General features: G+C 41.1%; 108 protein-coding genes, 1 pseudogene and 2 riboswitches (2 of these 111 running past the window's edge). Of the genes and pseudogenes, 31 read left to right on the top strand and 78 right to left on the bottom strand.

Annotation, left to right across the window (positions count from 1 at the left end):
• From yunB to ACYH0O_RS21030, 27 genes are all read right to left on the bottom strand, one after another.
• A protein-coding gene (gene yunB, locus ACYH0O_RS20900; protein ID WP_148970790.1) for a sporulation protein YunB crosses the window boundary here: on the bottom strand, positions 1-508 show its 5' portion. The gene continues 257 nt to the left of window position 1, outside the view; the window shows 508 of its 765 coding nt (coding positions 1-508); its start codon is at positions 506-508; the stop codon falls past the left edge of the window.
• Between the two features lie 59 nt (positions 509-567).
• Positions 568-1,680 carry an HD-GYP domain-containing protein gene (locus tag ACYH0O_RS20905; protein ID WP_482630172.1) on the bottom strand — a complete coding sequence of 371 codons (1,113 nt, stop codon included), beginning with the start codon at positions 1,678-1,680 and terminating at the stop codon, positions 568-570.
• A gap of 192 nt (positions 1,681-1,872) precedes the next feature.
• Positions 1,873-2,175: a YunC family protein gene (locus ACYH0O_RS20910; protein ID WP_149156679.1), complete on the bottom strand. Its 303-nt coding sequence runs from the start codon at positions 2,173-2,175 to the stop codon at positions 1,873-1,875.
• Positions 2,176-2,231: 56 nt separating this feature from the next.
• Positions 2,232-3,584, bottom strand: coding sequence for a bifunctional metallophosphatase/5'-nucleotidase (locus tag ACYH0O_RS20915; RefSeq protein WP_482630173.1), 1,353 nt, complete (start codon positions 3,582-3,584; stop codon positions 2,232-2,234).
• Between the two features lie 27 nt (positions 3,585-3,611).
• Complete coding sequence (locus ACYH0O_RS20920) at positions 3,612-4,436, bottom strand: sulfite exporter TauE/SafE family protein (protein WP_482630174.1); 825 nt, start codon at positions 4,434-4,436, stop codon at positions 3,612-3,614.
• 21 nt (positions 4,437-4,457) lie between these two features.
• On the bottom strand, positions 4,458-5,300 hold the full coding sequence (locus ACYH0O_RS20925) for a DUF72 domain-containing protein (protein WP_482630175.1): 843 nt from the start codon (positions 5,298-5,300) through the stop codon (positions 4,458-4,460).
• Positions 5,301-5,452: 152 nt separating this feature from the next.
• Positions 5,453-6,850: a Fe-S cluster assembly protein SufB gene (sufB, locus tag ACYH0O_RS20930; protein WP_113969016.1), complete on the bottom strand. Its 1,398-nt coding sequence runs from the start codon at positions 6,848-6,850 to the stop codon at positions 5,453-5,455.
• Between the two features lie 38 nt (positions 6,851-6,888).
• Positions 6,889-7,329, bottom strand: coding sequence for a Fe-S cluster assembly sulfur transfer protein SufU (gene sufU, locus ACYH0O_RS20935; protein ID WP_149156675.1), 441 nt, complete (start codon positions 7,327-7,329; stop codon positions 6,889-6,891).
• A complete protein-coding gene (locus ACYH0O_RS20940) occupies positions 7,319-8,548 on the bottom strand; it encodes a cysteine desulfurase (RefSeq protein ID WP_482630176.1) in 1,230 nt (409 codons plus the stop codon). The genes sufU and ACYH0O_RS20940 overlap by 11 nt, the downstream gene beginning before the upstream one ends.
• The gene (sufD, locus tag ACYH0O_RS20945; protein ID WP_482630177.1) at positions 8,548-9,858 is read right to left on the bottom strand and encodes a Fe-S cluster assembly protein SufD; all 1,311 of its coding nucleotides are present in this window, start codon (positions 9,856-9,858) and stop codon (positions 8,548-8,550) included. Before sufD ends, ACYH0O_RS20940 begins: the two co-directional genes overlap by 1 nt.
• Before the next feature lie 17 nt (positions 9,859-9,875).
• A complete protein-coding gene (gene sufC, locus ACYH0O_RS20950) occupies positions 9,876-10,661 on the bottom strand; it encodes a Fe-S cluster assembly ATPase SufC (RefSeq protein WP_044338171.1) in 786 nt (261 codons plus the stop codon).
• 308 nt (positions 10,662-10,969) lie between these two features.
• A complete protein-coding gene (locus ACYH0O_RS20955) occupies positions 10,970-11,128 on the bottom strand; it encodes a YuzK family famiily protein (protein ID WP_188048565.1) in 159 nt (52 codons plus the stop codon).
• Between the two features lie 309 nt (positions 11,129-11,437).
• Entirely contained in the window at positions 11,438-11,803 is a 366-nt protein-coding gene (locus tag ACYH0O_RS20960; protein ID WP_482630178.1) for a carboxymuconolactone decarboxylase family protein, read from the bottom strand.
• 138 nt (positions 11,804-11,941) lie between these two features.
• Complete coding sequence (locus ACYH0O_RS20965) at positions 11,942-12,763, bottom strand: MetQ/NlpA family ABC transporter substrate-binding protein (RefSeq protein WP_149156671.1); 822 nt, start codon at positions 12,761-12,763, stop codon at positions 11,942-11,944.
• Between the two features lie 15 nt (positions 12,764-12,778).
• On the bottom strand, positions 12,779-13,447 hold the full coding sequence (locus ACYH0O_RS20970) for a methionine ABC transporter permease (RefSeq protein WP_149156670.1): 669 nt from the start codon (positions 13,445-13,447) through the stop codon (positions 12,779-12,781).
• Positions 13,444-14,466, bottom strand: a complete 1,023-nt coding sequence (locus tag ACYH0O_RS20975; protein ID WP_482630179.1) for a methionine ABC transporter ATP-binding protein — start codon at positions 14,464-14,466, stop codon at positions 13,444-13,446. Before ACYH0O_RS20975 ends, ACYH0O_RS20970 begins: the two co-directional genes overlap by 4 nt.
• Positions 14,467-14,616: 150 nt before the next feature.
• Positions 14,617-14,723, bottom strand: a riboswitch (SAM riboswitch).
• A gap of 103 nt (positions 14,724-14,826) precedes the next feature.
• The gene (locus ACYH0O_RS20980; protein ID WP_482630180.1) at positions 14,827-15,177 is read right to left on the bottom strand and encodes an SCP2 sterol-binding domain-containing protein; all 351 of its coding nucleotides are present in this window, start codon (positions 15,175-15,177) and stop codon (positions 14,827-14,829) included.
• 273 nt (positions 15,178-15,450) lie between these two features.
• Complete coding sequence (locus tag ACYH0O_RS20985; RefSeq protein WP_482632631.1) at positions 15,451-15,765, bottom strand: thioredoxin family protein; 315 nt, start codon at positions 15,763-15,765, stop codon at positions 15,451-15,453.
• Positions 15,766-15,770: 5 nt separating this feature from the next.
• Positions 15,771-16,130, bottom strand: a complete 360-nt coding sequence (locus ACYH0O_RS20990) for a toprim domain-containing protein (RefSeq protein ID WP_148970066.1) — start codon at positions 16,128-16,130, stop codon at positions 15,771-15,773.
• A 181-nt stretch (positions 16,131-16,311) separates the two neighbouring features.
• Entirely contained in the window at positions 16,312-16,548 is a 237-nt protein-coding gene (locus ACYH0O_RS20995) for a YusG family protein (RefSeq protein ID WP_482630181.1), read from the bottom strand.
• 100 nt (positions 16,549-16,648) lie between these two features.
• On the bottom strand, positions 16,649-17,032 hold the full coding sequence (gene gcvH, locus ACYH0O_RS21000) for a glycine cleavage system protein GcvH (protein ID WP_149156666.1): 384 nt from the start codon (positions 17,030-17,032) through the stop codon (positions 16,649-16,651).
• A 128-nt stretch (positions 17,033-17,160) separates the two neighbouring features.
• The gene (locus ACYH0O_RS21005) at positions 17,161-17,517 is read right to left on the bottom strand and encodes an arsenate reductase family protein (RefSeq protein WP_482630182.1); all 357 of its coding nucleotides are present in this window, start codon (positions 17,515-17,517) and stop codon (positions 17,161-17,163) included.
• Positions 17,518-17,635: 118 nt separating this feature from the next.
• Positions 17,636-17,938, bottom strand: a complete 303-nt coding sequence (locus ACYH0O_RS21010) for an ArsR/SmtB family transcription factor (protein WP_149156664.1) — start codon at positions 17,936-17,938, stop codon at positions 17,636-17,638.
• A 32-nt stretch (positions 17,939-17,970) separates the two neighbouring features.
• Positions 17,971-18,750: an SDR family NAD(P)-dependent oxidoreductase gene (locus ACYH0O_RS21015; protein ID WP_482630183.1), complete on the bottom strand. Its 780-nt coding sequence runs from the start codon at positions 18,748-18,750 to the stop codon at positions 17,971-17,973.
• Positions 18,751-18,909: 159 nt separating this feature from the next.
• Positions 18,910-20,694 (bottom strand): acyl-CoA dehydrogenase family protein, encoded by a 1,785-nt coding sequence (locus ACYH0O_RS21020; protein WP_482630184.1) that lies wholly within the window; start codon positions 20,692-20,694, stop codon positions 18,910-18,912.
• A 69-nt stretch (positions 20,695-20,763) separates the two neighbouring features.
• The gene (locus ACYH0O_RS21025) at positions 20,764-21,942 is read right to left on the bottom strand and encodes an acetyl-CoA C-acetyltransferase (protein ID WP_482630185.1); all 1,179 of its coding nucleotides are present in this window, start codon (positions 21,940-21,942) and stop codon (positions 20,764-20,766) included.
• A gap of 37 nt (positions 21,943-21,979) precedes the next feature.
• Positions 21,980-24,364, bottom strand: a complete 2,385-nt coding sequence (locus ACYH0O_RS21030; protein ID WP_482630186.1) for a 3-hydroxyacyl-CoA dehydrogenase/enoyl-CoA hydratase family protein — start codon at positions 24,362-24,364, stop codon at positions 21,980-21,982.
• Positions 24,365-24,608: 244 nt separating this feature from the next.
• Here ACYH0O_RS21030 and ACYH0O_RS21035 point away from each other — a divergent pair, with 244 nt between their 5' ends.
• The 3 genes from ACYH0O_RS21035 (at position 24,609) to ACYH0O_RS21045 (ending at position 27,482) form a co-directional block, all read left to right on the top strand.
• Positions 24,609-26,210, top strand: a complete 1,602-nt coding sequence (locus tag ACYH0O_RS21035; protein WP_482630187.1) for a bifunctional metallophosphatase/5'-nucleotidase — start codon at positions 24,609-24,611, stop codon at positions 26,208-26,210.
• A 67-nt stretch (positions 26,211-26,277) separates the two neighbouring features.
• Positions 26,278-26,415 (top strand): YuzL family protein, encoded by a 138-nt coding sequence (locus ACYH0O_RS21040; protein ID WP_482630188.1) that lies wholly within the window; start codon positions 26,278-26,280, stop codon positions 26,413-26,415.
• Positions 26,416-26,855: 440 nt separating this feature from the next.
• Entirely contained in the window at positions 26,856-27,482 is a 627-nt protein-coding gene (locus tag ACYH0O_RS21045) for a YczE/YyaS/YitT family protein (protein ID WP_482630189.1), read from the top strand.
• Between the two features lie 136 nt (positions 27,483-27,618).
• On the opposite strand, the gene ACYH0O_RS21050 is transcribed toward ACYH0O_RS21045, so the two are convergent.
• The 3 genes from ACYH0O_RS21050 to ACYH0O_RS21060 all read right to left on the bottom strand — a co-directional run bounded on the left by ACYH0O_RS21050 (position 27,619) and on the right by ACYH0O_RS21060 (position 30,759).
• Complete coding sequence (locus tag ACYH0O_RS21050) at positions 27,619-29,082, bottom strand: potassium/proton antiporter (RefSeq protein ID WP_482630190.1); 1,464 nt, start codon at positions 29,080-29,082, stop codon at positions 27,619-27,621.
• 161 nt (positions 29,083-29,243) lie between these two features.
• Positions 29,244-29,759, bottom strand: coding sequence for a GNAT family N-acetyltransferase (locus ACYH0O_RS21055; RefSeq protein WP_482630191.1), 516 nt, complete (start codon positions 29,757-29,759; stop codon positions 29,244-29,246).
• Positions 29,760-29,841: 82 nt separating this feature from the next.
• Entirely contained in the window at positions 29,842-30,759 is a 918-nt protein-coding gene (locus ACYH0O_RS21060) for a proline dehydrogenase family protein (protein ID WP_482630192.1), read from the bottom strand.
• Positions 30,760-31,074: 315 nt separating this feature from the next.
• On the opposite strand from ACYH0O_RS21060, the gene ACYH0O_RS21065 reads away from it, so the two are divergent.
• A complete protein-coding gene (locus ACYH0O_RS21065; protein ID WP_149156654.1) occupies positions 31,075-31,338 on the top strand; it encodes a hypothetical protein in 264 nt (87 codons plus the stop codon).
• A 16-nt stretch (positions 31,339-31,354) separates the two neighbouring features.
• Positions 31,355-31,702: a spore coat protein gene (locus ACYH0O_RS21070; protein ID WP_148970081.1), complete on the top strand. Its 348-nt coding sequence runs from the start codon at positions 31,355-31,357 to the stop codon at positions 31,700-31,702.
• A gap of 182 nt (positions 31,703-31,884) precedes the next feature.
• On the opposite strand, the gene ACYH0O_RS21075 is transcribed toward ACYH0O_RS21070, so the two are convergent.
• The 5 genes from ACYH0O_RS21075 to ACYH0O_RS21095 form a co-directional block, all read right to left on the bottom strand.
• On the bottom strand, positions 31,885-32,151 hold the full coding sequence (locus ACYH0O_RS21075) for a DUF2573 family protein (RefSeq protein WP_482632632.1): 267 nt from the start codon (positions 32,149-32,151) through the stop codon (positions 31,885-31,887).
• 19 nt (positions 32,152-32,170) lie between these two features.
• The gene (locus ACYH0O_RS21080; protein WP_482630193.1) at positions 32,171-32,815 is read right to left on the bottom strand and encodes an IucA/IucC family C-terminal-domain containing protein; all 645 of its coding nucleotides are present in this window, start codon (positions 32,813-32,815) and stop codon (positions 32,171-32,173) included.
• 110 nt (positions 32,816-32,925) lie between these two features.
• The gene (locus tag ACYH0O_RS21085) at positions 32,926-33,744 is read right to left on the bottom strand and encodes an ABC transporter ATP-binding protein (protein WP_149156652.1); all 819 of its coding nucleotides are present in this window, start codon (positions 33,742-33,744) and stop codon (positions 32,926-32,928) included.
• A gap of 15 nt (positions 33,745-33,759) precedes the next feature.
• A complete protein-coding gene (locus ACYH0O_RS21090) occupies positions 33,760-34,815 on the bottom strand; it encodes a FecCD family ABC transporter permease (RefSeq protein WP_482630194.1) in 1,056 nt (351 codons plus the stop codon).
• 3 nt (positions 34,816-34,818) lie between these two features.
• Entirely contained in the window at positions 34,819-35,805 is a 987-nt protein-coding gene (locus ACYH0O_RS21095) for a FecCD family ABC transporter permease (protein ID WP_482630195.1), read from the bottom strand.
• A 230-nt stretch (positions 35,806-36,035) separates the two neighbouring features.
• Here ACYH0O_RS21095 and ACYH0O_RS21100 point away from each other — a divergent pair, with 230 nt between their 5' ends.
• From ACYH0O_RS21100 to ACYH0O_RS21115, 4 genes are all read left to right on the top strand, one after another.
• Positions 36,036-37,001, top strand: a complete 966-nt coding sequence (locus tag ACYH0O_RS21100) for an ABC transporter substrate-binding protein (protein WP_482630196.1) — start codon at positions 36,036-36,038, stop codon at positions 36,999-37,001.
• Positions 37,002-37,203: 202 nt separating this feature from the next.
• Positions 37,204-38,709, top strand: coding sequence for a spore germination protein (locus ACYH0O_RS21105; protein WP_482630197.1), 1,506 nt, complete (start codon positions 37,204-37,206; stop codon positions 38,707-38,709).
• Positions 38,710-38,726: 17 nt separating this feature from the next.
• The gene (locus ACYH0O_RS21110; protein WP_482630198.1) at positions 38,727-39,815 is read left to right on the top strand and encodes a GerAB/ArcD/ProY family transporter; all 1,089 of its coding nucleotides are present in this window, start codon (positions 38,727-38,729) and stop codon (positions 39,813-39,815) included.
• The gene (locus tag ACYH0O_RS21115) at positions 39,812-40,909 is read left to right on the top strand and encodes a Ger(x)C family spore germination protein (protein WP_482630199.1); all 1,098 of its coding nucleotides are present in this window, start codon (positions 39,812-39,814) and stop codon (positions 40,907-40,909) included. The genes ACYH0O_RS21110 and ACYH0O_RS21115 overlap by 4 nt, the downstream gene beginning before the upstream one ends.
• Positions 40,910-40,952: 43 nt before the next feature.
• Here the strand turns inward: ACYH0O_RS21115 and ACYH0O_RS21120 are convergent, their stop codons facing one another.
• Positions 40,953-41,993: an oxidoreductase gene (locus tag ACYH0O_RS21120; protein ID WP_482630200.1), complete on the bottom strand. Its 1,041-nt coding sequence runs from the start codon at positions 41,991-41,993 to the stop codon at positions 40,953-40,955.
• A gap of 124 nt (positions 41,994-42,117) precedes the next feature.
• Here ACYH0O_RS21120 and ACYH0O_RS21125 point away from each other — a divergent pair, with 124 nt between their 5' ends.
• Positions 42,118-42,432 (top strand): thioredoxin family protein, encoded by a 315-nt coding sequence (locus ACYH0O_RS21125; protein WP_482630201.1) that lies wholly within the window; start codon positions 42,118-42,120, stop codon positions 42,430-42,432.
• Positions 42,433-42,771: 339 nt separating this feature from the next.
• Here ACYH0O_RS21125 and ACYH0O_RS21130 read toward each other — a convergent pair whose 3' ends face one another.
• The gene (locus ACYH0O_RS21130; protein ID WP_482630202.1) at positions 42,772-44,196 is read right to left on the bottom strand and encodes an esterase/lipase family protein; all 1,425 of its coding nucleotides are present in this window, start codon (positions 44,194-44,196) and stop codon (positions 42,772-42,774) included.
• Positions 44,197-44,372: 176 nt separating this feature from the next.
• Here ACYH0O_RS21130 and ACYH0O_RS21135 point away from each other — a divergent pair, with 176 nt between their 5' ends.
• Positions 44,373-44,552, top strand: coding sequence for a hypothetical protein (locus ACYH0O_RS21135; RefSeq protein ID WP_482630203.1), 180 nt, complete (start codon positions 44,373-44,375; stop codon positions 44,550-44,552).
• A 209-nt stretch (positions 44,553-44,761) separates the two neighbouring features.
• Here ACYH0O_RS21135 and ACYH0O_RS21140 read toward each other — a convergent pair whose 3' ends face one another.
• Positions 44,762-45,664, bottom strand: coding sequence for a TIGR03943 family putative permease subunit (locus ACYH0O_RS21140; RefSeq protein WP_482630204.1), 903 nt, complete (start codon positions 45,662-45,664; stop codon positions 44,762-44,764).
• A 14-nt stretch (positions 45,665-45,678) separates the two neighbouring features.
• Positions 45,679-46,677 (bottom strand): permease, encoded by a 999-nt coding sequence (locus ACYH0O_RS21145; RefSeq protein ID WP_482630205.1) that lies wholly within the window; start codon positions 46,675-46,677, stop codon positions 45,679-45,681.
• 188 nt (positions 46,678-46,865) lie between these two features.
• On the opposite strand from ACYH0O_RS21145, the gene ACYH0O_RS21150 reads away from it, so the two are divergent.
• Both ACYH0O_RS21150 and ACYH0O_RS21155 read left to right on the top strand, forming a co-directional pair.
• Complete coding sequence (locus ACYH0O_RS21150; protein ID WP_482630206.1) at positions 46,866-47,006, top strand: hypothetical protein; 141 nt, start codon at positions 46,866-46,868, stop codon at positions 47,004-47,006.
• Positions 47,007-47,114: 108 nt separating this feature from the next.
• Positions 47,115-47,294 (top strand): H-type small acid-soluble spore protein, encoded by a 180-nt coding sequence (locus tag ACYH0O_RS21155; protein ID WP_149156640.1) that lies wholly within the window; start codon positions 47,115-47,117, stop codon positions 47,292-47,294.
• Between the two features lie 66 nt (positions 47,295-47,360).
• Here the strand turns inward: ACYH0O_RS21155 and ACYH0O_RS21160 are convergent, their stop codons facing one another.
• From ACYH0O_RS21160 to ACYH0O_RS21175, 4 genes are all read right to left on the bottom strand, one after another.
• Positions 47,361-48,740 (bottom strand): alkaline phosphatase, encoded by a 1,380-nt coding sequence (locus ACYH0O_RS21160; protein ID WP_482630207.1) that lies wholly within the window; start codon positions 48,738-48,740, stop codon positions 47,361-47,363.
• A gap of 176 nt (positions 48,741-48,916) precedes the next feature.
• Entirely contained in the window at positions 48,917-49,774 is an 858-nt protein-coding gene (locus tag ACYH0O_RS21165) for a dimethylarginine dimethylaminohydrolase family protein (RefSeq protein WP_482630208.1), read from the bottom strand.
• Between the two features lie 183 nt (positions 49,775-49,957).
• Positions 49,958-51,538 (bottom strand): long-chain-fatty-acid--CoA ligase, encoded by a 1,581-nt coding sequence (locus ACYH0O_RS21170; protein WP_482630209.1) that lies wholly within the window; start codon positions 51,536-51,538, stop codon positions 49,958-49,960.
• Between the two features lie 198 nt (positions 51,539-51,736).
• A complete protein-coding gene (locus ACYH0O_RS21175) occupies positions 51,737-53,188 on the bottom strand; it encodes a DEAD/DEAH box helicase (RefSeq protein ID WP_482632633.1) in 1,452 nt (483 codons plus the stop codon).
• 90 nt (positions 53,189-53,278) lie between these two features.
• Between ACYH0O_RS21175 and ACYH0O_RS21180 the strand changes: the two genes are divergently transcribed.
• Together ACYH0O_RS21180 and ACYH0O_RS21185 are read left to right on the top strand one after the other, a co-directional pair.
• Entirely contained in the window at positions 53,279-53,734 is a 456-nt protein-coding gene (locus ACYH0O_RS21180) for a hypothetical protein (protein ID WP_482630210.1), read from the top strand.
• A 155-nt stretch (positions 53,735-53,889) separates the two neighbouring features.
• The gene (locus ACYH0O_RS21185; protein ID WP_149156635.1) at positions 53,890-54,426 is read left to right on the top strand and encodes a flavodoxin family protein; all 537 of its coding nucleotides are present in this window, start codon (positions 53,890-53,892) and stop codon (positions 54,424-54,426) included.
• An 81-nt stretch (positions 54,427-54,507) separates the two neighbouring features.
• Here ACYH0O_RS21185 and ACYH0O_RS21190 read toward each other — a convergent pair whose 3' ends face one another.
• Positions 54,508-54,936 carry a MarR family winged helix-turn-helix transcriptional regulator gene (locus ACYH0O_RS21190; RefSeq protein WP_482630211.1) on the bottom strand — a complete coding sequence of 143 codons (429 nt, stop codon included), beginning with the start codon at positions 54,934-54,936 and terminating at the stop codon, positions 54,508-54,510.
• A gap of 176 nt (positions 54,937-55,112) precedes the next feature.
• On the opposite strand from ACYH0O_RS21190, the gene ACYH0O_RS21195 reads away from it, so the two are divergent.
• The 3 genes from ACYH0O_RS21195 (at position 55,113) to ACYH0O_RS21205 (ending at position 57,812) form a co-directional block, all read left to right on the top strand.
• Positions 55,113-55,535, top strand: coding sequence for an organic hydroperoxide resistance protein (locus ACYH0O_RS21195; protein WP_149156633.1), 423 nt, complete (start codon positions 55,113-55,115; stop codon positions 55,533-55,535).
• A gap of 132 nt (positions 55,536-55,667) precedes the next feature.
• Positions 55,668-56,084 carry a VOC family protein gene (locus ACYH0O_RS21200; RefSeq protein ID WP_482632634.1) on the top strand — a complete coding sequence of 139 codons (417 nt, stop codon included), beginning with the start codon at positions 55,668-55,670 and terminating at the stop codon, positions 56,082-56,084.
• 612 nt (positions 56,085-56,696) lie between these two features.
• Entirely contained in the window at positions 56,697-57,812 is a 1,116-nt protein-coding gene (locus ACYH0O_RS21205; protein WP_482629831.1) for an IS110 family RNA-guided transposase, read from the top strand.
• A gap of 592 nt (positions 57,813-58,404) precedes the next feature.
• Here the strand turns inward: ACYH0O_RS21205 and ACYH0O_RS21210 are convergent.
• From ACYH0O_RS21210 to ACYH0O_RS21230, 5 genes are read right to left on the bottom strand one after another with little or no spacing between them, the layout of a single operon-like run.
• Entirely contained in the window at positions 58,405-59,058 is a 654-nt protein-coding gene (locus tag ACYH0O_RS21210) for a Crp/Fnr family transcriptional regulator (RefSeq protein ID WP_482630212.1), read from the bottom strand.
• Complete coding sequence (gene msrB / locus ACYH0O_RS21215) at positions 59,055-60,197, bottom strand: peptide-methionine (R)-S-oxide reductase MsrB (RefSeq protein ID WP_482632635.1); 1,143 nt, start codon at positions 60,195-60,197, stop codon at positions 59,055-59,057. Before msrB ends, ACYH0O_RS21210 begins: the two co-directional genes overlap by 4 nt.
• The gene (locus ACYH0O_RS21220) at positions 60,197-61,246 is read right to left on the bottom strand and encodes a HAMP domain-containing sensor histidine kinase (RefSeq protein WP_482630213.1); all 1,050 of its coding nucleotides are present in this window, start codon (positions 61,244-61,246) and stop codon (positions 60,197-60,199) included. The genes msrB and ACYH0O_RS21220 overlap by 1 nt, the downstream gene beginning before the upstream one ends.
• Positions 61,236-61,943, bottom strand: coding sequence for a response regulator transcription factor (locus ACYH0O_RS21225; protein WP_482630214.1), 708 nt, complete (start codon positions 61,941-61,943; stop codon positions 61,236-61,238). Before ACYH0O_RS21225 ends, ACYH0O_RS21220 begins: the two co-directional genes overlap by 11 nt.
• Positions 61,944-61,966: 23 nt before the next feature.
• The gene (locus tag ACYH0O_RS21230) at positions 61,967-62,476 is read right to left on the bottom strand and encodes a DM13 domain-containing protein (RefSeq protein WP_482630215.1); all 510 of its coding nucleotides are present in this window, start codon (positions 62,474-62,476) and stop codon (positions 61,967-61,969) included.
• Between the two features lie 163 nt (positions 62,477-62,639).
• Between ACYH0O_RS21230 and ACYH0O_RS21235 the strand changes: the two genes are divergently transcribed.
• The 3 genes from ACYH0O_RS21235 (at position 62,640) to ACYH0O_RS21245 (ending at position 64,774) form a co-directional block, all read left to right on the top strand.
• On the top strand, positions 62,640-63,722 hold the full coding sequence (locus tag ACYH0O_RS21235) for an MBL fold metallo-hydrolase (protein WP_482630216.1): 1,083 nt from the start codon (positions 62,640-62,642) through the stop codon (positions 63,720-63,722).
• A gap of 58 nt (positions 63,723-63,780) precedes the next feature.
• Complete coding sequence (locus ACYH0O_RS21240) at positions 63,781-64,323, top strand: DUF6944 family repetitive protein (protein WP_482630217.1); 543 nt, start codon at positions 63,781-63,783, stop codon at positions 64,321-64,323.
• 184 nt (positions 64,324-64,507) lie between these two features.
• Positions 64,508-64,774, top strand: coding sequence for a spore coat protein (locus ACYH0O_RS21245; protein ID WP_482630218.1), 267 nt, complete (start codon positions 64,508-64,510; stop codon positions 64,772-64,774).
• A 120-nt stretch (positions 64,775-64,894) separates the two neighbouring features.
• Here the strand turns inward: ACYH0O_RS21245 and ACYH0O_RS21250 are convergent, their stop codons facing one another.
• Together ACYH0O_RS21250 and ACYH0O_RS21255 are read right to left on the bottom strand one after the other, a co-directional pair.
• Positions 64,895-65,743, bottom strand: a complete 849-nt coding sequence (locus ACYH0O_RS21250; RefSeq protein ID WP_482630219.1) for a VOC family protein — start codon at positions 65,741-65,743, stop codon at positions 64,895-64,897.
• A 15-nt stretch (positions 65,744-65,758) separates the two neighbouring features.
• Positions 65,759-66,160 carry a DoxX family protein gene (locus tag ACYH0O_RS21255; RefSeq protein ID WP_482630220.1) on the bottom strand — a complete coding sequence of 134 codons (402 nt, stop codon included), beginning with the start codon at positions 66,158-66,160 and terminating at the stop codon, positions 65,759-65,761.
• 151 nt (positions 66,161-66,311) lie between these two features.
• Between ACYH0O_RS21255 and ACYH0O_RS21260 the strand changes: the two genes are divergently transcribed.
• Positions 66,312-66,626, top strand: coding sequence for a winged helix-turn-helix transcriptional regulator (locus ACYH0O_RS21260; RefSeq protein WP_482630221.1), 315 nt, complete (start codon positions 66,312-66,314; stop codon positions 66,624-66,626).
• A 7-nt stretch (positions 66,627-66,633) separates the two neighbouring features.
• Here the strand turns inward: ACYH0O_RS21260 and ACYH0O_RS21265 are convergent, their stop codons facing one another.
• Positions 66,634-67,644: a nuclease-related domain-containing protein gene (locus ACYH0O_RS21265; protein WP_482630222.1), complete on the bottom strand. Its 1,011-nt coding sequence runs from the start codon at positions 67,642-67,644 to the stop codon at positions 66,634-66,636.
• 290 nt (positions 67,645-67,934) lie between these two features.
• Here ACYH0O_RS21265 and ACYH0O_RS21270 point away from each other — a divergent pair, with 290 nt between their 5' ends.
• Positions 67,935-69,137 carry an MFS transporter gene (locus ACYH0O_RS21270; RefSeq protein WP_482630223.1) on the top strand — a complete coding sequence of 401 codons (1,203 nt, stop codon included), beginning with the start codon at positions 67,935-67,937 and terminating at the stop codon, positions 69,135-69,137.
• Between the two features lie 99 nt (positions 69,138-69,236).
• On the opposite strand, the gene ACYH0O_RS21275 is transcribed toward ACYH0O_RS21270, so the two are convergent.
• Complete coding sequence (locus tag ACYH0O_RS21275) at positions 69,237-69,392, bottom strand: DUF1540 domain-containing protein (RefSeq protein WP_082051198.1); 156 nt, start codon at positions 69,390-69,392, stop codon at positions 69,237-69,239.
• Positions 69,393-69,535: 143 nt separating this feature from the next.
• Between ACYH0O_RS21275 and ACYH0O_RS21280 the strand changes: the two genes are divergently transcribed.
• Entirely contained in the window at positions 69,536-69,811 is a 276-nt protein-coding gene (locus ACYH0O_RS21280; protein ID WP_482630224.1) for a hypothetical protein, read from the top strand.
• A 42-nt stretch (positions 69,812-69,853) separates the two neighbouring features.
• On the opposite strand, the gene ACYH0O_RS21285 is transcribed toward ACYH0O_RS21280, so the two are convergent.
• The 3 genes from ACYH0O_RS21285 to ACYH0O_RS21295 form a co-directional block, all read right to left on the bottom strand.
• Positions 69,854-70,615 carry a PD-(D/E)XK nuclease family protein gene (locus ACYH0O_RS21285; RefSeq protein WP_482630225.1) on the bottom strand — a complete coding sequence of 254 codons (762 nt, stop codon included), beginning with the start codon at positions 70,613-70,615 and terminating at the stop codon, positions 69,854-69,856.
• A gap of 17 nt (positions 70,616-70,632) precedes the next feature.
• Entirely contained in the window at positions 70,633-70,965 is a 333-nt protein-coding gene (locus tag ACYH0O_RS21290) for a flavodoxin domain-containing protein (protein ID WP_482632636.1), read from the bottom strand.
• Between the two features lie 187 nt (positions 70,966-71,152).
• The gene (locus ACYH0O_RS21295) at positions 71,153-72,358 is read right to left on the bottom strand and encodes an MFS transporter (RefSeq protein ID WP_482630226.1); all 1,206 of its coding nucleotides are present in this window, start codon (positions 72,356-72,358) and stop codon (positions 71,153-71,155) included.
• A 172-nt stretch (positions 72,359-72,530) separates the two neighbouring features.
• Here ACYH0O_RS21295 and ACYH0O_RS21300 point away from each other — a divergent pair, with 172 nt between their 5' ends.
• A complete protein-coding gene (locus tag ACYH0O_RS21300; protein WP_482630227.1) occupies positions 72,531-72,965 on the top strand; it encodes a MarR family winged helix-turn-helix transcriptional regulator in 435 nt (144 codons plus the stop codon).
• A gap of 12 nt (positions 72,966-72,977) precedes the next feature.
• The gene (locus tag ACYH0O_RS21305) at positions 72,978-73,733 is read left to right on the top strand and encodes a sugar phosphate isomerase/epimerase family protein (protein ID WP_482630228.1); all 756 of its coding nucleotides are present in this window, start codon (positions 72,978-72,980) and stop codon (positions 73,731-73,733) included.
• A 39-nt stretch (positions 73,734-73,772) separates the two neighbouring features.
• On the opposite strand, the gene ACYH0O_RS21310 is transcribed toward ACYH0O_RS21305, so the two are convergent.
• The 9 genes from ACYH0O_RS21310 to ACYH0O_RS21350 all read right to left on the bottom strand — a co-directional run bounded on the left by ACYH0O_RS21310 (position 73,773) and on the right by ACYH0O_RS21350 (position 85,966).
• Complete coding sequence (locus tag ACYH0O_RS21310; protein ID WP_482630229.1) at positions 73,773-74,663, bottom strand: TIGR01777 family oxidoreductase; 891 nt, start codon at positions 74,661-74,663, stop codon at positions 73,773-73,775.
• Positions 74,664-74,893: 230 nt separating this feature from the next.
• On the bottom strand, positions 74,894-76,123 hold the full coding sequence (locus tag ACYH0O_RS21315; protein WP_482630230.1) for an aspartate kinase: 1,230 nt from the start codon (positions 76,121-76,123) through the stop codon (positions 74,894-74,896).
• A gap of 47 nt (positions 76,124-76,170) precedes the next feature.
• Positions 76,171-77,991, bottom strand: a complete 1,821-nt coding sequence (locus ACYH0O_RS21320) for an IucA/IucC family protein (protein ID WP_482630231.1) — start codon at positions 77,989-77,991, stop codon at positions 76,171-76,173.
• Between the two features lie 38 nt (positions 77,992-78,029).
• A complete protein-coding gene (locus ACYH0O_RS21325) occupies positions 78,030-79,379 on the bottom strand; it encodes a lysine N(6)-hydroxylase/L-ornithine N(5)-oxygenase family protein (protein ID WP_482630232.1) in 1,350 nt (449 codons plus the stop codon).
• Entirely contained in the window at positions 79,351-79,905 is a 555-nt protein-coding gene (locus ACYH0O_RS21330; protein WP_482632637.1) for a GNAT family N-acetyltransferase, read from the bottom strand. The genes ACYH0O_RS21325 and ACYH0O_RS21330 overlap by 29 nt, the downstream gene beginning before the upstream one ends.
• Positions 79,906-79,927: 22 nt before the next feature.
• Entirely contained in the window at positions 79,928-81,721 is a 1,794-nt protein-coding gene (locus ACYH0O_RS21335) for an IucA/IucC family protein (RefSeq protein ID WP_482630233.1), read from the bottom strand.
• The gene (locus ACYH0O_RS21340; protein ID WP_482630234.1) at positions 81,708-83,240 is read right to left on the bottom strand and encodes a pyridoxal phosphate-dependent decarboxylase family protein; all 1,533 of its coding nucleotides are present in this window, start codon (positions 83,238-83,240) and stop codon (positions 81,708-81,710) included. The genes ACYH0O_RS21335 and ACYH0O_RS21340 overlap by 14 nt, the downstream gene beginning before the upstream one ends.
• A gap of 10 nt (positions 83,241-83,250) precedes the next feature.
• Entirely contained in the window at positions 83,251-84,600 is a 1,350-nt protein-coding gene (locus ACYH0O_RS21345) for a diaminobutyrate--2-oxoglutarate transaminase (RefSeq protein WP_482630235.1), read from the bottom strand.
• Between the two features lie 421 nt (positions 84,601-85,021).
• Entirely contained in the window at positions 85,022-85,966 is a 945-nt protein-coding gene (locus ACYH0O_RS21350) for an arginine deiminase family protein (protein ID WP_482630236.1), read from the bottom strand.
• Positions 85,967-86,091: 125 nt separating this feature from the next.
• On the opposite strand from ACYH0O_RS21350, the pseudogene ACYH0O_RS21355 reads away from it, so the two are divergent.
• Positions 86,092-87,400 (top strand): annotated as a pseudogene (locus tag ACYH0O_RS21355) (amino acid permease).
• Between the two features lie 5 nt (positions 87,401-87,405).
• Here ACYH0O_RS21355 and ACYH0O_RS21360 read toward each other — a convergent pair.
• Positions 87,406-88,152: a YqcI/YcgG family protein gene (locus ACYH0O_RS21360; protein WP_482630237.1), complete on the bottom strand. Its 747-nt coding sequence runs from the start codon at positions 88,150-88,152 to the stop codon at positions 87,406-87,408.
• 64 nt (positions 88,153-88,216) lie between these two features.
• The gene (locus ACYH0O_RS21365; RefSeq protein WP_482630238.1) at positions 88,217-88,846 is read right to left on the bottom strand and encodes a LysE family transporter; all 630 of its coding nucleotides are present in this window, start codon (positions 88,844-88,846) and stop codon (positions 88,217-88,219) included.
• Positions 88,847-88,977: 131 nt separating this feature from the next.
• Between ACYH0O_RS21365 and ACYH0O_RS21370 the strand changes: the two genes are divergently transcribed.
• Both ACYH0O_RS21370 and ACYH0O_RS21375 read left to right on the top strand, forming a co-directional pair.
• The gene (locus tag ACYH0O_RS21370) at positions 88,978-89,616 is read left to right on the top strand and encodes a spore coat protein (RefSeq protein ID WP_482630239.1); all 639 of its coding nucleotides are present in this window, start codon (positions 88,978-88,980) and stop codon (positions 89,614-89,616) included.
• 126 nt (positions 89,617-89,742) lie between these two features.
• Positions 89,743-90,237 (top strand): L,D-transpeptidase family protein, encoded by a 495-nt coding sequence (locus ACYH0O_RS21375; RefSeq protein WP_482632638.1) that lies wholly within the window; start codon positions 89,743-89,745, stop codon positions 90,235-90,237.
• 74 nt (positions 90,238-90,311) lie between these two features.
• Here ACYH0O_RS21375 and ACYH0O_RS21380 read toward each other — a convergent pair whose 3' ends face one another.
• Entirely contained in the window at positions 90,312-91,508 is a 1,197-nt protein-coding gene (locus ACYH0O_RS21380; RefSeq protein WP_482630240.1) for an aspartate kinase, read from the bottom strand.
• A 45-nt stretch (positions 91,509-91,553) separates the two neighbouring features.
• On the bottom strand, positions 91,554-92,804 hold the full coding sequence (locus ACYH0O_RS21385; protein ID WP_482630241.1) for a homoserine dehydrogenase: 1,251 nt from the start codon (positions 92,802-92,804) through the stop codon (positions 91,554-91,556).
• A 148-nt stretch (positions 92,805-92,952) separates the two neighbouring features.
• A riboswitch (SAM riboswitch) is annotated at positions 92,953-93,063 on the bottom strand.
• A gap of 260 nt (positions 93,064-93,323) precedes the next feature.
• Between ACYH0O_RS21385 and ACYH0O_RS21390 the strand changes: the two genes are divergently transcribed.
• On the top strand, positions 93,324-94,709 hold the full coding sequence (locus ACYH0O_RS21390) for a DUF2254 domain-containing protein (RefSeq protein ID WP_482630242.1): 1,386 nt from the start codon (positions 93,324-93,326) through the stop codon (positions 94,707-94,709).
• 326 nt (positions 94,710-95,035) lie between these two features.
• Here ACYH0O_RS21390 and ACYH0O_RS21395 read toward each other — a convergent pair whose 3' ends face one another.
• From ACYH0O_RS21395 to ACYH0O_RS21425, 7 genes are all read right to left on the bottom strand, one after another.
• Complete coding sequence (locus ACYH0O_RS21395) at positions 95,036-95,296, bottom strand: hypothetical protein (RefSeq protein ID WP_482630243.1); 261 nt, start codon at positions 95,294-95,296, stop codon at positions 95,036-95,038.
• Positions 95,297-95,336: 40 nt separating this feature from the next.
• Positions 95,337-96,563 (bottom strand): helix-turn-helix domain-containing protein, encoded by a 1,227-nt coding sequence (locus tag ACYH0O_RS21400; protein ID WP_482630244.1) that lies wholly within the window; start codon positions 96,561-96,563, stop codon positions 95,337-95,339.
• A gap of 440 nt (positions 96,564-97,003) precedes the next feature.
• Positions 97,004-97,504 (bottom strand): protease inhibitor I9 family protein, encoded by a 501-nt coding sequence (locus ACYH0O_RS21405; protein ID WP_482630245.1) that lies wholly within the window; start codon positions 97,502-97,504, stop codon positions 97,004-97,006.
• Positions 97,505-97,618: 114 nt separating this feature from the next.
• A complete protein-coding gene (locus ACYH0O_RS21410) occupies positions 97,619-98,332 on the bottom strand; it encodes a hypothetical protein (protein ID WP_482630246.1) in 714 nt (237 codons plus the stop codon).
• 19 nt (positions 98,333-98,351) lie between these two features.
• Positions 98,352-98,891, bottom strand: coding sequence for a signal peptidase I (locus ACYH0O_RS21415; RefSeq protein ID WP_482630247.1), 540 nt, complete (start codon positions 98,889-98,891; stop codon positions 98,352-98,354).
• A gap of 573 nt (positions 98,892-99,464) precedes the next feature.
• Positions 99,465-100,718, bottom strand: coding sequence for a helix-turn-helix domain-containing protein (locus ACYH0O_RS21420; protein ID WP_482630248.1), 1,254 nt, complete (start codon positions 100,716-100,718; stop codon positions 99,465-99,467).
• 153 nt (positions 100,719-100,871) lie between these two features.
• A complete protein-coding gene (locus ACYH0O_RS21425; protein ID WP_482630249.1) occupies positions 100,872-104,975 on the bottom strand; it encodes a S8 family serine peptidase in 4,104 nt (1,367 codons plus the stop codon).
• A 512-nt stretch (positions 104,976-105,487) separates the two neighbouring features.
• Here ACYH0O_RS21425 and ACYH0O_RS21430 point away from each other — a divergent pair.
• The gene (locus tag ACYH0O_RS21430) at positions 105,488-109,558 is read left to right on the top strand and encodes a S8 family serine peptidase (protein ID WP_482630250.1); all 4,071 of its coding nucleotides are present in this window, start codon (positions 105,488-105,490) and stop codon (positions 109,556-109,558) included.
• A gap of 153 nt (positions 109,559-109,711) precedes the next feature.
• On the opposite strand, the gene ACYH0O_RS21435 is transcribed toward ACYH0O_RS21430, so the two are convergent.
• Together ACYH0O_RS21435 and ACYH0O_RS21440 are read right to left on the bottom strand one after the other, a co-directional pair.
• Positions 109,712-113,551 (bottom strand): S8 family serine peptidase, encoded by a 3,840-nt coding sequence (locus ACYH0O_RS21435; RefSeq protein WP_482630251.1) that lies wholly within the window; start codon positions 113,549-113,551, stop codon positions 109,712-109,714.
• A 570-nt stretch (positions 113,552-114,121) separates the two neighbouring features.
• Positions 114,122-115,343, bottom strand: partial view of a S8 family serine peptidase gene (locus ACYH0O_RS21440; protein ID WP_482630252.1) — the 3' portion only. 2,642 nt of this gene lie beyond the right edge of the window; only the last 1,222 of its 3,864 coding nucleotides appear in the window; its start codon lies beyond the right edge, outside the window; its stop codon occupies positions 114,122-114,124.

Genomic DNA, 115,343 nt, shown 5'->3' on the forward strand with positions numbered 1-115,343 from the left:
TCGGGACTTTTGGACCAAGGTTACCGAGTAACACATTGTTGGTCGCTTGGCCAAGAGGGACGGAATAAGTGATGCCCTTCGCTGCTTTTGACTTTCCTTCATCGATTTCCACTTCAGTAATAAATTCAAGGTTTTCTAAATTTCCTTCCTCTGCTTCTTGCAGGTTTTGCTGAACTAAGTTGGTGATTTCGGCCTGAACCCGGTTGATGGTCTGAGTATTATATTTAAATGAAACAATATCGCCTTCTGTATTCTTCACTTCTTCCGTTATATCCGAAATATCAAGAACATCTGCAATTTTTTTGTTAATCGCTTTATTGATAACCAACGTACCGATCCTGCTGGTTTGAGTTTCAGCATAAGCAAGCAGTGTCGGTTTTAAACCTTTGTTAATGATCCACAATCCGAATCCAGTCGAAATCATAAAGAACAGAATCGTAATGATCATCACATATCGAAAAGGCAGCGGCCCTCCTCTTCGGGGTTTGTATGTTTTAAACTTTGACAAAAAAATCCCCCCTTACAAGCTATTTGTATGCAAAGTAAGAGGGGTTTAACGCAAAAAATTTATTTAATTTTAAGAGATTGGGGTTCATAATCCGGATCAAATCCGATAATCACCTTATCTAATTCCGTACTTAAGTCCATGGCATATGGTGTTAGTATTTCCTGTCCATCTTCTTCAATGATCCGAATCACCGGTCGATCCGTTACACCTTTATTTTGATCGGTCACAATTCCTTTTCGGCCATCATTCAGCTCGACAACCATCCCGTTCGGATAAATGGCCACAGAAGACCTGAAGGCTTCAATTACATTTGTATCAAATAGAGTACCGCTTCCTGCATATAATACCTCCAGCGCTTGATGTGGAAGCATGGCTTTCCGGTATACACGATTTGACGTCATGGCGTCGAATACATCGGCCACCGCTATGATTTTTGCAAAGGGGTGGATATCCTCACCTTTGATTCCTCGTGGATAACCAGATCCATCTAGCCTCTCATGGTGCTGGTACGCGCAGTGAGCAATGATCAGGGACACAGAATGAAGCTGTCGCAAAATCTCAAAACCGTGTTCTGAATGCTTCTTGATTTCACAAAATTCGTCTTCTGTCAGCTTGCCTGGTTTCAGAAGAATTTCCTCCGGCACAAGCATCTTACCGATATCATGCAAAATTGCTCCTACGCCTAACTGCTCAAGCTGTTTAGTAGACAGTTTAAGTTCCAGACCTATGGATAACGTATACAAAGTCACATTAAATGAATGATGAAATATATAGGAGTCATATGTGAAAACATCCGTCAAAATGGTTAGGAGATCATGATTCGCCTTTACTTCAGACAAGACTACATCAATCACCTGCTTCAATTGCCTGGCACTATCTTCAATCATGAGTACACCAGGTGGCGCCTTCGATGCGCTTAGTTGATTAAAGGCCATCTCAATATTGTTTACAGCTTGCTGTCTCACCTTACTCGAAACAGTGCCCTTTACATGGATTCCCTTCGAAAGGGAGTCTTCAATATAGACATACTGAATACTAAGCTCCTGCAACCTGAAAATCATGCGTTCTGTAATCGGAACGTTATCATGAATTAAAGCTTGACCTCTCATATTATATACGGTTGTAGCTAGAACCATGCCCGGTTTTAAAGCCCTAGTTGATATAAGCCTCATAGAATTCTCCTATGTAATTCTTTCATTTTTCGACAAAATTTCCTAGTATCTCCATTATAAAGGATAAAAACGTACTTGCAAGGTGTATTTCCTGATATATTGTTAATTATTCATGAAAGAATATAAAGAATATGGTGACATTCACCTAACAAAAAACCAGTGCTCAATAAAAGCAACTGGTCCAATTTATACTTATATCATTTTCAACAATGCATCCCGCCCGATCATGCCTTGTGTGATGCCGCGATTTTCTGCCTCATAGGTGATGGATTCCAGAGGGGCATCCAGGAGCTGATCGATTGTTTTTACACCGACGGCTCTGCCTGCAATGATTCCTCTGTCTTTCAACTTCTCATTTAGTAACGCTACGTCCAGTGCTCCACACATTATATATCCTATATCACTCGTCACAACGAGGAGATTGGTTTTGGGCAGTTCAACAGAAATCGCTAAAAAGGTATGTCCCTGAATGGTAATCGGAGATACATTCATCATGTGTCATCGCTCCTTTCCCTCATATGTATGACGTGAGGATGGAAACGGTGATACATTTACTGCATTAATTTCCACTGAAGGATATCTCTTAAAAACTCAGGCATAAAGTATTTTTTCTCCAGCCTTTGGAGATCTGGAAAGAAGTGGCCAAACGTGAACATATCTGGTAAGGCAAGCTTGTATATCTTCTGTGGATCAATCGGCTTTTGACCGATTAAGATTTCACGGCCATTGAATTGAATATTCGCATATACAAACCGGCCCATCACCTTGCCTCTGAATCCTAATCCTTTCACTTGAAGATGCGGCCATTCCTCATTAAATGTTTGTTTAATGATTTCCTTCAGCTCTGCCCCCTTCATTTCAATGAGACATGGATTGATGGGATGAGGCAGAATCCGGTGCAGATCCTGTTTCGTCACCGCCCCCTCTTCCAGTCCATCAATGAGTAAGCCTGAATTGAGAAAGGCACAATCAGCCTCGCACCATTCAGCAAGACCATCACATAACACATCTGGAAGTGGGGAAGGATTAAACCAATCCACTGCCAGGGGTTGGGCGAGCTCGGTTACTTTTTCCCTTAACAAAGCCTCCCCCTTTTGATACCACTCGAGATATTCCTGTTCTTCCATTTCGGCAGGGGGAAGTTCCTGCTGTTCATAAAGCTGTGCTTTTTTCCCGACAATCTTTTTATTGGCTGTGTCAACCTCTACCATCATATGACCAACATAATGACCATATTTTCCTGCTGCGCCCAGCATAGTTCCCTTAATTTCTTTTCCTTGATGCAACACATGATGGGTATGAGCTCCTAGGATAACGTCAATTTCGGGAAATCGCGTTGCAATCAACTCATCATCCCGAATCCCCAGGTGAGAAAGAAGAATAACCATATCCACCTGCGGGTGAAGCTCTTGAACCAATTTCTCAAGCTCATCCAACGGAGATGTAATATTCCAGCCTAGGGCTTTATAAAAAGGTTTGAAACAAGCTGTCAATCCGATGATGCCAATCTTCATGCCACTATTCGTTTGATAGATATGATAGGTTTTGGCCCACCTTGGAGGCTGCGACGACTGGTCTAATAAATTGCCTACAATCACGTGAAATTCTGCATTTTCATAAAGGCTGTTTAAATCTTCATAGTCCAGTGTAATTCCTTCATTGTTCCCAATTGTTACGGCATCAAAGCCGACTTCATTTAGAAAATCGATATTTCCTTTTCCTAAAGTCGCTTCACTTAATGGATGCCAGCGGTCTACATGATCTCCGATATCAAATAGATAAACTGGTTCCCCTTCATCCAGATGCCATTGTTTTCTCATCTTCAAAAAATCACGAATCCTTGACCAATGCTCAAAATGACTGTGAAGGTCGTTTGTATGATAAATATGAATGATTTCTCTCACTGTTTGCTCACTCCTATTGGAGGTATGTTATCCAGTAATACCTTGGTAAATCAATCGAATTCCAATTAAAATTAATATAATCCGTAAAACACTCACTAAGACTTTTGATTCAAGCTTCGTATTCAAATAGGCCCCAAACTTCGCCCCTATCCAAGCGCCTGGAATAAGTGCAAGTGCATACAACCACTTTACATTGCCAAACATGATATGCGTTCCTGAACTGACCAATGCCGATAGAAAAATCATGAACATGGATGTGGCTACGGCTACATGGGGTGGAAAAAGAAAAATCAAGATCATTGCAGGTACCATTAATGATCCACCACCGATACCAAATAAACCGGATGTAAATCCAACTACAAAGGCAATAGCCGCTCCTAGTACAGGAGGATATCCATATCGAAAGGTATTTCCTCCCGGATCGGTAAATTCCCGTTGAAAAGAAGCATCCTTGAATTTCTCAATAGGCTTTAACTTGTTTCTTATCATGAGCACAATGGCAATCAAAATCATAAAAATACCAAAATACAAATTAAAGCTTTCCATGTTCAATCCCTTGTTTACCCATGCTCCTAGTATTGAACCCGGCCCACTTCCGGCAAAGAAGATCAGGCCGCTTTTATAATCAACGGTCTTATGCTTTAAATAAGCCAAGGTGGATGATAACCCTGTGAAAATCATAATGACCAAAGATGTTCCGACAGCTGTCTGAGGATTCATTCCCTCTATCAAGCTTGTATATGTACCGAAATAGATAAGGGCAGGAACAATGATGACTCCTCCGCCCAGTCCTACGAGGGATCCTATCGCTCCTGCTAAAAGTCCGATCGATAGAAGAACGATCCATTCCATCTGTCTTTCATCTCCTGTCAGCTAAAATAAATCCAGTTGCTTTGGTGCAAGCCCACCATATTCAAGTCCTAATAATTCAATGAGCTCTTTCGCGTTGTCAGCGGCATCTCCACCGGAATTATTATTGAAAAGAATATATAGATCTTCAGAGGTTTCGTGCAACTGATGAATATGTGGAATCCATTCCTCCAGTTCAGCACGATTATAGCGATATAAATAACGAACCTCCCGCCAGTCTTCCCCATTCGGTTTATTCCAGCCGTACAGATTCCTGCCGTGAAAACGAATTAGAGTCGCATCTTTATGAGTGGTTTCCAATACCCGTGGTACAGATCCTTCCCCTGCTTGCGGCTCATCGCAAATGCTATGGATCCATCCTTCCTTTTTCATAAACGTTAACGTCTTATCCCGGAACTCCGGTCTGAACCAGCTTTGATGGCGAAATTCCAACGATAGTGGAAATCCCTTTAGCTGATCCCGGCAATACCTGATATAGTCAACATGTTCCTTTTTACAATCGTACCAAGGGGGAAATTGAAGCAAAACCATCGCTAATTTACCTGCATCTACGTACGGGGCAAGGGATTCCTTAAAGGCATTGAACATCTCTTCCTTTGTTTCAAAAGGGATTTCTCCCCGTTGATGCCCCGTCATTCCCTGATAAGCCTTAACAATAAACTTAAAGTCCTTTGGTGTTTCCTTTACCCATTTTTCAGCATTTCGAAGAGGCTGGACAGCATAGAAGGTTGTGTCCACCTCGACGATGGGGAAATGTGCGCCGTATTCTTTTAGTTTGTCTCTTGGGGGAACATTTTCATAAAGGGTATCATGATCTCCCCAGCCTGTTACTCCTATGTATATCATCTGCATTCACCTGCTTTATTATGAACATGTCCATTTTATCATAAGGAAAATGGAAATTCTTATGTTTGGATTTATTGAGGGAGAATAGTGGTGTTTTATTGAAACCAGAAAAAACTCCCCTGATGAAACATCAAGGGAGTTTAAATGATATATTAACCGATTGAACCTTCCATTTCGAACTTGATCAGTCGGTTCATTTCGACTGCGTATTCCATTGGAAGTTCTTTCGTGAATGGCTCGATGAAGCCCATTACGATCATTTCTGTTGCTTCTTCCTCTGAAATACCACGGCTCATAAGATAGAATAATTGTTCTTCGGATACTTTTGATACCTTCGCTTCGTGTTCTAACGAGATGTTATCGTTTAGAATTTCGTTGTAAGGGATCGTATCAGAAGTTGATTGGTTATCCATGATCAGCGTATCACACTCAATGTTTGAACGTGCGCCTTCCGCTTTACGGCCAAAGTGTACAATTCCACGGTACGTTACTTTACCACCATGCTTGGAGATGGATTTAGAAACGATTGTAGAAGATGTATTTGGTGCCAGGTGAATCATTTTCGCTCCGGCATCCTGATGCTGGCCTTTACCTGCGAGTGCGATGGATAGCGTCATACCACGAGCGCCTTCACCTTTAAGGATGACCGCCGGGTATTTCATCGTTAATTTAGAACCGATGTTTCCATCTACCCATTCCATCGTTGCGTTCGCTTCACATACAGCACGCTTCGTAACCAGGTTGAACACGTTGTTCGCCCAGTTTTGAATCGTTGTATATCGGCAGTACGCATCTTTCTTGATGATGATTTCAACGACTGCAGAGTGAAGTGAATTCGTTGTGTAAACCGGTGCTGTACAACCCTCAACATAGTGAACACTTGCGCCTTCATCCACGATGATCAGCGTACGCTCGAATTGACCCATGTTCTCTGAGTTAATACGGAAATATGCTTGAAGCGGTGTATCCACCTTGATTCCTTTAGGAACATAGATAAAAGATCCACCGGACCATACCGCTGAGTTAAGGGCAGCAAACTTGTTATCCGTTGGAGGTATAACCTTTGCCCAGTGCTCACGGAAAAGTTCTTCATTCTCTTTAAGAGCAGAATCTGTATCTTTAAAAACGATCCCCATGTCTTCAAGATCAGATTGCATGTTGTGGTATACAACCTCTGACTCATACTGAGCAGAAACCCCTGCAAGATACTTTTGCTCGGCTTCCGGAATACCTAATTTATCAAACGTTTGCTTAATTTCTTCAGGTACTTCATCCCAGCTGCGCTCTGACTTTTCAGAAGGCTTCACATAGTAAGTGATCTCATCAAAGTTCAGTTCCTGCATGTCTCCGCCCCATTGAGGCATAGACATATTATAAAAATGCTCAAGTGACTTCAAACGGAAATCAAGCATCCACTTAGGCTCATCTTTCATACGAGAAATTTCTTCAACGATTTCTCGAGTCAAACCACGTTTAGAACGGAAAATCGATACGTCTTTATCACTAAAACCGTATTTATAGTCTCCGATCTCAGGCATCTTCTTTGCCATGTTGATTCCTCCATTCTTAAATAGAGTAGGAGAAGAGCTTATTCCTGCTCTTCTTCTTGAACTCCTTTTTCCATCGCTTTCCAAGCCAGTGTCGCACATTTGATACGGGCCGGAAATTTAGCGACTCCTTGTAATGCTTCAATATCTCCTAAATCCACATCGTCGTCATAGTCATTGCCTTGCATCATATCAGAGAAGATTTTGGAAAGCTTCAATGCTTTTTCAATCTCTTTCCCTTTAACCGCTTGGGTCATCATAGAAGCAGAAGCCATGGAGATCGAACAGCCTTCCCCGTCGAACTTAGCATCCTGAACGATACCATCTTCCACCTTTAAAGTCAGGTGTATGCGATCTCCACAAGTAGGGTTATTCATATCGATGGTAAAGCTTCCATCCTCTAAAGAACCTTTATTTCGTGGATTCTTATAATGATCCATGATGACTTGTCGATATAACTGATCTAAATTATTAAAAGACATCGCTGAAAAACTCCTTTGTCTTCAATAGGCCTGCAACAAGTTTATCAATATCTTCTTCCGTATTATAGAGGTAGAAGCTGGCACGTGCTGTTGCGGATACGTTCAACCACTTCATCAGAGGTTGTGCACAGTGATGACCCGCGCGAACGGCAATCCCTTCAGCATCGAGTACGGTTGCCACATCATGCGGATGAACATCATCAATGTTGAACGTAACAAGACCTGCCCGCTTTCCGGGATCACTTGGTCCGAAGATTTTCATGCCTTCGACTTCATTCATTTTCTCCAATGCATAAGCCGCAAGCTTATGTTCATGTTCTTCAATGTTATGAAGTCCTACTTCTTCAAGGAAATCAATCGCAGCTCCAAGTCCAATGGCACCTGCAATGATCGGTGTACCCCCTTCAAACTTCCACGGAAGCTCTTTCCAAGTGGATTCCTGAAGCCCGACAAAGTCAATCATTTCTCCACCGAATTCTACCGGTTCCATTTTGTTCAGGTGTTTTTTCTTACCGTAAAGTACTCCGATCCCTGTAGGGCCAACCATCTTATGACCTGAAAAGGCAAAGAAATCACAATCCAGATCTTGTACGTCGACTTTCATATGCGGAGCAGCCTGTGCTCCGTCAACGACCATGACTGCTCCATTTTCATGAGCAATCCTGGTAATTTCTTTGATTGGATTCATTGTACCAAGCACGTTTGAAACCATCATGATCGAAACAATTTTCGTTTGTGATGTGACAGTCGCTCGTACATCTTCAATCGCAATCGTGCCGTCTTCCTGAAGAGGAACATATTTTAATGTAGCTCCGGTTTCTTTGGCTAACTGCTGCCAAGGAATGATATTGCTATGATGCTCCATGTGAGTAATCACAATTTCGTCACCCTCGGACAGATTAGCGCGACCGAAGCTTGCTGCAACTGTATTGATTGCTGTTGTCGTTCCACGGGTAAAGATCACTTCTTGAGCGGACGAAGCGTTAATGAAATTACGGACCTTTTCTCGGGCACCTTCATATCCATCTGTCGCTCTCGTCCCAAGAGTGTGAACACCCCGGTGAACATTTGAGTTATATCCACGATAATAGTCATTCATCGCTTCGATAACGGAAACCGGCTTTTGCGAAGTTGCGGCACTGTCAAGATAAACAAGTGGATGGCCATTTACTTCCTGGTCGAGAATCGGAAATTGTTTACGAATCTCTTTTACATCCATTAGTTTACTTTCCTTTCGATAACCTCAACAAGTTGTTTCTTAACTCCTTCAATCGGCAATTGTTTTACCACAGGAGCCAAGAAGCCATGAATAACCAGACGTTCCGCTTCATGTTGCGGAATTCCACGACTCATTAGGTAGTATAGTTGCAGCGGATCCACTCGACCTACAGACGCAGCATGTCCTGCCGTTACGTCATCTTCATCGATAAGAAGAATCGGATTCGCATCCCCACGTGCTTTTTCACTCAGCATCAATACGCGAGATTCCTGCTCTGCATTCGACTTAGACGCACCGTGTTCAATTTTACCGATACCATTGAAGATGGAAGATGCTTCGTCTTTCATCACTCCATGCTTAAGGATGTATCCTTCAGAGTTTTTACCGAAGTGAACAACCTTCGTCGTGAAGTTTTGTTTCTGTTTTCCGCGTCCAACGACAACGGTTTTTGTATCACCATATGAGCCATCACCCATAAGATTCGTCACGTTTTCTGAAACGGTGTCTCCATCGTTCATTAATCCAAGAGCCCACTCGATGCGAGCATCTCTTTGTGCGATTCCACGACGGTTAACATACGTTGTTAATCCGCTTGCTAAATTATCCACAGCACCATATTCCACTTTAGCATTATTGTTTGCCAAAACTTCTGTAACGATGTTGTATATGCCATCTTCAACATTTGTTGTAGAAATATAGTTTTCAACATACGTTACAGAGCTGTTGTCTTCAGCCACTACTAATACGTGGTTGAACATCGCTACTTCAGCATTGTCATGAACGTATACCGCTTGAATCGGTTGAGTCAATTCCACATTTTTAGGAATGTAAAGGAACACTCCCCCATTCATCAATGCTGCATGAAGGGCTGTAAGCTTATGCTCATCCGTTTTCACACCTTCAGTCATGAAGTACTTCTGTACAAGCTCACTGTGGTCTTTTACAGCTGTGAAAATATCCGTAAAAATAACACCATTGTCTTTTAATTCGTTTGAAAGAGAAAGAAAAGCAGGTGTATTATTTCGTTGTATATAAAGACTTTGGTCACTGCTTTCTAAATCTACTAATTCTTTTGCTTCATCCGGCAGCTCACTCAATGATGAGAACGTATCACTTTCCACTGTATGCTTCTGGAATTGAGTAAAATTCCAATTCGTGATTTTCGTTTTATCAGCAACTGGAAGGCTTAGATCCTTTACTTTGTCAAAGGCATCTGTGCGAAGGGTTGTTAACCATTCCGGCTCTCCGAGTTGTTTTGAGTAGGAGCTGACATAGTCCTGATCTACTGGTAGTTTCGTTTCTACAGTCATTTTCATCCCCCTAACACTTACGCTTCTTGGCCAACAGTTTCGTCTTTGATTCCTAACTCTTCTTTAATCCAGTCATATCCTTCTGCTTCAAGGCGTTGTGCTAATTCTTCCCCGCCTGATTTCACAATGCGTCCTTGCATCATAACGTGAACATGATCAGGAGTGATGTAGTTAAGAAGACGTTGATAGTGAGTGATGATCAAGCAACCGAAATCCTCACCGCGCATTTTATTGATTCCTTTTGATACAACTTTAAGGGCATCGATATCAAGACCAGAGTCAATCTCGTCAAGGATGGCAATCTTAGGTTGTAACATCATTAATTGAAGGATTTCATTACGCTTCTTCTCTCCACCAGAGAACCCTTCGTTTAAGTAACGCTGTGCCATATCCGGATCCATTTCCAGGTATTCCATTTCAGAATCCATTTTGCGGATGAATTTCATAAGAGAAATCTCTTCGCCTTCTTCGCGACGGCTGTTGATTGCTGAACGTAAGAAGTCTGCATTCGTTACACCGTTGATTTCACTTGGATACTGCATTGCAAGGAATAGACCTACGCGAGCGCGCTCATCCACTTCCATTTCAAGCACATCTTCACCGTCGAAGTGAATGCTTCCTTTTGTCACTTCATACTTAGGATGACCCATAATAGCTGAAGATAAAGTAGATTTACCTGTACCATTTGGTCCCATCACTGCGTGGATTTCTCCACCTTTAATTTCAAGGTTAACCCCTTTCAGGATTTCCTTTCCTTCAATCTCAACATGAAGATCTTTAATTGTTAAAGTAGAACCTGCCATGTGTATTTACCTCCGTGACTTTATAATGAATTTAAGAATTAAATTCTTTAATCATTCTCAATTTATTCTCATTCTAATCTTATAACAAATAAAAGCTATAATCAACTTTTTCAACTATACAGATAGTGTAAACTTGACAAGATAATCTTTTCCTATTGTTAGCATAATATAAAGGAAAAATGTAGGGATTCCTTGGCCGTTTTAAGGTCTTTGGAACTTTTGTCCATCAGTTTATCATGACTGGTGCTGATTGCAAAGCATAAAAAAACCAGTGCATCATCTACACTGGTTTCCTTTTTTCTTCCTTATTATATATTAGAGTGCACCTTACGATCAAGTGCCGCAATCATTCTTCTACTTTCCTTGTATTCCTGCTCTCTTCTTTGTTCTACTTGCATTCTGACTTCATGCTTTCGTTTGTACACCTCATAACCAATTCCATGGGCTCCATGCATGGCCTTTTCCATTTCACTTGTGTACGAGATACTATCAAGAGAGTCGATAATGAATCATTCCTTTCAAGTTTTTAATATTACTTTACAACTATACTACCCCCTCGTTCACAAGACAAAACCGGTATAGGGTCATTTTTTCTTAAATTCATCTTTCCACTCTGACTCCGAGAGGCTACTTATAAGTTTTCACAAAATTCCGCCATTATACTGCCAATTAATAGATTTTTTAATAAATATTAATTTCGTTGAATGTATATTCAACGAAATTAATGAGCCAATAAAAAAACGAAGAGGATTTCTCCCCCTCGACTCATCGCTCACTTATTGTTTTAACTGATTCAAGTCCTGAATGGATTGCTGGATTAATGTCACTGCCTGACTCATGACCGCTCCTCCTCCAAATGCAGCCGTCACTCCGATTGCTTCAAGTATTTCTTCTTCTGAACATCCTTGATCCAGGCATCCTTTTGTGTGGTAGATGATACAATATTCATCCTGGGAATAAAGACTGATTCCTAACGCGATCAACTGCTTTTCTTTTTTTGAAAGTACTCCTTCTCTAAAGCAGTGCTCAGAGAACGTATTATACTGTTCGGCAAGCTCAGGCATTTTTTCCGTGAATATTCCAAGACCCATTTTATAATCATGAAGGGCAGCTTCTGTTGTATTTCTTGGTTCCATCTGCATTTCATTCAGCTCCTATTCTGAAATAGTTCATCGAAAGTAGTATGAACCAATAAGGAAATGATTATGTTACAAAATTCGGGATGACCTTACAATGAAAAAAACCGATTCTGTCACTGAACAGAATCGGGTTTGCTCACTTTATTCACTTACCGGCACAACGGCTCCATCCCATTCCTTATTAATGAAGTCCTGGATTTCTTTCGAACGCAATGCTTCCACTAGAGCTTTTACTTCCTCTTTGTTTTCATCACCTTTGTTAACTGCAATCACATTTACATAAGGAGAGTTACTATCTTCAATGGCAATTGAATCTTCAAGAGGTTTCAACCCTGCATCAATGGCATAGTTAGAATTTATGACAACCGCGTCCCCTTCTTCGTTTTCATACATTTGTGGAAGAAGAGCTGCCTCGTACTCATAATCGAATTGGAGGTTTCTAGGGTTTTCTTTGATATCTTCAAGTTGGGCTTGCGTATTTTCCACCCCATCCTTTAACGTAATGAGACCTTTTTTCTCTAATAATGTAAGGATACGTCCATGATCCGATACAGAGTTACTCATTAAAATCGTAGCACCTTCAGGAAGCTCCTCGAGAGATTTGTACTTTTTAGAATAAACACCAATCGGCTCAATATGAATTCCACCTGCATTGACAAAATCATATTCATTTTCCTTCATTTGTAAGTCCATATAAGGTGTGGTTTGGAAATAGTTTGCATCTATATCTCCATTATCCAGATCTTTATTGGGAAGGATATAGTCTTGATACGTTTCTATTTGTAAGTCGATCCCTTTTTCTTCTAAGACCGGCTTCACTTGTTCAAGGATTTCAGCGTGTGGAATATTAGAAGCACCTACTACCAATTCCTTTTCGTCATTTCCCGAACCTGAATCACTCCCACATGCGGCTAATCCAAAAATACTTGTTGCTGCTATTACTCCTGCTACCCATTTTTTCATTTTATTTCTCTCCTTTTATCGTTTATCTAATTTATTTGTAAAGAAATCACCCAGTATCTGAATCGCAAACACAATGAGTAAAATCATAATGGTTGCGGCCATCGTCACATCTTCCCTGCTTCGTTGAAAGCCGTCCAAATAAGCTAAGTTACCAAGTCCGCCTGCACCGATGACCCCGGCCATTGCTGTGTACCCAACAAGGGCGATGGCTGTCACCGTAATCCCTGAAATCAAAGCCGGCATAGATTCTGGTATCAGTACTTTCCATATAATTGTGCTTGTCTTCGCCCCCATCGCTTTCGCGGCTTCGATGACACCTTTGTTTACTTCTCTTAAAGCTATCTCTACCATGCGAGCGTAAAACGGAGCGGCTCCGATAATTAGTGCGGGCAGAGCTGCATTCGCCCCACGGATCGTGTCTAATAAAAACTTGGTGAACGGAATTAACAATACAATCAATATAATGAATGGAATCGATCTGAACACATTTACGACTGCACTTGTAATCGTATATGTCAGTTTGTTATCCCATAGATTTTCCTTAGAAGTAAGGAAGAGCAATATCCCAAGGATCATTCCGAGTACAAAGGTAATCAATACAGACATACCGGTCATATACAGGGTTTCGAGGGTTGCTTCCCACATCTTCTCCCAATCTACATTTGGAAATAAATTTTCAATCATCCTCTCAACACCTCCACTTGAACCAGTTGTGTTTGAGCAAATGCTAATGCATCTTTGATGGTTTGTTCATCCCCATCAAGGTGAACAAATAACGTTCCATAGGCACCTTTTTGAGTTTGGGAGATTTGTCCTTGCAGGATGTTTACGTCTAAGTCAAACTTTCTTATCAGCGCGGTGATGAGCGGCTGCTCAGTTGATTCACCTACAAAAGTAAATTTCAACACTTTTCCATTAGGATATTGCGCCAATAGGTGATCAATGGTTTCACCCGTTTCCTTTACTTCCGAGACTTCTCTTACGAAACGCTTTGTCACTTGCTCTTGTGGATTTCGGAACACTTCCAATACATCCCCTAGTTCCACGACTTTTCCCTGTTCCATGACTGCAACCCGGTGACAGATCTTCTGGATCACGTGCATTTCATGAGTGATCAGGACAATCGTCAGCCCTAAGCGTTTATTAATATCCACCAGTAAATCAAGGATGGAATCGGTTGTTTGTGGATCTAAAGCGGAAGTAGCTTCATCACATAGAAGGACATCGGGATTGTTTGCAAGGGATCTTGCAATCCCCACTCGCTGTTTCTGTCCGCCGCTCAGTTGAGACGGATAGGCATCTCCTCTGCCTTCCAAGCCTACAAGCTTTAATAATTCATTAGCTCTTTGGACTCTCTCTTTCTTTGATACTCCAGCAATTTCTAATGGGAACTGGATATTTTCTAATACAGTACGGGACCAGAGGAGATTAAAGTGTTGAAAAATCATGCCTATTGACTGTCTTGCTTCCCTCAGCTTTTTCCCCTTTACTTGGGAAACGATTTGACCATTCACGTCAACTATTCCATCTGAAGGAACTTCAAGACCATTAAGCATCCGGATCAGCGTACTCTTACCTGCCCCACTATAGCCAATCACTCCAAAAATTTCTCCTTGGGCAATATCAATATTGACCCCATCAACGGCTGAGATCGGACCCGATTTGGATTGATATATTTTCTTCACATCTGAAATGGTAATCATGTTGTATTCCACCTTCTTTCGGAGTAAAACGACCTGTTTAATCAGAATTACTGTTGTACTTACCTAATGTTTCCAGCTTCTTTTTCTTAAGTAATAAAAAATGCCTTCCTGCGATAAGCAGAAAGGCATAATCATATAGGACTATCCTTTCTCTCATCTTTCAAAGCAATTGCTTTGAGTGAATTGGCACCATTTCAATTTTCATTGACGGTTGCCGGGCTTCATAGGGCACGTCCCTCCACCTCTCTTAATAAGAGTAAAGTATATTATTAAATTATTTGGAATAGTTAAAGACTCAGAAAATTTGCTACAAGAGAGATTTTATCACCGGAAATAGAGTGTGTCAATTATTTTTTCTGTTTAAACTTCAACAGGCTCTTTTTCTCTGGATCTCGTTAGCCAAAGAACCGACTCCACAAATAATAGTGGACGATACCCTCCCCTTACTTTCAGGGATCCGTCCTCAATCAGTTGAGACAACCGTTCTTCCCCAGTTAGTAATGAAACCACACTTTCATCCATTCCTTCAATGACGAAATGCGCATCCCTATTCAAATCATCCAACACTGTGCACCCCTTGCTCGAAATCGAAATACCGCACAATTCTTTTTCACAATCAAACTGAAGAATAAACGGGCTATCTGGAAATAAGAGTCGTAAGTGATACCTTGAATGACATCGATCTACTAATTCCTCTAAATATATTCGCATGAATACCCTCCCAGTGAAACTTCGATATAATAACAATTCCACTTTTAGGAATTTTTCCCTCTTATTCTTTCTCGACATGTTTTGAAGAGATCCATCTATTTTGTCGAACAGTTAGAATTTGGATGATGTCTAGTCAAAAAATGATGGCATTCGCAACATTTCCCGAGAAATATGTCTTCGTATGTAGAAAGAAAATCGTTCAATAAAGGGGGTTCAAGAGATGTAATATCAGACAAATAAAAAAGACCTTATCCAAAAAGGTCTCTTATCCCTCTAACTATCCGCAGTCTTGTTTAGCGTTTCATATAAAAATGGCACGGATTGAAAGGCATAAATCCTTTCCTGTTCGACGCCACCTTTAAATATAAGCAAGCAGGGTACACTTTCGATGGATTGCTCTTCTGCAAATTGGGGCAAGTAATTCAAGTTGGCCTTTGAAAAATGAAAGGATTGTGGAAGCTTCTCCACTACGTCAATCATCTTGCTTGCAACCTGACAGGTACCACACATAGGTGTATAAAGATAAACAGCGTTGAACGCATGGTCTTCAATCGTTTGTTTTAAAGTTTCGGTACTACTTACCTCAATCAAAACTAGATCATCCTTTTTCCTAGAAATTCTTTATGAACGTCTATATTGGCTCCAATAAGCACTGACGCGAGGTGATATTCCGGGGCTGCGGCCACTTCCTTGTACATGCGATCAATATACAAATGTTCAGCTTCCGGAAACTCACGTTTAAATTGCTTGCGTAGTTTTTCACCTGCATCATCAGCATCTACTAATATATAGACATCCCTTTCCAATAAAGCATCAATGAGTTCGTCCATTTTCGTAATGCTAATGGTCCCGTTTGTGCAAATAATTTCAATCGGTTCTTTAATGATATCTCTTACTTTACGTTTGTCAGTTGTTCCTTCGACAATGATTACTTTTTCGTCAAGTTCCATCATGATCATCACCTTATCTTTCATAAATAAGATTACGATAGTATATTCAAATAACAAGAGATGATGTCCACTTTCTACTTATATTTTCTCATGTTTCTAAAAAAAAGCGCAAGTGGTTTGCCTAAACTATCTATTTATACAAATGGTGCCAGATTCGTAAATTGATCTGGCACCACGAGCCTCTCTAACACCAGCCACCCTCATCACAATCGGTGTATCTTGCTTGATCGCCCTCTGTGGATGTGTAGCTTTGATAAATTTTATTTTCTTTTGCTTCAAAGTTCGGCTCCATCGTTATTTTGTCAAGAGGCCAAGCCATTCTGCCGATCGGCTGATTATCTAAATATAGTTCTACTTCACCATCTTTAAGTTTTCCTGTTACTCTATTGGTTACATCTAATTTCTTAGGCTCTAGTACCATTTGTTGATCATCCTTTCTCTGTGAAAAAACGTCTACTCATATGGTACCCAAAATAAAAAACAAAACACCTTGAGAAGTTCTCAAGGTGTTTCTGAAGAAATTATCCTTCATTAATCATTTCGTCATACTGTTCAGCTGTCATAAGCTTGTCTACTTCTCCAGCTTCTGTTGGTTCAACAACGATCATCCATGCTTTTTCATAAGGTGATTCGTTCACGAATTCAGGGCTATCAGATAGCTCTTCATTCACTTCTACCACCTTACCCGATACAGGTGCATATAGCTCGGAAACGGTTTTAACCGATTCAACACTTCCGAATGGCTCGTCCGCTTTGATCTCATCTCCAACCTCTGGTAACTCAACGAAAACGATATCGCCCAGTTCAGATTGTGCAAATGATGTGATTCCTACGCGTAGATTTTCCCCTTCAACCTTGACCCACTCATGTTCTTCTGAATAACGAAGTTCTTTCGGTGTACTCATTCTCTATCCCTCCAAATGCTAGTTATACAACCTAATATTGACACACTTTTCATTGAAAAAGCAAGAAAACTAAGCGTGAATAATGAAACTTTTTCATTGTCCATGATTTGGTAATCATAGTCCTCTTTTTACTTCCAGCTTTCTTCAAAGGTTTCTTCCTTGAAACCTACTGTCACCTTGTTTCCATCCGTCGTAATCGGACGCTTGATCAGCATCCCGTCCGTGGAAAGGATTTCTAATAATTCCTCATCAGAAGCTGAGTTTACTTTATCTTTCAAGCCCAATTCCCGATACTTTTTCCCACTTGTATTAAAGAATTTCTTAAGAGGTAATCCACTCTTCTCAAATAGGCTTTTAAGCACGTCTTTTGACGGCGGATTTTCCACAATATGTATTTCATTCATGGCTATATCTTGATCTTCCAGCCACTTCTTTGCTTTGCGGCATGTACCACACTTTGGATAAGAATAAAAAGTCAACGACATTATTCCACCACCTTTCATTATGATCTGGATGAAGCAAGACTCCATCCAGCATTCTGTATTTCACGAATCTACCTCATACATTCGACAATATTCATTATTATCCTTCTTTTATGAAACATTACTCACATTGTTTTTCTACCGTTTCAACCAGTTCCTTCAAAAGGACGGTTGCATTATCCAACTTAAGAGAATAGAAGCGCTGGGTCCCTTTTTGCTCCATAGAGACTAATTGCTGATCTCTCAGTATCTTTAAGTGATGAGAAACAGCAGGGCGGGATAACGTTAAATTTTCAGTTATTTGATTGACCGTAAGAGGTTCTTGTTCGGCAAGAAGTAAAATTATGTCCTGACGATAAGGATCACTCAGCGCTTGAAATAATGGAATACAAGCACGAAATGTATCGATTGCTTTTTGACCCATAGTCTTCTCCCTTCAAACTCATTCACATTCCATTATACCCGTTCTTGTACTTTACGAACAATATTTGTAACTATTTTCCTCGGCATAAAACGAACGGATTGAGTCAGCAATCTGTTATTAAAACCTGGGATGATAACGGTTTTATTCTTCGTCATCATTTGGTTATACCCCTCTTCTACCACTTCTTCCACACTCACCACACCAGACTGAAATAGTTTTGAAGACTGCAGGTCAGCTGCATCGCTGAACCCCGTTTGGGTAGCTCCCGGGCACAATGCGGTCACTTTCACTCCGTGTGATGCCCATTCATTTGCCAGTGCTTCTGAGAAGGAAAGGACATACGCTTTCGTTGCATAGTAAACGGCCATCAATGGACCCGGCTGGAATGCGGCTGTTGATGCTACATAAAGGATTTGTCCACGTTTGCGGTTCACCATTTCTTTTCCAAAATACTTACTTAACTCTGTAAGTGCTGTGATATTTACTTGAATCATGTCCAGCTCTTTTGAGAGCTTTGTTTGTTCGAATTCACCAAACAACCCGAAACCTGCATTATTGATAAGGATATCTACCTTTGTCCCTTGTGCTTTCACTTTCTCATATAACGTTTTAGATGCTCCTGGTTTGGAAAGGTCTGATGGTATGACGTATGATTTCACTCCGTCGTTGCTTTCAATTTCTTTTGATAGAGTGCGAAGCTTTTCCTCACTTCTTGCCACGAGAATCACATCATAACCTGAACCTGCAAATTTATGGCTAAAGTTCAATCCGATACCACTTGAAGCCCCTGTAATTAGAACCGTTTTATTCATCTATAGTAACCACCATATTCTTAAAACGTTTAAATTCTTAAATATTTAATTGTTTAAACATTTAAGAATTTGTTGGGTTGGAGATGTCAAGTTGGGAGGCTTATTTCAAACACAAAGGGACGGACCTCCATTCAGAGGTCCGTCCCTTAAGCTACTCAATTAAACTGTATATTTTTCTGCGTCGATCAGCTTTTCTGATGCAGTACGTTTGACTGCAATCACGTTGATCGGCGTATGGCGGGTAAATTTACGTAGTGCTGACAGCATCATGCGCAGTGTGTCACCCGTTTCAGTCGCTACCAGCGTTTCTTTTGCATGCTGTTCGATTTCGTTGAATGCTTCTTGACAGAAGATTTGTGTGTAAAGAAGTTTTTGCTGAGCTTTCTCTACTCCACCTTTTTGAATCGCTTTTTCTGTTCTAAGAACAACGGACTCCATCGCGTACGCGTTTGAAACGATATCGGCAATGTTCACAAGGATTTCCTGCTCTTTTTCAAGAGCTTTACCGAATTTTTGAGCCACTAAGCCAGATAGCATCAAGCCGATTTTCTTCGCATTTTTCACAAGGTATTTTTCCTGAGCAAGCGGCTCATCTCCTACTTCTTCAGGCATAAGCATCATTAATTCCTCTTGAAGGGCCTGTGCTTTTTGAAGTAATGGAAGTTCACCTTTCATTGCTTTACGCAGGTAAGTGCCAGGAACCAGAAGGCGGTTGATTTCATTCGTTCCTTCAAAAATACGGTTGATACGGGAGTCACGGTACATTCTTTCAATCTCGTATTCCTGCATGAATCCGTATCCTCCGTGAAGTTGAACACCTTCATCGACTACATAGTCCAGTACTTCTGTTGCGAAGAATTTATTCAATGAACACTCAATCGCGTATTCTGCAATCGATTTTGCCACTTCAGTTCCGTTCTTCACTTCCTCATCCGTAAGCTTGCTCATACGATCCTCGAACAATCCTACTGTACGGTAAACTGAGCTTTCTGCTGCGTATAATTTAGAAGCCATTGTTGCCAGTTTTTCTTTTGTCAGGTTGAAAGCAGAAATCGGTGTTTTGAATTGCTGACGTTGATTCGTGTATTGTACCGTTACCTCTAATGCACGTTTACTCGCTCCGACAGCACCTACCCCTAATTTGTAACGGCCGATGTTTAAAATGTTGAAAGCAATGATATGACCTTTCCCGCTATCCCCAAGAAGGTTTTCCACTGGAATTTCAGCATCTTCCAGAATTAATGTTCGTGTAGATGAGCTTTTGATACCCATTTTCTTCTCTTCCGGACCAGTTGAAACGCCAGGGAATTCTTTTTCTACGATGAACGCCGAGAAATGCTCCCCATCGATTTTTGCATACACAACGAATACATCAGCGAATGCTGAGTTTGTGATCCACTGCTTCTCACCATTTAAAATGTAATGAGTACCTTCTGCATTCAATTTTGCTGTCGTTTTAGCACCCAGCGCATCTGAACCTGAACCGGGCTCCGTTAATGCGTATGCTGCCAGTTTTTCACCAGTAGCTAGTGGAGGAAGGTATTTTTGCTTTTGCTCTTCGTTTCCGAAAAGAACGATTGGCAGTGACCCGATTCCAACGTGTGCACCATGAGAGATGGAGAATCCGCCTGCACGGGACATTTTTTCAGCAATCAGTGCCGAGCTTACTTTATCCAATCCCAATCCGCCGTACTCTTCAGGAACATCTGCACCCAGAAGTCCAAGATCCCCTGCTTCTTTTAACAGGCGAACGGAGTGGTCAAATTCATGATTTTCAAGATTATCGATGACAGGTACCACTTCATTTAACACATAATCCTCGGTTGTTTTGGCAATCATTTTTTGTTCATCAGAGTATTCCTCCGGTGTGAAGACTTGCTCATAGCTTACATCTTCAATTAAAAAACTTCCACCCTTGATCAGCTTTTCTGTTTGATTCGCCATTTCGAATCCCCCTAAAATTATTATTTTGAAGGAGTAAGAGGCCTCGGTATTCGAGGTCCGTTCCTCCCATTAACCTATTAATTCAAAGACGCCGGCTGCGCCCATTCCGCCGCCGATACACATGGTGACGATTCCGAATTGCTGGTTTCTGCGTTTCATTTCGTGTACGAGGGAAAGGGTCAGCTTCGCACCTGTACAGCCCAGTGGATGACCAAGAGCGATGGCTCCACCGTTTACGTTCACTTTTTCTTCATCTAGTCCCAGCTGACGAATGACTTGGATGGATTGAGAAGCGAATGCTTCGTTCAGCTCAAAAAGTCCGATATCCGAAAGCTCCAATCCTGCCATTTTCAATGCCCGTGGAATCGCTTCGACTGGACCGATTCCCATGATTTCCGGTGGCACTCCCGCTACGGCGAAGCTTCTGAATTTCGCCATAGGCTGAAGACCAAGGGATCCGGCTTTATCACGATCCATCACCATGACCGCTGCCGCTCCGTCACTTGTCTGTGAAGAATTCCCTGCTGTTACAGACCCTTTCACATTGAAGGCCGGGCGTAACTTAGCCAGAACTTCCGAGCTTGTTTCAGCACGTACACCTTCGTCTTTTGAAAATTGGAATGATTTCTCGACTAGTTTGTTTTCATTGCTTACTGAACGATGAAGCACATCAACCGGTACGATTTCATCTTCGAATTTTCCTCCAACGATCGCTTTTGCCGCTTTTTGGTGACTTCTTACCGCAAATGCATCCTGATCTTCACGGGATACGCCGAACTTTCTTGCCACCTGCTCAGCCGTATGTCCCATACTCATATAGTATTGAGGCGCATTTTCTGTGAGCTTGGCATTTGGACGGACTACGTGCCCCATCATGGGAACAAGACTCATGGATTCAGCTCCACCTGCTATCGCTGTATCAGAGTGCCCAAGCATGATTTTCTCTGCAGCATAAGCAATGGATTGCAATCCGGATGAACAATAACGGTTAATCGTGATTGCCGGTACTGAATCAGGCAGGCCCGCAAGACCACCGATATTTCTTGCCATGTTCAACCCCTGTTCTGCTTCAGGCATCGCGCATCCGATGATCAGATCATCGATATTTCCTTCATAGTTTCCTGCACGTTTGAGGGTTTCTTTAACTACAAGTGCCCCAAGATCATCTGGTCGCACCTGTGCTAATGATCCTTTTCTTGATTTTCCGACTGGTGTTCTTGCACCAGCAACAATGACTGCTTCGCGCATGAAATTCCCCCGCTTTCTAATATGGTATAAACGCTGATTAATTGCGTAATGGTTTTCCTTTTACAAGCATGTGCTGCATTCTTTGCTGTGATTTCGGCTGAGCAACAAGACTCAGGAATGCTTCTCTTTCAAGATCCAACAAGTATTGTTCGTCTACTTCTGTGCCGTATGGAACCTTCCCGCCAGCAATTACGTAGGCAAGCTTTTTCGCGATCATCAGATCGTGTTCTGAAATAAATCCTGATTGAAGCATGGATTGAGCTCCAAGAAGAAGAGTTGCATATCCTGTTTCACCCACAACGGGTACTTTCTTACGGATCGGTGCTGAATATCCACCTTCGTATAGGCTTAGTGCAGCCTGTTTTGCATCGTATAACAGATGATCAGTGTTTACACTTACTCCATCTGCTTTATTTAAGAAGTTGTTCTCCCTTGCTTCATCTCCAGATGTGGAAACCTTCGCCATAGCAATCGATTCGAATACTTTATTGGCTACCTTTTGAAGATCGAATTCCACTCCATTTGGAAGATTGGCTAAGTGCTTCATATAAAGCTCTTTGTTTCCGCCGCCACCAGGGATCAATCCAACACCGACTTCCACTAAGCCCATGTAGGTTTCCATCGAAGCCTGTATGTGGGCAGCCGGTAAGCAAACTTCGCTCCCTCCGCCTAATGTCATACCGAATGGCGCTGCTACTACTGGTTTCGTTGAATATTTGATCTTCATCATCGCCTGCTGGAAGTGCCTGACGACCATATCGATTTCAAATACGTTGTCATCCTGTGCTTCCATAAGAATCATGGCAAGATTTGCTCCTACACAGAAGTTCTTGCCCTGGTTTCCGATGACAAGTCCTTTATAATTCTTCTCTACTTCATCAACTGCAAAATTAATCATTTGCGTAATATCTAATCCAATGGCGTTATTTGGAGAATGGAATTCAAGAAGAGCGATTCCATCACCGATATCAATTAAGCTTGCTCCGGAATTCTTTTTGATCAGCTTCCCTTGCGTCTTAAGCGCCTTTAAGTCGATTGCCTTCGGGTTTCGCTCTACAAGTTGGTAGTCTCCATTGTGATAGAAGTAACGCTCACCATTTTCTTCTTTATAGAAAGAGGAGTGACCTTCAGCAAGCATCGTTTCTACCCACTCAGGTACCATGAGGCCTTCTTCTTTCATGCGAGTAACAGATTTTTCAACACCGATTGCATCCCATGTTTCAAATGGGCCCATTTCCCATCCAAAGCCCCACTTCATGGCCTGGTCGATGCCTACGATATCATCGGCGATTTCACCATGCAGCTGGGCTGAATAGTTTAACACCGGGGACACGATATTCCATAGGAGCGTGCCTGCTTGATCTTTCGCATACACTAGTGATTTTATTTTATTCTTTAATCCTTTTTCATTTTTCGCCATTTCAAGAGAAGCGGTTTTCAGCTTTTGACGTGGCTGATAATCCATCGTTTCAGGATTAAGCTCCAGGATCTCTTTTCCTTGTTTCAGGAAGAAGCCCTGTCCGCTCTTGCTTCCGAGCCAGCCATTTTCAAGCATCTTTTGCATGAAGGCTGGTACTTCAAACACCTTCTGTTCTTCACCTTCCACTTGGTCGTATACATTCTTCGCTACATGTGCGAATGTATCAAGTCCGACCACATCAAGTGTACGGAAAGTGGCACTTTTCGGTCTTCCGATCGTTGGTCCTGTGATGGAATCAACTTCCCCTACAGAATAACCGCCTTTCAGCATTTCTTGAACAGTGATGAGCAATCCATACGTTCCGATGCGATTTGCAATGAAGTTTGGTGTATCTTTTGCCATCACGACACCCTTACCAAGGATGTCTTCACCAAATGTCTTCATGAAATTGACTACTTCCAGATCCGTTTTCTTTGTTGGAATCACTTCAAGAAGCTTTAAGTAACGAGGCGGATTGAAGAAATGCGTGCCTAAGAAATTTTTTTGGAAATCATCGCTTCGCCCTTCTGACATAGCCTCGATTGAAATCCCGGATGTATTTGAACTGATGATGCTACCCGGTTTACGGTAGCGTTCCACTTGTTCAAACACTTTCTTCTTGATATCTAAATTCTCAACGACTACCTCAATCACCCAGTCACAATCCCCGATATTCTGAAGATCATCCTCGAAATTGCCTACTGTTATGAGTGAAGCATTTTGCTTTGATGTCAATGGAGCCGGTTTTTGTTTAAAGAGCTTTTTTAAAGCGTTTTCACTAAATTGATTACGAAACGCCTTGCTCTCTTCGGTCAATCCCTTTGCTTTATGTTCGTCGGTTAATTCTCTTGGTACGATATCTAATAATATTGTCGGGATGCCGATATTTGCAAGATGAGCGGCAATTCCTGAACCCATGACTCCTGATCCTAATACTGCGGCTTTCTGAATTCTACGAACCAATGGTATTTCCCCCTTTTACATACTTTGAATGAATACTCATTCATTTTTTACTCAAAAAAAAGACTCGAATGAGTTCCTGTTACATCTAATATATCTGATTTTCTAAAATATCGCAATATTTAAAAGACTAAAAATGATAAATTTTACAAAAACTTTGATGTTTTTACTGTGTCATGTTCTTTCCGTATAATGTAAACTTGATAACACAATAAGTACTGAATAGTTCAAGGATATGGAGGATCGAATGAAAAAGCAGACTACATCTATCACGATACTTGAAACCAGTGATATTCATGGTCATATATTCCCTTACTTATATGGAACTAAGAAAAAAGCAACGGTTGGATTAGGTAAAATCGCTACCTATATAAGAGAAATACGAGACCAAACCTGCAATGTATTGATCATTGATAACGGGGATCTCTATCAAGGCACCCCCCTTACTTATTACTATATGAAACAAGCTCGTCATTTGCCAAACCCTTTTGTTTCAATTTTACATGAAATAAATTATGATGCAGCTGTAATCGGCAATCATGAATTCAATTATGGGATGGGACCCTTACGTAAAGCTCATCAAGAAGCAGAATATCCTTTTTTAACCGCTAACATCCTCGATAAGGGGACCATGAAGCCATTGTTCGGATTCCCTTACTTTATCAAAATGTTCCCAAATGGGGTGAAAGCAGCTGTACTTGGTGTAACGACACATTATATTCCAAATTGGGAAAATCCCTCTCACATTGTCGATGTGTCATTTGAAGATGCCTTTACCTCAACCCGGAATTGGGTTTCCTACATCCACACAGTAGAAAAACCTGATGTGATGATTGTTTCGTATCATGGGGGTTTTGAAAAGGATATTCAAACCGGTTCACCAACTGAACGACAAACTGGTGAAAACCAGGGCTACAAAATTTGTCAGGAAGTAAAAGGAATCGATGTGCTGCTGACTGGTCATCAACACAGAAAACTTGCCGGCACCATCAATGGTGTTTCAATCGTTCAGCCGGGAATGCATGGTGAGAGCATCGGAAAAGTAATGATTGAGTTAAAACGTAATAAGCAAGGATGGACTATTATAAACAAAGAGCCTCAGGTCATTTCAATGGATGGAATAGAGGCCGATAAAAAGGTCCTTTCCATTGCCGGTGACATTGAAAGCAAAACACAATCCTGGCTGGACCAGCCCATTGGTAAAATTGAAGGAAATATGCAAATAGAAGATACATTCGAGGCTCGTATTAAGGAACATCCATTCATTGAGTTCATCCAGCGCGTCCAAATGGAGGCAGCGGACGTTTCCATTTCTGCAACTGCACTATTTAGTGAATCCCAACAGGGACTGCCCAATATAGTCACATTGAGGGACATTGTGTCTAACTATATCTATCCCAATACTTTAACCGTTCTTGAGCTGACAGGTAGAGATATACTTCTTGCCCTTGAGCGCTCGGCATCTTATTTTGCTGTAAACCAAGCAGGGGTGCTTTATGTGAACCCGGATTTCACCACCCCTAAACCTCAGCATTATAATTATGATATGTGGGAAGGAATTGACTACGTGTTGAATATCAGCCATCCAATAGGAGAACGAGTTACCTCCCTCTTCTGCAATGGGGAACCCTTAGCAGAAGACCAGAAATACCAAGTCGTCATGAACAATTATCGTGCAGGAGGCGGCGGAGAATACAACATGTTCAAAAACAAGAAGATCATTAAAGAAATACAAATCGACATGACCGAGTTGATTGCTGATTATTTCCTCAATCATCAAACCATAAAAGCTGCCTGTAACCACAATTGGAAAGTTGTAGTCGATGGAGAGGGACGGACCTCATTTTGAGGTCCGCCCCTCTTCTTTCTCATAATTCTATATGGATATGGGAATCTTAGTAATGGAGGTGTTCGACATGGCTAAGCATAAGAAAAGTCCTTCAAAGGCTGGAGTGAGTGCAGCAAGCGTGAAGGGAGACGCAGGTCCTACCGTTGAAATGGCCGGCGGCGGGAAAAGAAACAGTCAAAACAATCAATTTAAGAAACAACCATAGCAAGTTAGGAAGAAAGCACCTGATTTTGTTGATCGGGTGCTTTTTTTGCGTGGTATGGTAATGTGTGATTGACGTTCAATGGAGATGTAAAGGACTTGCGGAAATTTATCGAACGTTGTTTAGATTTATCGACCATTATTTCGATTTATCAACGTTATCTGGATTTATCGACCGTTTTTTCATTTTATCAACCGCATTTTCAATATATCGACCGTTCTACAAATTTAGCTAACCACACACACTAATCCCCCAACAACACTCCCCAAACTTTTCCCCTGCCCATACAAAAATTAACTTTGCCTTGTCCCCACTTTTACAGTAAACTAAGAATATAAATTTCCAAGTTGTCAGACCTCCTACTTTATCAGCACCACTTAAGGTAGCTCGTCTGTTTTTTAAAGTACAGTAATGAGAACGTTTACAGAGAAGGAGACTATTTAATGAAGCGCAGACTTATGTTTTTTACGATTGGACTTTTTATTTTGACTATGGGGGTTGCCTTGATTATTAAATCTGGTTTGGGTGCCTCTGCCTGGGATGCACTGGCCGTTGGGGAATCGAATATGTTCGGGATTACGGTTGGAACCGCTGTTTTCATAAATGGGATCGTATTGATCGGACTTAATGCTCTTATTATGAAGAAGAAGCCTGATGTATTGGCAGCGGGGTCCATTCTTGTGATTGGCCTTTTGATTGATTTTTGGTTACTGGTGGTCTTTAATAATTATGCGCCTGAGATGCTGATGAATCAGCTATTCGCCCTTGCTTCGGGAATTTTGACAATGGGGCTTGGGATTGCGATTTACTTACAGGCTAAATTTCCGGCAAGCCCTATGGATACACTTATGGTGGCAATCCATACGCGTTTCGGATTAAATCTTCGTAATTCGCGTATCATTAGTGAAGGATTTGCTCTGTCACTGGCATTCCTGTTTAAGGGTGATATTGGAATCGGCACAATCATTGTTACGCTCCTATTAGGATTCGTGGTTCAATATAGCTTCCCGATTTTCGAACAGCTCTTTGAGAGAAAATCAATGGGTAAAGCAGCCGTTTCTGCTGACTAATCAATAACAAAACGCAATCTTCCAAGTGGAGATTGCGTTTTTTATTTAGTGACTTTTTGAAAGGTTGTGAATCATCTTGGATGAGGAGGCTCGTGTCGGCTCCGGCATCTGAAGAGAGAACGGGTAATTGTTCTGTCTATGTGGAACTTAATCCCCCTTTAGAATTCAAAAGCTCATTGATACGCTTTCTCTGACTCTTATTTGCAAGCACATAAAGTGTATCGTTTGCTTTGATAACGGTGTCTCCCATTGGAGTGATAAGTTCATTGTTTCGGATAACAGCTGAAATCAATGTTTTCTCAGGTAGATTGATGTCCTTAATCGCCCTGTTTGTAATATAGGCATCGTCGTTAATGAGAATTTCAAGCATTTCATTGTTTGTCTTTCCAATTGAAACGAGTTCTATGCTGTGAGAGATAGGAGGCCTTTCCTCTCCAGCAAGCTTAAGGTAGTTGGCTAAAGGTGAAATGGTCGTTCCTTGGATCAGAGCGGATAGAAGAACAACGAAAAACACAACGTTGAAGATGACTTCATTGTTTTCAATATTGGCCACCATTGGATACGTTGCCAATACGATTGGTACCGCACCTTTCAAACCTGCCCATGAAATGAAGAATTTTTCTTTTACCGAGAAGCTCTTTGCCAGGGCAAGACTTAAATACACTCCCAGTGGTCTCGCTACTATAATCAATAGAATCGAGAGGACAATTCCTTGCCACGCAATGCTTGGCAAATGCTGAGGGAAAACCAATAAACCCAGCAGGATAAACATGACGATTTGCATCATCCAGGCAAATCCTTCATTAAAGCGGACAATCGAATGTCGGTAGGTCAATTCCTGATTTCCGACTACGATGGCCATGATATAGACAGCTAATAGACCGCTCGCTTCAAGTATGCTCGTAAATGCGTATGTGAATATAGCCAGTGAAATGGACAGAACCGGATACAAACCGGAGGAATCAAGATTAATCCGATTGATGATCCATACAGATGCCCATCCCAGTGCCAGTCCAAGTACCAGCCCCATACCCATTTGCCAAAAAAAGCTTAAAATCAAGGTAGCAGGATTTAATCCGGGAAATTGGATCAATTGCAAAAAAGCTACCGTCAAAAAGATTGCCATCGGGTCGTTACTGCCTGATTCTGCTTCCAGTGTAGAAGAGATTTTCGGTTTGATGTTTTTGTTGCCTAAAACGGAGAAAACCGCTGCAGCGTCCGTCGAACCAACGATTGCCCCAAATAACATCCCTTCCAGCCAGCTTACATCGAGGATGAATTTTGCTGCCACCCCAATCGAAAGTGTAGTCACAATGACTCCAATGGTTGCCAGTGATAATGAAGGTTTATAGACACTTTTCACATTGCTCCATTTCGTCTGAAGTCCACCTTCAAACAGGATGATGATTAAAGCAAGTGTTCCGATGAATTGTGTCATTGGAGCATTATCGAAGAAGAAATATGTATTTAGTACCATACCTACGATAATAAATAAAATAAGGGAGGGAACGCCTAATCGAGTGGAGAACTTAGCGGTTACAACACCGACTAAAAGCAAGAGGCCAAGCAGTAAAGTCAAGTTATCAATGGTAATTTCCATTTTATCGCCTCTTATTTCATGAAGATTATTCTCTTTTATTATATAATATTGTGAATAACGTAACAATTAAAAAGCCTTGCCCGTGACCATACTTATCTAAATTTCTGAAAGCATTAGCGGATGAACTCCATTTCCCTCACTGTTCAGAAGTTGAGCGGAAATCAACGACTCCTGTCTTTTCTGCTTAAAGATTTACCCATGATGATATATTCATGTGGGACATTTGGAAAGAATCCATCACGAAGGGTTTTCCAATCTTGAGAAAGATAAAAGTCAATGGCTAATTGATTATCCTTGCGCGTCGTAAGAATTGCTCTTTCCTCTCTTCTATTCTGCAATAATATTCCCATCAGTCGTTTAGCAATACCTTTTCCTCTGTAATCGGGATGAACACCAAGTTCGACCAGCTCCATGCAATTCTCCATCCACTCACGATTCCGGTGTAAATGACGGGACAAGAGTTCGTGGTAATATTGCCCTTTTTCAGAGGAATATCCATATACGTATCCTGCGACTTCATCACCCACAATAGCGAGATACCCTTCAAAATTCGGGTACGTATAATGACGTTTAAACTGTTGTTCCATGCCGGCAGGATCTACCACAAAGAGTTGGCAATAAAGCTTGATCATTTTCTTGAAATACTTTCCTTCCACTCGAAACGGGACAATTTTCATTGTTCCCTAACCTCCTTCCCATGATTACAAATATACAAATAAGACTCCATGAACATCCATAGAGTCTTAATACTATCTACTATTATTTCTTCATGACCCCTTTTAGAACAAAGGCGACATTTGCCGGTCTTTCAGCCAGTCTTCTCATGAAGTATCCGTACCAATCCGTACCGTATGGAACGTATACGCGCATTTTATAGCCTTCTTTGACCAGTTCATGCTGACGCTCTACACGAATGCCAAAAAGCATTTGAAACTCGAATTGATCACGCGGGATGTTGTACTCTTCCACGAGTCTCTTCGTATATTCGATCATCTCATCATCGTGAGTGGCAATAGCCGTATAATTGCCGTTCAACAGATGAGTTTTAATAATCCTTTTGAAATTATCGTCTACATCCTTCTTCTCGGGAAACGCAACTTCAGGTGATTCTTTATAGGCCCCTTTTACTAGACGCAGATTGGGGGAATACGCATTCAGATCATCCATATCCTTTTCTGTTCTATATAAATAGGCTTGTATTACCGTGCCGATATTATCATACTCTGACTTTAAGCGTTTGAAGATGTCAATGGTCTTTCCACAGCGGGAATAGTCTTCCATATCAATGGTCACAAATACATTTTGCCTGGTTGCTTCATCAAGAATCAACCTCATATTCTTCATGACAACCTCTTCGGAAATATCCAACCCCATCGATGTCATCTTCAGGGATAATTGAGATTTTAGGTTTTCTCTCCCGATCGCACGAACAGCCTCTACACATTCAAGAGCCATTTCGTTTGCTTCACGCTCATTGTCCACAAACTCACCTAAATAGTCGATCGTTACAACAAGATTCTGACTATTTAGGTCACGAATAACCTCAACTGCCTGCAGAATGGAAGATCCTGCAACGAATCGGCCGGCTCCAAAACGCAGGCCATATTTCTTAGCCAGCTTCGTCATCGGCTTATTTTTTGAAAGGAATAAAAAGAAATTACGCATTGCTTGCTCCATGTTGCTTACCCCCTGAAAAAACATATATATCATACTATGAAAACGTTTTCTTTATTGCTAAAAAAGAAAGCGTTCATACTACTATATACTTACCAACATTTTATCACCTTTTAAACGTTTTGAATATACTTTCAATACTTTCTTAGTAGAATATTATCGGAATTTGTAGATACGTGAATAATCATGTTGAGCATTAGGAAAAATAACCTTTGCCCTATGATTATAAAACTTTCTTAAGGGGTCGTATACAGGGTAATATTACCTATCGATCATACAAAGGAAAGGATATTAAAAGATTGAAAAGGAGGAAAAAAAATGCAACAACAACCTCAACAAGGAAGCCAACAACAAGCCTATACGGAACCACCGCAATTGCTTACAACAAAAGATTCTTTATATTTAAATGACATGCTTGCATGGAATCTTAATGCCATGAAGAAGTGCCATTTTGCAGCAGCTCATTGTCAGGATACTGAGATTAAAGCTGAGTTGGATAAATGCGGACAGATGCATCAACGTCACTACCAACAACTACTGGCACATTTGAATACGACTAATCAAAACCAAAACATGATGTAGAAAGGAGTCCCCTTACATGAATCAACAGAATCAGCAAAAAATCCAAAACCCGCAAACACAAGTACCGGAAACGCCACAGATGAATGATCGAGACTTTATAACGGATGTGCTGTCTCACGAAAAATACATGACAGCTTCTTACTGTACAGCTCTGAACGAAGCGAGTCATCAAGCGCTTTATCAAGATCTGCTGACGATTTTTAACGAAACACAAAATGCTCAACGCGAGCTATACAATGAAATGTTCCGCAAAGGCTGGTACAAGCTTGAAGCAGCCGACAGTCAAAAGATTCAACAGTCCTATCAGCAGCACCAGCAGTATTCTTCTCAATTTCCTTATGGGTATGGCGGTCAGGTTCAATAATGTCAGAAGGCAGACTCTGGTCTGCCTTTTTTGTTGGGAAGTGCGCGTAGGGTGTGCCTGGTATCCAAAAGTCAATAATAAACGAGTCATAAATCCATTGAATTCGTGTAAATCTACATCTCAAACAAATAAAAAAAAGCACCCTTTCAAACAAAAAAGGGCACTTTCCTGATAAAAACCACTTATTCTTCCTTCTTTTTCTCATTCAGTTCCGCACGATGGGCTTCATTCATTTCTTTTATCTCTCCGACGATCCGCTTCATCTCATCCTTACCTTCAGGGTATAAAGAATTCCAGTGTTTCACGAGTGCAGGCATGTTTTTCGCGATGAAGGAGTAGAGAGCGTATCGGGTGACCATTTCTTTCTTATCCGAATCGGTATCACCTACTAAAAGCTCAGTGTACTTTTCTACCAATGCATCAAACTGTTCGGGAAATTCTTTCATTATCATAACCTCCTTGTGAGAGCTATGTCCTTTTCACTCGACAGGATTGCGGACATGTTTTACAACGATACTGCTCCCCATTTTGCATTCTATAGGAGAAGCAACAGGTTTTACGAACACGAACCTTTTCCGTTACAGCTTCTACAGTTACTTTTCCAGTATAGTAACGTGCCAATGGATTTTTATGATACTGTCCGAACCATTGGCTGTTTTCATCAGACAGCAGCTGGCGGAATTGTTCGTCGCGGTGCTCTCTCATTCCTTCGTTTAAAAGAACATCATCATTCTCGAAAATCCAGAAAACATAGACAGCGATATTTTCCCAAAGAATAAGATTTGAGAGCTTTGTCGCTTTCTTTAACGACTGTATCACTCCATCAAGATGATATCGAAAGATCGACTGAATAAATTCCTCTTTCTCCCTGGTGGAAGTGAATTCAGTAACGATTGCATCTTTCAAATAAAACTGAGGCATCCATAATCCATTCTTGTCCCCATCCACCAGGATCAGGTTCTCAGGCTTGAGGTTTAATTTCTTATTCCAATACGTCATCGCCATTAATCCCATTGCTGCTATGAAAGCATAGCGTTTCATGAATAAGGACGCTGCTACCTTAGGATCATCTGTCCCGATTGCCGAAAGCCTGCCGGTTAGATAGGCTTTCATATTACTCTCCCCTAAGAAAAAGCTTGCCCTCTCCCCTTCAAAAGCAGGATCCCACTCTCTATGAAAACGATATTTCTTGAGAGTGTCCCACTGCCCCCGGGTGAGGTCATTCATCCCGTCTCACCCACAGCGTTCAGAATGCAACGACCTTTACCAAATGGAATGCATAACGGGGTTCCAAACAAAGGATCTCGGGACACCTGACAATCCATGTCAAATACATTCTTCACGAGTTCACAGCTAATCACATCTTCAGGCTTCCCTTGGGCATAAATTTGCTTATCACGGATGGCGACAATATTATGGGCATAGCGACAGGCTAAATTAAGGTCGTGAAGGACCATGACGATGGTTCGCTTTTCTTTCTCATTGAGTTCAAATAACAAATCAAGAATCTCAATTTGATGGGTCATATCCAAGTAAGTAGTGGGTTCATCCAACAGGATGATGCCGGTGTCTTGTGCTAGAGTCAGCGCAATCCATGCACGCTGCCTCTGCCCCCCTGAAAGTTCATCCACTTTCCTGTGCTGCAGCTCCTCCATCTTCGTTGCCTTCAGTGCATCCTGGACAATTTCTTCATCCTTATGGGACCACTGCTTGAGCCATGTTTGGTGAGGATACCGACCTTGCTTTACCAGCTGCAGGACGGTCAATCCCTCTGGTGCCGTTGGCGATTGAGGAAGAATGGCCATTTTACGAGCGACTTCTTTCGTTGATAAACGAGAGATTGCTTCCCCATCCAACAGAACCGAACCTTGTTTCGGCTTAAGTAATCTGGCAATGGAACGGAGAAGAGTGGATTTACCGCATCCATTGCCGCCGATGAAGACAGAAATCTCCCCTTTTGGAATGTCAATATTCAGTTCATCAATAATCGTTCGTTCCCCGTAAGATAGAGTTAAATCCTTCGTTTGTAAAATGTCACTCATTAATGGCCAACTCCTTTAAGAATTTCGTGTTTTAAATAATAGATAGATAAAATAAGGTGCTCCGATCGCTGCGGTAAATACACCGGCTGGAACTTCCAATGGAAGGAATAACGTTCGGCCTATCAGGTCTGCCACCATCACGAGAATACCACCAATAAAGGCAGCTGTGGGAAGTAATGCACCGAAAGATGATCCTACCATTCGTCTTGCCATATGGGGAGCCATCAGACCCACAAAGCCGATCCCCCCTGCGAAGGCAACCGCTCCACCCACTAAAGCCGTTGACATAAGCAGAAGTAAAAAGCGTTGTCTCTGAACGTTCCCTCCAACACTTGTAGCGATTTCTTCCCCAAGTTCCTGGATATTCAATTGACGGGTGATAAAAAAGCTCAACAATATAAAAATCAGGCTCCATGGAAGCAGAATCCACACATCCTGCCAGTCGGATCCGTTAACGGTACCTGTAATCCAAATATTAGCTTGACTCGCTCTATATATAGGTCCTAGGATCATAAGCAATGTAGTCAATGCTTGTGTCAAAGCTGATATCCCGATTCCGATCAATACGAGCCTGACTGGGGATACACCTTTTCTCCATGCCAAGAAATAGACTAAAAAGGCAATGACAGCTGCACCGATAAATGCTGCAACAGGCATCCATTTTATACTGACCATCAAGGTATTATCATCATTACTGAAAAGGGTCAGGAAAGTGACAACCGCCGCACCCGCCCCTCCGGTGATCCCGATTATGTCCGGGGACGCCAACGGGTTTCGGATCATTCCTTGCAAAATCCCGCCTGCAACGGCCAATGCCATCCCGGCGAGCAGAGCAATGATAATCCTTGGAAGACGAAATGATGTAACAACAAGCTGTTCTAAACTTGTTCCGCCTCCAAAGAAGACGCTTACGACCTTCCAGGGTGCTATTTTCATGTCACCTATTCCCGTACTCATAATAAGGACGAGTAGAGTGATGACGCCTAATATCATGATTTTTTTCATTGCAGATATATCAACGAGCATAGAAACCCGGTCCTGAAGCCAGCGTTTCCCAATAAACTTATTCATCGGTTAAAACCCCTTCCTTGCAACGTACACGAAGAATGGCGCACCAATAATAGCTGTCATAACACCAACCGGCACCTCCTGGGGCATGATGATGTAACGGGCTCCAATGTCAGCGGCCAATAGTAAAATCGCTCCGAGTAATCCTGAGTAAGGGATCAACCAGCGATGATCCACCCCGATGATTTTTCTCGCAAGATGGGGGATGATAATCCCGATAAATCCTATTGGTCCTGCAATGGCTACGGAACCTCCTGCCAGGAGCACGACCACAAGTAATGCGATAAATTTGATCAAGGCTGTTTTAAGTCCCAACCCTTTGGCAACATCTTCTCCCATGGCAAGTATATTCATTTTTCCTGCCAACATGAGCGCAAGGATCCAGCCCACCACGACATAAGGAAATACTCCGGTTAATATGGCAAGGCTTCTTCCTTGAACAGATCCTGCAAGCCAGAACAAAACCTGCTCTAACGCTGCTTCATTCAGTACAAGCAAACCCTGTGTAAATGAAGAGAACATTGCCGTTATGGCAGCCCCTGCTAACGTCAGCTTCATGGGAGTCAAGCCGTTATTCCCGACGGAGCTGATGACATATACTCCGACGGCAGCCAGTCCTGCTCCTAGAAACGCAAGCCACGTAAAGGATTGAAGATTGGTTACACCAAATAACGTAACTGCCACTACTACCATAAAGGCACCACCGGCATTAATCCCGAAAATACCGGGAGATGCTAACGGATTCTTGGTCAAGGTTTGCATCAGGACTCCTGAAATTGCGAGGGACGCCCCTACTGTCGCAGCAATAAGCGCCCTCGGTAAGCGGATTGTCTGGAGCACGATATGCTCAGTCGATCCATCCGGGTTGGTAAACGCTTCAAGTGCTATTCTCCACGACGTATCCGTATACCCGTAGACAATGCTGATTCCTATACACACTATGAGAATAAGAATGGTTCCAATAAACAGAAGAAATTGTTTTTGAGTTTTCATTATTTGTTAACCTTTCTATCCCTAATTGGAATTCAATAAGGAAAGGAAAATCTATTAATGTTCACGTTTTTTTCTTTCATTACTATTTTAAAGAAGAATGAAACAACCGTCAATGATTTTGAAAATCATTATCATTTAAGTGTTGACAATGAAAACCTTCTCATCTAATATAAAAAGTGTAATTGATAATCATTATCAACCATATATTATTTTCAGGAGGATTCATACATATGAAATTAAGAAGTTTATTATCTTTATTACTTATCGCTTCACTTCTATTTTTAGCTGCTTGCGGTAATAAAGAAGAAGAAAAAGAAGGTTCTGCAGGGGACGATGATAAAAAAGATGAAACCTATACAGTGGAACATGCAATGGGTACGACTGAAATCGAAGGAACTCCTAAGAAGGTAGTCATCCTTACAAATGAAGGAACAGAGGCTCTTCTCTCTATGGACGTGACCCCTGTTGGTGCCGTACAATCCTGGACAGGTGATCCATGGTACGATCATATTGCCGACGATATGAAAGACGTGGAGGTAGTAGGAACTGAAAGCGAATTAAACATGGAAGCCATTGCAAAACTTCAACCGGATCTTATTATCGGGAACAAAATGCGTCAAGAAGAACAATTCAATCAGCTGAAAGACATCGCTCCAACAGTTATGGCTGAAACTTTACGCGGTAACTGGAAAGAGAACTTTGAATTATACGCTAAAGCACTTAACAAAGAAGAAAAAGGTCAAGAAGTATTAGCTGAGTATGACCAGCGAATTGCAGATATTAAAGGTAAGCTTGGAGACAAATTAAACCAAGAAGTTTCTATGGTCCGCTTTTTAGCAGGTGACGTACGTATCTATCATAAAGACTCATTCTCAGGTGTGATCCTGGATCAATTAGGATTCGCCCGTCCTGAAGGTCAGGATGTTGATGACTTCGCTGAAACAGGTGTGACAAAAGAGCGCATCCCGGCGATGGATGGAGATGTATTATTCTACTTCACATATGAAACTGGCGATGGAGAAGCGAACAAGCTTGCTGAAGAGTGGCTGAACGATCCTCTATTCCAAAACCTTGAAGTAGCAAAACAAGACAAGGTATATGAAGTAAGTGATGCTATTTGGAACACTGCAGGTGGTGTTGTGGCAGCAAATGCGATGCTTGATGATATCGAGAAGTTTTTCCTGGAGCAGGAATAACGATATGAGACTGGAAAAGGGATCTCCCTTCTCCAGTCTTTTTTATTTCATTCCCAACTCGGATTGATCCACCTCGAACTCATCCCCTCTTATCAATCAACAGATCTTAACTTTTTTTCCCACTTCCCCCATCCTTTTTCATAATTCTCCTATTTTCGGAAACACTACAGGATAGACCAAACATCGAACATGAGGGATAAGTATGTTTCCATTCTTTAAGAACAAGAAAAAAACCGATGACACGAAGAACAAACAGACCTATGAAAACTTTAAGCAGGAAGCTGAGAAATCGGCTGACTATAAACAAGCTTTTTATCAAAACCCTCATACAGGGGCCAAATTCAGTTTGCATTTCATTACCACTCTGATTGATGGGAAGATTCTGCAGGAAGATGTTCTTCCCTCCTTACTTTCAAAAGACTTTCATACATTTGATGATTTAAAGACATTGGTTCCTGTACTGGATATAGAGATATCCAAAGATGAAGCTCAAATTGAACAAAAGCTTTTTAACGGGTATACCTTGTTAACGATGGATGCCTCCAACCGAAAATTCGCCTTCATCGCTACGAAGAATGAAATGGGGAGAAAGGTTTCCCAACCGGAAGTGGAGTTCAGTGTGGTTGGTCCAAAAGAGGCCTTTGTGGAATCACTCAGTGACAACCTGAATCTTCTCCGTAAGAGACTTCCTATTAAAGAACTGCTGGTGGAGGAATTCAATATTGGAAAACTGACTCACACGAGGATCGCCCTAGTCTATCTTGATGGATTAGTGGATGAAGCAAATGTAAATACGATGCGTCAACGTTTACGAGCCGTGGATATTGATCAAATCATGGATAGTTCATTTATTGAACAGCTCATTGCCGATAATAGCAATTCCCCTTTCCCCCAGCTATTGGATTCAGAACGTCCGGATCGTGTCGCTTCTGTACTGGTGGAGGGAAAAGTCGCCGTTATGGTAGACGGTTCTCCGCATGCCTTGATCGGACCGACTACTCTCGTCGAGTTTTTTAATGCATATGAGGATTATTTCTTGAATTACTTCATTGCCTCATTCCTCCGTCTAGTGCGTGTTTTTGCAGTAGGATTTTCGATTTTGATTACACCGATTTACGTTGCTGCGCTTACGTATCATTATGAACTCATTCCAAAGGATTTAATGGCCACACTTGTGACTTCCAGACAAGAAATTCCTTTGCCTCCTATATTAGAAGCGTTATTTCTCGAATTAACGATTGAATTATTGCGTGAGGCAGGAGCCCGACTTCCAACCAAGGTTGGTCAAACGATCGGTATCGTTGGAGGGATCGTAATCGGGACCGCGTCTGTTGAGGCAGGGATTACAAGTAACGTATTGCTCATTTTAGTTGCCCTTGCTGCCCTTGCTTCCTTTACGACTCCCGTGTACCGCATGGGTAATACGATCCGTTTGCTCCGATTCCCCTTCTTGTTGTTCGCACAACTATGGGGATTAGTAGGCATTGTTTTCTGTTTCTGTTTACTAATGGGACATTTATTACAGTTAACCTCCTTGGGAAGACCATTCTTGGAGCCTCTCTATCCACCGAGAATGAAGGATCTGAAAGACGCTCTGATCCGTTTCCCTTTTAGTAAACAAGCTGGACGTCCAGAATTTTTAAGAACGAAGAAACCCTTCAGATTCCGTCCATCTGAAGGAAAGAAAAAGCTAGATATCGACGAGTAAAGGTCGGAGGTGATCAGATGCAAACCATTCCAGAAAGAAGAAAAATATCCCCTTTCCTTGTATTCTTTCTCATACATTCCATTCAAGTCGGGGCAGGTATTCTGGGGTTCCAACGAATCATTTCGATGAATGCGGGATATGATGGATGGATTTCTGTCATCCTGGCAGGAATTTTCACTCATATTCTCATGTTCTTTATGTACCTTATTTTAGATAAATCTGGAGGGGACCTTGTATCTGCTCATACCTTGGCTTTCGGAAAATGGATTGGGAATATTTTCAACTTATTATTTGCCCTCTATTTTAGTTTGCTGGTGGTAACAATTTTGAGAACATATATCGAGGTATTGCAAGTATGGATGTATCCGCGATTAAGCACCTTTATATTTTCCTTTTTCTTCCTGATAATTGTGTACTATATCGTAAATGGCGGGGTTCGTACGATCGCAGGGGCTGCTTTTTTTGGAACGATCCTGCCGAGTTATTTGCTCTTAACCTTTGCGTTTACATTTAAATACGCAGATTTCAGAAACATTTTACCGGTATTTGATCACAGCATCAAAGATCTCTTAATCTCAACAAAAAATATGTCACTTACTTATCTGGGATACGAATCCATACTGATGCTCTATCCTTATATTAAAGACGCGAGAAAGTCTCAAAAATATGCTCATTGGGGGCTATTTACAACATCAACCATATACACAATAATCGCCATCATTTCTTTTGCATTTTTCAGTCAAAAGCAATTAGAAAAGACCGTTTGGGCCACACTTTCTATGTGGAAGATCGTAGAAATGCCCTTTGTTGAACGTTTTGAATATATCGGAATCGCAAATTGGTGCTTAGTGATTCTGCCCAACGCGTGCATAACTCTCTGGTGTGCCAGCAGGACCATTAAGCGAATGACTCCTTTGAGACATCGTCATGCCTTGATCATCATTTGTATTCTCTGTTTATGCACCTTAACTTTTATCACTGATCGTAAACAGATTAATTTCTTGAATACGCTTTCAGGAGAAATCGGTTTTTATTTCAACTTTATATATATACCTGCTCTCTTAGTACTGGTGACTATCATGAAGAAGGTGAGACAAAAACAATGAAACAACTTTCTTTGATCATTTTACTCATTTGTTCTTTGCTCCTATCGGGATGTGTAGAAAAGGAAATTCTCGACGATTTGTATGTTGAAACCGGAAAAGCCTATGATTATGTTGATGAAAATATAATAAGAGGTACATCACTCTTTCCTATCTACTTATCCGATAAGTCAATCCAGAATGGAACACTTTCTGCTGAGGCATCTTCTACACGAGAAGTACTTGAAAAATTGGCAAGGAAGGCTCAACAGCCCCTTGTAAGAGGAAGCTTGGATGTCGTGTTGATAGGAGAAAAACTAGCAAAGAAAGGAATCATCGATATCGGAGATTCCCTGCAAAGAGACGCGAGTGTTGGGGCAAGGCTATATGTAACGATAGTAGAAGGAGAAGCAGGTGAACTGCTCAAAGGGAATTATGGCTTAAGGGGCAATGGAACGTATATTTCTAACCTGATTACACACAACATTAACCGAAGAGAGTTACCGGAAACAAATTTACATTTATTTCTTTTTAATTATTTCCAAGAAGGACAAACAGCCTATCTCCCTATATTGAAGCAGCTTTCTAATGAAAGTATAGCGATTACAGGTGTTGCACTCTTTAAAAAAGATAAAATGGTTAAAAAGATTCCTGCTGACGATATGTTTTTCTTTAAGTTGTTGGTAGATAAACTGGCAGAGGGACATCATATCGTTAAATTAGGGAAAAAGCCTGATAAAGCAGAGAAAAACGTTGAGGCTTCAGTGACAAGCCTGAGTTCCAAGCACAAGATCATTATAAGACACAAAACAGACCCCGTTGAAGTCACGATGAAAATTAAGATCAGAGGGATTGTCAGAGAGTACACAGGAAAAAAATTGACTCCTGATAAAGTAGTGGAAGTTGAGAAAAAAATGGAAAAAGATATTGAAGAAAAATGCTTAGCCATGCTGAAGGAGTTTCAGGAATTAGGCATCGATCCTGTCGGCATCGGTCAAAATCAAAAGCACGGGGTACGTGGATTTGATATTAAAGAATGGAAAGAAAGCATTTATCCCCGTGTGAAATTCAATTTGGACGCAAAAGTTCAGATCTTAGAAGCTGGTACAGTAGAATAGCCTCTATAAAGAAAGGCTCCCTATTGTGGGGAGCCCTTCTACTCTATTTCAGATGAACAACTCGTTTGCTCTCTGCACTTTGTTTACATGCTTCTATGATTTTTATCACGTGTAATGCATCCTCCGGTTTTACCAGAAGAGGTTTGTTTCCCCTTAAGGTTTCATATATCCCCAGATAGAACTGGGTATAATCCCCCTTTTCAGAAGGAATGATTTCTGAGGTCACTTCATCACCAGATAGGGTTGTCAGTGTACCCCAGTTTTCTTCATCTTCCAATCCCCACTCTTCATCATGTGGGTTTTTCCCTGCTTTCAAATCATCTTCCTGACGATCCATTCCATGCTTCACGTAGCTTCCTTTTAATCCATGAACCTGATAGCGAGGTCCTGGATCAAGGACAATAGAACGGGAGTACAGTTGCACTCTCAATATGTCATAACCCAGTGTAATATGGAAATAGTCTTCCGCTTTTTCCGGATTCCTTTGCGGGAACACATCTGCCTGCACCCATTTTGGTGTACCAAACAGGGTGAGTGCTTGATCAAGAAGGTGGGAACCCAAATCATATAACACGCCGGCTCCCTCCATTTTATTTTCTTTCCAACGATCTTTAATAGTCGGGCGGAAACGATCAAAGTGAGCTTCATATGTATAGACTTGTCCTAAAGCATCTTCTGCAAGTAACTCTTGAATGGTTAAGAAGTCAGCATCCCATCGGCGATTATGGAATACGGTAAGATGCAAGCCCCTCTCTTTCGCTAAAGCTAACAGTTCTTCCCCTTCCACACTATTCGTCACAAATGGCTTCTCTACCACTACATGTTTGTCAGCAAGTAATGACTGCTTAATCATGGAGTAGTGAAGATGGTTGGGAGTTGTAATCACAACTAATTCAATGTCTTGTTGAAGTAAATCGTCAAGGGATGAAACCACAGTCGCACCCTCAATGTCTTTCAGCACTTTCTCTTCATCAGAAGAAAGCACCGCTTCGATATGAAATTCCTCCAAGTGGGAAAGTAACGGGCGATGAAAGCTTTGTCCAGAAAAACCGTATCCTACTAATCCAACGTTAATCGGTTGCATAAATGTCACCTTTTTCATTCAAATTGTATTCTCATATTAACATGTACACGTTCAGACGAAAAATGATTCGTTTTACAATTGATTGATGTTTTGTATAAAATAATGAAAAAGGGAGGTTATCAACATGCAATCAATCAAAAACAAAGAAACCTTTGAAGACTTAATTATTTCGGCAGAGCCGGTGATCGTGAAATTCCACGCTGACTGGTGTCCTGACTGCCGTCGTATGGATATGTTCATGGATGAGATCATGGAAGAGTTCGGTCAATATAAATGGTACGACATCAATAAAGACGAATTTCCTGAAATCGCCGAAAAATATGACGTCATGGGCATCCCAAGCCTGCTTGTCTACAAAAACGGCGAAAAAATAGCGCACCTGCATAGCGCCAACGCCAAAACACCAGAGCAAGTAACAGAATTCCTAAGCGCATTATAACTTAGAGAGGCTGGGACAAAAGTTTTTTAGCCTAAGTCAACCCGAACAAACCTGCTTCTTAGTGGGCAGATTTGTTCGGGTTTATTATTTATTTTCGAATCATTTGATTTTAGCTGTTTCCAGCGGTTGATTGGAGTGCAAGACGAAGACTCCTGCGGGAAAGTAGCTTATGTGAGACCCCGCAGGCTTGCCGAGGAGGCTCACGGGCTACCCGCGGAAAGCGTAGTCTTTCACGGAAATCATTAGCGGTATGAAGAACCTACACTTTTATTGTTCGTCTTTTTATCGTGGTTTTTTAGTTTTGTCCCAGCCTCTTGTATTTAATGGCACCTCAAACAATTAATAGATATTCCCCTTTCCATCTACATAAACCGTTTGAATAATCGTTCTCTGAAATTTGTTCCCCTCCTGGGTTTCCCCTTCTATATCGATCGTGATGTTATGGACTCCTTCTTCAAATTCAGCAAGGGGCAGAGAAGATAGATCTTCAGTTGTAATGAGGGTGGTTTGGTTTTTGTTCCCGCTCTTCGTTGGAATATGGTGAATGGTATATGTTTTCTTTACAGGTTTGTCGTATAAATTCCATGAAACCATTAAATGTTCTCCATCCCACGCCAGCTGTTTCTCCCCCTTACTAATTCCTTCCTGAAACAGAATGGTCAGCATGTATGTTTCACTTTGACTATTATATGCCCTCATTTCCCACTCCCCTAAAAGTGGCTTTGAAATGATAATGGAATGATGATAAGCACCCGGTAAAAAGCCTGTCGCATCTTCCGTAAGCATGAACTGTTTATACACTTGCCCGTTTGGACTAATGAGCTCATAGATAGTAACCTGTTGATCACTGATCCAGTCCACAGAGATTTTCTCTACCTCTTCCTCCACTGAAAACTTCTCCACTCCAACGCCCACAAATACCCCGCCTCTATGTAGGACCGATGATTCTCCATCTTTAGCAATCTCGCTCACTGCAGCATAGGAAAACTCTTGCACCTCTTCTGTTAAGAGTTCCTTCAAATAAGGGAAAATCTCTCCGCCTTCTTTTATTGTCGTATGAGACCAGTCTTGGACCCGCACCTCATCCCCATAAGGAAGGCGTGAACTTGTTACCAGCACCGCTCCATCACTTTGTCCAAATCGGCTTAAGTATAGCCCGCCCCAAAACAGTTCAGAATTCACCCCTCCCCAGCCTGTACCACCGAATGTATAGAATGGGGTGGCTTTTGCAAGATCAAGTTCGTCCGTCTGGGTGCGGAAAGATTTCATATATCCAGTTTGCAAGGAAAACACGGCGTTATTTTTACTTCTTAAAGCATCGGATAACCAGCCTGCCCATTTACTAAAAGCAAGGTCTGCAAGCTCTGATCCATGATGAGGAGACGAAAGAGTGATGACCCTCTCTATATATGGTCCAGCACCATAATGAACCAATGCTGTTTGAACATCGATCCCTCCTTTACTATGCCCGACAACCACTACCTTTCTCTTAAAATAGTCGTAAATCTCACGAAGCTTTCCCACTAAAAGCTGCCCATTCTTCCACATATCTTCGTCTGGATGCAAATCAATAAAAACTGCTTGGTGCCCATTTTCCCGTGTGAATTCCTGTAGATCATTCTCTCGTATCCACGTGTCTGACGAGGCATGAATCCCATGAATAAATAAAATCGGATAGCCCTCCGACCCGTCTGCTGTTTCATCCACAAACCACCTGCCCGGTATTCCTGACGCTTTCTGAGTCCCATCCATTTTCTCATGCAATTTCTTACCTCCCTTTCAATATCCTATCTTCATTATCGTTTAGAAGAATAAAAATATCAGTAGGAATGTTAAATATAGGAATAAAGTTACACACCAATGTTCTGATCATATTCAGTAGTCCACTTTCGTAAAACGTAATGCCTACGGATGACCCCTCGCAAAAGGAGTTAAAAGATTTGATTGAAACAGCAAAAGAACATCAAATAAAGTATGTTATTTTCGAGCAAAATGAAACACCTCGTATCTCAAAGATCGTTCAGAACGAAATCAAGGCAGTACCCCTTAAGGTTCATAACCTTTCCGTATTAACGGAAGAAGATATCGATGAAAATATGGACTATCTATCTCTGATGTAAAAAACATTCAAACAATCAAGAAAGCACTAGAAAACAAATGATAAAAGCCAGGCGCGTTTATTCAAGCGCCTGGCTTTTATTCGTCTATGATCCTTCCACCGTAAAAGCATCTAATATCTCTATTACTTCCCTGTCCATTAATCGAAATGATCATGATTTGTATTTTATAAAAAAACCCTCACTTACATAAAAGTAAGGATTTTTTTAATTTATTCAATTTTAATATAGAACTCCTCTACATATGGATTAGCAGGCGGCTCTATTACTTCAAACACGGGATTTTTTAGAACCGGCATTTCCTGACCATTGAAATCCACTTTATCGATTACGCCACTTACGTTAATCCACGTATCGGGTTCAAGTTTACTCAGTTCTGAATCACGTGCCAACAATCCATAAACAGAAGCATCTGCTACGCAGCAAGTAACGGTAAAGCGGGAAATCACCATTTCATCTTCTGCAAATCCTTCATCTTTATACACAAAACCTGTAAGCTGAATTTCTTTTCCAACGAAATCGTCCAGCTTTTCGTCTACAATACTTAATGTCTGAATATATTGTTCATCTCTTACGATTATTTTTTCTCTTTTATTTACGATTTCTTTCAACTTGTCGAAATCCTTTTCCACAGGAAACTCACCATACGGATCAAGGGTGGGCTCAGTTTCAGTGGAACTTTTCCCAGAGCTCTCATTTTGATCTAACCCTTTTTGTTCACTGGATGGCGGCGTTGAAAATAGACTATTCCCTACTTTCACCCCTCTTTTAGCTGCTACGGAACTATCTAATAAGTTATCCGGCAGCAGGAACCCAACCACAATTGGAAAAATAAATAGGGCATATACCATGCTGGACCTGATGAAGCCTTTCGGCAGTTCATGACCTTCACAATCACAATGGTGTTCTTTTGCAGAAGCTGAAGATGTACCCCGGATGATTTGGATCGCCCCCAGGAGAATGAAAACCCCTAGAGCGAAATACATGTATCCATGCATTTTGGGTGCAACAAAGTTTTGCAGATTAAACGTTAAGAATAGTTTCAACACCAACAGGGCATATCCGATTAAGATGATTCCCCGGATGAATGTATGGAATTGTATGGATGGTTTCATACCTCTCGCCTCCTTTATACAAATAATTGGAATATCAATGTGCATGTATACACAACAATCGTCACGACCCCAATAAAGATCAGTACAAATTTTTTATTAAAGTATGCAAGCATCAATAAAGTATTCTTGAAATCAATCATAGGACCATATACTAGAAATGCCAATATGGACGAAGCAGAAAATATACTGCCGAATGACGATGCCACGAATGCATCAGCCTCCGAGCATAAAGAAATAATATAGGCAAACCCCATCATGACTGCCGGAGCCAGTACCTCATTCGTCCCTATCCCCACTAACAGTTCTCTATCAAGATATGTCTGAAATCCTGCTGCAACGAATGCTCCGATAATAAGGTATTTACCCATGTCAAAAAATTCATCACTGGCATGTACAATCGTTTGCATTAGTTTATTGGAAGAGTGATCGTGATGATGCGTGTGATCATGTTCTTTCTGTATAAGCGGATTTCTTTTTCCGTAAAATCTGTACAATAGTGCCCCAATGATCAATGCAGCTACTAAAGCAATTCCCATTCTTCCAAAGACAACCGTCATATTATTTTGGAACGCATAATAAGTAGAAGCGAATACAATCGGATTTAAAATGGGTGCCGTTACCATGACGACAATCGCAAGATGAGCAGGCATTCCTTTCTTAATCAGCCTCCTTGCCACCGGTACAATGGCACACTCACAAACAGGAAGCAATGCTCCAACTACAGCTGCAGGAAACAGTGCCAGGTAAGGAAACCTCTTCGGGATGATTCTTTGTAATAGACTCTCAGAAACAAATACTTGAATAAGTGCGGATGCGAAGACACCAATTAAGATAAAAGGGATCGCTTCTAACAAGATACTCAGGAAAATCGTTATAACATTCACCATTGAAGAAGTTAGAAACTCGTCCGGTATATAATCTTTCACCCAATCTCCAGCTAAAAAAAGAACAATAAATAACATGAATAATAGTATCCCTGTCATCTCTTGATTAAAACTCCTTAAAGAATTCATCCATTTAAGTTTCCTTTCTTAAGTTTACATTTTTAATCGTAATCATTTCGCTTTATATTATAACTTATTCTTGTCCCAAAAAACTATGCTAAATTATTTTTTAATCTTTCTTTAACATTTCTAATTGTGCATAACTTTTGTTAAACTTCAAAAACTACTAATGAATCGAGTAGAATGGAGGAAATGATATGACGAAAAAGAACAACAAAGGCAGTGAAAATCAAAATTCACCTAAGCGTGGAACGACGGAGTTTGCTACTGAAATCACGAGTGGAGACAACAGTAAGGGAAATAAACATAATAAAGACCAGCGTAATAAAACGAACTAACAAAAACCTGTCCGATGGAAGATCGGGCGGGTTTTTGTTAGTTATAATTTTTCTCTAAAAAAAGGACACACTAACCAATGAAAATAGAATATAAGGAGGAAATGAGGAATGGATTCTAATCGAGTAAAACAAATTTTATCTTCTTCAGCTGATATTGAAGTAAAATATAAAGATGCGTCCGTATGGATTGACTCTGTTAATGATGATGGAAAAACAGCCGTTGTTCATCTTCGCGGACCGTTAGAAGAACGTTCTGAAGTAAGTGTTTCAGATTTAGAAGAAGTATAATGGAAGAAAAGACCATGCAGTCCACCCTAAAAAGGAGGGGCAAGCATGGTCTAATCTAAATTAAGCTTATTTTTTTTCTTTGATTTTCCCTTTATTTTTCAATAATTCAAAGATCATTTTCGCTTGATCTGTGTTATCGATCATACCGGAGAATTTCTCTTTTTGTGGACCAAATGCGTACACAGGAACGTCATCTCCTGTGTGTCCATCCGTTGTCCAGCCAGTACCTGAACGTTTGTCGAAGATTTTCTCGATGGCATTATCGATTTCGGTTTGATCGCCTTCTTCTGCTGCTGCTTTCACAGAAGCAATTTCCTCTTCCGTTAACTCAAGGTCTATATTATCAGCTAATGTTTCTTCCACTGAAGCACCTTTTACAATTTGTTCTGCCATAAAGTCAGGGGTGCGTTTTGCAGCTTGAATCGGTGCCGGATCCCAATTATACTCACCGTCTGCACCAATCGAGATTCCCCCTGTAGAATGATCTGCTGTAACAACTACCAATGTTTCACCATTTTCTTTCGCAAAATCCCTTACTTCTTCAAGTGCCTTCTCAAAGTCTCTCATTTCACTCATAGCCCCGACTACATCATTATCGTGACCAGCCCAGTCGATTTGACTTCCTTCCACCATTAGGAAGAATCCGTCTTTGTCATCTTTTAAACGGTCGAGTGCAGCTGTCGTCATATCAGCTAAGCTTGGTTGTTCTTTATCACGGTCAATCATCTTGTCCATTCCAACTTCAGAGAAAAGACCAAGAATTTGCTTGTTGTCGTCTTTTTTTAGTTCTTTAGCAGATTTCACATAGCTATATCCATCTTTCTGGAACTGCTCAGCAAGGTTTCGGTCATCACGTTCGAAGAAGTCCGTCCCTCCGCCAAGCATGACGTCAATCTTATGTTCACCGTTAATCATTTCATCATAGTAATCATCCGCAATGGCATTTTCACTTTTACGCTGCTCTTCATGTGCTCCATAAGATGCTGGAGTCGCATGGGTGATTTCTGATGTAGCTACAATCCCAGTAGACATACCGTTTTCTTTCGCCTGTTCTAATACGGTTTTAACATCGGTTTTATCATTATCGACTGCTATCGCATTATTATATGTTTTGACTCCACCGCTCATCGCCGTCGCAGCTGCTGCTGAGTCTGTTACGTTTTCTTTCTCATCCTCTGGATAAGTGGATTGTAATCCGACAAGGTAAGGATCAAATGCCGTTTTTTCCATTTCAACTGTTTCTGGATTGTCGTTCATATAGCGAAGAGCCGTTGTGTAAGGAACGCCCATTCCATCACCGATCATAAAGATAACGTTCTTAGCCTTATCATTCTTGGATTTCTTCGCTTGTGCGCCAGAACTGTCCTGATTCATCCCTATTACACTTCCAAGAGCTAATGTTGAAACAACCGCTAACGGAAGAATCTTCTTCATTGATTTCTTCATTTTTTTCCCTACCTCCTGTAATTTCGACTACATATGTAGGATAAAGGGGAAATATGAAGAGTCATTTGCAAAAGGAATACAGGGGTGTAAAGCTTATGTAAATGGAGAAAAACAGGTGAAAAGTCACCTGTTTTTGTTTAATGAATCTATTCATCTCATAGTCAATAATACCTCGTCTACTCTCTAACCATAGGAAGCGTACAACAACGGAATGATCCGCCTGACTTGATGATTTCGGATAAATCCAGTTCAATCACTTCAAAACCATTCGATCTGATTCGTTCATTCAAGTCTTGATTTTGAGTAAGACTGATGATTTTCCCCTCTCCGATTGCCAATACATTAGGTCCCATTTTGAATTGCTCTTCATCGGTTACAGTGATGGTATTGTAATGTGTCTTGATCTTTTCAAGATCCTCTTTAGAAAAGGCCGGTGGATATACAAGGGCCCATTCCTCTGAAATTATCGTAAATACACAATCTAAATGAAGCACCCCTTCTTTTAAAGGCAATTCATGTACGGTAAATTGCTGGAGCTGATTTCGTAAGGATTGGATGGCCAATTGGTTCGTACGTCCACTCACTCCAATCCAAATATTATGCTCATCAACGAGCACATCCCCTCCTTCAATGGAATGAAGAAGTTCATTATAAGGCACTTCATTCGTTTCCAGCCAATTCTTCAACGTCTTCACTTCCCCTCGCCTGACATCGGTATTCATCGATGCGACGAAGAACTGATCATGAATCGTGAAACCGATGTCTCTTGTGAAGACTTGTTCATTAAACTCTGGTGTGGGTTGAAGGTGAATGACCTCTGAACCATTTTTCTCTAACGTATCAACAAAGCTTTTATGCTGCAGAACCGCTTTATCTATATTGATATTTTCCTCTAGGAAATGCTTTTGAGTCTCATTTATGATTTCATTTATTTGCATATTTTCAGGTGAAACAACGATCACTTTCTTTAACTTTCCATATTCATTTGAACAATGGTTTTTTTGATTGGGAATCAACGGGGAATTCAAACTCATCTTTACGCCCTCCATTTGTATACTCTTAAAAACTACTTTTCCCTCTTATTATGCTGATAAAACTTCCTTTTTATAAATTATGCTAAAGAAGCCTAAACAGGGACGACGGGCTCTAGGATTTAAGAAATAAAGGCTTTTGTCCACCCGAAAAAGACATGCATCTCTGCTACATGCCTCCTTCCATTAATGAACCATTCGGTCATGATCCTTCCAGAATTCTTTTCGAATCACAACCTTTTGGATTTTTCCTGAAGCGGTCTTAGGTAATTCTTCTGCAAACGTAATACTCTTAGGTGCTTTGAAGTGGGCGAGCTTTTCTCTGCTGAATTCGATAAGCTCCTTTTCCGTTAGGCTGTGGCCCTCCCTGATAACAACCACTGCATGGGGCACTTCTCCCCAACGCTCATGGGGGATGGCTACTACGGCTGCTTCGAGGACACTATCATGCTCATAAAGAGCCCCCTCTACTTCAATAGATGAGATGTTTTCTCCCCCACTAATGATGACGTCTTTCATCCGGTCAACAATTTCTATGAAGCCATCCTGATCCACAGTCGCCATGTCACCTGTATGCAACCATCCATCTCGAATGGCTTGATTGGTGGCATCAGGATTTTTATAGTATCCTTCCATCACTGTATTCGTTCTGGTAACGATTTCTCCAATTGCTTTCCCATTATGGGACACTTCACTTCCGAGCTCATCTACTACTTTCACCTTGCTGCCTATCATACCGTAACCGGCTTTCGCCTTTAACCGGTACTTTTCTTCCTTTTGTCGGTCCTGTTCTGAAGATCTCAGGATGGACGTAGTGATAAGTGGAGAGATTTCAGTCATTCCGTACACCTGGATGAACTCCCATTTCAGATCCTCTTCTACCTTTCTTACAAAAGCCGGTGGAGGGGCAGACCCAGCAATGACAACCCTTACATTTTGTCCAATAGTCCGCTCCCTGTTCGGATAATTCTCCAGAAGCATATTCAGAACAGTCGGCGCCATATGCATAACTGTTACGCCATGCTTCTCGACTTTATCTAAAATCATCTCAGGGTCTACTTTTCTGAGCATCACCTGGGTCGCACCGTTGGCAGTATAGTAAAAAGGAGATCCCCATCCGTTCACATGGAACATGGGCAGCACGTGAAGTAAAGTGTCCTGATCGGAAACCCGTAAATGATGCATGGATGATAGAGCGTGCAGATAGTTTGACCGGTGAGTGAGCAGTACTCCTTTCGGATCCCCTGTCGTTCCACTTGTATATAATAATGAAGCGATATCGCTTTCTTCCAGTTCTACGCGATCGAAGGCTTCGTCGCTGAAAGAGCCGCGCCACTCGTCATAGCCGGGATGTCCATCTCTTGACTCACCATGGATCACAATATGCTTTAAATTCGGCACCTTAGACAAAATCGGCTGCACCAGCGGATAAAGTTCCTCATCCACAAATAATGCCTTGCTTTCGCTATGAGTCAGGATAAATTGATAATCCGCAGGTTTTAAGCGAGTATTAAGTGGCGTCATGATACCTCCTACACCATAGACTCCATAGAACCCCTCCAGCATCTCAGTTGTATTCGGAGCCAGATACGCAACCTTGTCCCCTTTTTCAATCCCGAATTCCATTAGTCCTCTAGACAGTTGATTTACACGTGCATTCAGCTGCTTATATGTCAAACGCTTCACATCGTCAATAATCGCAACCTTTTCTCCATATTGCTCGACTGCCCGATCTAAAAAATCCGTTAACACTAAAGGTACATGCATATGTACAATCCACCCCTTCTGTTAGTTAATGACTGTTTATATTCATTATTTTAGCAGATTCAAAGGATCAATTGGGAATATTCTGAAACTTAATATTGGCGTTCTGATTTTAAAAGGTTCAGTATTTTGATGAGGGATAGTTCACCATTCTTTTCTATAAAAAAAGCATGATGACACATTGGTCACCATGCTTATAGGTTAGCGGCCTCTTCTATTTGAAGAAGATTTGCCTTGGCTGTTTCTTTTTCCGCTGGAGTCGTTTCTTCTGGATTTTCCAGGATCACTTGGTCTGGACTGGCTGCCTCTTGAGGGACTGGCTGAGTCTCCACCGCGCCGGGATGATGATTCTTCCCTTCTCGATCGACGACTGAGCGAAGAGTTACCACCTTCACTGTTACGAGAACGTCCTCCAAGTGGAGACCTTGTTTTTCGATCTTTATTCGCTTGTATATTCTTTTCACGTCTTTCCTTCGCACTTTCATTAGATCCCTTATGGACATTGGCGGCTTCCTTAGAAGGAGCGACCTCCACGACACGACGAGGCAATGAACGGCCTATGCCTTTTTCAATCATTTCTAGATCCTGCTTATCCTTTAGAGCAACAAAGGTGATGGCAAGCCCATCTTTTCCGGCACGGCCAGTACGTCCGATTCTGTGAATATAGCTTTCCACATCTTGAGGGATATCATAGTTGAACACATGGGTGACTCCTTCAACGTCAAGGCCTCGAGCCGCCACGTCGGTCGCGATAAGAAGCTGAAGTTTCGCGTCTCTGAACTTCTTCATCACTCCTTCTCTTTTCGCTTGAGATAAGTCACCGTGCAGTTCATCCACCAGGAATCCTCTCGCTTTCAGATCTCCCAGCAGCTTGCTGACCCTTCTTTTGGTTCTGCAGAAAATGATGCCTAAAAAAGGCTGGACGTCATGAATTGTTTGGCTGAGGGCATCAAATTTCTGGCGATCCGTCGTTTCCACGATTTCCTGCTCAATTTCCTGTACAATTTTTTCTTTTTCGCGAATCTGTACATTATGTGGATTGTTCATATAGCGCTTTCCGATCTTACGGATATCCTTTGACATCGTCGCAGAAAATAGCGCGGTTTGACGAGTAAACGGCGTCTCGCGTATGATCGACTCGACTTCATCAAAAAATCCGATATGGAGCATTTGATCTGCCTCATCCAACACTAAAAACGATACATTTGAAAAGTCCACAGTCTCCCGGCGAACGTGATCAAGCAATCGTCCAGGCGTTCCAATCACGATATGAATCGCCTTATTCTTCAGTCGTTTAATTTGCTTCTCTACATCCTGTCCGCCGTACACAGCTAATACATGTATGTCATCTTCAGTAGCAGAAAGAATCTGATTTAACTCAGCGGTTACTTGAATCGCGAGCTCCCTTGTCGGAGTCACAATAAGAGATTGGATCTCATCTCTCGCCGGATCAATTTTTGCGAGCATTGGCAACAGGAAAGCCATCGTTTTGCCTGTTCCGGTTTGTGCTTGTCCAATCACATCTTCACCATTTAATAAAACAGGGATGGTTTCGCTCTGAATCGGTGTTGGTTCAGTAATCGATTGTTCTTTTAACGCATTCACGTACTTAGGCTCAATTCCTAAGGATGTAAAATCATTCAATGGGGTCACCTCTTTGTACCCCATTATACCTTTAATCCTCTTTAGAAAATAGGGCACTATGTTATAATGGGAAAATCGCAAATGAAATGAGGAGTAATAATGCTGACATTTGAAGATAAATTAACTATCATAGAAGATTTTTCTGAACTAACACGTAAGGACGTTTCACTGAATCGGGTAAATTTCCACTTCGAAGACAGTCTCTATGAAAAAACCACCGTCGTGTATCACTTGCATCCGAACGGAAACGGATTTGTTTATACGGGTAGTGTTCCCGAATATGACGCAAATCAAAAAGGTCTCGTGAATATCCGTGATTTTTCAGGTGATGAACTGCGCGAAATCATTCGGGCTTCCATTGATCATTTGTCAACAGAAGAAGAAAGCGTACCTCCGGTGGAACAGATGTGGAAAGATGTGGAAGGGCATTCCCTCATGCTGATCGAAGAAGATGACCGCTGGAATATTTATGCCGGCGATAACTTGGAGGACAGCTTTGGCGGATACGATGAAGCTGCGTTGTATTTACGTGAGGAAGGGTTTCGGAGAAGATAACAAGAGGTCTCATATAACATCAAACTTGGATTGTTTGGTGCTTTTGACAGAATATGATCTCACTCCCCCTTTCAACGTGACAAGGTATGTCTCCTTGTGGAGTATTAGAAAAGTGACCTAACTGTATATTTTAATTCATAGAGGAGTGTTGATTGATGAAAGTATTAGCTCTTTTAGGAAGTACACGAAAAAACGGCAACTCAGAATATCTTGCAAAAAAGATCGTAGAAGGAACCGATCACACTGTCGTATCTCTTGCCGACTTGCATATTGAACCTATCGAAGACCTAAGACATTCAGAAGGCGGATTCTCTCCTGTCGATGATGACTACGAACAACTCGTTGGATTGATGGAAGAACATGACGTACTACTATTTGCGACACCCCTCTATTGGTATGGAATGAGTGGCCCGATGAAAAATTTCTTTGATCGATGGAGTCAATATTTACGTGATGAACGATTTAACTTAAAGGAAGAGCTTACCAAGAAAAAAGCGTATGTTGTGATAACCGGAGGAAGCTCTGCCAATATTAAAGGATTGCCCCTTGTACAGCAGTTCAATTACATTTTTGAATTCGTGAACATGGAATTTGCTGATTATATGATTGGTGCCGGAGTAAAACCTGGAGAGATCGTGAATGACTTAGCGGCCCTTGAAAAAGCTGAGCGTTGGAATACATTATTTAAATGAGTGATGATCCCTTTTGAGGGATCATCTTTTTTTGTTAATGAGAACTAAATCAGGAAACTATTCGCCAGAATTCTTCAGAAGCTATTCCTGGAGTCTTCCCAATATCGTCGTCAATGTCTGGTCCAAGCTCTTCAGCTCTTCCCCATCCATCTCCAACCGCTCAAGTAACCTTGCGGGAACACAACTTGCTTTACATTTCATTGCTTCTCCCTTTTCAGTAAGGGAAATCATTACACTCCGTTCATCTTTTACGGAACGATGACGCTCAACAAGCCCGTTTGCTTCCATTCTTTTCAGCATCGGAGTTAACGTTCCAGAATCTAAGAACAATTTCCGACCTAATTCTTTTACAGATACCGTTCCACCTTCCCAAAGCACTAACAATGCAAGGTATTGCGGATAAGTCACACCTATTTCTTCAAGTAGCCCTCGATATAACTTGGTAATCTCCCGCTCAGCTGTATAGATCTTAAAACATATTTGATTCTCTAATAATAATGGATCTTTCATACATGTGTATTCCTTTCTTGAACAAACTAACCTGAGATTATCATACAAAAAAAGATATCAATTATCAAATTAAATTGTACGCAATTTAATTGTTGACATTTAAAAACAAAGGCGTTAGAATTAATTTTGTAATATTAAATTGTGCACAATAAAAAAACAAATGAGGAGTGAATGAAATGGAAGCATTATACACAGCAAAAGCAACAGCAACGGGTGGACGCGCAGGAAAAGTAACAAGCAGTGACGGAGTATTGGATGTCGGATTGGCAATGCCTAAATCACTTGGGGGTTCTGGAGCAGAAGGGGCAACGAATCCTGAACAATTGTTCGCAGCTGGATATGCGGCTTGTTTCGATAGCGCTCTTAACTTAGTGGCACGTCAAGAAAAGAAAAAGATTGAATCGAAAGTAGCAGCTGAGGTTTCCCTTGGAAAAGATACAGATGGTGGATTCAAACTCGGCGTTGTGTTAACAGTAGCAGTAAGTGGTGTTGAATTTGATGAAGCGAAGCAATTAGTCGATAAGGCACACGGAGTTTGCCCATACTCTAAAGCAACGAGTGGCAATATCGATGTTGAATTAAATACTGAATTATTATAAATAATCGTGGATAGGCAGTTAAATGCCTATCTTTTTTTTCTACAAATACGAACGTTTGTTCTTGTTTTATTCCATCTGTTTGGACTATAATAAAGATGTAATAAAATTCATACGAACTGGAGTGGAGAAATGATGAAACATCAGGCTGCACCTTATTTTAGTTTTAGTGGCGAAGCGAAAGAAGCATTAGACTATTACAAAGAAGTGTTTGAAGGGGAAGTATTGGCAGTTCAGACTTTTGGCGAGGCAGATTACCCCAGTCCACCGGAAATAGCTGACCAAATCATGCATGCTCACTTTAAAAAAGGAGAACTTTCCTTTATGATGTCAGATAGCTTTCCCGGTCACCAGCCCACGGTGGGGAACAATATATCCCTTGTTCTCGAGCTGGAAAGTGAAGAGGAAATCAATAGATACTATAGCCGTTTAACTGAAAAAGGAACGGTAGTTATGGAGCTTCAAGACACGTTCTGGGGCGCTATATATGCAAAGGTGAAAGATCCTTATGGAATCAATTGGGACTTGAATTACACGAAAAAACAAAAATAATTCATTGGCTACTGCATCTTCAACCTACATAATCCATGCAGTAGCCGTTTTTTTCCGATTGAAACCACGTCATATCTCAATTTCCTTCATTCAAATAAATCCCACTTAAGTTATTTCGGTGAATCATTGGACAACCTCCCTTATATAGGAATGAACCCTGAAAAAGAACGAACATATTACTTATTAGGCAACGGTGGAAACAGTACGGTATACAGTATGATCGGATCTAACATCCTCCGTGGTCTCATCTTAAACCGTCCAAATCAATACGCAGACATCTTTAAATTAGACAGGTGAATATAAGGAGGCTGGGACAAAAGTTTTTCATCCTAAGTCAAACCCGAACAAACCTGCTTCTTAGTGTGCAGATTTGTTCGGGTTTATTATTTATTTTCGAATCATTTGATTTTAGCTGTTTCCAGCGGTTGATTGGAGGGCAAGACGAAGACTCCTGCGGGAAAGTAGCTTATGTGAGACCCCGCAGGCTTGCCGAGTTATCATGAACGAAAACTAGCTCCTTACTCGTAACATCGTAGGTTAATTTGGTTAGACTGTTTCTGAAGTAAAAACAAAAACCAAATCAGAGCTACATTACGGAAGGAGCTAGTTACTATGAAGGATACCATAAAATACGTTGGTTTAGACGTATCCAAAGAAAAAATTGCTGTCGCGATAGCGGATGAAGGACGACAAGAACCGAGATACTGGGGAATGATTCCTCATACCCCGGAAGCTGTGAAGAAATTGATAAAGAAAATAGGAAGTTCAGAGACAGTGCGAGTGTGTTATGAAGCAGGGCCGACAGGTTATTCCTTATATCGATTATTTCTAACCTTAGGGATTTACTGTGAGGTCATTGCCCCATCTCTTATTCCTCAAAGACCAGGAGAGCGCATAAAAACAGATCGTAGAGACTCTATTCGGCTCGCACAGTTGTTCCGAGCCGGTGAATTAACATCTATTTATATACCGACACAAGAAGATGAGGCACTGCGGGATCTTGTCAGATGTCGAGAAGACGCAAAGGAAGATGAGTTAAGGTCCAAACACCGCTTAAGTAAATTTTTACTACGAAATAATATCAATCCTCCTTCAGGAGTGAGAAAATGGACAGTAAAATATATGCAGTGGCTGGATACATTAAAATTTGAAAATCCTCATTTACGGGTGGTGTTTCAAGAATATTATCACCAACTGAAAGAGTTGGGACAAAGGGTCCTACGATTAGAAGAAGAAATAAGAACCTATGCGAATGAAGGAATCCAGGCGCCGAAAATACAAGCACTTCAAGCACTAAGAGGAGTTGCGCTTGTCACAGCGACAAGTATTGTAGCTGAAGTCGGATCTTTCAAACGTTTTTCTACCCCTCGCGAATTTATGGCCTACGTTGGATTAATTCCTAGTGAATATTCTAGTGGAGAGAGGCGCATGCAAGGGAACATTACCAAAACAGGCAATCGACACGTTCGAAGGTTGTTGGTGGAATCAGCTTGGAGCTATCGATATCAACCAGCAGTCAAGGGCGAATTAAAACGAAGACAGAGTGGCCAATCCCCTACCATTCAAGCGATCTCTTGGAAAGCACAAAATCGACTTCATAAGAAGTATTATCGTTTATTATCCAGAGGGAAAGAAGGAGGTAAAGCCATAACGGCTGTAGCCAGAGAATTGGCAGGTTTTATTTGGGCAGTGATGCAAGAAGTAGAAGAAACACCGAAAACAAATTAAAGAACGTATTCCCGTAGCTCGAAGAGTAAGGTAACCCCTTAGAAGAATGAGAATAGGGCTCGAAGGCAAAGAGAAAAACCGGAAAGGAAAACCCACGTGGCCTCCTCTGTGCTATATCTATTTAGATTAACGCACGACCCGAGTTAGTGGATCAGTCCTTTATACGGAAAGATAAAATGTGAAAACCCACGAATATCAGAGTGCTAACCGCAGTAGAATTTTTGCCTTCGTGCCGTGTTCTTACCTTCTATTCTAAAAAAAGTAAGGAGGAAAAATTCATTTTCTTTAGCTCAATAAGTATCTCACCTCATCAAATAGCTATCAAGAAGATCACTTGACAGCTATTTGATGAGGTGAGAAGTGGTCAGTAAGCTAAAGAAGGAAAAAGTCTAGCCAGTAATGGCTTTAACGCAACATATAGAGAAGAAGCGAAAGGAGCTTCTCTTCTTAAAGTTGCCTCCAAATCGATGTAGGATATGAGTATTGACAGTTTCGTTCATATCAGGAGGCTCACGGGCTACCCGCGGAAAGCGTAGTCTTGCACGGAAATCATTAGCGGTATGAAGAACCTACACTTCTATTGTTCGTCTTTTTATCTTGGTTTTTTAGTTCTGTCCCAGCCTCCTCCCATCACAAGATAGTGCTTATCTTTTTTTTGGATGTGTCCTTCTGTTATCAGTTCTTTTGTGAGGCTGGTCACGGTTTCTCTTGTAGAGCCAATGAAGCTTGCGATATCCTGGTGGGTAAGGGGGACCGTTAATTTCATGAATCTCCCTTGCTTTTCTCCAAAGTTCTTCATAAGAAATGACATGAGGTAAAGAATTCGTTTTTTAACAGGTGCGTACATGATGCGTTCGAGGAACATGTTTCGTTGTTTCATATGTTGATTGAAGGTATAGAAGAGCTCTGAAAGAAAAGCAGGTTGCGATACACTTAAGCTATCCAGTTGTTTAAGAGAAATGATCCTTAAGATCGTTTCATCGATAGCTTCTGCATAAACTCCCTCGTCGTCTAAGCTGAAAGACGCTATGTTACTGAAGAAATCTCCCTCACCCAGCATGGTGAGGATGGTTTTGCGTCCATCCTCACTATGCTTATATAGCTTAATTTTCCCGGATTGAATCCCGTACAGATTTTGACTACGTGAAAAAGGTTGAAAGATTACTTCTTTCTTTGAGTAGTTTGCGAGCCTTCCTGGAAGATCACTGATGGCTGAAGCAGATCGTAATGAAGTTGCGCCATTCATGACGACTCCTCCTCCGCTTTTTCGAAATGAGAAACGAACTCTCCGTAGCCTTGATCATCTAACTCATCTTTCGGGACAAATCGAAGGGCTGCTGAGTTCATGCAATATCTTAAACCTGTTGGCTCAGGACCATCATCAAACACATGCCCCAGGTGGGAGTCTGCGTGTTTACTCCTTACCTCGGTTCGCACCATAAATAGTGTGCGATCTTCGACTTCCACAATGTTTTCTTCTGCTAGGGGCTTCGTGAAACTGGGCCACCCGGTTCCGCTTTTATATTGATCTTTAGAGCTGAAGAGAGGCTCCCCTGAAACGATATCCACATAGATCCCTTCTTCTTTGTTGTCCCAATATTCATTATCAAATGCTTTCTCTGTCCCGTCTTCCTGGGTTACCTTATACTGGATATCCGTAAGCTTTTCTTTTAGTTCTTCGCCTGTGAAGGAAGGATAAAGAGGCTTCGTATCCAGCTTGATGTTCAGGTCCTCTCCCCAAGCTTCATCAAGGAAGTCATCCCTCCCTGAGTTGTTTCGGTAAAACTTATAGCTTAATTCATTTTTCTTATAATAATCCTGATGGTACTCTTCCGCTTTATAAAAGGTGGTAACAGGCTGGATCTCTGTGACGATCTCTTCTTCAAAACGCCCTGAGTCTGCTAACTCCTGTTTTGATTGTTGTGCTATTTTCTCCTGATTTTCATTATGATAGAAGATACCACTCACGTATTGAGGACCCCGGTCGACGAATTGACCACCATTATCAGTAGGATTGATTTGTCTCCAGAAAATCTTTAATAGTTGCTCATACGTGATCACTTTGGGATTATATTCAATTTGAACGGCTTCCACATGACCCGTCTGTTTCGTGGAAACTTCATCATAGGTTGGATTCTTTTCCTCGCCACCTGTGTATCCGGAAATGACGGAATACACACCATCCAATTTTTCAAAAGGAGGTTCCATGCACCAGAAGCATCCTCCTGCAAAAGTCGCAACTGCATGTTCGCCATCCACTATATCTGTCTTTACCGGCTCACTCCCCAAAGACTTCTGGGTCATGCTTGCATACAGTTTAGGTCCGAAAAAAGCTGCCAGACTCACTACCAGCAACAGACCGATTCCAATCATCACTTTTTTCATCATCTCTCCTCCTTTCTCATTTCTAAAGGCAATCGGAACCAAAAGGTGCTGCCAGACTCGCCATCACTTTCGACTCCGATCTCCCCACCATGAAGTTCAACAATTTCTTTGCTTATGGACAGCCCCAAGCCAGACCCTCCTCCTGCTTTGTTACGGGACTTCTCTACCCGATAAAAACGCTGAAAGATCGATGCCTGTTCTTCAAGGGGAATCCCCTTTCCTTCGTCTGTGACTGAAAAGTTCATCATCTCTCCATCCTTTCCTGCTTTAATTGCAATTGACGTCTGATCAGGAGAAAAGGATAGGGCATTTTGTATAAAGTTCGTCATCACTCTTTTGATTTGAACAGGCATTAAAGGAACCAGAGGTAAATCTTCATCGTACTGTACTTTCACTTCAACTTGCTTCTCTTGTAAAACCCTTTCGAACTGCTGAATGGTTTCAATCAGGAGTTTATCGATTGGTGTCGGATACGGATTCCATAATAGTTTCCTGTTTTCCAACTGTGAAAACTCCAGTACTTCTTCAATTAATAGACCCAGTTTTTCGGTTTCTGACAAAATGGTCTCGTAATATCTCTTCCGTGCTTCAGGATCTTCAATAATGTCATCGTTCAAAGCGGCAACAAAAGAATGGATCGATGATAAAGGTGTTCTGAGATCATGGGAAACATTGGCGATCAGTTCACTCTTGAACTTCTCTGATTCCCTTAATTCGTCGAACATTGCTTCTATTTTAGTGGACATATGATTAAAGTTAGCAGCGAGTTTTTTAATTTCCTGGGGTCCTGCCTCTGTCACCTTCACATCAAAGTCACCCATAGCCATCCGCTCTGCTTCATTGCTCATCTGCTTGACAGATTTCAACAAAGGCGATGTGATCATCAAATTCACGGCAAAGGATAGGATCCCCGCTCCAAGCGTAATAAGGGAAAGCAGGATGATGATATTGGTTGAGATAAACATCTGAACATACGAGATTGTGAGAAATACTAAGATTACGGAGAGCGAAATCGTGTTGGCTAAAATAATGAGGGTTCTAATTTTCATAATGCTGCTGCCCCTCAAATTTATAACCTATTCCCCACACGGTTTTTATCCATTTAGGCTCAGAAGGATTGGTTTCTATTTTTTCTCTTAACCTGCGAATATGAACATTGATTGTGTTGGCATCACCTAAATATTCATATCCCCATAATGTTTCGAGCAGCTGGGATTTGGAGAACACCTGTGAAGGATGCTCTGCTAAAAGGATTAATAGATCAAATTCTTTCACGGTCATCTCGATTTCTTTCCCTGATACGACTACTTTTCGCTTATCCCTATCAATGAGCAAGCCTTTCCACTTAAGAACCTCCAATTGCTTTTCCTGTTTTGAAGCTGAGCAGGTCCTTCTTAATACATTTTTGACCCGGAGCAATAATTCCCGTGGACTGAAAGGTTTTGTCACATAATCATCCGCACCGATCGTCAGCCCATAGATCCTATCCTTCTCCTGCCCCAGTGCTGTCAGCATGATGATGGGTGTGTCACTGTCTTCTCTTATCTTTTCAGCTGCCTGCCACCCATCCATTTGAGGCATCATGATATCCAGGATCACGATGTCCGGTTGGAACGTATTGTATCGTTCAATTGCCTCATATCCGTTTGAGGCAGTACTCACTTCATACCCCTCCCTCATGAGATACCGTGAGCATACATCCACAATATTTTCTTCATCATCTACTAACAGCACTTTGTTTGTCATGATTTACTCTCCTTTACATTGCCTTACTTACCTAACTCAGCACGACCGAAATCCACATCAAATTGTTTACACCAAATCACAATTGCCATTCCTGATGATACAGAATGACCTCCTGGAATCTCATAATTTTGATTGCCGATGTTCCCCTTTAATTTCCCCAGTGAAATCCCTTCTTTTGTTTCCTGACCTTCTTCCACTAAGTAAACGTAAAGATCGGGTCCATTGGTCACTTCAAAATTTTCCAATCGGATATTTTTCTCTGATATACTCACATTTCCTTTTGCATCGTGATTTTCATCTCCTTGAAAGGTCCCGACTAATTCATTTACTTTCATTGTATCGTTTGTCATTTCTTCTGGCGAAGATGAATCCGTTTCTTTCATAGTATTCTCTTCTTGTTCTTTCATATTTGAGCCAGAAGGCGATGAAACAGGCGCTTCGTTCACCACCTTATCTATTAATAACGGAGAAATCAGCCACCATCCCACTCCCAAAGCTCCTGCTACAGCTATTCCAATCATCCATTTTTTCATTTGATCATCCCTTCACTATGATTAACGATAGTTTAATAAACAAACCTTATGGATTCTTAACGGAAATCTTAAATAATTCTTAAATGTGACACAGCCTTCATTTTGGACAGTCGCAAGCTTATCTGAGATAGTAAAAGATATCGAATGAAAAGGAGCAGAATCCATGCTAATATCTATATTTTTGCTTACCGCTATGATCGTGATTGCCTTCCTGGTTATCCGGTTTTATCCTGCATTTGGTGAGAAGCCTTCCCTTGAACGTGTTCGGTCATCTCCACAGCATTCAAAAGGCTCATTTAAAAATCCCATTCCAACTTCTATGGATACCAGTTTTTCCACGTCTCTTACAATGATTCGGGATCTTATGAAAAGAAATGCCAACCGTAAACCTGATACCGATATTCCAAGTGTCGGATTTCCCTCCTTTGAACATCCTCATTCCGTTACGAATGTAACCTGGTTTGGGCACTCAGCATCGATTATTGAGATTGATGGGAATAGACTACTTCTTGATCCTATGTTTGGTCGAGCTCCATCCCCGTTTCCTTGGATTGGCGGAAAGCGGTATAGCAAAGATCTTCCTTTTCAAATGGATGATCTCCCAACTATTGATGCTGTGATCTTTTCGCATGATCATTACGATCATCTGGATTATGGCACGATTCAAAAGCTTCGAGGCAAAGTGAAGCAGTTTTTCGTTCCCATCGGGGTAGGGAGTCACCTTGAGAGATGGGGAATCCATTCTGATCACATTGTAGAGCTTGATTGGTGGGAAGAGGTTGAGTGGAGTGGACTTACTCTGGCTTGTACCCCGGCACGACATTTTTCCGGCAGAAGCTTACATGATCGTAATGCCACCTTATGGTGTTCATGGTGTATCATCGGGAACTCTTCCAGACTCTTCTTTAGCGGGGATAGTGGATACGGTCCTCATTTCAAAGAAATCGGCAGTGTTTATGGACCATTCGATTTGTCCCTGATGGAATGTGGTCAATATGATCCCAGATGGGCACCGATACATATGTGCCCGGAAGAGACTGTACAAGCCCATCTTGATGTGAAGGGGAAGTGGCTTCTGCCCATTCATTGGGGTGCTTTCACATTATCTTTTCATGAATGGACTGATCCCATTATGAGAGTGACGAAAAGCGGCGCAGAACAAGGGGTTCATGTTGTTACCCCACGAATCGGAGAAACTTTTCCAGTAGAAGGTGATTCCTACCCCTCTTCAATATGGTGGGAATGAACCAACCATCGCCTAGTTGTATACAATATCTAAGAACTTTAAAGTAGGCGATTATACTATGAGCAATGAACAAAAACTCACGTTCGGAGCATGGGTTGCGGCAATCGGAACGGTCCTTGCCGCTATTGGCAGTACCCCTATAAAAAGCATTCCAGAAGATACTCTACAGTCGTTCAATCTCGTAGGAAATGAACTGCAAGCAACGGGAAATGCATTAGAAGCAGATGCAATAGACGATTTCACCCTGACGAAAGCAGGAAATGAAATTCAAGCGATCGGAAACGTCACTGTTATAGCCGGCATACTGATTAATTTTGATGACATAACAAAACAAGAGTTGAATATTAAAGGAAATCTCCTCCAGGCGTTGGGTGGAGGGGCAGCCCTTGCCGATTCATTTAATGAAGAACATACTTTAGAAGAGCTTTATTCGATTTACGGCAATCTCCTTCAGATTATCGGTAACTCCCTACAGGCCATCTCAGATATCCTTGAGTTAAATGAAAGGGACAGCGGGAATATCAATGTGGTGGGAAGCTGGATCCAGGCAATCGGTTCAGTCATTTCTGCATTGGTTCAAACGAAGGAATCTTCCTCCTGAAGTTGTTTTACATACTCGACATGTATGAATGTGAAGCAACCAAGGTTAGTAGCTGCTGTTCATATTAAAAATCAAAGAATTTTCATAAGCCTATTTTCACAAAATCTCTCTAGATGGGTTAATGCCCAGTCCATTTCGAATCGGGGTGAATATTCATAACCTAGATAGAGAGGAGGTTTATGTTTTGAATGATTTTCACACTGTAAGAAATGAAACATTTATCAATTATCATGATGTACGACGCCCAATCGGACGAGTGGGATTTGGCAGGCCTGGCTTTGGTGGGTTTGGAAGACGACCGTTTGGATTTGGATTCAACCCGTTTTTAGGTGGTCTCGCCGGTGGACTGCTTGGAGCTGCATTATTGAGTCCATACTCATATGGATATGGATATGGATACGGATATCCTCCACCTTACTATGGTTATCCTCCTTACCCTTATTATTATTAATAAAATCATACAAAAAAGAGCCAGCGCCACATTCAGTGCGCTTAGGCTCCTTTTTAAGGTATTCCTTAGATTCATTCATCAAGAGGGACGGACCTCAATGTGAGGTCCGTCCCTCTTCTCTTACACGCTTAAATAGATTCGGTTGCCTGATGGGTCTTCGGTTAAAATTTTTCCGTTTTGTTCCTGGATGGATGCTCCAATGGTTTCAAGCTTTCGGATGATGGCGGTGCGTTTTTCTTCGGTTGGAAAGTGTAGGGTGAACCAGTTTAAGCCCACACTGTTTTCAGCTGGTCTCGGAGCTCCTACCCCGTTCCAGGTGTTCAGTCCAATATGATGATGATATCCACCTGTTGAAATGAATAGTGCCTGACTTCCGAATCGACTGACTACATCGAAACCAAGCCCCTTCCCGTAAAATTCCTCTGTTGATTTCAAATCAGAAACATGCAGATGGATATGTCCCATGACCGTATCGGCAGGAAGTCCTTCCCACGGTTGTCCCATTGCCTCATCCAATATCCCCCTTGCGTCTATTGGATCAACGGTCATCTTTACCTGATTGCCATTCCAGGTCCATTCCGATGAAGGACGGTCCCTGTAGATCTCGATTCCATTTCCATCCGGATCAGATAAATACAGAGCTTCACTGACCAGGTGATCAGAAGATCCCAGTTGAATATTCAGCTTTATTAGATGTTCTAATATATTTCCCAGATCTGTTCTATTCGGCAACAACAGGGCAAAATGGTACAATCCTGTCGTTCTAGGCTGCTTAGGTGTAACACTTTCCGGTTGTTCCAGAGATAGTAACGGGTGGATACCATCTGTCGTCAGAGTCGCTCTTTTCTCTGTTCGTTCCAGTACTTTAAATCCGATTACTTCTTGGTAAAAGGAAATAGAGCGCTCTAAGTTTTCAACTTTTATATTAACTTCCCCAACGAATGTATGTGGTTCTGTATGATAATTCATCTTTATTCCTCCGTTTCATTTTAGCTGTGAAAACTTCTGATCTAATGAGAACAATGATTCCTTAGCCACGACAAAATATAAAGAGATCGCAAGCAGTGCCAAATCAAATTCGTACCCGGCCATCTGTCCATTCCCTAAGAAACCTGCAGCTAATTTTACTTTTACGATTGCTCCCAACATGATTAACGCAAATAATCCAGCCACGACACGAGTACCAATCCCTAAAATCATGCCCAATCCACCGACCAGTTCAATGATGGCGACCACATAAGCCGCAAACCCTGGCAGTCCTAAGCTTTGAAAGAAACCGACCGTATTTTCGATTCCCCCCTGGAACTTAGTCAAACCGTGAATGAAGAAGGTCATTCCTAAAAATATTCTTAAAATAAGTGCTCCTATTAAATGATTTTGTAGCATTGTATATGCTTCCTTTCTTTATGTTGTTTCATTAAATATAGTTACTTTATGTAACTAATGATATTTTAATAACTTTGTTTCGTCAAGTAATTAAATTACTAATATGGTGGAAATGTGGTATACTAGTTACAAAGAAGGAGGCATTGACAGAATGAATCATTCAGAAATTTGTCCTAGGTTCGAGAAAGCAATCAGCATCTTAAGTCAACGATGGACAGCACTCATCATTTATCAATTGCTTTCCGGTCCACAACGAAACTGCACCATCAAAGACTCAATCGGCATCAGTGGCAGACTTCTTTCAGAGCGTCTGAAGGACCTTGAAGAAGAAGGCATCGTACATCGAGACGTCTACCCGGAAACACCCGTGCGTATTGAATATTCACTAACTAAAAAAGGGTATTCTTTAGAGCCATTAATGAAAGATATAGAGAAGTGGTCCCAGGAGTGGATTGAGAAGGAATGAAAGCCCGTCAGATTGTTGGCGGGTTTTTTTGTTTCGTTTTATTGGATTGATCTTCATTGAATGATAGGAAGTATTGTGTTCCTTTTTTGGTGCCAGTTGTGGGGAGGTTTAGGGATTGGAGGAGTCTTTTTGCAACATGAGCGGAATTGATTTTTAAAAATTTTCTTAGTTCCGCATTACTTATGGTAGGTCCGATCAAAAGTTCATAGTCCTTAAAGGCTTGGATGTGAGCATTAATATTTTCACTATTACAATTCATACAAAACCATTTCCCATGTTTTCTCACTAACGGCCGATGATTGCAAACTTCACATATGACCCCTTTTAACAGTTCTCCTTCTGTAATGTTATATCGCTCTAAGACAGGGGGATTAGGTTCTTTATGTTGTCTTTTTAATGTACGAATTAATTTTTTCGCATCTTTAGGTGTGACGTTTTCTTGTCGAATAGAATCCTCAATATATTTCACCTTGTCCAATAGAGAATGGCGATGAATGACGATTTTATTAAGGTTTTTGTTATCTGGAGCGGTTTTTATGATTGTACGATCGTTGCTCATGACTATGCAAGAGTATATGGGGATGGCGGGGAGTCCGTTCTTTTTTAACCATTTCAATAGCTGGCTTTCCTGTCTTTTGATTTGAATCGTAGGGTCCGGTAAAGCTGATTCAATACCATCTTTTGTTTGAATAAGTTGATTGAAGATTGGGTCGAAATAAGCAGTGCCAGCAAGGTATTTAACTTCAATATTGAGGATGAATTTAGTTGAGATGAGTAGGGTGTCTATTTGAAAAAAGCTGTCTTTGTGGGGGATTCTGAGATCGTGGAGAATGTAGTATTTTTTGGAGTCTAAAAAGCTCAAAGTGTAATCAATAGCTGTCTCTCCTTTGAATCCAGCCATTCTCTTACCAAGTTCCTCGGATATCATGTGCAGTTTTGGGTGGTTGAGGGGAAGTCGGCGGAGTAAAGCTTGCAAAATGAGGATAATTCGAGGGATGATTCGTTCTTTTTCGATCATTTTATCACTCCAATCGGGTTTTATATTACGTGTATTCTCCTCGGACTACAGAAAATCCTGCTTCTAGATGGTGGATATTAATTTTATCAGCGGAATTTTACTTTTATCAGCGAAATTTCCGATATATCAGCGAAATTCGAGATATATCAGCGAAATCTCAATTTTATCAGCGAACTGCCTTTTCTTCCAGATAACTACATCACTCCCCACCAAAAAAATCATTCCCATTCCCCTCCCGCCATAGTATATTTAGAGAAGCGAAATAAATCGACTGCGAGGGACGGACCTATATGTGGAAAAATAAAAATGTATGGATATTATTGATTGGTGAATTTATAGCTGGTCTCGGATTGTGGTTAGGGATCATCGGTAATCTGGAGTTCATGCAGGAAAAGGTGCCTTCCGATTTTCTAAAATCGGTGATTCTCGCTTCCGGACTGCTTGCGGGTCTTGCTGTTGGACCTTTAGCCGGCAGAATAACGGATCAGGCAAATAAAAAAACGGTGATGCTCATCTCAGGCTTCACAAGGGCATTAAGTGTTATTTTCATGTTGATTGCGATTGATACCGGCTCGGTGTTATGGATGGTATTATTCTTAGTGAGCATTCAAATCTCTGCTGCTTTCTATTTTCCTGCTCTGCAGGCTGCCATTCCGATGGTGGTGAAAGAGAAGGATTTACTACAAATGAATGGGGTTCATATGAATGTTGCCACGCTCTCAAGGATCCTTGGGACTGCGTTAGCAGGCGTCCTATTGGTGATCATATCTTTAACATTGGTATACGTTCTCTCATTAGTAGCGTATCTGGCACTATTTGTGATGACCTGGTTCTTATCAATTGAAAAAACGGCGACAACCTCTCAACAAGGTGAAAAACCACAAGGGGCAAGCTTTAAAGAAGTCTTTCCTGTTATCAAAGGGCTCCCGATCGTATTTATGACTCTTGTGATGACGTTGATTCCTCTCTTGTTTATCGGCGGGTTCAACTTAATGGTCATCAATATCAGCGAGCTTCAGGATAGCTCAGCGATTAAAGGTTGGATCTATACCGCCGAAGGGATTGCCTTTATGACAGGTGCTTTTGCCGTCAAGAAAATGGGTGAAAAAATGTCACCCTATAAAATATTATTCTTTTTTAGCTTTATCATCGGGATTGCGCAAATGATTCTTTATTTTGCAACCAGTCCGATTATGTCAGTACTTGCGTTTACAGTGTTTGGATTTGCAGTGGGATGTTTCTTCCCGACTGCTGCCACGATTTTTCAGACTCGAATACCGAAAGAATTTCACGGCCGTTTCTTCTCGTTCCGTAATATGCTAGACAGACTGATTTTCCAGGTTGTGCTCCTTCTCACAGGATTGCTGCTGGATCTCGTTGGACTCCAAATGATGACGGTTTTATTCGGATTCCTGTCCCTTTTGATGACGGGACTGTTCTATTCAAGATACCGGCAACTCAAAACGACCACATTTTCGGAACAGGCAAGTTGATCAGCTCACTTTTGTGAGCTTTTTTTGTATAAGAATGAGAATTATTATCAATACTATATAAAAAGAAGACAACCACGCCTATGGTTGCCTTCTCTTCCATTACATACCTGGATCGAATGTTTTACAATCTGTTTCTTCACTGTTGTGAGCTTTGTTTCCTTTATGACTGACAACGAAAATCTGGTCGGCAGAGCACTTCTTTCCTTCACGGTTGTATTTGCAGTTGCTTACTTCACATAATACGTCTTGTGCCATTTTCAAACACCTCCCTTATTATCTTTAGAGTGTACTTTTCCACCCTGTTTCATACCTGATTCATGGAGATAAATCATCATATATCTGAAGCTTTCACCATATAATCAAAGAGATATGTTTGATAAGAAGGGAGAATCTTCAGTATGGAGCAAAGGCGTCTGTATCACGTTCAAAATCTTGCATTTGAAATCATGGATCAAATGAATTCTGGTAATGAATTGAAGAGGACAGAACATTTAAAGCATGTGATCGATCATTTATCCCGTGCAATTGGGAGCCTTACAGATCCATCAGGGACTTTCTCTATTGATTATGTTGAAGAAAAAATTGCCACCGCCCATTATATATTGTTTAAAAATGAGAAAAAAGTTGCCCGAATAAATTTTGATAAACAATCAGCATCCGCTTTAATTGAATGAAGAAGAGGACTTACCGAAATACGGTAAGTCCTCTTCTTCTGTTTAATGCTTTTTTTGAAAAAGAAACTCTATCTCATTATTTGCACAAACCTCCACAAAAGGACAGCTCAAACATACTTCCCCATTCGGTTTGGTACTGGATGATAGTGGTGCAGACAGCATATCTTTTAATTTCTCTATGTAATGCAAACCTTTTTTCATTTCTGTCGGTGAAGGGGAATGGACAAATTCTTCTCCATTTAACAAGGAAACGATTCTTATCGACGAAGGAAGTCTTCCAAATGATCTTTCACAGAAAACTACCGTCAAATAATAATACAAGGTAATCATTTCGTGATTTGTATCGACAAGATACTTGGTGACTGTGAACGATTCTTGTTCCCATTCAGCCACTTCAATCGTGAGGGATAAGTGAGTTTCAAGCTCTTCAAAGTATTGTCGAAACTTTTCATTTATAAAAAGAGGTGGTAATGTCCCATAGTTTTGCGTTAAGTCCTGCATTAAGTAATCCGTCACTTTCGCCACCACTAAATAATAATCAATCTTCGAATCAAAGATGTTTGTTTTAATAGAGGAAAGGTGCTTCTCGATGATTTCAAGTGCTTTGATGGGCGTCCTCATTTTGACGGGAAGCATAAAGAAGTCCTTCACCACTTGGTTCACAATGAACTGCATAACTTTTTTCCATTCAACTTTACTTGCTTCTTCATGCTGGATGTAGTGATAGTAAAACTTGTGGGGACAATTGATGAATTCTTTTAGATGTATATCCGATAATGTTTTAATCGAAAGTGAATAGTTCACAAGTGCCTCTCCTTTCTCTAGCCCTCATGTTTACTAAACAAGAGCTCACTAGCAAATGTACGCCCAAATTCTTTGCACGCCTCCACGTCTTCATCCTCTGGGGTTAATTCCACTTCCAAACCATCTTGATTCAAACGGGCTCCTCTTTCTTGCAATTTATCATTTAATAAGTAGTTCTCCATCCCCCAGGTATACGCACCTAACAGGATTCCACCATATTCCTCAAGGACGTGAACATTCGGACAGTCATTTATATCAATTACATCGATTTCAGCTCCGGCTTCCTTCACACCTGTTTCGATAGCCGTCGCCATTTCTTCTGTATTTCCACTCATGCTTGCATAGATCATTACAATTTTATTGGTCATGATAAACCTCCAATACGCTTATACCTAATTGATAATAATTATCATTATCACTATAAGTAAACCATACAAACTTTCCTGCTATTTGTCAATAATTAATTGAAAATTATTCTCAATTAGACTACATAAAAAAAGCATCCCTCTAATGAGAGATGCCTTCTTCCCCATTCATCTACAATTCTAATACCCTCGCCTTCTGAATTTCATCATGATTTACACGGTTGGTTATTACTTTATAAACCACAATCGTGACGAAAATCACTCCACTGCAAATGATATACAATGCAGAAAAGCCAAACTGGGATGAAATGACTCCCAATACAAACGATCCAACGGCAATGCCAAGGTCATAAAAGATAAAGAATGTAGCGGTCGCATGCCCTGTTCTCTTCTTAGGGGCAGCCATAATGGACATGGTTTGAAAACTCGGAAGTAAAGCACCATAGCCAAGTCCGATAAGCGTTCCTGCAACCAATAATAAAAGGACGGAATGAGTGAGACTCAAAAGAATCAAACCGCTGGCAAAAATAATGAGTGACGGATAGATGACAGCATTCGGTCCTGACCTGTCATATAAGCGTCCTGTATAAGGTCGTGATAACAGCATAGCGGCCGCAAAGACGACAAAGAATAAGCTGACGGATTCGAATAGACCGACAGACTTCGCATAGACGGATATAAACGACATGATCCCGGAGTAAGCAAATGATGTTAAAAATCCTACAAGGGAAATCGGAATCGCTTTAACTTCTATTAAATCCTTAAAGGTTAATCGTCCCGACATTTTTGCTTCCACCTCATCGTTCTCCGAATCCTGAATACCGAATGAACAAAGGAATCCGATGACGATGACAAAGGCTAGACCCATAAACAACGTTGAATAAGGGATCCATTGAATAAGTGCTAACGAAATAAACGGTCCAACTACCACGGCTACGTTCATTGACATGGCAAAATAACCAAGCCCTTCCCCTTTCCTGTGGGGAGGGATCATGTCTGCGGCAATCGTAACTAAAACCGTCGTACCAATACTAAACCAAATTCCATGAAAAAAACGAAGCCCCATTAAAAGATAAAAATCATTCACCCAGAAGTAAATGAATGATGAAATCCCGAAAAGCATGACACTTATGATCAGCGTCTTTTTCTTTCCCAACAGTTCAATGATTTTCCCCGAGAAAGGCCTAACAATGATGGCCGAAAGTAAAAAAATCGTTGTAGCGAGACCCGCTTCCCCTTCCGTTCCGTGAAGTTCATCTATCACATAGAGTGGCAGGACGGTTAACAACGAATAGAAAACTAAAAAAATAAAAAAATTATTCACTAATGCCATAAAAAATGGCCGTGTCCATATAGTTGTTTGGTTGGAATGACTCATAAAAAATCTCCTTCGTTTAATTAGTTGCTATACTAATTATATCTATAACATGTATATTTGTAAATATAGTTGTTGTAACAACTATATTGAAATACTTTTATCAAACCTCTCAAATCATTCTGAATTTCATGTATGATAAGGAGAAGAAATTGAATGTAGTAGGTGAAAAATAATGACGATGTCCCGTGATGAATCCATTGGCTTGTATACAAGCCATACTGTAAAGAATATTGTTCGATTCCTTACATTTCATTTGAAGGAATTTGATGTGACACCCGAGCAGTGGACTGTGTTAAAGCGATTAGCGGAGCAGGATGGAATCAGTCAAAAAGAACTGGCCTTTAAATCTGAAAAGGATCAGCCGACCTTAACGAGGATCTTAGACATTTTGGAACGGAAGGAATTGATCTACAAACAGAGAAACCTTGATGATAGAAGATCATTCCTTATTTTCATCACTGAGAAAGGGATGAAAGCGAAGGATGAACTTTCTCCATTTATAGAAGGATTATATGAAGAGACCCTTCTTAAAGGAATTTCTGAGGAGGAATTAGAAGTATATAAAAGCGTTCTATCTAAAATCAATGAGAACATGACAAGAGGATAGGAGTGAGTGAAGATGAAACAAATTCCGATTGCCCTGCAATTGTATACATTGCGAAATGAGTTGGAAAAAGACTTTACAGGAACACTTCAAAAGGTGGCCGAAATAGGCTATGAAGGGGTAGAACTGGCAGGATATGGTGGGCTATCAGCGAAAGAGCTAAAAAAAACACTCGATCAGTTAGAACTGCGGGTCGCTTCCAGTCATATACCGCTAAAGGACCTAAGAAGTGATGTGAGCAAAGTGATTCACGATCAGCACGAGCTTGGGAGCAGCTTTATTGTGTGTCCGTATTTGCTTCCTGAAGAAAGAACTGAGGAACATTATGTGCAATTAGTCGATGACCTTAACTCATTTGGTGAAAGGTGTTTAAAAGAAGGGATTACCCTGTGCTATCACAATCACGAATTCGAATTATCCACACTGTCCAATGGGAAAACAGCACTTGACATGATTCTTTCTGAAACCAATCCCCATTGGGTCAAAGCGGAGTTTGATATTTATTGGCTGACCTATGCTGGTGAAAGTCCGGTTGATTGGCTGAAACGCTACCATGGAAGGACCCCTCTGGTTCATTTAAAAGATATGACGACGGACGGAGAACGATTTTTTGCTGAATTGGGTGCGGGTGGTGTGGACATTGTTTCTGTCTTAGACAATGGCGTACATAATGATGTGGACTGGTGGATTGTTGAACAGGACGAATCCAGGATTCCTCCCTTTGATAGCGTCAGGATGAGTCTTGAATACCTGCGACATAATAAAATCTGAAATCAAAAGGACTTGTTAGCGGACAAGTCCTTTTTTCCATTAGTTAGACAAAATGTGACCGAGTGCCTTTTCCATCGTGTCATATTTAAATTCGTATCCGGCAGTCTCTAATCTTTCCGGAATGACCCACCTACTTTTCAGGACCAATTCTGTTTCGGTTTTGATAAGCATGGCACCTGCTTCGAGCATCCACTTCGGGGTTGGCAGCCCTATCTTTTTGTTCATCACCCTACGTAAGTGTGCCATGAATTCTCGATTCGTGACAGGATCTGGGGAAGAGCAGTTGAACACTCCGCTCAGCTTCTTATTTTCCATAAGAAATAGCATAATGCGAAACACATCTTCTATATGAATCCAGCTAAATCTCTGATTTCCCGATCCCTGTACACCTCCGAGACCAAATCTGACTAAGGTCCTATATGGTGTCATGACTCCGCCACCAGGTCCTAATACAATGGCCATTCGCAAAGCTGCTTGTCTGGTTGCCGGTAAGCGGTATGAGAAGAACGCTTTCTCCCAATCCTTCGCTACCTCAACGGAGAAACCTGTACCGATTTCACCATCATACTCTGTCATTGGCCGGTCTTCTGCATAGCGATAGATCGTTGCCGTACTCGAGTTGATCCATAGGGACGGAGGATTTTTGCACTGTGTAAGGGCATCCCCCAGTGCCTTGGTCGTTTCCGTTCTGGATTTAAAGATTTCTGCTTTATTTTTCTCATTATAACGGCAGTCGACAGATTTCCCTGCGAGGTTTATGAGCAGTTCTGCTTCTTCTAATGATTGAACCATTCCCTCTTGATCTTCCCAGGAAATATGGGGAGACTGCCTAGAAATAATCGTCACTACATAACCCATTTCAAGAAATTGATTCTGAAGATACTGACCGATAAAGCCTGTTCCCCCAGCTATCACGACTTTCTTTCCCACTTGATCAACTCATTTCTCTTATAGAATAATGGAGTTTACATTTTGTGAAATACTTCACATAAATTATACCAAATGTTGTAACTTCTTTAAACCACCTTTTCTCTTTCAGCAAGATTCAACATCTTTTCCCAGGAAGTGATGTTGAATCTTATCGTACCTACGTGAAAAAAGGAGAAGAAATCGGTTATGATAAACTCGATTTTTTCTCCTTTTCACTTATGACCTTTGTTTCACACTGAAGCCTTCATCACGACTTCATAATCCAATCCAAACCCGGTATGCAAACGTTCTGCCGCCAGCTGGACCTGGCTTCTCTCAACGACTGCCGTAACGCTAATAGCAGATTCACCTACTAATTTCACTCTCACGGAATTTTCCAATAAAACTTTGCACATTTCCATTTTTATGGCCGGCTGTGATTTAATATTTTGCCCGATTACCGAGACCTTTGACAAACCTCCTTTTCTTTCAATACGTGAATACTTCCATTTCTCTTTCTCTTTTTCCAAAATCGATAATACCTCTTGATGGTCTTGTTCCTTGACCAATAAGGATATTGAGTCTCTACAGCTTTGTTTATAAACATCGGCCTGAATATGGTGTGAGGCCAGTTCACACATTAATGCTTCTTGGAAACCCTCAATATCACTACAATTAAAGATCTCTAATCTATTGATATCTGCTTCAAATGTGATACCAATCACATGGGGCGATCCATTCTGTTTTGCCTTTCCATAAATCATGGTTCCCTTGCCCTTTTCAAAGCTGGATTTTATATAAAGAGGAATTCCGTATTTTTTCGCGTGTTTAACCGCTCTTGGATGCAACACACCTGCTCCCATTGAGGCTAAATTCTGCATTTCCTCATAGGAAAGGGCAGTGATTTTCGATGCTCTGTGAACAAACCTGGGATCTGAGGTGTATACTCCGTCGACATCCGTATAGATGTCACACCTATCTGCCTTTAACGCGGCCGCAAGAGCAGCTGCCGTGATATCGGATCCTCCTCTTCCCAAAGTGGAAATGTCCCCACCCTCCGTGACTCCTTGGAAACCTGCGACCACCACCACTTGACCATTCTCCAATTCGTTTAGAATGCGACCTGTATCAATGGATTGAATATGAGCATTTCCAAGGATGGAATCCGTTCGGATGCCAGCCTGCCATCCTGTGAAAGAAATGGCCTCCACCCCTTGTTGTTGAAGAGCCATTGTCAGTAAGGAAATCGTTACTTGTTCACCTGTTGACAGTAGCATATCCATCTCTCTCTTACTTGGTTCATTTGTGATGTCACTAACTAACTTTACAAGTGCATCGGTGGTTTTCCCCATTGCAGAAACGACTACAACGACGTCATGACCTTTTTCCTTCTCCTGTATGACTCTGTCTGCCATTCGTTTTATTCTCTCGGTAGAACCAACAGAGGTTCCACCGAATTTCTGCACAACAACTGTACTCAAAGGTGAGCCGCCTTTCTATTTAAAAATTATCGCTATTGATTGGAGGATCAGATTGACCCAACAGTCTGGTTTATTTTATATGCAGCCAAAGCGTTTGTTACTTTTCCGAATTCGGAAGCATGTGGGCGGTCATCGTCATCAGAGTATCCGTAGTCCACCATACGGTTCCGGTTCAGGCATAATTTCGTAAGCTCAGGTTTAAAGAAGTCAAATAGCTTAAAACGTTCTTGTAATTGCGGGAATCGTTCCTGATAGTTGATTATTGAGTCAGCAAGGAGACCCCAGAATGTTTCTTCTTCCATCACTTCATTGTTCTTTAACAGGTTGCTCAAGTATCTCAAGTGACAAATAAAGAGACCTGTGAAGATGAACTGTGTAAGTCCTTCAGGCGGCTCTGTTCGAAGGACCGCTTTAAATTCAGCTGACAGCCCTTGCAGCTCCGGAAAATCCTGATCTGAAATATTGACATCATCAACAAAATCTTTAATCGCTAAACGGTGAGGCTTTGCCTCCTTCAACACGACAATCGTATTTTGTCCATGAGGAGAGAATACCGTTCCGTATTGGTAGAGGTAATGAAGGAGAGGATCCATTACGACTTTGAAAAATTGCTTCATCCATTCTTCTGAGTCCAGACCTGATTGTTCAATTAAACTGACAACATACGGTTTATTGTTATGATCTTCATACAATAAGGCAGCCAGTGTAATCGCTTGTTCGCCGTCTTCTAAATACGTATAGATGCTTTCTCTCCATATGGTTCCAAGCATCTCCAAGTATTGGTAAGGTGCCTGCTTTAATTGTGTATAATAGCGGTGATTTACATTCATACTGGCATTTTCCCCTGGCAGGATGACCCGGCATTCATCTTTTAAAAATGGATCCTTTTCAGCCATTCCTTTAATGAACTCTGTCACCTTAGGAGCAATCACGGTTCGTTCAGATGGCAATCCCCGATAAACAAGGGTGTTCAATATACTCATCGGAAGCTTCACATGATGCTTATCTTTGTTCGTTCGATTCACAAAAGTGCGGATCGACTGCTGAGGAAGGTAGCGGTCTTCTCCTTCTCCTAAAGGAATGATTCGGCCCATGGCCAGTTCCTCGGGGAAATTCTGAATCAGTGTGTTCTTCCATTGCCACTCGTGCACCGGCAAGAAATAGTATTCCGATGGTTCGCTTCCATTTTGTTTGACGATCTCATCAAAACGGATTCGATCTTCCTCACTCAGTTCACCTGCGATCAACGTTTGATAATCCAATCCTTCCACCGATTGAAAAGATGCAAGGTCGTTATGAACAGCAATCCAGGAAAGCTTGACCTCTTTCTGCTGTTCAGGAGCAAAGGCAAGATAATCATCATACCCGAACCCGATTCTCCCTTTGTTATATGTAATCCATGGGTGCCCTGTCATATAACCTTCGAGGGTAGCGTAGTCTTCAAGAATCAGTTCGTCCGATGTTTTGGTTTCTTTTTCAAGAAGATGGGCATCCGCTATTAACGTACTGTTCATTTCCTTGATTAAATGCCCTGCCGTCTCAGATGACATCCCGATGACCCCCTGGAGATCGACCAATAGCTCTATTGCACTATCAGCTTCCTTTCTTCCTCCATTTTCAACGATATATACCGTCATCCATTTCACATCGAAACTATCAAACAATCGTTTTTGTGCGATATAGTGATAGTGCTTGGAATCTGTGACCTGCAGGGAATATTCAATATCCTCTCCTTCTTCTGAGAGGGTTTCTGGTCGGATCATATCTTCATACATATACTCAGACAGCATTTTACCTATCAATTTCTTGTTTACTTTCTTCCAGCTATCACTCTTAAAAACACGTTGAATTTCTTCACTGAATAACATATTATCCCTTCTTTCACTTAGTCTATGTTTTCTTTGTATCAGAGAGGAACCGGAATGTGCGCAGATTCAGTTCCAAAGGTTTGAAACACATTTTTGTTTTGAACCGGATATACTTCTCTTCCTGTTATGGTATTGATGATGATCGCATTACGGTGCGCACCGAGTCCAAGATCAGGTGCCCCGACTCCGTGAGTATGCATTTCACCGTTCTGCACAAAGATTTCACTCGGTCCTTCTACAAAGGTTTCTAATCGATAATCTTCCTTGACTTTGTATCTATCACACTCATCCCAGGCAATCCATTCTTTCATTTTCGAAAGGAATCCCGGGAATGCAGGCTTGTAGCCCGTGCCAAGAATGATGATATCTGCCTTATCAATGAAATGTTCATCCATGATCCGATGATAGCCATGCAGCTCAAAGGACGTTTCCGTCTTTTCGATGCCGACGATCTCTGTCATGGCCTGCAAGGCGATGTTCGGCTCCTCGTTCCCAACGGATCGATCATATAAATAATCATATATATCGCCTATCGTCTCTGAACTGATGCCTTTATAAAGAAGATCTTGTTCCTTTAGGAGCTGATCCTTCTTTTCCTGAGGAAGCTGATAAAAGAACCGGGTATAATCGGGCGAAAAATACTCAAGGCCCAGTTTTGAATATTCCATCGGGAAGAATCCCTTTGAACGTGTATACCATTGCAGTGAAAATCCTTGATTCTCCTGCTCTTTGGCTACATCGAGAAACACTTCGGCTGCACTTTGGCCGGATCCAATCACGGCAACGGATTCAGCATTTGCACATATCTCCTTATTGGATAAATAATCGGCACTATGAAACACGGTTTTCCCCAGCATTTCCTGAAAAGCTTCAGGTACGGAAGGAACAGAACCAATTCCAAGTACGAGATGTTTCGTAAACATAGTCTCTGTTTGTTGAAGGGCATCATTCCATACGGTGACTTCATATACGCTGTCCCCACTTCCCAATTGGACCGGAACAACCCCTTGAACATCCATTCCAAATCTGCAAGTATCCAACTGCTCACTCACCCATTGGCAATAATGGTTATATTCTTTTCGTGGTATGTGAAATTTTTCTAGAAAATAAAAGTGATATAAGCGGTTATGAGCCTCCAGGTAGCGGAGAAAACTGTAATCACTTCGTACATCTGCCATACTGACTAAATCAGCAAAGAACGGCACTTGTAAGGTCGTTCCTTCAATCAACATTCCCGGATGCCAATTGAAGGTTTTCTTTTTCTCCAGAAATACACTTTTCACTTCGGGTACAGAGTCCAATAAGGCGGCTAACCCTAGATTAAACGGACCCAATCCTATTCCGATGACGTCATATAATTCATTTGATGTGTTCGTGAAGTCCTTCATTCAGCCACCTCTTTTCAAATTCGCTTCTCTCACAAAACATTAGCAGTCCGGTTTTGTCTGGGAGAGTGATCGGTTTAACCGGTTTAAAGCCGCATTTTTCAAAAACATGGATCATTTTGTCATTACGAATATCCGGCTCCGCTACGACTTTAGTAGTCATCTTTTCTTGAAACTGATACGAAACCATCGCTCGTAATAATGGCAGGGAAAGTCCTTTACCAAGATACTCCCTCTCTCCAATTAACAGATGCACCCCCTGATCGAAAGGAGCGGGAGCATACGTTTCCTCCACCACGTCGCCTTTTACCCAATAGGCCTCCCAGTAACTCATTGCCACGCCGTCAAGATACCCTGCGTACAGGGTTTGATGTGAATCAGACAAAGCTTTTTTCAAATGTTCTTGAAATCTTTCAAATGGTAAATTTAAATTCCAGAATGGATGGACATGCTCCTCCATCATCCATTTGTGAATACGTTTTACATCTTTGTCAAAATCTATTTTCTTGAATTGGATCTTTTTTTGGATTTCTTGATCAAACACTTCATGGTCATAGGACATGATGGATTTCCACCTCTTTGGCAAGGGGGTTTTTTACCATCGTGTAGACCGATTGAGCTTCCATTGGACCGACCAGTTCATCCATGTCATAGAATCGGGTCAGTAGATTCGCTTTACACGGAAGGACAGGTTGATATAATAAACTGCTCAGTAGATTGGAATCTTCCCCCCACTGCTGTTCATGGTACTCCAGACGTTCCTTTACAAGATTCATAAGTCTTTCTTCTTCGATGAGACCACTTGCTCCGAAACCATTGATCAGCCCGAATAAATGGTTAAAGAAGAAGTAATAGCGCAATCGTTCCTCTGCCACCTCATCGGCACAAATGGTGTCGCTTTCTTGATTTAATTCTGGAAGGGAATTTTTTAGTTTTTCTACTTTGGATTCACTATAGTAGTATCCCTGATTATCTCTGTAATAGAAGGTTTCAGGGTACCCGTTCCTTAGGTGGATCACCGAATTCTGCTGATGGGCTTCCAGGGCGATCCCGTAGGTGTGGAACAACCAGATCATCGGATCCAGCGTCAGGGATAAGTATCGATCGAACCAATCCACGCTCACTTCTTCCAGACTTCTATTCTCTCTTTGCGCTATCCCTTTAATGATGGAATGTATTCTGGCTTTTCCTCCATAAGCATGATCCTGGCATAAAGCTGCGATCAAGCTGGACCCGCGACTGTTTTGATAGAAAGGATTTTCCCTGATGACCAGCTCAAACCCGGAAACTTCTTCTTTCAGGTCCATGTTTAAATAAGCAGGATCCTGGATGACCTTAAATTGTGGGAACTCTCGGTTAAGGCTATTTCCCACCTCTGTTTCTAGTAATCTGGAAACTTCTACTCCCCTTGCCAGCTCCTTCTTTTGGTTGATGCGAAGAGAGTTTGTGATTTTGACAGGGACGGAGAATTTATACATGTAACGGGATTCTTTGCTATAGACCGTTCTAAACGATGACGTAGCCGTGAAGCGCTTCCCTAACGGACCGATGTAGTCCAGTCTTTCTTCTTCCATCAGGTCTTGTACGTTCACCTTTTCCAATAATGTCTTCACTTGAAGGGGGTGTACAGGAAGCAAGACGCGTTCACCTTCTTCCATCAGCTTCTGTAACCATTTCTGATCTACATCAGAATCTTCCTTTAACTCTTCAAAGATGATGGAAGCTGCAGATTTATCGACACTTGAATCCTGTTCTACCAACGATTTCTCTGCACTAAAGTAATGAAGCTGAAATTCCCCTTTATATTCAGGAGAATACAAATGGTCTTCTTGTTCCGTCAGGCCTTGTTTACTTTTCGGGGTTGGATGAAGCATATGTCCGAATAGAAGAGATTGCTCAGCATCGATGTAGTTAAATTCTTCATCCGTAAGTGCCTCGTTGTCCTGTACCCGACTTTCAACATAGCTTTTAATACTTCTGCAGCTTAGGATCACTCTTAATAGAAGTTCATCTTCTGACCCGTGGTGACGTTTATCCAGTAAGAACTCTTTCACCACTAGTGTTGTAAGGGTAACGTAGTCGAGTGGTTTCAATTCGCTTTTCCCCACTCGATAATAAAGTGGGAAGCCGAATAGATGACGATCCGTAAGAGACCAATATTTCACTGGTATAATCAATTCAATCTGCTGCAGAACCAAATGAGAGACGATGACTTTCTCAAACTGCCCAAGTGACGGATCATTGTCGTAGCCGCTCTCTTCAGTGTAGTTCCCTGTTTCTCTTAAATAGCAATTTAGAAAGCTTTGCATCGTTGCATGTTCAGCAATTTCCTTAGAGTTTCTCATGTATAACCCCTCCATTTACTAATTCGGTGCCGATTTCTTCAATCTCATGTAGAAGGGAATGAATATCTTCCGGCTTTGTTCTTGGATTTAATAACGTCAATTTCAAGAAGGTTTCACCCCTTATCACTGTTTTCGCAATAACCCCTTTCCCCTTATAAAGCAGGGTTTGTTGGATCGTTCGGTTCATATGGTTGAGATCCAGATCCTTTCCTTCCATCCTTTTTGGCTGATAGCGAAAGATGACTGTGTTGATTTCCGGCTCAGGGTTTTGAATCACAATGTCTTGTAATTCTTTCATATAAGAAGCTGTGTACCTGGCGAGCTTTAACGTTTCATCAATCATGTCGCCAAAAAGGCCGGTCCCTACTGTCTTTAATGACAGATACAGTTTTAACGCATCGAATCTTCTCGTTGTTTGAACCGACTTATTCACCAGGTTCAAGATGCCCTCTTCATCGTCTTTGACGGGATTCAAGTAATCAGCATGATAAGAAAGGTAACGGAAATTGACCTCATCTTTTACCAGAAACGCTCCGCAACTAATGGGCTGATAGAACAACTTATGGAAATCCACCGTAATGGAATCAGCAGCCTCCAGTCCTTTCAGTTTGTCCGCATGAGAATGACTAAGCATCAGCCCACCGCCGTATGCTGCATCGATATGAAACCATAACCCCTGCCCACGGGCGATTTCTGCCAGTTCCCCCATTGGGTCGATACTTCCAAAATCGGTGGTCCCGCACGTAGCAACAAGGGCAAAGGGTAATAAGTTCTCCTGATCAAGCTTCTCAAGTGTTTCATTCACTTCCCGGACGCTCATCCGATGATTTTCATCGGTCTTAACCGTCACAACCGCTTGTTCTCCCAACCCCAGTTGAGAAGCCGCTTTCTTCACAGTGAAATGGGCCTCTTCTGAACAAAGAATCCTTAATCGGTTAAAGCCTTCGGGTAAACCATCCCGTTGTACGTTATGATTCCATTTCGAATGACAGAATGCATCGCGTGCCAACAGGAGCCCCATATAATTGGATTGGGTTCCACCACTTGTAAAGACACCTCCGGATGATGCCGGGAGCCTTATTTTTTCCGTTAACCATTTCACCATTTCCGCTTCCACATAGGTGGCAGCCGTACTCTGATCCCAGGAATCCATTGATTGATTAAGGGTTGCGATGATCAGTTCCGCCGCCACTCCAGGAAGTAGAGGAGGACAATGTAAATGGGCCATACTCTTCTGGTGGGAAATATGAAGACTATTTTTAAAAATCGGTTCATCAATTTCATCAAGGACGTCTTCAAAGGATTCCCCTTCAGGAGTAAATGTCATGATCGGTTTGATTTCTTCTTTTATTGCTCCAGGCATTTTCCCTATAAAAGGATTCCCGGTACCTTCATATAGCTTTTGCAGTTTCCTGCTTACTCCATCTATCAGTTCATTAAATGCACTGATTCCCTCTTCCCCTTGATGTAGAAAGAAGGAGTCTATATTCTGATTGGTTTCTCTTTCGATTGTTTTCATTTTCATCATTTTACTCCGCAAGAGAGGCGATTAAAGCTTCTCTGAATATCGATACCACTTCATCGACTTGCTCACTTGTAATGATCAATGGCGGAAGGAAACGGACAACTGCCCCATGTCTTCCCCCTACCTCCAGGATCAATCCCCGTTTGAAGCATTCACGCTGAATTCCGCTCGCGACGTCAGGATTTGCCGGCTGACTTCCGCTCCCTGAATGAGGTATAGTGGGATCAATGATTTCCACTCCTACCATCAGTCCTCTACCTCTTACATCACCTATCTCAGGAAATTCTTGTTGAAGCTCTTGCAGAGATTGAAGAAGTCTTTCTCCCATTTCCCCCGCATGGGCAACCAAGTGATTCTCCTTAATGAATTTCAATGTTGCTGTCCCTGCTGCCATGGCCATTTGATTTCCTCTGAAGGTACCGATATGTGCCCCCGGTTCCCAGGCATCCAGGTCACGATCATATATCACGACAGATAGAGGAAGACTTCCTCCGATTGCTTTTGAAAGAACAAACACATCTGGTACGATTCCTGCATGTTCAAAGGAAAATAGTTCTCCAGTGCGTCCGATTCCCGTCTGTACTTCGTCGATGATGAGTGGAATTCCCCGTTCTTCAGTGATTCTTCTCATTTCCCGGATCCATTCGATCGGTGCAGGTATGGAGCCACCTTCACCTTGGACCGTTTCAAAAATCATGGCAGCCGGTGGTAATATTCCACTCTCGGGATCATCCAGGAGATTCTCGATGTATTGACTGCTAATGCGATGGCTCTCCTCTCCTCCTATTCCAAATGGGCAGCGGTATGTATATGGATAAGGTAAGAAGTGAGTATCAGGCATCAGTCCTTGTACGTTCTTTTTTGGACCCAGGTTTCCGCTGATGGACATCGTCCCGTGAGTAGCACCGTGGTATCCTCCTTGAAACGTAAGAATACTTTGTCTTCCAGTTGCCGTCTTCACTAATTTCAACGCAGCTTCAATCGCATCGCCGCCTGTCGGTCCACAAAATTGGATCTTCGCACGATCACGAAATGCTTCTGGCAACGAGGAGAATAATTCATTCACAAATTCCTCTTTCACAGGCGTCGTAATATCTAACGTATGTAATGGCCGTTTATCACGGATCACTTGCTCCATGGCCTCAATGACCGTCGGATGATTGTGACCCAGCGCTAATGTTCCTGCTCCCGCTAAGCAATCCAAGTATTTATTCCCTTCCATGTCCGTTACATAGATTCCCTCTGCTTCACTGATTGCCAGTGGGATTCTTCTCGGATAGGATCTCGCATTCGACTCGCGTCTCTCCTGTTGGTCCAGTAATTCTCTATTTGAAATGGCACTTTGTACATTCATAATCAAATCTTCCTTTCGTGATTGATTTGCTTTTGCTTCCAACGTCATCTTAATTGATAATGATTATCAATGTCAATAGTAGTTGATAACTATTCTCAATTAATTTCATCTGCTTCTAGTCATTTAGTATGGGAAAGGCACCATTCTATCAAGTGTCATCGTATTCCTTTCATACAAAGGTTTTAAGTGAAATCATTAACAGATTTAAGCATTTACAATTTTACGTAATGCGAAATGCAGGTCTATTATCCCATCACCCTAACAGGGATAATAGTAGTGTGAATTTATTTTAAATGAGAATGATCGGGTGTTATTTTCAATTAAATCTACCTTTAGAAAACAGCAATCTTTGCTAAAATGAACAATAAAAAAACCGGAGAAGTAATCTCCAGTCTACTTGTTCCAATCAGCTCTTAATGATTCATTTCCTTTCTAAGGGCAGCGTCATACACCTTATCCCGCCTCCACCTTTCTCAAGTTCATTCACATCGACTTCTATCAATTTCTTCCCTCGTAATTTCGTATGCCCTTTCAATATCTTCTTATTGGCTTTGGTGCTGACTAACAGGGTCTCCGGATCCAAGTTCAGAAAATTGATATCCGCAACCGTGTGTTTTACATCATCCGTCCATAGAACGTCGAAGCCCTGACGTCGGATGAATTCCTCCATCATCACGTACCTGCCACCATTTTCTGTGATGATTTGTACTGGAAAGAGCCTCATATAGCTCTTGGCTATGAGAAGGTCGGATCCGGCTACATTGCAGTTCATATCCAAATGCATGGTTTCCCCGGTTCGCGGTAAGTCGATGATCCCGATCTCCGAGAAACCGGCCCGAAAGATCTCCTGTTGGATCTCTTCAATACTTTCAATGCTTGTTCGCATTCCTGTATTAATAAAGACAGCATCTTTATTCAGAACGAATACATCCCCATTTTCCAATGCCTTCAATCGGTTATTCTCCTTGATTGAAAACGTCTTTTCGTCAAACCAAGTTTGAAACAGCTCATGACTATGTACGTATTCCGGTGCCCTCATTGTAATCCCTGTATCACCCGGGATGACAGTATTTCCATATACACATGCCAGGTCCCTTACAAATACCCTATTGATGAGCTGATGATTAAGTTCAGCATTTTCTCCTTTTAAGAACCGGGAGTAATCAATGACCGTTATTCCTGCGTCTTCCATTGCCTTCATCATACCTTCATGGTTTTCTTTCGCTATTTCCTGTTTAACAGGTTTTTCCCAACCAACGTAATCAGCCGTTCTTTGATCAGGTATATCCAATGAAGAAGGCGAGCATACCATCACCGTCTTTAATTCTCCATGTTCACTCCAGCAATTCGGATGAATCTTTACCATGAGCCAGCCCCCTTAGTATCAGTAACATTTACTCTCTCCTTTCTCAGGTAAATCATTCTGCTCTTTTCACATAAATCATTAACCTCTACGTCAAACTATGAGGGGTAAAGGCAGGTGGAAAACTGATGAGTAAATGCACGAATCAAACTAATCTTACATGGTGGCAGCTTTCTTTAATCGGGGTGGGCTGTATCATTGGAACAGGTTACTTTCTAGGATCAGCGATCCCCATTCAAAAGGCGGGTTCCTCTGTTATGATTGCTTATTTAATGGCCGGAATTGGAACATGGATGGTGTTTCAAGCCCTTGCAAAATTAACGGCCCACCATCCTGAAAAGGGGTCCTTCCGTACTTATGCAAAGCAGGCTTACGGAACATGGGCAGGGTTCAGTATCGGATGGGTCTATTGGTCGGCAGAAATGCTCATTATGGGGAGTCAGCTAAGCTCTTGCTCTTTTTGCCCAATTCTGGTTTCCTGCCGTCCCCCTGTGGATGCTCACTGCCGGATTTGCGGGTATTGGATTACTTGTCATTTTGATGGGCGTGCAGAAAGTGGAACAGATGGAGAATCTATTTGGAATCATGAAAGTAGCAGCCATCGTGATGTTTGTCATCATCTCTACTGCCGCCATGTTCGGGTGGTTAGGAACCGGTACTAATGCCCACACGCTTCAATCTCCATTAACAGAGATACTGCCACAAAATGGAAAGGGGTTGTGGCTCGCACTTCTTTTTGCCTTTTATGGATTCGGGGGAATTGAAGTGATGGGACTGATGGCTCAGGAGCTTAAAGACCCGAAGGATGCACCAAAGTCAGGGAATATCATGCTTCTTATCTTGACCATCCTTTACCTTTTATCCTTTTATCTAGTATTAAAGCTCGTACCCGCAGGCAGGATCAATCCGGATGAAAGTCCATTTCTAACCGCCCTTAAACAATATGACCTTCCCTGGGTCCCCCATGTATTCAACGCTATTCTGATTATTGCGGGGTTCTCCACCATGGTCGCTTCCTTATATGCAGTCACGACGATGCTGGTGGCATTGGCAGAAGAAGGGGATGCTCCTAAAGCTTTTGCCAAAAAAGGGAAATGGAATGTGCCCCTCCCTGCATTCGGACTCACCACCCTTTTTGTCGCTGCTTCAATTATGATCGCCATGCTACTGCCGGATAAATTATTCGAGTATATCACTACAGCAGCGGGTCTCATGCTTCTTTACACATGGATCTTTATCCTTGCTTCCTATCACAAGCTGATGAGCACCGGTTGGTGGGACCGTTTCCAAACAACTTTTGCACTCATCCTCATTTTATTGGCGATCAGCGGCACACTTCTTGATCATGTAAGTCGCATTGGATATTTTGTAAGCATCGGCTTCATTGTGCTGATTGCGATTGTGACAATAATAAAAGAAAAAAGAGCTGAAGCCTGAACGCTTTAACTCTTGATTTTCGTTTGCATATTTAAGAATGGGCATTTCGATAGAGACGAATCATCATCACTAAGATAATACTGTTTCCACTCATAGTTGTCTTCCTGACCATACCATTTAAGGCTTGGGTGGGGGTCTGCCTCATCATACTCAATGAGCCGCTTCCGTATCACTTTCTTTAATTTCTGGCCAAATGCAGTGGAAGAGTTGATTTCATCGAACACCCACCTGGGCTGGAAGGCTACAAGAAAATAAGGAAAATAACGGCTTTTCCGCATGGTATGGGCAGGTGTTGCACAGAAGGCAAAGTAAGGCTCCCCGTCAAAACAAAACTCCCAGGTATGATGATGGGGATCCTTCGCGATATCTTCCGGCCAAGGTGATTCATCCAATTCATGAATCTTATTCAATAAACCCCAAAATATTTCCTGATAAGAATCAATCGATTGATTATCAGCCACTATCTCCTCTGAATTAAAAAAGACAACAAGAGATGCATATTTCCCTGTATCCCTTGAGATTTCACCATATTGTTTGAGTAAGCAGGCAAGTTTTTCAGAAGCTGCTTGTTTTCTTGGATCTTCTGCAAATCCAAAGCGTAATGTATCCGTCTGAAAGCCTTGTTTTCCAGGTACACATGGGTAAGGGTGTTCTACTTCGCACATGACAGACGAGAAATGGGCGTAGGCTGCTTGTTGCCATGGGGTGAGTTCCTCGCCTTGTTGATCGATCAAACTTTTAGACCATAACATATAGCCGTTCCCTCCTAAATAGTACACATTTATCCTATTAGGAAGGAACTTAGTGGGTGTCTGTCTAGCCGAATATTAATCGACAGGCCTGGACACCGAAGGAGATTCCAAACCCCATCAAAATGAGACCGGAAATAATGGAGATGACCCGCAAGATCATGGGACTGACCAGTTTCCTTGCACCAGTAGCCACACCGGCCATCGTTAGATCCCAAAGGGTGATTCCAAGAAAGATCCCCATGCTATACAGGAAGAGCTGTCCAGCTTCATAGGAACCGGAAGTATGAGCTAATATAGACCCATAGATACCAAGCCAAAACAGAATGCTTAATGGATTGGAAATGGCCATAAAGAATCCTGTGCGAAAAGCTTTTCCTTTCGTTTCATTCAGAGTTTGATGAGAGGGCTTTGTAATGGATCCCGATTTCAGGATGCTTTCAATCCCTGTATACGTCAATACAATGAACCCGAATGCCCACAAGAACAATTTAATGACCGGTGTATCAATAAATTGAGAAACTCCGAAATAAATAAGAAGCATAAAGATCCCGTCCGCTACCATCCCCCCTACCCCTACAAGCCAGGCATGGAAAAAGCCGAAGCGGATCCCCTTGTCCAATTGAGCGGCATTTATCGGTCCCATAGGTGCAGAAAGCGATAATCCCAAAATGATATAGCTTATGAAAATACTCATCTTCTACCACCTTCAAATTAACTTCTTCCTAGTGTATTCGGACAGGCTGCCAAGTATTAAACCGAAATACATAATTGTGCTTAATAAGGATATTCTAATTATCGATGCTATTTTCAAGGAGGAAAAAACAGATGCAAAATCAAGGACAACAATCGAATATGACATCACCTGGAAATCAGATGCCACCGAATATGATGAACACTCAAAGTAAAAACCATGGGGGACATGAGCTCTTTGATGCCCATGAGATCATAGCAGGGATCATCAGCATGCTCGATCAGTATCAAATGTATGATCAGCATATTCAGGATCCTGAACTTAAAAGTATACTTAAGCGCCAGTCAACATTCGTCACAACTATATATAATACGATCGTCGGCAGCTTTTCGACAGGGCATGACCCTATCGTTCCGACCCAGCAATACAAAATGACTCAAACCAATACCACCACATACGGTATCAAGCCCGGAGCACCTAAAAAACCGAATCAATCGGTCAACGACCTTTCCGATAAAGGCTTATCCGCTTATATGCTGGGACAAACTAAATCATTGGCTATGCTTCTTGCCATGACAGCCCTTGAGATGACAAACCCTGTCTTACGCCGTGTCGTAGCTGACAGCGTCCCGAATTTCATTGAAATGAGCTATGAGATTTTCCTCTATCAAAATAAACACGGCTATTATCAGGTTCCTCAATTAAACGACCAGGATATGACCCTTATGCTCCAAAGTTATACAACCGTTCCACAACAAAACATGCCTCAATAACGTTGGATGGATGCCTGTCTCCTCTTTCATTTAAGAGGCGCAGGCTTTTTCACTTACTCATCTTCTTGAACGACTTTCTCTCACGCACATAGGATAGAGGGAGAGTGAAATTGGGAGGTGTTTGAGCTGATTCACACAGTCAAGATGGGAGAAACACTTAGTCAAATTTCAAGAGATTACAGAACCCCGTTACCTGCCATACTTAATGCCAATCCCGGTATTGATCCGAATGTGATCTATCCAGGTCAAACGATTACGATACCTGGGATTCCGGATACAACCAATAACCCTTACCGTATTCAGGTTTCTGTTAACAACCGGTGGCTGCGTTTGTTCAAGGATGGGGTTCAAATCAAGCAGTACCCCATTGCAGTGGGGAGAGTACTCTTTGAAACTCCCATTGGGGAATTCATCATCATTAACAAAGCACCAAATCCCGGCGGACCCTTTGGAACGATGTGGATGAGTTTATCGAAAGAAAGTTATGGGATTCATGGAACCAATGACCCAAGCTCGATTGGAAATGCCGTGTCGAGGGGATGTATACGAATGTATAACAAAGACGTTGAGGAGTTAGCGGGACTCGTTCCAATCGGTACACCTGTTTTGATTAGTCCATAGCTGAAAAAGTGTATAGGAGTCCCTATACACTTTTTATAATTGAAACCTACTTATAGACAGAATGTTTGGCCTCCCTACAAAACAGCTCTCCTTGATTCTACATAGTCCAAACCGAAGTGCATATGAAGGACTCTGGCCGCTTTTTCTACATCACATCTATCAACCAGTGCACTTAATCCTACCGGGGATTCCCAAATGGATGCCTTTGCAATATGGTAGTCATGAAAAACGTTGGTGACCTTTTCTCTCACCTCATGTGATGAGTTGATCCGACCGATCACGGAAACCTTAGATAGGTCCTCTCTTTCCTCAATATGAGAGTATGCCTGATTATATTGTCCAACAATTCTTTTCACTTCATGAAAATCCTGATCTTTAACGATGAGAACAAGGTTTTCCTCGTATTTAATGATTTCTGTTTCAATATGATGGGAATCGAGATCATAAAGAATCAGTGACTCTCCACCATTACAGTCAATGATTGTCAGAACAGAGATATCACTCTGGTAGGCTACTCCCACAATAGGGGCATTTCTCTGTGTTCTTCCACTAATGACGGTCCCACGCCCCTCGGTCAAACTGGAACAAACCACAAGCGGTACATAATGTTCTCTCGCATGTTTAATCGCTCTCGGATGCAGGACACCAGCTCCCATGGTGGCTAAACGCAGCATCTCATCATAGGAGAGGGTGTCAATTTTCGCTGCCCGGGGAACGATTCGCGGATCCGCCGTATACACCCCATCTACATCCGTATAAATATCACACCTATCCGCTTTTAAAGCGGCAGCAAGAGCAGCTGCCGTCGTATCGGAACCGCCCCTCCCTAATGTAGTCACCTCTCCTTTATCCGTAATTCCTTGAAAACCGGCTACCACGACGATTCGTCCCTTTGATAACTCAGATTTAATCCGATCGGTATTGATCGAGGCAATCTTGGCATTCCCAAATACTCCATCGGTTTGAATTCCCGCTTGTCTGCCTGTCAGGGATACGGCTTCCAGCCCCTTATGCTGCAGGGCCATTGTCAAAAGGGAGATCGTCACCTGCTCCCCGGTACTTAAGAGCATATCCATCTCTCTCTTACTTGGCTCTGCAGAGAGTTCCCCTGCCAATCTTACGAGTGTATCAGTCGTTTTATTCATTGCTGATACCACTACGACAACATCATGGCCTTTTTCTCTTTCCTTCATGACATGAAAGACCATGCGCTTGATTCGATCTGTAGAACCAACAGAGGTTCCACCAAACTTTTGAACGATCATACTCAATGATACCCCTACTTTCCTTCAGACCTTATTTATAAAAGATTACTTCTAAGAAACAGCAACACCAGTTTTCACTTCATTCTCCAACGGAATTTCTTTTAAAATAGGAACTGCTTGAATCTGGTCATGTGTGCGAAGGAGCGATTCCAGTGTGTCTTTCGAGCCTTCAACAAATACGTACAAGTTATCGCCCAGTTGAATACGATCCTTTAAGATGAACGACGGGATCCAGTTTTGATAATCATCATTTTCACGGATTCTTAAGACCCACTGGTTACTGCTCTTATCAAGAACCTCTCCCGCATTCACGGTACTTTCACCAGAGCTGGTATACTTTCTCTCTATCAACGACAGAAAATCCTCTACCATGGCGCTGCCTGTAGGCAATTTTCCAGCTCCCGGACCAAGCAGGGTAATCCTTCCTACAAGACTCCCCTTAAGGGATATAGCATTTTCCACATCCTCCACACCGTAAAAAGGATGGGTGTCATGGACAAGGATGGGCTCTACTTCTCCCTTGATATGGTCGACTGAATCCCGACAGAGAGAACCTACGTGTTTAAACCGTAATCGAAAGGATTCCGCTGCCTGGAGCCACTCTGCAGTCAGGTGGGATATCCCCTTACGTCGAATACTCTTCCAATCGGGCTGTCTGCCAAATGCTGTTTGACTTAAAATTAGCAATTTATAGAACGCATCATGGCCTTCGATGTCATTTGTCGGATCGGCTTCAGCGTATCCCTTCTCCTGAGAAATCTTTAAGGCTGTATCAAAGGCAAGACCTCTTTTTCTCATTTGAGATAAGATGAAGTTGGACGTCCCATTAAGAATTCCTTGAATTTGTCTGATCTCATTCACCTTCAGAAGCTGCCTGATACTGCCGATCACCGGGATTCCTCCTGCTGTCGTCGCTTCAAATCCGACCGATACACCCTTCCTTTTCGCCTTCTCCAATAGCTCAGGACCATATTTGGCAAACATCTCTTTATTGGCCGTGACGATATGAACTCCCTTCTCAATGGCTTCGGTTAAATACGTATAGCTAGGCTCTTCCCCCACGATCGCTTCAAAGATCACGTGTAGGTCCGGGATATCCAGGATTTCTTGGAAATCCGTTGTGACGGTAATGGATGATTCAATACTTCGCTCTTTTGTGGGATCTTTAATAAGTATCGCCTTTATCTTTACCTCTTTACCTAGTATTTCCTTCAATCTGTCCTGATGAGTATCGATTGCTTCACAGACCCCTTGCCCTACCGTTCCGAACCCCAGAAGTGCCACATTAATCGTTGACATCATTCAGCCTCCTTTTATCGAATTTTCACTTTATACGTAAAATTGATTCATTCCATTTGAAGATCCACTTGAGGGATGTGAGCGGAAAAGAAAGAGGGTATACAGAAAAGCCCTCTTCTTTTAAGAAGAGGGCTGAATGATCATGCTCCTCCCCTTATCTTCCAGATCCGTATAGAATCTGTAGGAATTGGCACCTTTACAGTGTGATCCTGTAGGTTGCCGGGCTTCATCGGGCCTATCCCTCCGCCGCTCTTGATAAGAGATATAATGTTTCGTTTTGGTATTACTTGCTATTTGAGTATGAATTGGATTATAAAGGGGATTTATTCCCTCGTCAATACTATTTTTAGTATTTTTAAAAAATTCTTTCTAATGTTACAGATAGCTTCATTCCCTATCGGTTTACTTAAGTTTGAACCCTGTCTAGGAGTTTATCAATCTAATTAGCAAAGAGACGTTTTAACATGTTCTGCCGGGGAAAACTATTCCATATCCCTTTATTTGAAAGGAACCGGATCTATTATGCTAAAAAAAATGCTACCCTTATCCATCAGAAAATATATGGTCATGTCCAAACGGCAGAGAATGCGTGAGATTCGGCTGACCATATGGTATATGCCGTTCTTTTATATTTGTTTTTCCATGCTGCTTGTAGCACTCACCCTCTATTTAGATCTGTATGCTGACATCTCGCAGTATACATTCGATTTCTTAAGTATGAATGCATCTGTTACACGCATGCTTGTCAGTACACTCATCGGGGCTATCCTGACGCTCAGTGCTTTCACCTTGAATTCACTGCTTGTTGTACTCACGATGTTCAGTGGTCAATTTTCCCCCAGGATGCTCCTGGACTTCATTTCGGACAATCACACACAGCATGCCCTCGGAATTTTTAATGGCAGTTTTGTATATGTACTGCTCCTCTTTCTTTTTATAGGAGATTCAAAGGAAGAACTTTTTGTTGCCGCCCCGATCATGACGATCGGACTTGCATTCCTTACTGCTGTCACATTCATCTTCTTCATTAACCATGCTTCTACCTGGATGCAGGTACACAATATTACGTACAATATGAAGCAGGTTTCTGAAGTGATGATAAACCAGACGTTAAAAAATGATTTAGAAACCCATCGAACAACAGAAAATGGCGACCTTATGGAACATGAGAAGGAGAACATCATTCACTTACAGGCAAGGGAATCGGGATATATTCAGTTAATCGATTTCCATGGAATGATCGAACGGGCTATGCAGGATAACCTCATCATTCAGCTTCATTACAAAGTTGGAGATTATATATTGGCCGGAAATGAAATCATGAGTATTTGGGGACCTGAGACCAACGATATTTCGGATGGTTTCTATCTCACTTTCATTGAAATGGGGCATAAAGAGACCGAAATCCAGGACCTGCAAATGGGGATTCACAAGCTGGCTGAAGTTGCAATCAAAGCTCTCGGTAATGATGATCCCAAAACGGCCTCTAATACGATTGATCAAATGGCTGACCTTATGCTGACTGTAGAAGATCACTTATCCTTCACTCCATATTTGATTGACCAGGAAGGAAGAGTCCGAGTCATACTTCAGTCCGAAGCATTTGATTATTACCTGTATCGCGGGTTCGGCTATATCCGCCATTATGCTAAAGACAATCATTTAATCATTACTGACATTGTGCGGGCACTGGCGCTCATTGCAGAATCCATCCAGCCATCCAAACACAGGGACATCTGGGAATTTGCCTGTAATACCATTGATCATATTGAAAGGGAGGTCATATATGAATTAGATAAAACCTTTCTTCTTCAAGAAGTTCATAAGCTGGCACGTCTCACTGAAAACCTTAAGGAATATAAGAAAATCGAAAGTAAATTCTATCCTTCTGTCAATGAAAATACGTAAAATTAGGCTGGGACAAAACTAAAAAACCACGATAAAAAGACGAACAATAGAAGTGTAGGTTCTTCATACCGCTAATGATTTCCGTGCAAGACTACGCTTTCCGCGGGTAGCCCGTGAGCCTCCTCGGCAAGCCTGCGGGGTCTCACATAAGCTACTTTCCCGCAGGAGTCTTCGTCTTGCACTCCAATCAACCGCTGGAAACAGCTAAAATCAAATGATTCGAAAATAAATAATAAACCCGAACAAACCTGCACATTAAGAAGCAGGTTTGTTCGGGTTTGACTTAGGATAAAAAACTTTTGTCCCAGCCTCTTTTTTACTAGGAATTAAATCCACGTTTCGACGATACTGGAATCTTCCCCTTGCGTTTTCGGTACTAGCGAGAAACGTTCGGGAATTTCACTTCTGATTGTTTCTAATGTAGGTCTCATTAAAATATAATGAGTCGGTTGATTGACATCAAATAGCCTTGCTACAAACATGCCTTGATAATCTTTCGGGCTGGAATAAATACAGATGATGGGCATTTTATAATCACTTAATGTCACCTCATCAAATGATGATATTAAACGATCCGGGTTTTCCATCAAACCTCTCCTTTACTATGTAATTTCATGTCATTAACCGTTAGCTTAAAACGCATTCTTTTCCTTTTGCCTCTCTCCCATCCATTCGATAATGAATGTAGAGTTTTTGAATATAATAGTTGCACTGAACGTATTGCCCTTTTTCCTTCAATAGAGGGATGATGACATTCTCAATATATTGATAATGTGCTTCCTCTCCCTCTTGCACCCTGATCTCAAGCATCGTAAAGAAAGTTTCCATGTAGGAATTTTCATCTTTCACAGATGCCTGTCCCTCTTCTATTAAACTTGCATATTTTTCTTTATTTGCGGAACCGTCCACATTCATGGAACTATCAATATAACCAAAAAGGCTGTTTACATACATTTCATTATAGGAATCATGCTTCAATAATCCATAGGCTATGTGAAATGCATCTCTTGCCTTTTTATCATCCATTACTTCTCGATAAAGATTCCCTAAATTCAGGTGAAGAACGGCTTTTCTTCTATGATCATGAAGATTATCACAATGTTGGATCAGCTCGTCATATTTTTCTACTAACGAGGCAAGAATCTTCCCTTCGCTTCTGCCTTCCGCTACCAATTGAATCGTAGCAGCATCTACGCACCTTGTAAAATTAAACGTTTCTTTGAAATAATTCAGAGCAAGCTGACTATAGCGCAGTGACTTGTCATGCTGCCCAAGATCATGATAGCCAACTGACATATGATAGTAGGATTCAGGATTGGAATAAATATCTCGATCTATTTTCTCCAAATACTTTATGGCTGTTTGTGGATTTCCTTTTGCAAGCTCATACATGCCTTTTATATGATAGTATAACTGAAAATCATAATCGAACATATGGAAGGAAAGACGCTTATTAGAAAACTGGCTTAAGTAGAATGCAGCTTCTTTTATCTCCCCTTTCATAATAAAGTACCTTGCTTTCAGTAGCTTAAAGGTGCCATTCAAGGTTTCAATTTTGATTAAGGGATTTTGTTCGATGGTCTCCTTCAATAATTCGATCTTTCCATTTACCTGCTTGATCATGACATCATGCCACAATTCCAAATCTAATTGTAATTTTTTATATGCCTTTAACTCTTTCTCAACGTTAATATTTAACCTTTGATTGAATAATTCGATTTTATCCATTGTAATCTGTAAGTGTCCGCTTTCAATTTTACTGATATGGCCAGGTGTACAGATCCCATCGCCCACCTGCTTTTGGGTCATCCCCTTATAGATCCTATAATACTTTATAAATGTCCCAATATGCATGATTTAACCTCCAGGGTGACGTAGTATAAGTTGGTTCATTTCATCCAAACAACAGTTCCAACGCTTTTGATTTTTTATTTTAATATAGGTTCTACTTCTATTATACTAGTAAGTGATCATGAAAAAATTGGGGTTTTCAGTGGATTTCCATCTGTCTCTTCCGGAACTATTTACCCGGTTCTTTTTTCTTAATATCCTAATATTTTCACTTCACGAAATCCATTTCAATGAAATAGACACACTATACCTTACACATTTGAAATTTTTTCAATTATTTAGTAATATAAAGAAAATTGATACAGTTCTTAATGCCTAATCCATTTTCCCGATTTCTTGCACATTCAATTATGCTATTTTCCGAAAATGATTGTGGCTTTTAAAATTAGTAAAAAAGATAACCGGCGCACCTGACTGATTCAAGGTGTGCCGGTTATCTTTTTTTACATTTGATCTGAAGGTTGGATAGGAGGATCCAATTGGATTTCCTGGTTTGGATAAATCTTAGAGATAACGGAAGAGCCCATTAATCTCTTAATTGCATTTGCCGGTAATTCTATTGACACCCCATTAAAGGCTGTCTTATACCTATGTTTGATGCGATATTCCACTTCATTATCATCCAGAAAGGCATGAAGTTCTTGTTCGAAAGCCTGATGACTCTTTTCAACGTGTTCCTTGGCTTTTTCCAAGGTCATATCCACGCCTTGAGCTTCTGCTTCTAAAACGGCGATTTGTGCAGGTTTTGTCTTAAACTCAATAATAACGGAAATAACCTTCTTACTTGAAAGGTTAATCGATGGGTCAACTTTAACTGACGAATTCATAGTCTCTTTCACCGCCTCTTCCTCGTTTTGATAGGCATTTTCCCCTATGTTCTCCTGACATCCTCCCATGTACATCATAAAGATCAGGAAAAGGACACTCCAGTAGTACTTCTTCATTTACTTTTGTTCTCCTTTATTTGAGAGTTAACAAAAAGACAATCTATCAGGATTGTCTCCTATCGATTGCCTTTTCAAACGTTATTCGCGAAGTTATTCTATTTTAGGGGTAACTTAGTTTTTTGCACCCTCATCCATTTGCTTGGCTGTTACATTCAAATTCGATGTATAAGTAACTCCTTGATACTCATTACCGGCTTTTTCGTCCAGTTTGATTGCGAAAGAAAGATCAATATATTGGTCATCATTTAATTGCCAGAATTCATGCTTCTCGCCTTCTTTAGAACCATCCCCAAGTACCATCTTGGCTTTTCCACTCATGCCTTTTGCAACAGGTTGAACTTCTTCTTCCTCGACAAATCCGACAACCATTTCAACTCCAGGAGCGATCGCTTTGGACATAGATTTTACTTCATTGGTTGTCCCATTGAATAACTCATCTAAATAGATTCTTGATTCTTCCAGGATGTCGTCTGTCATTTCTTGTCCTTCAGAGAACTTATAAGCGATATACCCTACTTTATAGGAATCTAAAGGTACATCTGCACTTAGAGACTGGTTATAGGTAGCTCTAAGATAAGCATCCATATCACCTGTATTTTCAATCTTTAACCATTCACCGTACTTTAATTGAGAAGGGGCAAACCCAGTAGCTTCGATGATCTTTGTTTCCATGTCTTGTGAGTTGTTGATTTCTAATGTACCGTTCGTAATCTCTCCTGTGGCATTTGTCTCGGATGTGAACCAAGAATATGTACCAAAGCTTCCAGATACTACGATTGCTCCTACTAATGCGCTTCCTAAAAATGCATTCTTCAACTTAAACATGTCAATCCCCCATTATTTTTTATGATTTGGTAAACTCCTCTTGCTTCTTCGGTTTGATTTTTTCATAAACCGTTAAACACACATACCCTGTTAATGGAACAATAATGAATAGTAAGAAACCCATCGGGCCTTTCGTATATTGAGAAAGGAAACCAAGATTTGGAATATGAAAGAGTTCCTTCCCTACGATTTCATTTGCCGTTGTGACATCTTCATCCACCGCATTATTATTGTCACCTTGAGTATAGAAGTGCTTTACTCCGTCTTCCCCAACAATGGAGGTGATTCTGTGAGTAATCAGGTTATTCTCCTGGTTGTAATAGGAGATGATATCTCCCTCTTTAAGATCTTCTGCATCCATCTTTCGGGTAATGATCACGTCTCCAGCCTCAAAGGTAGGAGCCATACTATTCGACAATACGGTTAACGGCTTGTATCCAAAAAAGGATAGCGGTTTACTGCTGTTCAGGCTTATGAAGATGGAAACGATGATCATCATGATGAGTAAAAAGATTACGATTGGTATGGTTTTTCTGACAATTTTCACTACCTGCTCCATATCTCACCCTCTATTCTGGTTGTGTTGTGTGTAATCTCAGATGGAAGTAAAAGAAGTTCTTTTCTAATCAGAATTTCGTTAAGATTCTGATTTCTATTTCTATTATTACACAGCTCGGTGACTTGGTGTATTGGGGTTTACAGGGGGAGGAAACTCCAGTCGGATAGGTATTATCACCTAACATTCTCTAGCGTTAAAATTGAAGAAGTCTATATTCTCATATGAATAATCCTTATATGTGACAGAATAACCAGTCTTATATCACTATCTCCTTCCCCCAAATTTGTCGGTTAGGCGCACCTTTTGTAAATTTACTGTTCGCTAAGTCTACTGATTAGAATTAAAATGCTGGAGGGTATGATGATAACGTCTACTCTTTTTGTTTTTTTAAGGGATTAGTAGAGGTTTTGCTTCTGAAAATAAAAAACCAAGGTACTTTTTTCCCGTACTCTTGGTCTGAAAAAATTCTATTCTACCTTTATAAAGGTCCTTTCTAAATTGGGGATTTATTGACAAAATATATGTCTTTCCATTTGCTTAATTCGAGGAGGACTCCAAGGTTTACAATCTCATCTAACATTTTTGAACCAGTCTACTCGCATACTGGAGAGCCTTCTCTTGATTTCCTTGTTCTAAATAATGCTGATACATGGTTCTTTCATATGTTTGTAATTGTTGATTTTTTCCTTTTTCCTCTAACATAGGAATGATTTTTTCTTCAATAAATTGATAGTACTGCTGTTTTTTATTCTCAAATAATAATCGAAGCATTTTGAAGAATTGATAGCTGCTTTGATCGTGGATGTCCTTTGCGATTTGACTGCCTATTTCAATTAATTGCTTGAGTTGCTGTTTGTCTTGATCTCCTTCATCTTGATCTCCTTTAATGTGTAAACAGCAATAAACGTACCCAATCAGATTATTAAGATAGATAGGAGAGTTTTTATTTTTCCCCAGTAAAGATAATGTCTTCTCATAGTACATTTTCGCATTCTCATTGTCCCCTGCATAGGAGTGTTCATAAGCCAAATTGCTTAATAAAGCCGCCTTTTTAGAGGTTTCATTGAGAATATCACATTGTGCTATTAATCGATTATATCGATCAACGAGATCTTCAAAATTCCAAAGTTCGTTTCTTCCTTCGTTTATTAATTTGATAGTTTCAGCATCAATGACTTTTTTAAAATTATTTGTTTTCCTGAAGTAATCCAGGGCGAGTTCACTATAGTAATAAGCCTTTACTTTAAAATGAAGGTTATGATAGGCAATGGCGATTTGATAGAAAAACTCATGATTTAAATATTCTTTTTCATTGATTTCAAGCAGGTACTCCAGTGCTTTCTTGAAGTCCCCTTTCAGTACTTCTGTGATTCCCAAAAGGTGATGAAGCAAATGAATTTCATATGCGTTTAATTCTTTACGGTGTTTTTTCATTTTATCCAGAAGGATTTCTGCTTGGGGTATGTTTCCTTGCAAAAGGTAGTATCTTGATTGCAATAAGAAATACTTATTTTTCACAGATTGAATAAGGAATAATGAATTCTCTTCTACCTCATTCTTTAATCTCTCAATTTCACTTTTTTGCTGTAACACCATACTATCAAACCATTGATCAAGTAAGCGCTCATATTTCTGAAGCGATTGCATTTCTTTTTTTAGGTCAATCCCCAGTTTCTTACTTAGCAAATGTGTGATTTCAGGGGAATATTGGGTGTTTCCACGTTCAATTTTGCTAATATGTGTAACTGAGCATATCCCTTTTCCCAGTTCTTCTTGTGTTAGTTCTTTTTTTTCTCTATAAAATTTTATTAGGATCCCTGAACTCAACGTTATCACTCCCAACTGATTTTATTATTCAAGATTTATTGCAATCAAAGGGTATTTTCACCAACTAAAGTACTAAGAAGGGTAGTCCTTTAAAGGACTACCCTTACTTCTGGTTGATTACGATGATCACCATGATGTTGTGGAATGTAGCTGTTAAGGATTAATTCCCAATTCATCTTTAATCGTGTCTATCGTTTTACCATTCAATTCTGATTGAGGATCTGGTGTATCAAGAACAAATTCGTTTTCCGATAAATAATACTTTTCAAGAAGGGTAAAGTCTTGCTCATCCGTGGTACCATCAAGGTTTATATCAGTATTTCGATAGTCTGTTCCCCAATGCTCTTGCAGTAGTAATGCATCATGGATATCAATGGCATTATCTTTATTAATATCCCCCGGCTTTGATACGGCTGTTCTATAAGAAATCCATTCTCCGATATCTATACCATTTTCTTCCCGACCAACCTCAAGTGGGGTATATGTCGTATAGTGTCCTGGGATATCAATGATCATGGTATATTTCTTCTTTGTTATTGGGAGTTTATCGAAATAAATGACTCCATTTGGTTCTAATCTCGCTGGATAAATGGTCCCTTTTGTATCTTTTAATTGAACAGTTGCTCCTACAGTCGAGTAATCTCTACTGTGATCCATTCCACCTTTATCTGTAAGTAGTCCTTCTGCACCTAAATATCCCGCATCCACCTTTGAAAACGCTGGATAAATGGGGTGAAGTCCGATCTTCGTTTGAATTCTGGGACCATGATTCACCTGCATTGTAGAGTTACTGAACAGGGGAGAATAAATATTTCTAAACTCATCTGCACTGGTATCTGCTACGACCTCAAATAAAACAACATCTCCAGAGACTCCTTCGTCAGGAATAGTAATATCGATGATCGTCTTGGTAGTTCCTGGAGTAGTCGTTGTCTCTACTAATTCTGAACCTTCTGGCAGATCAGCCCCTAATTGGAAATCAACAGACTCATCAAAGTATTTATCTTGATAATAGAAGGTCATAGATAAATGCTTGGCATTTTTTAAATTATTAGCATAGAAGGTATACTTGATTTCGTCCCCCATTTGGTACGACTCTTTATCTGGTTTTGCAAATATATACTGTGATCCTTCTTTTGCATAATAAACAACCTTTGGCACCGCAGTATTTCCTGCATAATCGGCACCAAGATATTGCATTTCCCTTATGGAGTTTGTTCCAACATTTAATTCTTTTGAAAACTTTCCATTTTCATCTACTTCAAGTTGGTAATTCGGGCCTGTTGGACCATACCATATGTTGTTACTTGCCGGAGTTAGTGACATACCTGCTTTTTGGGTTTCACTCATTTCCGGATCCACCAAAGTACCTGATAATGTTACTGTATCTTCGCCTTTTGGAAGTTCAACAATTGGAAGATCTCCTTTCGGTAGGGCATTTGTCTCATCAAAGGTAATTTTCGGCGCTCCATTATCAAGGCTAATAGTCGACGTTTTAGCAAACTGTCTGCCATCTTTCGTCGTACCGATCATTTTGACTTCATATATACCATCTTCTGCCCTTATTTTTGTATAGCTGATTGGCTTCTTTTCATGTCCAGTTAGTGGGTAATAATACCCTGCAAATCCATCATCAATGAAATAATCATAGTCAATCGCCGCTCCTGTTGCATTCACTCCTGTAATCCAGCCCAATTCTGCTTGCGTTTCTGGGTCAACTAATACCCAGTCCAACTTTTCCATTGGCGAGTTTAATCTGAAATCAAGATCAGTCGCCTTTCTGCTGTAAGAATTTTTTACACGGTTTGTCGAAATGCTTGGTGTATAGACTTCAAAGTGGCCAATTCCTTCCTCCACGACTTTTGCTCCAAATGGAATACGGTAAATTTCTTCAGGATTCTTTTGGTTCTTGAGCACAATATATCCTTCATATGTCCCTTTTTGGGCTGATTTCGGAATCGTAAGGAATGCGTTGAAGCGTTCCTCTTTATTTTTCTTTACTTTAATCGAGTCGGGAACATTCAGCCTTACTCCGTTTTTCTCCGCATCGAGTGATCCTGATGCTTCCGCTCCGATATTATACTCAACGGAGATGTCATATTTATTGTTTTTATCACTATTATTTGTGATTGATAGATTCGTTGTTTTGGTGATGTGTTCATCCCCCATCGGTATGAAACCGTAGCTTAAGGCACCGGTTTGTTCCGGGATGATTATTTCTTCCCCATTTTCAATAAATGGCGTTTCATCCAGAACAGAAATCATTGTATCAGAGTGGATCGCCTGCATTGGATCTACTCTTCCCGCTCCCACTTCAAATACGCTATATTGATTTTTCAAGGGATCGGCGGTATTCATTAACACAGATTTGATATCACTTGGCGTGTATCCGGGATGTGCCTGAAGTAACAATGCTGCAATACCAGCCACTTGAGGTGACGCCATTGATGTCCCAGATAATCGTTGGTAGGCATGGGAATAATCCGTAGTATCTTCTTTATTTTGAATATAAGCGGGAACGGTTGATAAAATATTCACTCCTGGTGCAGTCACTTCTGGCTTGATATCATATAACGTTCCTGACGGGCCCTTCGAACTAAAGGAAGCCAGCTCGTCTCCACTGATTTCTGCTTTCCCTACTTCACCTAGAGTGATCATAGGTGCACCTTCCTTAAATAGCTCTTTTACTTCTAATCCGGAATGTTTTGATAATGAAAAGGTAGGGATATTATCGTTACTTTCACCTAGATAATGTGGAATATGGCCTTCGTCTTGATTATTATTATAAATCACCACGCCAACCGCGCCATTTTGTTTTGCATAATTCATTTTTTCAATGAGGGCATATGTACCTCTGGCAACAAAGGCTATCTTTCCATTGACATCTTTCCCGTTGTAATCAGCCGGTCCGCCTTCTCCCACTTCGACCATTTCGTAGTTTTGTCCTTGTAGCTTACTAAACTCATCCGTCCAATTGTTGGTCATTAACTGAAGGTTTCCGTCCAGCTCCTTTCCTTCTGCTGAAAACGCACCATCATAAGTCGTGACAAAAGATGGAGCAGAACTTGCGCCCACTGTCAAAGCAAGTGCGGCAGCACCTGGTGAACCTAATGTACTATTCCCAAGATCTCCTGAGTTCCCGGCAGCTACGACTGCCGTCACACCACTTAACACGGCATTATCTACCGCTAAGCTTGAAGCATCCAAAGGATTATTCGTTTGTGCTCCAAGTGATAGATTAATGACATCCATCCCGTCTGCAACAGCACGGTCTATTCCGGCAATGATGGCGCTATTCGATCCACTTCCATATGGCCCTAATACCCGATAAACGTTCAATTCTGCATCAGGAGCCACTCCTATGACCTTATAATCAGAATCATTCTCAGCTTGGCCCACGATGGTTCCGGATACATGTGTACCATGGTCTGTATAGTATGTGCTGCCTTGGTGTACTTCGGGATAACCATCAGCTGCTTCCCAGTCTTCATAAGTTGTTTCCATTGGATCGTCATCATTGTCTACAAAGTCATACCCGCCTTTATAAGCATCTTTTAAATCCGGGTGATGATAATCGATACCTGTGTCAATAACTCCCACTTTCACTCCTTCACCTGTAAACCCTTCTTTATGCAACTTATCGATATTCATAAAGGGAATACTATCCACTTTGGTCGTTGTCCCTTCTTCCTCTGTTGATTTAGGTGGAGGAGTAAGTTTTACTTCTAATTCGCTATATACTGCTTTTACAACGTCTGAGTCTAATAGATTTTCAACCTTATTGGCTGGTAGAGTGATGGCTACTCCGTTAAACGCATTCTTATAGGAGTGTTTGAGCTCGTAGTTATCTTTTCCGGATTTTTTCTTTTTCACGACCTTCTCGTCTAGGTCCTTTTTGAATTTTTTATGGGACTCTTCCACCTTTTTCTTTGCCTTTTCAAGAGAAACTTCTTCACCCTTGAGGGACTTTTGAATTTGCTCTGCCTTTGCAGGAAGCTGTTCAAATTCGACAATAATGGTTACATCTTCTTCACTTTTTAAATCAATATCCCTCGATAATTGAAGTCCTCTCAATGTTCGATTGGCCTCTAATTTATCAAGTGCTTCACGTTGTTCTTTCGAAAGATCCGCAAGTACGTTCATGGCATTAGGCCCAGATTCTGCTTGTACAACTGGGTCCAAACCGATTGGACCAGCTGCTCCCAACAGAAGTCCCATGCTTAGTGCAACCTTAGGAAATTTGCTATTTCTCATCATTTTCCCCCCTATTGATACTACTTCTAATTATATTGTCGAATATTCATGATGTCATTTGGGGGAATTTTAGTCTATTTTCAATAGATAATCTTAATTGTTTTTACTTCTAATGAGCAGATCGATACTGAAAAATCTATATTTTCAGAGTATTAATCACAAAAAACAAACCATTATACCAGGACCTTATATCCATATAAATTGGGAAATATTGAAGATCCTTGATATACATGCTACCCAGACATGCCACATTTTTCTCTAGATCGGATAATTCGAATTATCATTTGGGAAAAACTAGACTATCAAATTGAACTAAACCATTTTAATAACTTTCAGCTAAAATATGAAAATACACAAAATAATAAATCGAATTACCCAGAACCAAAAACACATCCGTTGCTCATCGTTCTATAAATTACCCCAATACATTCCCTATTAAATTTATGAGATGATTTTTATAATAGTAAGAAAATTCGATCCACTTACTTAATACCTATCAAGGAGGAGTATATCATTTGGACAAGAGCAAGTTAGTAATAAAAGCAGCCACAACCGGACTGTCATTGGGGATGGTATTCAGCACAATATCCTATTCCCCTGAAAGTGCATTGGGGGAGACAGTAGAAAAAACTCCCGTTTCTCATACGGAAATGCTCAGTAAACTTACTGATAACCAAAGAAAGGCCTTAAAGAACTTAGAATTAAACAACAAAACAGGGCTGCAGTTACCCTCTGCTGTCAACCTTGATACCGATGAAGAGATCTCTATTATTGTGGAGTTACATCAGAAGCCGGTCAAAGCAGCTCAACTTCTAGCAAGCACAGAAGGAAAGAATCTGACAAAAACAGACGCTAAAAAAGCCATAGACCAAGAGCAAAAGAAGTTTAAAGAAGAACTTGGGGCAATATTCAAAAAGGAAAAGACCAAAGAAGAGTCATATAACATTAAATATCATTATACTGAGGCGTTTAATGGAGTTGCGATCACCTTACCAGCAAATAAAGTAAAATCATTATTACAAACTCAAACTGTAAAGACGATTTGGGGGAATGAAACATTTAGAATTGATCCACCTAGTTCAACTGAAGTAACAAGTCTCGGTATCTCTACTAGAATGGAAGATAGTAATCCATACCTGGGAATTGATCGATTGCATGAAGAAGGTTTGACCGGTAAAGGACTCAAAATTGGTGTCATAGATACTGGAATAGATTATAATCACCCTGATTTAAGAGAAGCCTACAAAGGTGGATATGATTTTGTAGATAATGATGAAGATCCAATGGAAACAAGCTATCAGGACTGGAAGAATGCTAAATTCAAACCAGAATTTTCAATGGGACATTCTTATTATACGGAACACGGTACTCATGTATCCGGAATCATTGCCGGTCAAGGTACAAATGGTAGTGACTATGCCACGAAAGGCGTAGCTCCTGATGCAGACATTTATGGGTATAGAGTGCTGGGCCCATATGGCAGCGGGACCACAGAAAATGTGCTAAAAGGAATCGACCAAGCAGTAGAAGATGGCATGGACATCATTAACCTATCATTAGGTGCTTCCATCAATGATCCCTATTTTCCGACCAGTGTCGCGGTTAACAATGCCGTCCTTAGTGGGGTAACGACAATCGTAGCTGCAGGAAACGCAGGTGATGAAGCCTATACTCTTGGATCACCAGGATCTTCTGCACTGGCATTAACGGTTGGTGCAAGTGATACTCCACTTGATATCATTACATACGAAGGTCAGCTTTCATCGCAATCTGTTACCCTACAGTTATTAGGAAAACACTATAGTGATAAAATAGAAGATTTCGAAGGTCAGGCACTGCCAATCGTAGAAGTCGGATTAGGAAGGTCTGATGATTATTCCGGGAAAGATGTACATGACAAAATCGTTCTTGTAAGTCGCGGGGAAATTACGTTGAATGACAAGATCAAATATGCAAAGCTAAATGGGGCTAAAGCGATCATGATCTACAACAATAACGAAGAAGAAGGGCATATCCCTTACTTCCTGGGTGAAAATAAAGATTTCATCCCGACATTCAGTTTAACAAAAAGCGACGGAGAAACATTACTTGAAAAACTGCCAAATTCTGACGAATTCATGTTTAATAAAATCGGCACCGTTCAAACAGAAGGTGATCATTTAGCCGATTTCAGCTCAAGAGGACCTTCTAAATTTAATTATGATATCAAACCTGAAGTGACAGCTCCTGGAGTCGGTGTTCAATCCACTGTTCCTTCTTACATGGTCAACCCTGAGGATGTGGACAACTATGAGTATGCGTATCAGCGATTATCAGGAACTTCCATGGCTGCTCCTCAAGTAGCCGGGGTCGCTGCCCTCCTATTAGAATCCAATCCAGATTTACAGCCAGAAGACATAAAAACAATCCTGATGAATACGGCTGATCCTTTAAATGGGGATTATAGCGTCTTTGAAGTGGGTGCAGGAAGAGTCGACCCATATGAAGCGATCCATTCATCCATGCAATTCCAGGTAATCGATGAGACAACCAACATTGCAAATGGAGAAGAAGTCATCATTGATGAGAAAACAGGCTCCATCAGCTTTGGCCTCCAATACAACGATGGGAAACATATTCGTGATCAGCGCACAATACAAGTAAGCAATCATGGCAAAGAAAAGAAAACCTTTACAGGAAAGGTTGAATTTACAAGTCAATCCCTGAATGCAAACAAGAACGGTGTTCAGGTTGTATTTGATAAGAAAATCTCGGTTAAACCCGGAAAATCCAAGAAAACCAATGCCTTTGTCATGATTCCCAAAACAGCAGATCAAGGGTTTTACGAAGGATACATCACCTATGTAAATGAAAACGATTCAGATGAAGTCTATCAAATTCCGTTTTCGATCCGTGTTGCTGGAGAAGGATTTGACTTCTTAGTATTTGATAAACAAGTATTAACCACCAATCCAGGAAGCTATTTTGGATTTTTCCCTGTTGCTGCCTTTGGTTTCCAGTTGAATTCCAACGTAGAGCAAGTGGATGTTGTGTTAGCTGATGGAGAAACAGGTGAAGATATTGGGTATGTCGGAAATTTCGATGGTAGTGACTTACAGATCGGTGTCCCATATGGTTTATACGGTTACGGAGGGAATTATTATCCGTTTACCGGGGATGAGGATTATCCAATCCATCTAAAGGAAATGTTCGCCAAGCAAGGACACTATAAATTGAAATTTATTGCAACGAATGAAAATGGCAGAACCTTTACTGAAGAAGAAGACATTTTTGTCGATAATACGAAACCTGAATTTAAAACGAGTATTGATGATAAGCTTGTTTATGAATTCTCAGAAGGTCAAGAATCCTACCCAGTAAGCGGAACATTAATTGACAAGGAAGTAAAGGATATTCAAGATGCAGGTATTGACATTAGTCAGGCAGATAATTTCATCTATGAATATTTGTACACGATGCTTCCTGAATATAGAATCTTCCCCGATGAAGATGGTATGTTTGAAATGGATATCCCTCTTGTCAGACCGACAAATAATATAGCAGCATTGGATGCTCTTGATGCTGCGACGAACAAAACGGAAAAAAAGACGTATCATTTTCTTCCTGAAGGTACTTCCTACATGACAGGAACCTACGATAAGAAGTCCGCTAAACCTGGAGACACTGTTACATTTACGATGACAGCCAACAATGTTAAACAATTAAAAGAAGCGAAGTTCACTTTATACTTTACTGATTCGATGGAAATTCTCGATATTAAAAAACATGATGCGTTAGCCGGTTACGATGTAGATGTACAAACTGATATGTCTATTGGTTCAGTTTCTAATGCCAAGGTAGACCTTACCCTTAACGGAGATCAAGAGATTACAGGAGAACTTCCAATGCTGGATGTTACCTTTAAAGTGACCGATAAGAACTGGACGGACTATGCAGGGTTCAACTTTACCAGTAATCGATACATTGACACGAATGGAGACATCATCACGGCACAAGGATATATTGAAGGTTTGAAGCTGCTCAAACAAACGGGTATTATCAGTGGGGGATTTGTCGGTCAAGGTTTCTTAAATCCTGACACTTCCGTTGATTTTTCGAGAGACTATACGAAAGTCGGTGCTTCCGTTGCGTTGAATAGTCCAAACGGAAAAGAATACACAGCTGGAATTACTAATAGAGCAGGCTTCCGTTTCGATAACATACCGGTAAATCCTGAACCATATACACTAAAAGTGAATATCCCGGGTCACTTCACATATTTTAAAGAAATCATGGTGAGTAAAGAGGAAGATGGAGAAATTACCGGGACATTGACATCCATCACTGCGTTTACGTATGCAGGTGATGTGAATCAAGACGATGTCATTGATATATTTGATGCGCTATACCTGAAAGAAAAATGGCAGACTGATGATCGTTCCGCTGACATCAATTTAGATGGCATTGTCGATCAGAAGGATTGGAGTTATGTAGAAACGAATTATCTGACGAGAAACCATACATTGGATGAATTAAAAGACGCTGTTAAAAGTCATCAAGGTATGACATTGGAGAAAGTGAAAAAGGAATTAGGGATTACAAACTAATGTAAGAAATCCGTACCCGTGATCTAAGGTTCGTGGGTACGGATTTTGTGTAAGTGCATAATAAATGGATCTTGAATTAACGATATATTCTATTACTTTAATGAAAAAAAGCCCAGAATAACCTTATTTGAAGGCTATTCTGGGCTTAAATAATTAATGTTTAACCGTTATTTTCTTCGGTTCGGACGTTAACGATAATCCTGTTTCATCTGTACCTGTGACGGTTACATAGTAGTCTCCATCCGGATATTCAGAATCAGGGCTCCATTTTAACCCATAAATGGAATGTTCATTTTTGATATCCGCATACTCTACCACATTACCTTCTGCATCTGAAATCTCAAAATGCCAATCCATTCGTTTATATCCGAAGACTGTGATGGAAGCTGGCTTCGATTCATTAATATTTGTTCCTGAAACATGCATATAATTGATGAATGGACTTGCATGTAGAAGCTCCTCATTTCCGCTATATCCAACACCTACATTACGCAGACCATCAATAGCAGACACCATGACAATCTCAGGCTTTTCAGCCGTAATATACTCAGTTGCATTTGAGTCCACTGATTCACGATAGCCATCATTGATCCAAATAAAACTACCTATATAACCGCTTCCTTCTTCATTTACGTCCCACGTGATTTTATACTTCCCATCAGGTTGATCGGTTACTTTGATATTTTCAACAACAGGCGCTTCTGAATCAATATTGATTGGAATTTTTGTCTGCTTGGGTTCTGCCCCTTCATAATTTAATGTACTTTCATAGACATAATAGTACTGACCATCTGGAAGAATGTTTCCATCATCGTCTGTCCCACTCCAAAAGATCCCGTCGAAACTATAATAGTAATCCCGATAGCTCATAATATTTTTCCTGAAAGCATACGGGGTTCCATCTTCGGTGTATTCACTAAAGTTTGTAATGGTTGAGACTGTATTCCCATCCTCATCTTGAATACTTAGAGACATTTCCTTTACGTTACGGAATGCAGTGAACGATGGATAAATGCCTGTGGCAATCGATTTTGGTGAATACCCTACCTGTTTTGGATCAAAGCTATTTGTATTCTGATCGAATCCTAATGGAAGCTGCAGCATATCATTCCACAGGACTGTATACCCTAGATAAGGATTACCTTCCACTGGACTTTCATCAATATTATCAAGTGAGTCCCAATCACCATAGAAGCCCATGTATGGCATGGTTAGGGAAGGAGTCCCTTCATTCTTCGGTACAAGTCTCACAAACCCTTCTACGAATTGATTATCGCGGAATTCTTGTGGAAGTTCAATCGAAACGTTTAATTCTACGTCCTTGTCTTTAACAGAAATCGACGTTCCATTTTGATCAGATACCTGTTTACCATTTACATTAACTTTTGCGTTCTCTACTCTCTCACTGGATAGAGTAAGGTACTCGTTGCTTTCGTCTACAACTCCATCTTTGTCTGTATCGAATTCCTTCGTCACAGTACCATCTTTTAATACATCAACATAAACGTCATATTCTGTTGGCTTTGCAACTTTCACGGCGAACGGAACTTGATATTTCTCCGTATTATCTTCTTCATTTACAAACATGATATAGCCTTCATATATCCCTTCTTCTGCTGTATCTGGGATCGTCAAGAAAACATTCGTTGTCTTTGACTTTCCTGATTTCACTTTTACCTTGTTTGAAACGGAAATCTGTACGCCATTCTTTTTGGCATCATTCGATAAATCCGAATATTCAATGGAAGACGTGAATGTCTTATTTTCTGAACTTAAGTTTGAAATTTTAATAACGGCATTTTCTCTGATGTGAACACCTTCTAAATACTTGGTCTCAAAGTTTAGGTTCTCTTTTGATTGATTAATCACCTGGAATGTTACATCCGAGTCATCTGGTGTTTCATTACCATCTTTGAAAACACTAAATTCATTGCCTTGAAATGGTTCTACATTTAGGGAAAAGTTGAAGTTGTTATCTACTTCTTTTAAGGCAACGGATCCAGATTGCTCTAATGATGCGTCTTTATTCGATACTACTGCAGGTGTCGAGATTGCATTCTCGATTTGAATGATTCCTGCTCCTTGTCTTCTTGGAGAATAAGGAATAGTTGAATCTGGCTCGTAAAGAACCTCCGATGTATTCATTAAAGCATTCTTTGCTCTTAATACCGTCTCTTCTTTTTTCGGTAAACTTAGCTCTTCATAGTATTTTTGAAGAAGTAAAGCTGCTCCTGCTGCAACATGCGGACTGGCCATAGAAGTACCGCTCATTGTTTCATACTGATTGTCCAGCACCGTTGAGCTGATTTTCCCGCCTGGTGCAGTAATTTCAGGCTTAAAGCTTAAGTCTGTGGGTGAACCAAAAGAAGAGAATGTTGACATCGGCTCCGTTGCAGGATTTTGCACCCAGAGTTCTTCATTAGTCAATCTAGCTGTTATATTTTCCCCACTTTGTAACTTCTTTACCAGCTGATTAGCCTCCGCTTGGTCCGTTGTCACTGCTGGAATGGAGTATGGAGAAAAGTATACGTTCGGATAAGAGGCAAGTTCATTTGGCGGAATCATGATAACAGCGACTGCTCCCATCCTTTCGGTATTGGATTGAAGATAGGAGTAAGTACCGTATGGTTCTGGCGGATTTGCAATCGCAATTTTCCCTTCCAAATCCATATCCTCCACATCATCCCTGGAACCTTCCCCAACGAAAACCAGCTCATAATCCTTTTCTGTATCCAATGTGTCAATCAGCTTTTTAGAGCTTGATTGAATTTGATAGCCCAACATGCTTCCATCGCTTAATTTGAGAGCATCGACCCTCATCTGATCGTTTTCTGATGAAGCAACCTGAAGGGCATAAGGAGTAACCCCTGGATCACCAACAAGTCCAATATCAGGATTCTTCGCCAATGGTAATTGAGATCTTTCCAGCAGATTTTGCTTCGTGCTGTAGGAAGCATTACCTGCCGCAGCTACGACTAGTACACCTTGTTCAGTAGCATATTGGATTGCGCGTTGAACCGGATCATTGGAATCGACTATACCCGCCTCGGACCCTAAACTTAGATTGATCACATCTGCGCCAAACTCAACAGCATGATAAATCCCAGCAGCAATGTCATCATCGTACGCGTAACCTCTAGTATCAGAGAACACTTTTTCTGCCAATAGCTGTACATCTGGTGCTATACCCACAGCTTTTCTCTGGGATTCTTTAAACGCGCCAACAATCCCTGCTACATGAGTTCCGTGAGAATCACTTGCAGGAATGACATCATTATCTTTGTCTGCCCAGTCATACCCTGTTGGTACTTTATCCGTATACCAAACATCATTTACATCCGTTTCATCAAGCTTCCCCTGAATGTTTTCCACATTATACTTTGCTTTCTTTTTCCCTTTGTCCGAAAGCTGCAGGGCTTCATGCTTGTAATCTATCCCTGAGTCCACAATGGCCACGACCATTCCGTCTCCACTGTAATTGTATTTTGTCCAAACATTCATAGCCTCAACGACTTCTTTGCTGTCCACAACGGTGTGCTCATACGTATTCGCAATACGGATATCCTTAACGCCGTCTACTTTTTTAATCTTTTCTGCTTCCTTCATTGTCGTTTCCATGCTGAATCCATAGAACCCTTTGGTATAGGTATGTACGACCTCTGAGGAAACATCTCTTTTTTTCATAAAAGTAGATTTCACTTGCTCTACCTGTTTTTCAGGTAATTCATTTACTTCCTTATTGATATCGACTTCCACTATTAACCTTACATGTTCGGCTGGATCAAAAGATTTAATTCCCTTCCCATATAATGGGTGATTCCCTTCATCTTCTGTTAAATCAGCCAATGGCAGATTTGCCTTTTGTGCCCGAGGTATGGCTGATTGACCCTCTTCTGATAGATAAAATTCGGCACTTGCTGGTGTCACAAAACCACTGATAAGTAACACGATCATAAAAACAATGGATAGCTTTCTTTTTAATATCCCTCTCATCTTTTCACCCTTTTCAAATAATTAATACTCCACCTTTTACAGATATAGTAGATTCATAGTTGAAGGGCATAGCCAAATGAGCTTATGCTGTCATTGAGAAGTTCAGACATCTACATCAGACTAGCACTATTGAAAAGCAATTATGTGTTCATCTTTTGCCATCCTTACATGTACCCCTTCCACCTCCTCTTTCTTTCTACTGTAAAATGATGAACAACTCTTCTTTCATTCTCATTAAAAAGAGAAGCATTTCCTATTGGGGTTTAATTAAAGCTTTATTTTTTTAGAAAATAGGTAATTTTCAGTTTACAACAGAGATAAATACATATTTTTTTATTTTACTAGTGAAAAATGGATGGAATATATCCTATTGACTTGGGGTTTTGGTTATAAAACAAAGTGAAGAATACGGGAGTTTCGAGAGAGGATAAACTTAATTAGGAATATAGTGTGAGAAATAATTTTTGGCACTAGAGCAGTCACTCTATCATTGTTTGATACTTTGTGTCGTTTCCAATTTAGAAAAAAGCCAAGAACAACCTTAATTGAAGGCTATTCTTGGCATATAAATTAATGTTTAACCGTTATTTTCTTCGGATCAGACGTTAACGATAATCCCGTTTCATCTGTACCTGTGACGGTTACATAGTAGTCCCCGTCTGGGTATTCAGCACCAGGGTACCATTTCAATCCATAAATTGAATGTTCGTTTTCAATATCGGCATATTCTATTACATTGCCTTCTGCATCCGAGATTTCAATATGCCAATCCATTCGTTTGTAACCAAAGATCAGGATGGATGCAGGCTTGTTTTCATTGATGTTATTTCCAGATACATAGAAGTAATTGATAAATGGATCTGCATGCAGCAGGTCTTCATTACCGGTATAACCAACACCAACATTACGGAAATTATCCATTGCTGACACCATTACAATTTCAGGTTTTTCATCAGAAATAACCTCTTTGGACCCATCTGCCACACTCTTGCGTTTGCCGTTTACCCAAACGAAGCTTCCGATATAACCGCTTCCTTCTTCTATGACATCCCATGTAATCTTATACTTTCCATCCTGTTGATCGGTTATTTTTATATTTTCAACACTAGGTGAGACAGAATCCAGATTAAAAGGTATTTTCGTTTGTTGAGGCTCCGCTCCCTCATAATTCAACGTACTCTCATATACATAATAATAGTTTCCATCAGGGAGAAGGTTTCCTTCATCATCTGTACCGCTCCATGATATTCCATCGAACTTATAATAATAATCTCGATAGCTCATGATATTCTTTCTAAAGGTATATGGACTTCCATCTTCTGTATACTCACTAAAATTAGTTATGTTGGAAACTGTATTTCCTTCTTCATCTTGGATACTAAGAGACATTTCTTTCAAATTACGAAATGCAGTGAACGAAGGATGTATACCCGAAGCAATTGACCTAGGCGAATAACCAACCGCGTTTTGATCAAATTTACCTGTCTGTTGATCATAACCCAATGGAAGTTCGAACATGTCATTCCATAAAACTGTATACGCTAAATAGGGATCTCCATTCACTGGACTCTCGTCGATATTATCGAGTGAATCCCAATCACCATAAAAGCCCATATAAGGCATCGTTAAGGAAGGTATCTCTTCGCTCTTTGGTACTAGTCTAACAAATCCTTCTACGAATTGATTGTCACGGAATTCTTGTGGAAGTTCAATCGAAACGTCTAATTCTACAGCCTTGTCTTTCACTGAAATTGACGTTCCGCTTTGATCGCTGACCTTTTGTCCGTTCACT

It is taken from the genome of Rossellomorea sp. H136, from assembly GCF_056838065.1.

Excerpts from the sequence above, each read along its gene's own strand:
- ACYH0O_RS20905 (WP_482630172.1), bottom strand. The coding sequence starts at position 1,680 with ATGAGGCTTATATCAACTAGGGCTTTAAAACCGGGCATGGTTCTAGCT.
- ACYH0O_RS20910 (WP_149156679.1), bottom strand. The coding sequence starts at position 2,175 with ATGATGAATGTATCTCCGATTACCATTCAGGGACATACCTTTTTAGCG.
- ACYH0O_RS20920 (WP_482630174.1), bottom strand. The coding sequence starts at position 4,436 with ATGGAATGGATCGTTCTTCTATCGATCGGACTTTTAGCAGGAGCGATA.
- ACYH0O_RS20925 (WP_482630175.1), bottom strand. The coding sequence starts at position 5,300 with ATGATATACATAGGAGTAACAGGCTGGGGAGATCATGATACCCTTTAT.
- sufB (WP_113969016.1), bottom strand. The coding sequence starts at position 6,850 with ATGGCAAAGAAGATGCCTGAGATCGGAGACTATAAATACGGTTTTAGT.
- sufU (WP_149156675.1), bottom strand. The coding sequence starts at position 7,329 with ATGTCTTTTAATAATTTAGATCAGTTATATCGACAAGTCATCATGGAT.
- ACYH0O_RS20940 (WP_482630176.1), bottom strand. The coding sequence starts at position 8,548 with ATGGATGTAAAAGAGATTCGTAAACAATTTCCGATTCTCGACCAGGAA.
- sufD (WP_482630177.1), bottom strand. The coding sequence starts at position 9,858 with ATGACTGTAGAAACGAAACTACCAGTAGATCAGGACTATGTCAGCTCC.
- sufC (WP_044338171.1), bottom strand. The coding sequence starts at position 10,661 with ATGGCAGGTTCTACTTTAACAATTAAAGATCTTCATGTTGAGATTGAA.
- ACYH0O_RS20955 (WP_188048565.1), bottom strand. The coding sequence starts at position 11,128 with ATGGAAAAGGCCATGCATGGAGCCCATGGAATTGGTTATGAGGTGTAC.
- ACYH0O_RS20960 (WP_482630178.1), bottom strand. The coding sequence starts at position 11,803 with ATGCAGATGGAACCAAGAAATACAACAGAAGCTGCCCTTCATGATTAT.
- ACYH0O_RS20965 (WP_149156671.1), bottom strand. The coding sequence starts at position 12,763 with ATGAAAAAATGGGTAGCAGGAGTAATAGCAGCAACAAGTATTTTTGGA.
- ACYH0O_RS20970 (WP_149156670.1), bottom strand. The coding sequence starts at position 13,447 with ATGATTGAAAATTTATTTCCAAATGTAGATTGGGAGAAGATGTGGGAA.
- ACYH0O_RS20975 (WP_482630179.1), bottom strand. The coding sequence starts at position 14,466 with ATGATTACCATTTCAGATGTGAAGAAAATATATCAATCCAAATCGGGT.
- ACYH0O_RS20980 (WP_482630180.1), bottom strand. The coding sequence starts at position 15,177 with ATGCGAATATATTTAGAGGAATTAGTAGATCGATGTCATTCAAGGTAT.
- ACYH0O_RS20990 (WP_148970066.1), bottom strand. The coding sequence starts at position 16,130 with ATGATGGAACTTGACGAAAAAGTAATCATTGTCGAAGGAACAACTGAC.
- ACYH0O_RS20995 (WP_482630181.1), bottom strand. The coding sequence starts at position 16,548 with ATGGTACTAGAGCCTAAGAAATTAGATGTAACCAATAGAGTAACAGGA.
- gcvH (WP_149156666.1), bottom strand. The coding sequence starts at position 17,032 with ATGAGTACACCGAAAGAACTTCGTTATTCAGAAGAACATGAGTGGGTC.
- ACYH0O_RS21005 (WP_482630182.1), bottom strand. The coding sequence starts at position 17,517 with ATGTCGTTGACTTTTTATTCTTATCCAAAGTGTGGTACATGCCGCAAA.
- ACYH0O_RS21010 (WP_149156664.1), bottom strand. The coding sequence starts at position 17,938 with ATGGGTCAAAAAGCAATCGATACATTTCGTGCTTGTATTCCATTATTT.
- ACYH0O_RS21015 (WP_482630183.1), bottom strand. The coding sequence starts at position 18,750 with ATGAATAAAACGGTTCTAATTACAGGGGCTTCAAGTGGTATCGGATTG.
- ACYH0O_RS21020 (WP_482630184.1), bottom strand. The coding sequence starts at position 20,694 with ATGGCGAATCAAACAGAAAAGCTGATCAAGGGTGGAAGTTTTTTAATT.
- ACYH0O_RS21025 (WP_482630185.1), bottom strand. The coding sequence starts at position 21,942 with ATGCGCGAAGCAGTCATTGTTGCTGGTGCAAGAACACCAGTCGGAAAA.
- ACYH0O_RS21035 (WP_482630187.1), top strand. The coding sequence starts at position 24,609 with ATGAAAAAGCAGACTACATCTATCACGATACTTGAAACCAGTGATATT.
- ACYH0O_RS21040 (WP_482630188.1), top strand. The coding sequence starts at position 26,278 with ATGGCTAAGCATAAGAAAAGTCCTTCAAAGGCTGGAGTGAGTGCAGCA.
- ACYH0O_RS21045 (WP_482630189.1), top strand. The coding sequence starts at position 26,856 with ATGAAGCGCAGACTTATGTTTTTTACGATTGGACTTTTTATTTTGACT.
- ACYH0O_RS21050 (WP_482630190.1), bottom strand. The coding sequence starts at position 29,082 with ATGGAAATTACCATTGATAACTTGACTTTACTGCTTGGCCTCTTGCTT.
- ACYH0O_RS21055 (WP_482630191.1), bottom strand. The coding sequence starts at position 29,759 with ATGAAAATTGTCCCGTTTCGAGTGGAAGGAAAGTATTTCAAGAAAATG.
- ACYH0O_RS21060 (WP_482630192.1), bottom strand. The coding sequence starts at position 30,759 with ATGGAGCAAGCAATGCGTAATTTCTTTTTATTCCTTTCAAAAAATAAG.
- ACYH0O_RS21065 (WP_149156654.1), top strand. The coding sequence starts at position 31,075 with ATGCAACAACAACCTCAACAAGGAAGCCAACAACAAGCCTATACGGAA.
- ACYH0O_RS21070 (WP_148970081.1), top strand. The coding sequence starts at position 31,355 with ATGAATCAACAGAATCAGCAAAAAATCCAAAACCCGCAAACACAAGTA.
- ACYH0O_RS21080 (WP_482630193.1), bottom strand. The coding sequence starts at position 32,815 with ATGAAAGCCTATCTAACCGGCAGGCTTTCGGCAATCGGGACAGATGAT.
- ACYH0O_RS21085 (WP_149156652.1), bottom strand. The coding sequence starts at position 33,744 with ATGAGTGACATTTTACAAACGAAGGATTTAACTCTATCTTACGGGGAA.
- ACYH0O_RS21090 (WP_482630194.1), bottom strand. The coding sequence starts at position 34,815 with ATGAATAAGTTTATTGGGAAACGCTGGCTTCAGGACCGGGTTTCTATG.
- ACYH0O_RS21095 (WP_482630195.1), bottom strand. The coding sequence starts at position 35,805 with ATGAAAACTCAAAAACAATTTCTTCTGTTTATTGGAACCATTCTTATT.
- ACYH0O_RS21100 (WP_482630196.1), top strand. The coding sequence starts at position 36,036 with ATGAAATTAAGAAGTTTATTATCTTTATTACTTATCGCTTCACTTCTA.
- ACYH0O_RS21105 (WP_482630197.1), top strand. The coding sequence starts at position 37,204 with ATGTTTCCATTCTTTAAGAACAAGAAAAAAACCGATGACACGAAGAAC.
- ACYH0O_RS21110 (WP_482630198.1), top strand. The coding sequence starts at position 38,727 with ATGCAAACCATTCCAGAAAGAAGAAAAATATCCCCTTTCCTTGTATTC.
- ACYH0O_RS21115 (WP_482630199.1), top strand. The coding sequence starts at position 39,812 with ATGAAACAACTTTCTTTGATCATTTTACTCATTTGTTCTTTGCTCCTA.
- ACYH0O_RS21120 (WP_482630200.1), bottom strand. The coding sequence starts at position 41,993 with ATGCAACCGATTAACGTTGGATTAGTAGGATACGGTTTTTCTGGACAA.
- ACYH0O_RS21125 (WP_482630201.1), top strand. The coding sequence starts at position 42,118 with ATGCAATCAATCAAAAACAAAGAAACCTTTGAAGACTTAATTATTTCG.
- ACYH0O_RS21140 (WP_482630204.1), bottom strand. The coding sequence starts at position 45,664 with ATGAAACCATCCATACAATTCCATACATTCATCCGGGGAATCATCTTA.
- ACYH0O_RS21145 (WP_482630205.1), bottom strand. The coding sequence starts at position 46,677 with ATGAATTCTTTAAGGAGTTTTAATCAAGAGATGACAGGGATACTATTA.
- ACYH0O_RS21150 (WP_482630206.1), top strand. The coding sequence starts at position 46,866 with ATGACGAAAAAGAACAACAAAGGCAGTGAAAATCAAAATTCACCTAAG.
- ACYH0O_RS21155 (WP_149156640.1), top strand. The coding sequence starts at position 47,115 with ATGGATTCTAATCGAGTAAAACAAATTTTATCTTCTTCAGCTGATATT.
- ACYH0O_RS21160 (WP_482630207.1), bottom strand. The coding sequence starts at position 48,740 with ATGAAGAAATCAATGAAGAAGATTCTTCCGTTAGCGGTTGTTTCAACA.
- ACYH0O_RS21165 (WP_482630208.1), bottom strand. The coding sequence starts at position 49,774 with ATGAGTTTGAATTCCCCGTTGATTCCCAATCAAAAAAACCATTGTTCA.
- ACYH0O_RS21170 (WP_482630209.1), bottom strand. The coding sequence starts at position 51,538 with ATGCATGTACCTTTAGTGTTAACGGATTTTTTAGATCGGGCAGTCGAG.
- ACYH0O_RS21180 (WP_482630210.1), top strand. The coding sequence starts at position 53,279 with ATGCTGACATTTGAAGATAAATTAACTATCATAGAAGATTTTTCTGAA.
- ACYH0O_RS21185 (WP_149156635.1), top strand. The coding sequence starts at position 53,890 with ATGAAAGTATTAGCTCTTTTAGGAAGTACACGAAAAAACGGCAACTCA.
- ACYH0O_RS21190 (WP_482630211.1), bottom strand. The coding sequence starts at position 54,936 with ATGAAAGATCCATTATTATTAGAGAATCAAATATGTTTTAAGATCTAT.
- ACYH0O_RS21195 (WP_149156633.1), top strand. The coding sequence starts at position 55,113 with ATGGAAGCATTATACACAGCAAAAGCAACAGCAACGGGTGGACGCGCA.
- ACYH0O_RS21200 (WP_482632634.1), top strand. The coding sequence starts at position 55,668 with ATGAAACATCAGGCTGCACCTTATTTTAGTTTTAGTGGCGAAGCGAAA.
- ACYH0O_RS21205 (WP_482629831.1), top strand. The coding sequence starts at position 56,697 with ATGAAGGATACCATAAAATACGTTGGTTTAGACGTATCCAAAGAAAAA.
- ACYH0O_RS21210 (WP_482630212.1), bottom strand. The coding sequence starts at position 59,058 with ATGAATGGCGCAACTTCATTACGATCTGCTTCAGCCATCAGTGATCTT.
- msrB (WP_482632635.1), bottom strand. The coding sequence starts at position 60,197 with ATGAAAAAAGTGATGATTGGAATCGGTCTGTTGCTGGTAGTGAGTCTG.
- ACYH0O_RS21220 (WP_482630213.1), bottom strand. The coding sequence starts at position 61,246 with ATGAAAATTAGAACCCTCATTATTTTAGCCAACACGATTTCGCTCTCC.
- ACYH0O_RS21225 (WP_482630214.1), bottom strand. The coding sequence starts at position 61,943 with ATGACAAACAAAGTGCTGTTAGTAGATGATGAAGAAAATATTGTGGAT.
- ACYH0O_RS21230 (WP_482630215.1), bottom strand. The coding sequence starts at position 62,476 with ATGAAAAAATGGATGATTGGAATAGCTGTAGCAGGAGCTTTGGGAGTG.
- ACYH0O_RS21235 (WP_482630216.1), top strand. The coding sequence starts at position 62,640 with ATGCTAATATCTATATTTTTGCTTACCGCTATGATCGTGATTGCCTTC.
- ACYH0O_RS21240 (WP_482630217.1), top strand. The coding sequence starts at position 63,781 with ATGAGCAATGAACAAAAACTCACGTTCGGAGCATGGGTTGCGGCAATC.
- ACYH0O_RS21250 (WP_482630219.1), bottom strand. The coding sequence starts at position 65,743 with ATGAATTATCATACAGAACCACATACATTCGTTGGGGAAGTTAATATA.
- ACYH0O_RS21255 (WP_482630220.1), bottom strand. The coding sequence starts at position 66,160 with ATGCTACAAAATCATTTAATAGGAGCACTTATTTTAAGAATATTTTTA.
- ACYH0O_RS21260 (WP_482630221.1), top strand. The coding sequence starts at position 66,312 with ATGAATCATTCAGAAATTTGTCCTAGGTTCGAGAAAGCAATCAGCATC.
- ACYH0O_RS21265 (WP_482630222.1), bottom strand. The coding sequence starts at position 67,644 with ATGATCGAAAAAGAACGAATCATCCCTCGAATTATCCTCATTTTGCAA.
- ACYH0O_RS21270 (WP_482630223.1), top strand. The coding sequence starts at position 67,935 with ATGTGGAAAAATAAAAATGTATGGATATTATTGATTGGTGAATTTATA.
- ACYH0O_RS21275 (WP_082051198.1), bottom strand. The coding sequence starts at position 69,392 with ATGGCACAAGACGTATTATGTGAAGTAAGCAACTGCAAATACAACCGT.
- ACYH0O_RS21280 (WP_482630224.1), top strand. The coding sequence starts at position 69,536 with ATGGAGCAAAGGCGTCTGTATCACGTTCAAAATCTTGCATTTGAAATC.
- ACYH0O_RS21290 (WP_482632636.1), bottom strand. The coding sequence starts at position 70,965 with ATGATCTATGCAAGCATGAGTGGAAATACAGAAGAAATGGCGACGGCT.
- ACYH0O_RS21295 (WP_482630226.1), bottom strand. The coding sequence starts at position 72,358 with ATGAGTCATTCCAACCAAACAACTATATGGACACGGCCATTTTTTATG.
- ACYH0O_RS21300 (WP_482630227.1), top strand. The coding sequence starts at position 72,531 with ATGACGATGTCCCGTGATGAATCCATTGGCTTGTATACAAGCCATACT.
- ACYH0O_RS21305 (WP_482630228.1), top strand. The coding sequence starts at position 72,978 with ATGAAACAAATTCCGATTGCCCTGCAATTGTATACATTGCGAAATGAG.
- ACYH0O_RS21320 (WP_482630231.1), bottom strand. The coding sequence starts at position 77,991 with ATGTTATTCAGTGAAGAAATTCAACGTGTTTTTAAGAGTGATAGCTGG.
- ACYH0O_RS21325 (WP_482630232.1), bottom strand. The coding sequence starts at position 79,379 with ATGAAGGACTTCACGAACACATCAAATGAATTATATGACGTCATCGGA.
- ACYH0O_RS21335 (WP_482630233.1), bottom strand. The coding sequence starts at position 81,721 with ATGAGAAACTCTAAGGAAATTGCTGAACATGCAACGATGCAAAGCTTT.
- ACYH0O_RS21340 (WP_482630234.1), bottom strand. The coding sequence starts at position 83,240 with ATGAAAACAATCGAAAGAGAAACCAATCAGAATATAGACTCCTTCTTT.
- ACYH0O_RS21345 (WP_482630235.1), bottom strand. The coding sequence starts at position 84,600 with ATGAATGTACAAAGTGCCATTTCAAATAGAGAATTACTGGACCAACAG.
- ACYH0O_RS21350 (WP_482630236.1), bottom strand. The coding sequence starts at position 85,966 with ATGGTAAAGATTCATCCGAATTGCTGGAGTGAACATGGAGAATTAAAG.
- ACYH0O_RS21360 (WP_482630237.1), bottom strand. The coding sequence starts at position 88,152 with ATGTTATGGTCTAAAAGTTTGATCGATCAACAAGGCGAGGAACTCACC.
- ACYH0O_RS21365 (WP_482630238.1), bottom strand. The coding sequence starts at position 88,846 with ATGAGTATTTTCATAAGCTATATCATTTTGGGATTATCGCTTTCTGCA.
- ACYH0O_RS21370 (WP_482630239.1), top strand. The coding sequence starts at position 88,978 with ATGCAAAATCAAGGACAACAATCGAATATGACATCACCTGGAAATCAG.
- ACYH0O_RS21385 (WP_482630241.1), bottom strand. The coding sequence starts at position 92,804 with ATGATGTCAACGATTAATGTGGCACTTCTGGGGTTCGGAACGGTAGGG.
- ACYH0O_RS21390 (WP_482630242.1), top strand. The coding sequence starts at position 93,324 with ATGCTAAAAAAAATGCTACCCTTATCCATCAGAAAATATATGGTCATG.
- ACYH0O_RS21395 (WP_482630243.1), bottom strand. The coding sequence starts at position 95,296 with ATGGAAAACCCGGATCGTTTAATATCATCATTTGATGAGGTGACATTA.
- ACYH0O_RS21400 (WP_482630244.1), bottom strand. The coding sequence starts at position 96,563 with ATGCATATTGGGACATTTATAAAGTATTATAGGATCTATAAGGGGATG.
- ACYH0O_RS21405 (WP_482630245.1), bottom strand. The coding sequence starts at position 97,504 with ATGAAGAAGTACTACTGGAGTGTCCTTTTCCTGATCTTTATGATGTAC.
- ACYH0O_RS21410 (WP_482630246.1), bottom strand. The coding sequence starts at position 98,332 with ATGTTTAAGTTGAAGAATGCATTTTTAGGAAGCGCATTAGTAGGAGCA.
- ACYH0O_RS21415 (WP_482630247.1), bottom strand. The coding sequence starts at position 98,891 with ATGGAGCAGGTAGTGAAAATTGTCAGAAAAACCATACCAATCGTAATC.
- ACYH0O_RS21425 (WP_482630249.1), bottom strand. The coding sequence starts at position 104,975 with ATGATGAGAAATAGCAAATTTCCTAAGGTTGCACTAAGCATGGGACTT.
- ACYH0O_RS21435 (WP_482630251.1), bottom strand. The coding sequence starts at position 113,551 with ATGAGAGGGATATTAAAAAGAAAGCTATCCATTGTTTTTATGATCGTG.